Here is a 99,751-nt window from a genome sequence, read left to right as displayed (position 1 = left end):
TTGAAGGTCAGCAGGACCTCGGCTTTGTTGAGATTCTGGAAAATCCATTTGATCTTAGGGAACGGCACATCGCCATACATCATGCCCAGCCCCGCAGCGAGGATTGCCTTTTTCCGAGCCGGCTGCATATCTCAGACCATCTATCCACTCGTCAATACGCTCGTATCGTCAAAGGTTGGGTGAAAGCCATTGGCCCTGATCCAGCCCTGTATGGCATTCACACAATAAGACGTACGAAGGCATCGCTGATCTATCGCAGGACGAAGAACCTGCGGGCAGTTCAACTGTTGCTCGGCCATACGAAGCTGGAGAGCACCGTTCGATATCTGGGGATTGAGGTCGATGATGCCCTAGAGATGGCGGAACAGACCGAGGTTTGACCATGCATAGCGACGGTCGAAGCCAGGCCGTCGCTAACCGGCCAATAGCCGCCCTAGTCTGCCCACCAGTTCGGTATGACAGATGCTAGGCCGGTCAGGGCGCCGACTACCCCAATCATGATGCTACTCCAGAAGGTTACCGGCTCGCGGCGCTGCCTACGCTCCTCGCGGATGTCTGCCCTGACAATGCGAATGCCAGCATCTGTGAGATACCTGGGCTCCCGCGGGTCGCTATCAAATTCGACTCGCCCCCAGAAAGTCCTGTCATCGCGATCAGGCAGTGGGACACCGAGGCGGTCTGCCTCTATCATCCAGTACTCGGTCAAGATCAGCAGCCGCCATTCGTACAGACTGTCCGACTTCTGAATATAGTCCTGAAGCTGTCCATCCTGTTCCGGTTGGACGGTGTGGGGCGGGTGCATCTTCTCCAGTTCGGACCTGGCTTTTTCGCACTTGGCCAACTCAGATCGCATCACTCGGTAATGCTTTGTCCACATCGCTCGCCCCTCCCTTGGAAGAGCGCGACGCTACCTGACTGCAAATCTGAATACCACCTTGCCCGGCCGAATCCTTGCCCGATGCGCGGCCGGCGGGCGTGCCGTGGAGTATAGGGCTAGCCCAAAATAATAGGGGATGGAAGAATCGATTGAGCATTCGGCTGAACGTATCGTCGGGATAATAGGCATTTAGTAAAATTCAATGCCAATGCTTCGGAATCAGTGGTAACTCCCGGCTGTAACATGCTACCGCGCCCTTCGACAAGAATGGCTGCAAACGACAATAAGCTAATTAAATTAAAAAGCCGCAAGAAATTACTCGGTGTTGCGTAGCCTTTAAAGAATCCATGCGCAATCCCATGCCGATTTAAAACAAAGTGCGATGGTAACGACTCTGTATGACCGTAAAAACACCCACGGAAGTACATTTCCATGCTCTCCAGCATCTGCACTCGCTCATGATATCGACTTAAATAGTTTATCGTTAATTCCTTGTCTGGATACCAATCATAACCTGCGACCAGTCGTTTCAACTCACCTTGCTTTATTCGATGAAAAACCTTTAGAAGCGTCTCTATATTCACGGCATCCTTAACTGGAAGAGAGACGTGCTTTCCAAGCTCTCTTAGGAACCCTTCTATGCAAGGCAGAATTCCAACAATTGCCACGCCGTACAGACCCAGACAGTATGCCTTTACAGCCTCAATCAGCTGTTCTTGATACTGAGCAAAAGTGATGCGCTGAGACCATGCCCCACAAATCAGGTCGGCCATTCGTGGGGGCGTGTACATTTCCAACAGCATATTATTCGCGTGAGCGTACCTTTCCTCTTCACTGTTGCTTTTCGAGATTTTTCCGCCGTATTCAGATAGAAATCCAAAGCTATGATATGGGGGGAGTACTATCTCAGTAGTCGCAAACGTATCTCTGTACCAAGCTAGCCCAGAGCCCACTTTGATTTCCGAAAGATCTCTTGGAAAAAATGCACACTCACCAGATGAAACAATTTTATATCCGCGAATATCCCGAAAACAGCTCAGCTTCGCTTCCTGCAAACTATCAAACTCATGCTTCCCTCGATGTAAGCAAGCTTCTACTGCTTTTATTCCTCGCCCCAGCGCCATCGATTTTCTGCACTGCTTGTAAGCCTTAGCGAAGTCCATAGCTGCCCTTGTTATTCGACCCACTGATTCGATCGAACCTACCTGACAACACCTAGCCACGCAAACCATCTGCCGGCGCAGCCCGGCGGTAATGACTGACACGCAATTATTAGACGAATTTGAACGTCAGCTTCTGGCCGGTTAGCGACCATTGCTCTGGCTAGCCATCCTTGTCCTCCCACACGTGGAGGACTTGCCATGAACATCATCGCTACCTGGAGCCGTCAGCCCTGGAACAAAGGGAAATTGGTCGGGCAGAAAATCCCGCTCCGACTGAGAGATATCTGGGCGATCCGAGTAAGGGGTCATGCCGAGATATAAGTAAAATTCACTCACTTCGCACGTAACGTGTTGATGCCAAGAGAATTTACCAAATCGACCGCACAGCCTCTGATCGTGGACTATCTTTTCTGACTCCTCAGAAAAGGAGTTCCTATGGCTTCATTAGAGCGTACGGCGTATCCCACTCTGCCAAAGGCGTATTCAAAAGCAGAGTACCTGCGCTTAGGCTTTTGCACGGTTCGGTATTCATCAAAATGAAGCGGCCGAGCATCGAACAATGGAGGCATAGGCTAGGCCAGCAGGCGGTATCTGCGCGAGCTACTTTTCCAGCAGCTCGCTTCAACATACATACGACCTGACATACCAGAGAACCTGACAGAAATGTAATGGTTACTTCAGCCTTTGGTCAGGACGCTTTGCATATATTGGCTGTCAGACGCTGCAAGCATTGAAAAACCGCAAATGTCCCTGCAATAGGCCAAGTTCGTCGCTAACCAATCCATAAGGTGCCCCGTATGTCCTCTCAGCAGTGCCATCACCAGCCCGACCAAACGAAAGGTACTGCAGCACTCACAGACCCCGTCTGCGGGATGAAGGTGGAAGAGGATAGCGAGCATCAAGAGCATTATCAGGGAAGCACTTACCGCTTCTGCAGCCAGGGTTGCCAGACCAAGTTTCGTTCCGACCCTGCTCGATATCTCGCTGCACCGCAGGCTCATGGAACCTCCTCTCGGGCATCTACCCCACCCGCACAGAAACCACCCGCCGGTGATGCAACGACAGAGTACACCTGCCCGATGCACCCTGAGATCCGCCAAATGGGTCCAGGTGATTGCCCTATCTGTGGGATGTCATTGGAACCTCTGATCCCTGAACTCGACGAGGAGGAGAATCCCGAACTCAAGGACTTCTCGAAGCGATTCTGGTGGTCTCTGCCCCTGACCGTAGCAGTAACCCTGTTGGCAATGGCGGGACATGCGATACCGCTGTTTCACGGGGCTAGCCAGAACTGGGTTGAACTAGCCCTTACGACCCCGGTTGTCTTGTGGGCAGGTTGGCCATTTTTCGTGCGCGGTTTCGCATCAGTTAAGCATCGCAGCCCAAACATGTGGACGTTGATCGGGCTTGGCACAGGGGCTGCGTATATTTACAGCATCATAGCAACCGTCTTACCGAGCATATTTCCAGAGTCATTCACTGTGGGCGGCCGGATAGGCGTTTACTACGAAGCCGCAGCGGTCATCATTTCACTGACGCTTTTAGGTCAGCTGCTCGAACTGAAGGCCCGCTCTCAGACATCTTCCGCAATCAAGTCCCTGCTTGGCTTATCACCCAAAACAGCTCGCCGTATCGCCAAGGATGGTTCCGAGGAGGACATCCCGCTCACACATGTTCACGAGGGCGACCATCTGCGCGTTCGTCCTGGTGAAAAGGTACCCGTTGATGGAGAGGTATTAGAGGGCGAGAGCGCCGTCGACGAGTCCATGCTTACGGGCGAGCCCGTCCCAGTGACGAAGCGAGCAGGCGATGCGCTCATCGGCGCGACGATGAACACGAGCGGCTCGCTTGTCATGCGAGCCACCAGGGTTGGCTCCGGGACTATGCTTTCACAAATCGTCCAGATGGTTGCGAATGCGCAACGCTCCAAAGCACCCATGCAGCGAATGGCGGACACGGTTGCGGGTTATTTCGTGCTGACGGTCATTGGTATCGCCTTGCTGACATTCTTTGCATGGGGCCTGTTTGGACCCGAGCAGGGCTGGGTATTCGGCCTGATCAATGCAGTTGCGGTTCTGATCATTGCTTGCCCTTGCGCACTTGGCCTTGCAACGCCTATGTCGATCATGGTTGCCACAGGCAAAGCGGCTGGAAGCGGAGTGCTTTTCAGAGACGCAGGCGCCATCGAGAACGTCCGTAAGGTAGACACGCTGATTGTCGATAAAACAGGAACCTTGACCGAGGGCCGACCTGTCTTCGATCGGGCCATAGGCGTCACGCCGTTTGACTCGCAGGAAGTCATCCGTTTGTCTGCCAGCTTGGATCAAGGTAGTGAGCATCCCCTAGCCCACGCGATCGTAGACCATGCCAGAAGCGAAGGTATCCAGCTGGCGAAGCCAGAGACCTTCGAGTCAGGGTCAGGTATCGGAGTCCGTGGTCTGGTGGAAGGCAAGCAGCTACAACTAGGCAACACCGCGCTTATGGAAGATGCGGGTGTGAGCGTCGAGCCGTTGAGAGATCAGGCAGAAAAAATGCGCGAGAGCGGTACCAGCATTGTGTACCTGGCTGTTGATGGGGCACTTGCCGGCTTGCTGGCCGTATCGGACCCAATCAAACCGACTTCCAAGGAAGCTGTAGCGCGGCTCCAAGCGGAGGGCGTGCAAGTCATCATGGCCACCGGCGACGGGCTTACCACTGCCCGCGCGGTGGCTCGTGAGCTATCGATCGATGAGGTGCATGGCGAAGTGAAGCCGCAGGACAAGGAGGCGCTGGTGGTTAAGCTACAAGCCCTAGGTAAAGTAGTCGCCATGGCAGGCGACGGAATAAATGATGCGCCGGCGCTCGCCAGGGCTGATGTCGGCATAGCGATGGGCACGGGCACTGACGTCGCCATGAACAGCGCCCAAGTTACGCTCGTTAAAGGTGACCTGATGGGGATACTGCGCGCGCGCACGCTTTCGGTGGCGACGGTTCGCAATATGCGTCAGAACCTTCTGTTTGCCTTTATGTACAACGGGTTGAGCATCCCGATTGCCGCAGGTCTGCTCTATCCGTTCTTCGGACTGTTGCTGTCTCCGATGATTGCTGCCCTGGCCATGAGCCTCAGCTCAGCATCGGTTGTGTTCAACGCACTCCGGCTCCGTCAAACGCGTGTAGTTTGAAGCCTGTCGGCTTAGGCTTAGGCTTAGGCTTAGGCTTAGGCTTCGGTTGCGAAGCGACCGATTGCCTAATTGATTGCTCATGAATTGCCCCGTAAGCTGGAAATATGAAGTCCTACATGCGCTCCTTCCTTATCCTGCTGCTAGTGCTTGCGCTTCCGATCAATGGGATAGCGGAAATGCTCATGCCGGTTGGATCGTCCGGGCATCACGTGATGTCCGATATGGAAGGTGTGGGCGCCATGACGACCGACCACGCTTCGATGGTTGGCGCCGATGACGGTGCTGAACACGAGTGCTGTGAAGCGAATGAGCATGGAACGGCGACCGTCTGCAAGACGGGCCAAGAATGCAAAACTGCAAGTATCCTTCAGCTTGTCTCAATAAAAGCCCAGCTGATGCCTGCTGCTAAACCCGTGACCACTCCCTATAACGGCCTGATCCCCTCTAGCCTTTTAGACGCCGTCTGGCATCCACCCCGCGTCTAATTCCGATCAAATTATAGGAACCGCCCGAGTGAGCATTCGGGCCGGCTACCGCGCGCCTTTGGCTCGCATGAAAGATCAGGAATCCTTCGCAAATGAAACCCCGTATTTATTGGGCGCCGCCGTACGTGGCCGCCTTGATCATGGGCGCGCTCTCGTTTCCAGGGTTAGCGTCCGCTTTGACCTTAGAACAAGCTCTGAGCGTGGCCGAGCAAGACGCGCCTTCGCTGCATGCGCAAGCCGCCAACCTGGTGGCCGCACGCAGCGCTGCAATCCCTGCCGGCGAGCTTCCTGACCCTAAACTTAAGCTTGGACTGCAAAGCGTGCCCATCGAAGGTGACGCTCGCTGGCAGTTGGAGCAAGAGGCCATGACCATGCAAATGGTTGGGGTCATGCAAGATGTGCCAAACCGAGCGAAAAGGCGCGCTCGTGTCGAGGCCGCGCAGGCTAGTGTTGCGCTCGCAAACGCCCAGCAAACGGTTGAACGTCTCGGTGTGCGCCAAGCAACCGCCGAGGCATGGATCGCTAGCTTCGCGGTCGAGCAGAAGCTAAGCCTTTTCAAGCAGCTTTACAGCGAGAATCAGCTCCTTTCGCGGGCTGTTCAGGCCCGCATTGCTGGCGGCAGCGGACAAACCGCAGACAGCGTACTTCCGAGGCAAGAGGCAGCATTGCTGGCTGAACAAGAGGATGAGCTGCTGCGTAACCAGGCTGTTGCGCGGGCCGGCCTCCGGCGCTGGATAGGCGAGCTAGCAGGCCAGCCGCTTACAGGTGACTGGCCGCAATGGCTTGCCGCCGTTGATAACTATCAGCACAACCTGAACCGGCACCCGGCGTTACTCGCCTTCGACCCGATGACTCGTGAAGCGGAGGCAAAGGTTCACCAGGCCATCGCAGAGAAAACACCGGATTGGAGCTGGGGGATCGACTACCTGCGACGTGGCCGTGAGTACGGCGACATGGTGAACCTCAGCGTCAGCTTCGACCTGCCGCTGTTTACCAGCTCTCGGCAGGATCCGAAGATCGCGGCCGAACGAGCTCGCCTTGCCCAGATCGAGGCTCAGCGCCAAGCGACCTTGCGCCTGTACAACCAAGAGCTGAGTACTGACCTCGCTGAGTATCAGCGTCTGGACCGCGCACTCATCCGCCTCGACAAAACCTTACTACCCCTCGCTGAAGAGAAGGTCCGCCTTGCCATGGCCGATTACCGCTCCGGAAGCGGTGAGCTGACCGCTGTGATCGAAGCGCGACGACAGCTTGTGGAGACCCGGCTACGGCGTATTGACGTCGCCCGCGATCGATCGTTGAGCAATGCCCGCCTGCATTTCGCCTTTGGAGATACCCGACCATGACATTCCAACACAAGCGGCTGGTACTCGCCTTCAGTCTGCCTCTGATGATTAGCGCTGCAGCGCTAATCGGTCTGCCTACCGCAGCCTTCGGACAATCGCCTGCAGAAGAAGACAAGGAAGTGCTCTATTGGTATGACCCTATGGTCCCCCAGCAAAAGTTCGATAAGCCGGGCAAGTCGCCATTCATGGATATGGAATTGATTCCACGCTATGCAGATGAGGGAAGCGACGGGGCATCGATCAGTATCGACCCGAGCGTGACGCAGAATCTCGGCGTGCGCTTGGCAACCGTAACGCGTGAATCGATCAGCCAGTCGCTCGAAGCGACAGGCGCGTTGATGTTTGACGAGCGAGACGTGGCGGTTGTGCAGGCGCGTGCCGGTGGCTTTGTCGAGCGCGTTTACGACCGAGCACCGGAGGATGTCATCGAAAAAGGCGCGCCGTTAGCCGATCTTTTGGTTCCCGAATGGGCTGCCGCACAGGAAGAGTACCTGGCGCTCAAAGGGGTCGGCCAACCCCAGCTGCTCGCAGCGGCTCGCCAGCGGTTGCGCCTTGCTGGCATGCCGCCAGAAGTCATAGTGCAGCTAGAACGAACTGGTAAAGCGCGCCCCGTTTGGACAGTGACGAGTCCAATAGGCGGCGTGCTGAACAGCCTCGACGTTCGCGAGGGCATGACCGTACCCGCCGGCGCTACTCTTGCTCGCGTCAACGGGCTGGACACGGTTTGGCTAGAAGTTGCAGTACCAGAGGCGCGGATCGCAAATTTAGCGCCAGGGCAATCAGTAACAACGCGCCTGCCCGCTTTTGCGGGTGAAACGCTGGAAGGAACGATCCAGACGGTACTATCGCAGGCCAACCTGGATAGCCGCACTGTGCGTGTCCGGGTCGAGCTACCTAACCCGCAACAACGGCTTCGTCCCGGCATGACGGCCGAGGTGACGTTGAGTCGCAACGTCGAAGATGTCTTGGTCATCCCGTCCGAGGCGGTCATTCGCACCGGTCGGCGCGCATTGGTGATGCTGGCCGAGGATCAAGGCCGTTACCGCCCGATTGAGGTTCGCACAGGCCGGGAATTCGATGACCAGACAGAGGTGCTTGAAGGGCTGGAAGCCGGTCAGAAGGTCGTGGCGTCCGGTCAGTTTCTCCTGGATTCAGAGGCGAGCCTACGCGGGCTGACCGCTCAGGGTTTGGAGGAGCCTGCAACTTCTACAGAACCTGCGCTGCACGAGGCTGAAGGTACGATCGTCAGCCTGGAAGATGGCATGGTTGGCCTGTCGCATGGGCCGTTCAAGACGCTGAACATGCCTGGGATGACCATGTCCTTTCCGGTTGCGGATCAATCCCTGCTGTCAGGCTTGCGAGTCGACGACCGCGTCCGTGTGGGCGTGCGTGAAAGCGAAGAGGGCCTGGTCATTGAGCACATCGAGAAGCTGGGGGGCCAGCCATGATCGCAGCCATAATTCGCTGGTCAGTGGCCAACCGCTTTCTGATCCTGCTGGCTACTGTGTTCGCGGTGGCTTGGGGTGTCTGGTCGGTCAAAAACACCGCTGTTGATGCATTGCCAGACCTTTCCGACGTTCAGGTCATCATCCGCACGCCATACCCCGGGCAGGCGCCCCAGATCGTTGAGAATCAGGTCACCTACCCACTGACGACGACCATGCTGTCTGTCCCCGGCGCAAAGACGGTCCGCGGCTACTCCTTCTTCGGGGATAGCTACGTGTACGTCCTGTTTGAGGACGGCACCGACCTCTATTGGGCCCGTTCTCGGGTGCTGGAGTACCTGAGTCAGGTGCAGAGTCGGCTTCCCGCCGCCGCCAAACCCGCTTTGGGCCCTGACGCCACAGGTGTCGGCTGGATCTACCAATATGCTTTGGTAGACCGAACGGGCAAACATGACCTCTCGCAGCTGCGCTCTTTGCAAGATTGGTTCCTGCGCTATGAGCTCAAGACACTGCCCAACGTGGCGGAAGTCGCGCCCATAGGCGGGATGGTCAAGCAGTATCAGGTCGTACTGGATCCCGTGCGCATGGCAAGCAGGGGCGTGACGCAGCAGCAGATTGCAAAGGCGATCGATGAAGCCAACCGTGAAACCGGCGGGAGTGTTCTGGAACTCGCAGAAACCGAGTTCATGGTCCGTGCGACCGGGTATCTCAAGACACTCAAAGACTTTCGAGCCATTCCTTTGCGTCTCGACGGCGGCGTGCCAGTGACGCTAGGGGACGTTGCGCATATCCAGCTCGGCCCGGAAATGCGCCGGGGCATCAGCGAGCTTGACGGTGAAGGTGAGGTAGTCGGCGGCGTGGTGATCCTGCGGAGCGGCAAGAACGCTCGGGAAACCATCGCTGCCGTTCAGACCAAACTGGATGAGCTGAAAGCGAGCCTGCCCCAAGGCGTCGAAATCGTCACGACGTACGACCGTAGCAAGCTGATCGACAGTGCCGTTGAAAACCTCACGCACAAGCTCATCGAGGAGTTCATTGTCGTTGCGTTGGTTTGCGCGATTTTTCTGTGGCATCTGCGCTCGTCGTTGGTCGCCATCGTGTCGTTGCCGATCGGCATCCTGATTGCTTTTGTGATCATGCAGCGGCAAGGCATCAACGCCAACATCATGTCGTTGGGTGGCATCGCGATCGCGATCGGAGCGATGGTCGATGCAGCAATCGTCATGATCGAAAACGCCCACAAGCACATTGAGGCCTGGCACAAGCGGCATCCTGACTCCACCTTGAAGGGCCAGGAGCACTGGAAGGTCATTACTGACGCGGCTGTTGAAGTGGGGCCGGCATTGTTCTTCAGCCTGCTGATCATCACGCTGTCGTTCATTCCAGTGTTCACCCTGGAGGCGCAGGAAGGCCGGCTGTTCGGTCCACTGGCGTTCACCAAAACCTATGCAATGGCAGCCGCCGCGGGCCTGTCTGTCACGCTGGTTCCGGTGCTCATGGGGTATTGGATCAGGGGCAGAATCCCTGACGAACACCGTAATCCACTCAACCGTGGCCTCATCTGGATCTACAAGCCGGCCCTGGACGCGGTACTGCGCTGGCCCAAGATGACTCTGCTGGTGGCTGTTCTGATCTTCCTGACAGGCTTGTGGCCGGCCTCTCGCCTTGGTGGGGAGTTCTTGCCCCCGCTGGATGAAGGTGACCTCCTTTATATGCCCACTGCGCTTCCAGGCCTCTCCGCTCAGAAGGCTTCTGAGCTACTGCAGCAGACGGACCGGCTCATAAAAACGGTACCAGAAGTTGCACACGTGTTCGGTAAGGCTGGTCGAGCCGACACCGCTACAGATCCAGCCCCGCTGGAAATGTTCGAGACGACCATTCAGTTCAAGCCGAAGGATCAATGGCGCCCTGGGATGACGCCTGACAAGCTGGTTGAGGAGTTGGATCGCACCGTACAGGTACCTGGATTAGCCAATCTGTGGATCCCGCCGATTCGAAACCGTATCGATATGCTGGCGACGGGTATCAAGAGCCCGATCGGGGTGAAAGTGTATGGCACTGACTTGGCACAGATCGACAAAGCCACCCAGGCAGTGGAAAAAATCGCCAAAACGGTGCCTGGGGTCAGTTCGGCGCTTGCTGAGAGACTGACCGGCGGCAGGTACATCGATGTGGATATCGATCGTGTCGCCGCCGCACGCTACGGCCTGAATATCGCGGACGTGCAATCGATCGTGGCCGGTGCCATCGGTGGTCAAACCATTGGTGAAACCGTGGAAGGGCTCGCCAGGTATCCGATCAACCTCCGCTATGGCCGCGAGTGGCGCGACTCGATATCCGATCTGCGCAACCTACCGATCTACACGCCGCAAGGCAGCCAGATCACGTTGGGGACCGTGGCCAAAGTACAGGTGACCGACGGGCCGCCAATGCTTAAAAGCGAAAACGCAAGGCTGTCGGGCTGGGTTTACGTCGATGTTCGTGGCCGCGACATGGCGGCTGTGGTGGGCGATCTGAGGGAAAAGATCAGCAAAGGGGTCCAGCTCGAATCCGGCATGAGCATCAGCTATTCCGGCCAATTCGAATTCATGGAGCGAGCTAACGCGAAGCTGAAGCTCGTCGTGCCGGCTACCTTGCTCATCATTTTTGTCTTGCTCTACCTCACGTTTGGGCGCTTTGGGGAGGCGTTGCTGATCATGGCCACGCTGCCATTCGCCCTAACCGGTGGCGTCTGGTTCCTCTATTTGCTCGGGTACAACCTATCCGTAGCGACAGGAATCGGTTTCATCGCACTGGCAGGCGTTTCTGCTGAGTTCGGCGTCATTATGCTGCTGTATTTGAAGAACGCATGGACAGATCGGGTTAACGCTGGAGCCCATGGCGAAGGCGTACTGCTCGACGCAATCCGCGAAGGCGCTGTGCAGCGGGTGCGCCCCAAGGCCATGACCGTAGCAGTGATTATCGCCGGTCTGCTGCCCATCCTCTGGGGTAGCGGAACCGGCAGCGAAATCATGAGCCGCATCGCCGCGCCCATGGTGGGCGGGATGATCACCGCCCCTTTGCTCTCCCTGTTCGTTCTGCCGGCAGCTTACCTGCTGATGCGCCGCCGGCAATTGCGAGTTACCACCCAGCAAGCAACCAACCCCACTGGAGAACATCCATGAACATTAAGCACATCACCCTTGCCTCACTCTTCCTGGTGCCAGTCGCCTATGCCGCCGACAAGGAGCCAATGGACGGCATGCCGATGGATCACAAAGGCATGAACATGCCAATGGACCAGAAGTCGGCGGGACAGACCGCTACAGCCATCGGCACAGTCAAGAAAGTAAACACCGAGAGCGGCACCGTGACCATTGCACACGGCCCGGTCGAAGCGCTGGGTTGGCCTTCTATGACGATGGGCTTCAAAGCGAAGCCTGATCAGCTCCAAAAGTTGAAAGAAGGGGACCAGGTCGAATTCGAGTTCTCCTCGAAGGGCATGGATTCCACCATTACGCGTATCGAAAAACGGTAAGCACAGAAAGCGACCGCCGCAGACGCGGCGGTCGTACCAACAAAAAAATGAGCGATTACAGCTTTGTAACCTTGGCAACAGCTTCTTGTAAGTAGCAAGCCTTTAATCTACAGGCATCAACTAACCAAGAGGTGCAAACCATGAGCCGTATAACCAAAGTAATCGTTCCTTTTATTCTGACCGTTGCGTCTTCTCTTGCAATGGCCGAAGGCGGAAGCGATCGGACAATGCATCGCCTAAATGATCCTGCAGGATCCAATCTCACTCTTAAAGAGCTTGTCAAAGAAGGCAAAGTGCTGAGCATCGCACCTGCAGGGGCGACCGGTACGACTGAAATGATTCAGAACTATCGGACTACTGCAAAAGTTCAGACATATGAAATGAAGGTAAAGACCCCAGACGGGAAGATCCATACGGTAGAGTTCCTGAGCACCCCAGTTGGCGTGAACAATGGCTAATCTGCCAAGCTTAATATCCGAGGGATAGTTAGATGAGCAGCATAATATCCAAGATTAAAAGCGTACTGCAGCGCAATGCGGTCGTAACGGGGTTAACCGCAGCTGTGGTTGGCTACATGCTACTGAACCAAAGCACTGCGGCGTTGGCAACAACGCTGCCAAGCCTGCTCTTTCTCTTGCCCTGCTTGTTGATGATGGTCGTATGCATGAAGCATATGTCTAGCGGTAAGTGCGACAAGCCCAAGGAGCCCAACGTTGGCGAAAACACCTTGTTAAGCAAAAGCGAATAACCCACTGAACTTGGAGATTTAACATGCGAAAGGCCATCACCGTTACAGCAATCGCAATCACCTTGGCGAGCGGACTGAGTTTCGCAGCGGCAGATAAAGCGGACCAAAGCCATTCAGAAACCGGCATGATGAGCGGCGACAAGCATATGGAAATGATGGGTGACATGCGTGGAATGATGAAAGAGTGTCGTGAGATGATGGGGGCCGCCAAAGCCGACCACTCGCAAAATGGCGAAAATCCAGACGCAGCATAGGATATGAGGGTGTGAGTAACAATGATCGAAGCAGGTGGGGGGTGCCCCACCTGCTTTTTTGTGCTTGATGGCCTAACCAGGACCGTACTGATGGGAAAAGTGTCACTGACGAGCAGAATGGCGATAGCTTTCATGCTCGTGGTTACGGTTGTGCTGCTGGCGGCCGCAATCAGCTTTAATTATTTTTGTCAGCTCCATTTCGAACGCAAAGATGCACAAGTGCTTAATGAAAAGGCCGCTGCAGTAGAGCGTACGCTACTCAACAGCTCAGCATTCGGGCCTGAGACCGCTTCAAGGATCGATGCCGTTATTGAGCACTCCTTTGGCTTCGCGACTGCGGTTGTAGTAGACGGTAAGACGGTTTACTCCCATCACAATCTGTCTGAGAGCTTGCTACCTCTTGTCACAGACATCCAAGAGGAACGCTGGACGGTAAGTTTCGGTGGCCACCAGTACAGCGGAATTACCAGAAAAGTAAATCGGTGGGTAGAAGGGCAGGACACTGTTATCTATTTGGCTTTGGATGTAACGCACCGAATCCACTTCTTCGATATGATTCAGCAGTGGTTTGCTTATACGCTTGTCGTTAGTGCACTTCTGAGTGGCGCGTTAGGTGTTGTTCTGATCAGGAAAGGCTTAAAACCAATAGACGAACTGTCCAAGACTTCTTCTACGGTAACCGCCCACTGCTTAGATACCAGAATTCCAACCGAGTCGGTGCCAGGCGAGCTGCATGAACTCGTAGACAACTTCAACGAAATGCTTTCGCGCTTGGACGACTCTTTTCTCAGATTGTCAGGTTTCTCAGCGGATATCGCGCATGAGCTAAGAACGCCGCTGAACAGCATGCTTACCCAAATGGAGGTCGCGCTCTTGCGCGACCGCGAGAATACCGACTACAAAGACATTTTGTATTCCGCCCTCGAAGAACTTAGGCGCATGTCAAAGATGGTCGATGACATGCTATTCCTCGCCAAGGCGGACAACGGGAAGATTACGCCCAATGCCGAAGATGCCAGCATGGCTGAGATTACCGCGAGCGTTATCGAATATTACGAGCTTGCAGCCGAGGACAAAAAGGTAGAAATCGCGCTTTCAGGCGATGGATCGGTACATGGCGATAAATCGATGCTGAGACGGGCCGTCTCAAACATAGTCTCTAACGCAGTTCGATATGCAGAGGAAGGCAGCACCATCAGCGTTGAAATAAGCGAGAGCGGTGGCTCGGTTTGCACAGCCATATCCAACCGAGGCACAACGATTCCAGCCGAGCTTCAGGCCCGAGTGTTTGATCGATTCTATAGGGTCGACACCGCAAGGCGCGAAGGAACCACCATGAATGCGGGCCTCGGCATGGCTATCACTCGTTCGATAGTCGAAGCGCACAAAGGGCGCATCGCTTGCGAATCAGCTGAGGGGCATACGACTTTCACAATGACGCTTCCAAAGCTTATGTCTAGTTAATGGCAGAGTGCCAGCAACGACCCTGACCTACGCTCATAGAAACGCCAGGCTGAACCGAAAGAGGCCGAGACTTTCGAAGCTGTATGTTTGGTTCTGGAGGTTCCCGTGCAAGCGTCCTCATCGAGAAAATGCGGTACGACAGCCGCAGCGCTCAACGAAGCGTGCTTCTGCGTAAGCCTAGATCAAGCTGCGCTCGCAGACGCATTGACTGAACAGCTTGGGGATCCAGAGCTGTCGGAGCTATTGAAGTCACGTTGCCCCCATGTGTTTGCAGCACGACCGGTCTTTGTTTCATCCTTGCGGCTGCGCCAGGTTAATGAGGTTATTCAGGCCATCGAGCAGACCGTGAGCTCGCCCGGTTGGCGTGAGCATGCTCTGGATTATGCCCCACCTATTGCGCGACACAATCCGCGTGGCTCGCATGGCGTCTTCTTCGGCTACGATTTTCATCTGGATGAGGACAAGCTTGGTCTTATCGAAATAAACACAAATGCGGGCGGAGCGATGCTGAACGTATTGCTCGCCCGCGCTCAGCGCAGTTGTTGCAGCGGCGTAGTCGGGCTATCGCCGGGGCAGGAAGGGCCCGGCGGCTTCGAGCAGTCGATACTGCATATGTTCGCCCAGGAATGGTCTGCAAGCGGCGAGAAACGACCGCTCACGCGCGTGGTGATCTTGGATGAAAGCCCACAAGCCCAGTACCTGTATCCGGAGTTTCTTCTTTTTCAGCGGTTATTCGAGTCAGCAGGAATCGACTGCATAATTGCAGACCCAGCCGATCTGGCCTTTCACAACGATTGCCTCTTGGTCGACGAAAATCCTGTGGATCTCGTCTACAACCGACTCACCGATTTCTATCTGGAAGGTGACAATTGCAGCGCGCTGCGCAGCGCTTATATGGCTGATGTCGTGACGGTAACGCCACACCCTCAGGCCTATGCCCTTTACGCCGACAAACGCCGGTTGGTTGACCTAACCAACGCACGTTTTTTGGAAGAGATTGGCGTCGATCAGCAAGTCCGAGCCGTGTTGGCCCAATACGTCCCGCTTACTGTCCCGGTCGAGCATCGCAATGCGGAGCAACTCTGGGAGAGACGCCGCAGCCTCTTTTTCAAGCCTGTTAGCGGTTTTGGTAGTCGCGGGGCATACCGAGGAGACAAGCTCACCAAGCGTGTGTGGGAAGAAATCGTTGGCGGAAACTACGTGGCCCAGTCCCTCTTGGCTCCTGGCGAGCGTAGAACTATCGCTGACCCTCAGGTACGACCAATGAAGTTTGACCTGCGCGCATACGCTTATGCTGGCAAGGTGCAGTGGAACGCTGCCAGGGTCTACCAAGGCCAGACAACCAACTTCCGAACAGAGGGGGGCGGTTTTGCTCCTGTGTTTACCTTAGGTGAGGAAGAGGAGCGAACCGGTTCCACAGAGCAGCGGTCGCACGCCTCGTTCACGTTCTTGCTTGACGAAACCGGCGCCGTAGATGAACTGCCGCACCCGCAATATCTGGCGTTGGTTCGAGCTGAAAAGGCTACCTCAACGCTTGCCGGTAAACGTTTCCGATTGGCCGACTGGTATGTGGCAATAGAAGATGGCCGTCCTTCCAAAGTCATCCGAGAATGGTACGGCTGGGTAGCGTTCGACGAAGCTGGTGGTTACCACCCTGAAGCTGATTCGCCGAACTGCAAGTCAGACAGTGCAGGCAATATAGACTCATCCGCACTACCGACACCGGAAGAGCACGATCGAATCGAGAGATTGTTGTTTCAAGCGAATAATGGCCTGTCTTGCAAGCCCCTGAGATAGGCCTAGGGCGCTCGTCTCAGCGAGCAGGCCCATCAGAATTGTACCGTCCAATGATTCATGCCGCTCAGGCCGGTCAGACTCGACTCCATGCCCATGTTTCGTCTGCTTTCTTATAATTAATTTAACGCCCTATTGGTTCATTCTTCGATAGCGTCAGCGCGTCAAGTCCACTTATCAAACCCGCGCTACCTAATGGGCGCTTAAGCTGGGTGATGATTACATTTCTGTAAGCTTCCAAAAAAATCGAAACCTCACAACTCTCGACTTGTCCTTTTTAAGTGACACCGCAGGCTGGTTTCTCTTCCTCAAACAAACCAATGGGCGAGGTACACAGTGAGGTCGAACAAGAAATGTATAGCTACTGGTGTAGCCGCTGGGATCGCTGGAACCCTGTTGCTGGGTGCTATTGTCGGGATTACCGTTGTTTACACGGGGGCCTATAACGTCGCAGCGACGGAAGACCATCAACCATTAGTGCGCTGGGCTTTGGACACGACTATGAAATCGTCGGTTGCGGATGGTGCATCTTCCATTAAACCGCCCGCGCAATTCAGTGCAAAAACGGTTTCTGAAGGTGGCAGTGCTTATCAAGCCATGTGCCAGCATTGCCATGGGGCACCCGGTGTTGAGAAAAGCGAGTGGGCTCGGGGAATGCTGCCGCAGCCCCCACACCTTCCCGACGTAGTTCCTGAATGGAAAGCCAATGAGGTGTTCTGGCTGGTGAAGCACGGCGTTCGAATGAGCGCAATGCCCGCGTTCGGCCCGACCCACAACGACGACGAAATCTGGGCGATAACAGCATTCGTGATGCAGCTTCCAGGCATGACTGCGCAAAAATACGCTGAGTTTGGAAAAAACGATTCGGCCGTAGCCCCCCATTAAAGAGGAACTAGTTCATGCAAATGTCTTACTGGCGCTTTGCAGCGATGATAGCAACTTCGACCCTCATCATGTATGGCGTTATGTATTTAAATACATACGCATTTGAACATGTTCTATGGAGCGAGACCCGCGTTTGGATGGCGTTAGTGATGGGCGCGGTGATGGCCGTAGTTATGCTCGCATTCATGCTTAATATGTATAAACGAAAATCGGTTAATATTGCCATATTCGCAGGCAGTGCAGCGGCCTTTGCTATTGCGCTGTGGCTTGTTCGTAGCCAGGCAACGGTAGGCGACACGGAATACATGAAGGCGATGGTTCCCCACCATTCCATAGCTATCATGACAAGCGAGCGCGCTCAGATTTCAGACCCTCGGGTCCGCAAACTGGCTGACGAAATCATTGAGGCTCAGCGCCGAGAAATAGCTGAGATGAAGTTTCTCATCCATGATCTAGAGAGGGCTAACTGATGCAACTGTATCGAGCACCCGCTATAGCCCGGGCCATTCTTCCCAAGACCATCATGACGACCTTCGCTCTGGCACTCACTGCTTGTGGTGACCCGGCTCCTGGTGAAGGCCTGGATAAGCCAACAATGCGGCCCCCCCTACCTGAAGTGGTAAGCGCCCGTGACGCTATAGGAAGTCCCGACATTCCGTCTATTGACCCGCAAACCCTTGATCAAGCGGAAGTAGACAAGGTACTCGGCTCAGGCCCTTACTGCACTTTCGTTTATACCGCGGAAAGCCCACCCGTAGTCGCGATCAAGCATGATGGGGAAAGCGGGGGCGCCAAGGGGGTTATAAAAATTCATGGCAAGTTGGTACAGCTGTCCAGCGAACCAACTCAAGGCTATTCTGCGCTCTTTGGCGGGGCCTCCCTCGCCGCCGAAAGCATCAACGTCAATGTAGCGTTGGGGAAAGACGGGGCCGTGCAAAAGCCTACAGGCGAAAAATCTATCGCAGATCTGAATTTTGAGCTTGATCAGGGCCTGATGATTGGCTATCGCGGATGGTACGCCTGCGAGAAACCGCCGCGGAGTTAAGTACTAACGCGTCACGCAGGTCGACGGGCTCCACATGGAGGCGCAGCCGGCTCTCCACGCCCGTTTCATCCCCATAGACCCGAAGCAAAGACCACCCATCGCGGCATAGCAAGGCTGAAAAAAACGCGACGTTGCGCTACCGGCGGTTGTAGGACATAGCTGGCTCGATCCTCCTCAAGGGGAATGCCTTGCGCTTTGAGGGTGAGCAAGTCTATCTGCTAAACGAAATGCTGCTGGACACAGATCGATTCGATCTTGGCTATTGCGAGTTTCGTATGCGCTTTTTTGATAAGCCTTGTACGTCTGATATCAAGCGCGCGAAGTTTCTTATTGTTCTCCCCAAGCGGCTCTGGCACACCAATCTCGGTTGTGCCAGAGCAGGAGTAGATAGGCGTTACGCAGCCATGCGCTCGCATTCTTCAGCGCACTTCATACACGCTTTGGCACACTCTTGGCAGTGATCCACTTGATGTTTTGCGCATTCCTCTCCGCATGCACGGCAGATCTTGGCGCAAAGAGCACAAAATTCTTTAGCGTACTCACTTTCGCGACTCATCAGTGTGGCGGCCAACCTACAAATGTCCGCGCAATCGCGGTCAAGCTCGATGCAGCGAGCCATCATTTTTACGTCATCCTCACGCAGGCAAGCAGAGGCGCACGTTTCGCATACTAGGGCACAGTTCGAACAAGCTTGGATACAGGAAGCGAACATTGAGTTTGTCATTGTGTTCTCCAGGTTTCGAAAGTTGTATGTCGCCGGTGCCTACTAGCCGAATACACCCATAAGCGTATTAAGCAGGCACAAAAAATACGACAGGCTCCTATCTAACCCGTTTCGACCAACTTCATTACAATGCTGTAAGGTTCGTCCAACCGCACCGGGGATCTATGCGGGCGCGGTTGGGGGCGACAAGCCAATAGATTGCCTGGCCGGCTTCGCTAGCCTGTTCTAGATGATGAGTGGGGTATGGCAAGCTCCCTGTCGCCACGACTGGGAGCCCTTACTGGGGAACCGCCGGAGCGAAAGCCGCTTAACTACGTGAGTTACTAGCCCTGCGGCCTAGCGTCTTGGGAATCAATCGCAGAGCCCTCCGGTACCGTTGCGTCGACTAGGATGGCCTAGGGCCGCCCCCTCTGCTTGTGCTGAGGCGCCTTTCTAAGAGCCTGGTCAGAACCGCGTAGGCACACATACCGGATGTTAGTGCTCGTGTTGCTTCCCGTCTGCGTGCACATGGTTTTCTGAAGGGGATTTGCCTTCGGCATCGGCATCGGCACTGTCACTGCCATTGCTGTGCTCTACCGCCTGGGGCTCGTCGGAAGCGTGATGGTCATCGCTTTCGCTATCACCATGATGCCCGGAGCCTGATTGGCCGGTTGCTCCACCCGAGCTGCTAGAGCCATGGTGATCCGAGCTGCTACTGTTGTCCTGATGATGATCGTCCGTGGTCATCTCACCATGTTGATCACCGTGCCCAGCTGGGGTCTCCCCACCACCATGCTGATGACCACCGCTAGACGCAACGAGCGCTCGATACGCTCCTTCATCTAGCTCAGGAAGCTTCTGCAGGAAAGCCACCATCCCCCATATGTACGGGTCAGCCATGCTTTTACCCCACGCAGGCATACCAGTGGCCTTGATGCCATGCTTGATGACCCAAAACGTCTTTGCTGGGTCATCGTATAGCCCTGCTTCAGCCAAGCTGGGTGGAGCGGGATAGAGGCCTTTGCTTAACTCGGTCTCAGCCATGCCTGGCGCCAAATGACAACCCACACACATCGAGTCGTAGTTCCCCGCCCCGGCGCTGATTTGGCCTTCATCGTCAAGGGCTGGCACGGCTATGTCTTCGGAGCGAACCACAATCGAGCGATTGCGAGCAGTTTCCAGGAAAGCGTGAACCGCTCCGGTATGGGGATCATCCGCTGCAACATTAACCAGTCCTGTAAAAACAACGCCGGCCACTATCAACAGGCCTAATGTGCAGAAGGCACCGAAGCTAATAATTATTCTTTTCATCGAAGGTCCTTAAAACCAGAGCCTAACGCCAGCAACGAACCGCGCTTCATCTGCATCTTCGTCTTCATCTCTCGCCATATCAGCGGTATTGCCGTATGCCCGGCTCCAGGTGACACCGATGTACGGTGCGAACTCACGAACGACTTCGTATCGTAGGCGGAGCCCCACCTCTGTGTTTGCAAGACCAGCGCCTACTCCGCGAGCTGGGTCGTCCTTGCCATAGAAATTAAATTCGGCAGTCGGTTGGAGGATGAGCCTGTTCGTTAGAAGGATGTCGTATTCGCCTTCTAAGCGTGCTGCTGTCTGCCCGCCTTCACCGACGAAGGCGGTGGCTTCCGCCTCAAATCCATACAGAGCCATCCCCTGAAGGCCGAACGCCGCCCACGTTTGCGGAGACTCGGGCTTAAAGTCCCGGCGAACACCCGCTACCACATCCCACCAAGGGCTTATTGCGCGCCCGAAGAGCGCCTGGATCTCGGCATCTTCAGTAACGCCATTCGTTCGCTCACCTTCCGAGCGAAACCAGAACCGATTGATATCGCCACCAACCCAGGCGGTAGCTTCCCAACTAAGAGTGCTACCTTCATCTGCGTCCTGGTACTCAAGTTGATCTAGCAGAAGGAACCAGGCCAGATACTTGTCATGGACCGTATGACCCTGAAGACCAGGGAAAGCCGCTTCTCTATCCGCATCGGTCAATATTGGAATGAACGAGGGATGAACCATGCCAGGCATTTCGAGCGTATCGTCATGCTTCATTTCGCCATGGTTCATCTTGCTATGATCGATCGCACCATGACCCATTGCGGAGTGGTCCATTTGCCCACCGGAGCCATGATTCATAGCTGCGGGCCTGGCTGAAGATGCAGGGGCTTGAGCTGCCTCAGTAGGAGAGGCTTGATGCATCGAGTGATCCATCATCTCGGCGGCGTTGGCTGTCCCTGCAGCCGCTGCGCTCAACGAAACTCCGAGCGCAATCAGAGCAAAGCGACAAGATCTAATGGTCATGGTGTGAATCCACCTTAGCACCAGTAGCCTTCGGGTCATGACCCATTTTGCCGTGGTCCATATCACCATGGTCCATCGAGCCATGATCCATGTCGCCGTGGTTCATTTCGGAATCAGAAGTTTCTGGTGCCTGAGATGCCGGCTTGTTGACCGGGTTTTGCGACGAAGCCGATGATTGCTTGTGTTGATCATGTTTTTGATCTGCAAACGCAGCTGACATATTCATTATGCCCAGCAAACTGAATATAAACGCGCTGCCGATAAGAGTCTTACGCTTCATAAAATTTCCCATATAAAGTTCCTCTTACTCATCCACTCGGACTTCACGAAACATGCCCATTTCCATGTGAAGCAGTAGGTGACAGTGATAAGCCCAACGCCCGAGTGCATCAGCTGTCACGCGGTAGCTGCGCTTTGAACCTGGAGGCATGTCGATCGTGTGCTTGCGAACCATGAAGTTTCCGTTCTCATCTTCAAGATCGCTCCACATACCATGCAGATGAATCGGATGGGTCATCATGGTGTCGTTAACCAACGTGATGCGTACTCGCTCGCCATATTTGAGCCGCAGGGGCTCCGAATCAGAGAACTCTATGCCGTCAAATGACCAGGAGAACTTCTCCATGTGGCCGGTGAGATGGAGTTCGATCGTCCGACTTGGCTCGCGGCCGTCCGGATCCGGGAAAGTGCTGCTCAAGTCGCCATAGGTCAGGACTCGGCGGCCGTTGTCTCGTAAGCCAATACCGGGATCGTTTAGCCTATGAGTCGGGCTCATGGTCTGCATATCCACCAGTGGGTTATTGGACTCTGAGGGCGGGTGCGATTGCATACCTCCGCTCATACCCGCCATCCCAGAGTGGTCCATCCCTGACATCCCAGCCATTTTGCTGTGATCCATTCCGGACATTGCGCCCATGCCGCCCATTCCCTGCATGTCACCGTGGTTCATACCGGACATGTTGCTATGGTCCATCGCACCCATGTCGCCCTGCATGCCGCCGCCATGGTCCATGCCCGCCATACCGCCCATACTGCCGTGATCCATCCCCATATCGTCCATGGTGATTAGCGGTCGAGGATCGGTTTCTGGAACAGGAGCGCTCAGCCCTTCGGCAACCGCTAGCGTGCCACGGGCGTACCCTGTGCGGTCCATCGATTGGGCGAAGATCGTGTAAGCCTGCTCGGTTGCAGGCTCGACAATCACATCGTAGGTCTCTGCCACGGCAATGCGGAATTCGTCGACGCTAACGGGGTTGACGTATTGGCCGTCGGCTGCGACTACAGTCATCTTCAGCCCTGGAATGCGGACATCGAAATAGCTCATGGCCGAGCCGTTGATGAACCGCAGACGAAGCTTCTCGCCGGGCTTAAAGATACCGGTCCAGTTCCCGTCGGGTGCTTGGCCGTTCATTAAGTAGGTATAGGTGTAGCCACTTACGTCGGCGAGGTCGGTGGGGCTCATCTTCATCTGAGCCCACATCTTCCGATTTGCAATCGTTGCGGCCCACCCGTCTTCGCTCACATCGTTAATGAAGTCTCCGACAGTGCGCTTATGGAAGTTGTAATAATCGGACTGCTTCTTGAGCTTAGAAAGGATTCGAGCAGGATCCTCATCGGACCAATCAGTCAACATCACCACATAGTCGCGGTCATAGCTGAACGGTTCGGGATCCTTCGCATCGATGACCAACGGACCATAGACACCAAGCTGCTCTTGTAGGCCTGAATGACTGTGGTACCAATAGGTACCGTTCTGTTTAACCTGAAACTTGTAGACATACATGCCATCGGGAGCGATGCCGTGGAAGCTCAGTCCAGGCACGCCATCCATGTTGGCCGGCAGGATCATGCCGTGCCAGTGAATGGATGTATCTTCGCTCAGCTTATTCCTGACCCGCAGCGTGACCGTATCCCCTTCACGCCAACGAAGAAGCGGTCCTGGAATAGTGCCGTTGATGGTCATTGCCGTCCGAGCCGCGCCGGTGATGTTGACCGGCGTCTCCCCAATCAGTAGATCGAACTCCGTGCCGGTTAGTACGCTGGGCTGGCCGGGGCTACTCACTGCCCAGACCGGAGCTCTCCACAAACCAAGACCGCCAAGGAGGCCTGCGGCAGTCAAGCCTTTAACAAAGGTTCGCCTAGAGGTTTTACGTTGCATGTGTACGTTCCAATCAAGCTAAGGAGCCAAGCCGAAACCAGCCCTGAGGGTTGATGTTGCCAGCGTTAATTGATCTTAAAAGCTCGGGCACGGTGTCTTATCAAGCGACTCGCCTTTATTCGTAAATATGGCATGCCTGAGAAAGATGCGTGATTACATTTTTGTAAGCTTAAAACGCATCAAAAGCGATCAAGAAATCACCTGACCACGTCGATTTCTGTATGGAGGCTGCGCAATAGCTTTACCTTGGGACGGAACTTTTGATTTATTTGAAGGATGTGGCTGCAATGATGCTCATTGAAAGTCGAACATCAGAAATCTAATAGCGGCTGCCTTCCAATCACTATATTTCGACCACGCTTCTATTGTTTCCAATTTATGTCGCATAGTTGGCGATGCCGCTTAAAAATGTGAGCGGCTAATACGACTTCGCTAGTTCTTCCAACTGAGGCTGCAAGTGGCAACACCATGGCAGCTACAACGTTCGTAGAAGCTGCCATAGTTACCAGAGCCGCATGGTTAAATTTGCATAAGGCTTCGCATTAGCAGTTAGCGTGAGCGTGCTTCGTTGAAGCTGCCTTTGAGACTACCTCCTGAGATTGGTCCTTCTTGTCAGCCTGATAACTAGCGATCGCTAGCTGGCGAGCCTGCTCCAGACGAGCAAAGGTACGATCACCACCACCCTCTGCCATCGCATAGGTAGAGCTTGCCGCGATGGCGAGCAGTACGGAAAGAAATCTGAAAAGTTTCATCGCTTGTTACCTCGTTGAAAGACATGAACTACCCAGCACCGCTCTAAGCAGAGTCTTGGGCTAGGGCTTGTGTCTAAGCTAACCGAGCGTTCCTGTCAGATCCCTGATCTAGACATTACGGTTTCGTCAGTAATGCAGGCAAGCAGTTAGCGAAAGCGAAAGCGTGTATGCGCTTTTCGTTCTGACAATAGGCCTTGTTTCCTGCCGGCAAAAAAAAGGCGCCATCTAGGCGCCGATAGGCCAAAGGAGCATGGAAAAGGCCAAAAAGCAGAGTGTGGGAGCAACTGCTGATGTAGACGTTAGCGCTACAAGCTGTCAGACAGATGATGCGGGCATTACGTTTCTGTAAGGTACTGGCTGCAAGATCTGAGAGTCGGCACACTGTGATCTCAATGCAGGCGGAGTACTTTCAATGAAGCTTCTTGTTGCTGAAGATGAGCCGAAAACGGGCACCTACCTACAGCAGGGGCTCACTGAGGCGGGCTTCACTGTCGATCGGGTTCTGAATGGGACCGATGCTGCTCAGCATGCGCTTAATGCGGCATACGACCTGCTCATCTTAGATGTGATGATGCCTGGTTTGGATGGGTGGCAGGTTTTACAGAAAGTCCGCGCGGCCGGTAATGAGGTCCCCGTGCTTTTCCTCACCGCCAGAGATGGGGTACAGGATCGCGTAAAGGGGTTGGAGCTGGGCGCTGATGATTATCTTATCAAGCCGTTTGCATTCTCCGAATTGCTCGCCAGGATCCGTACGTTGCTTCGCCGCGGCAACCATGCTCCCAACCAAACGATACTCAAGCTCCTCGACCTTGAGATGGATCTGCTGAGACGTCGGGTTACGCGCTCGGGGAAACGCATAGACCTAACCGCCAAGGAATTCGCACTTCTTGAGCTATTGCTTAGGCGTCGCGGGGAAGTCCTGTCCAAATCGCTCATTGCCTCCCAGGTATGGGACATGAACTTCGATAGCGACACCAATGTGATCGAGGTGGCGGTACGGCGGCTGAGAGCGAAAATTGATGATGAATTCGAGCCGAAGCTCATACAAACAGCTCGTGGGATGGGCTATTTGATCGACGCGCCAGACGCCTAGAGTGTAATAGCAGCTATCTTCTCTCGATGGGCCAACTACTCTACCTGGTCTGTCCCGGGCCGAGCCTAGCCTTCTGAGTTATACTTATTCAGTGGCGGCAGGAAGAAGATGGGTCGCTGCGGGGGCGCTATCAAAATGTCAGTAGATTTGATGCTTGTGCCCTTGCGGCGCTTAGTTTTGCCATCTTTGCCGATCGCCAGCAGATCACCGGTCGCGACAGCCATACCGAGCGCCTGCTTTACACGAAGCTCGTCAGCCATGGTGTAATTGGTCAATCCACTCATCAGGCCCAGAAAAGGTTGCCGTTCAACCTCGTAGACCTGCTTAGGCAAGAGCTCTGAAAGCTCGCCACGGATGCGGTCATCCGTGGCATCGTCGAAGTGGTGCTCATCCAGCAGCAAATCGTGCTGACCTGTCACGGCGATATCCCGATTGGCGTCGTAACCAAAAAAGCTGGAAGGCGACAGCATATGGGAAAAGTTGTTGCCGTATTTCCAGTGGATCTTCTTCATCACATCATTAGCGCGGTAGTTGTTCGCCAGATGGATAAACCAATAGGCCATCGGGTTGCTGCCGGCCGGACGAATGAAGAAGACGGTCATGTACTGGGCACCGCTTTCCTGCTTGATCCCCTCGGACAGATAGCGCTGGATCAGGTATTGCCAGCTCCGTGGCTGATGCGCCTTCAGCTGTTTAAGCATGTCCCATGGCACATGCTGATCCAAGCCGATATTTGCAATGGCTTTCCGGTTCGCTTGGCGGTCGGCTAGATACGTAACTGTTGCCGCCGATGATTTTTTGACCCGGGTGCCGACGCTATGCAGACCCAACCCAGCAGTCTTAAAAGTTGAAATGCAACAGCGAGTTCAGCGTTCGAAACTGGGGCAATGAAATACCGGCATGTGGGTCAAAAATGCATCGGCAGCAACAGATACAGTATTTTTGAAGCCGTCATCATGAGTTTGACACCGCTCGGCCCGCTGCGCGCGTCCATCCAGCGGCTGCCCCTGTTCCTGAGTCCGATCGCCTCTGGCTTCCCCTCGCCGGCCGAGGATCACATCGAGGTCACCCTGTCTCTGGACGACCCGTGCGTCGCTACACCGCCAGTGACTGCCGAGCGGGTGATGGGCGTGATGGATGCGATCAATGCGCGATGGGGACGGGGAACCATGCGATCTGCAGGGGTGCCGGTGAAACCGGACTGAGGGCATGCGGCGGGAGATGATGAGCCCGAGCAATACGACGCGGATTGATCAGTTATGGACGGTAACGTAAGCGCTTGAGGCAGCCTACCCTGGAAGAAACAGGTATAAGCCAAGAGCTGCCCGAGTGCGAATTGATTCGCTCTAGTTGATTCAGGCGTTCATTGCCCCAGAGCAGTCAGCGAGATTGGCCTGACTGGCGACTGTTTCAGTTCTATGATGAAACCTGCCTGATATCCAACACGACCCAGACTTCATACCCTTTCTCTCGAGCCGCTTTCTCGGCCTCGAGTTGGGCAGCGAGTGTACTGATGGAGCGGGAGCTGTGCTCGAAGCGGAATGGCGAGCCACCGTTCTTGCGCACGCTCAATTCAACGAGTGTGAAGGTGGAGTGCTGTTTGGGTATTGGCTGCTTCGATTTCGAAGGAGCGGGGTCTAGGCCAAGTGCGCGCCGCATCTCGGCTTCAATGAGTTTTGCGTCAGTCAAGCGAGATCCCTAGAGCGATTGCGGGTGACGCCATTGTAGCGAGGAGTGGTGCTGACATGGCCTGAGTTCGATGCTGGCGAGCCAACAACCTCATCTCTGCGATATGGCTACGAATCACCAAAGTAGTCATCACAGGCGACTAGTCCGAATGGGCGTTCCTCGCAGGGCTGCTCATCGCTGAACAGATTCTGCGTGCGGCGCTCCTGCTTCAAAAACGCTAGCGCCGCGAAAAAGCAACTTTCGCATAGATTGACTCGATAGCGCTCGCCATCATGCCCTGCGCCATAGCCCCAGAGCGCCTGGAGCGTCCCGAACTGCTCGCCGTATCCCGGCACCCTCGTACTGGTAGCGCATACATCGCAAATGGTGTCTTTATGGGGCTCTGTCATCGGGCAGTTCTCGTGTTCGTATTAAAGAGGGCGGCGGGGGGGCACTGCACAACGGAGTGCCTTTTGCCAATTTGCAAGCGCCGCTGCGTCAGCTCAAGCATGGTCTGGTGCACCATGCCAGCGGTGGATGTGGCAGGTCTTCGACAACTGAACTGGGCTATCGAAGGGAGGATTCAAAAGCAACTGCGCTGATAAACTTATCGACAGTTGCAGATGCAGAAATCAGCAATCCGACTGGGTCAATTTCCCATCAGCGCCAACACTTCAAGCTGTCCATCGACGACCTGTGCCATGATTGGAAATGCGACGAGTGTCTGGAGATGCGGTTGGCTTTGGTTTGTCAAGGTTGTCCCCTGCACGTTTCTTGCGTTGCCGGCGGCGACCACTCCATTCCCTCTTCGAGGATCGGATGGCTTTCGCTCACGACGATCAACGGTTTGTTCCGATTCTCCAGCGCGAACATGGCGATGGAGCCTCCGGCGTCCGCCACCGGCACCGCCCCCTGTGGCTCAAGCCTGCCAACCCAGACATATTGCCGGGTCTCCAAACATGCAAGGTAATACGAAATACCCATGTTTCCTCCGAATTCGAATCAAGTCTTTTGCTGCGCCAATCCGGAACGGGAGGCGGTACTGCCGCAATCATCAAAGGCAGCATGACACGCTCACACGACAACTATCCTGACGCGGCGGGGTTCCTCTTTCACTGATCAGCACTTGCTTTGTTGCTGACCACCGTTTGCATTCGACCTATCCCCTCTTGGTTAAGCTCACCAGCCCTACAAAGGGCGTCAATCCCCTTGTAAGTCTCGAACAGGGACATGAGGTCGCCCTGCGCCATGATTTCCAACGGTTTACGGCCATTAAAGAAATCGTTGTGGTTTTCCTTGCCCGCAAAACCGTAGACGTTCTCAGGGTTATCAAAGACCAGTCGCAAGCTGGCGTGGCAGTTCAATACGATGCTGGCCCGCTCCAGTTGATCGAAGTCGAGTTCCACGCCCTTGCCCTGCTGAGCATGGGAAATGCTGCTGCGCGAGACACGAAGAATACTGCACACCTGCTCAGTAGTAGACTTCCATTTCTCTAGGATTCTCAGTGCCGTTCGGAGAATCACGCTGCCCTGATCCTTTGAGAATGCAAGGGTTTTGGATGCTGCATGCATGGTGGTAGCTCCTGTATCTACGCAACATGGCGGTCGAGTCAGGTCATGCGCAACGGGGGGAAGTATTTCGCTAAACCGTGACCGCCTGTTTCGAAGTAGGCTGGAAATTGGTCACGTTGTTAGCGAAATGAGTGGTCATGCGTTAGCGAAAAGGCCGGTCACGATGGGCCGAAATACGCACCTAGCCTCGCAGATGCAATGCCGCAGAGAAGATCACGTGGGTACTCATCCGAGTATCGAGAGGCTGACTCGCTGAGGTTGAGTACGTGCGATCGCCTTCCACTCTGTACTGATGCCCAAGCACATTACCTTGAGCGTCTCGAATGGAGCTAATCTCCAGCAATGGCTCCATCATCCAACGACCAGCCTTGTTCATGTGCCCTGGATTCACAAGATACGCCTGCTCCAGCCAGGCGTGCTCAGTCTGCGCAGCTATGACCTGTTCCAGCAATGGAACCGACGGGACCATTAGCATGCTTCGAAAGGCCTCGTTTCCATCGTCCTCAACGATCTGCAAATAGAACCAGAGCCAGGTCACCTCTAGCTCGACATATGACCAGAACTGGACGCCATCTGGCGCTGTTGAGAGTCCGGGGAGCAGCTCCGCATTTCGGCTGGTCTTGAACACGCGGCAATCACCTAATGAGAATTGTGTTTGATTGGTGCACAATATATTTTGTAGTCATATATTGTTCAATCGCGCTTCATCTTTCCATTTTGCGGAGCAGCAAAATGGAAGTCCGGGATTCGTTCGGGAAAGCGTTGAGATTCGTGCGGCACCGTAGGGGGCTGGCGCAGGAAGATTTCTCGCTCGTTAGCAGCCGTACCTTCGTCAGCATGCTGGAGCGCGGGGCAACGAGCCCGACTCTCGAAAAGCTCGATAGCCTCTGCACGGTGCTCGACACTCATCCGGTCACCCTCTTGGCCCTGACCTACTTGCTTGGATCCGAAGCTCCTGAAAGTTTTGAGCAGCTCCTGGAGAAGGTTGGTGAGGAGTTGAGAGCTCTAGTCGAACCTGACTGATTACTCAGCGAGGCTGTGTGAGGGACCGGTTCCGTGGCCGCACAGTGAGTGTTGACCTTGCTGTCCCTCTGTGCCCTGTGGCTGGCCTGGAGGTCCCGTTTTTGGCAGGGCTTATAGTTTTTGTGGGCGTCAGAAAATATGTGGATTCTGACTTTTTGGGGCTCATATGTCCGTCGCACAAGCTATTTTAAATCGAGTCAAGCACATGCCAAAGGGGAGGCCCTTTGCCGGCGCGGTGTTCGCGCAGATCGGTTCCCGTGCGTCGATTGATAAAGCGCTTTCTAGGCTGGTGCAATCAGGCACGCTGGAGCGAGTAGCTCGCGGTGTCTACATGCGCCCCAAAATGAGCAAGTACACCGGCAGGGTGGTGCGCCCGAGTCCGCTGGCTGTCATGGAGGTCATCACGAAGGCGAGCGGCGAGACGATCCAGATACACGGCGCGGAGGCTGTTCGGAGGTTGGGCCTCAGCACACAGATGCAGGTGTTGCCGACCTTTTACACCAGCGGATCTACTCGCGAGATCAAGGTTGGCAATGCGGTGGTTCGCCTCCGCCACGTATCCAAGGACCGCTTGCAGCACGCCGGCACGACGGTAGGTGTGGCGCTTACTGCTCTCTACTACATCGGGAAAGAAGGGCTGTCCGCTAATGTGGTTTCCAAGATTGTTAGTGCGCTGAGCGGCGAAGAGCTGATGAAGCTCCGGGCCTGCAAGATGCCGGAGTGGATGCGGTCGGCATTGCGCTTTGCTGCCAAGGAGATTGAGTAGTGCGCAATAGCACCTACCCGACTCCACCTACTGGCAGCTACCAAAGCCTGAGGCGAGACGTGGCTGGCTTTTCTGACAAGACAATGCGACTTCCTGCGCATTTAGCAAAACGTGAAACTCATCGAAGATCACCAGCCCCACGCCTTCAAGGGCCGGATCGTCCTGCAAGCGACGCGCAAGGATGCCTTCGGTGACAACCTCGATGCGGGTATTCGGCCCGACCTTGCTGTCCAGCCGAATGCGATAGCCGACAGTTTCGCCAACCTTCTCGCCCAGCTCGCTGGCCAGGCGCTCAGCCGCCGCACGGGCCGCCAGCCGGCGCGGTTCAAGCATGACGATCGACTGCCCGCCGAGCCATGGCTCGTTCAACAAGGCCAGCGGCACTCGGGTGGTCTTGCCGGCACCGGGCGGTGCTTCGAGCACCGCTTCGTCACGCACTAGCAGGGCCTGGCGCAGCGCCGGCAGGGCTTCATCGATGGGCAGGGCAATCATGGGAACTCCGCTTCAAGGGCCGCGATTATAGCGGGCGCAGTCCTCGACGCAGCCTCACGGAGCGCTGCGGTTATACGCGGTGCAACAACGCCGAACAGAGCGTGCAGCGGGAGTGTCTGATATCGGGAAAACATCACTCAGCCCTTGTATAGTTGCGCCACTTTCCCCGGAGGTCCTTATGCGTACTCGTTCCCGTGTCATCGGCGGCGTGCTGGCCGTCTCCCTGTTCACCCAACTGACCGCCTGCGGCACGCTGTTCTACCCCGACCGCCGTGGGCAGATCGATGGCCGGATCGATCCCGCCATCGCCGCGCTAAACGCGGTAGGGCTGATTTTCTATCTCATCCCCGGCCTGATCGCCTTTGGCATCGACTTCGCCACCGGCGCGATCTACCTGCCGGACGACAGCTACTCCATGGCCCCGGAAAAACTGCAGGAAGCCATCGGCGCCGACGGCGTGATCGACCAGGCCAAGCTCAAGGCGATCATCGAGACCGAAACCGGCCGCAGCCTGCCAATGGATGATCCTCGCCTGATCCAGCACAACGGCAGCGTCGAGCAACTTGCCGCCTTCGGACTGCGTCCGGCCGCCTGATGCAGCACACCCGCGAGCGCAAAGGCGTCAGTGCCGAACACGCCAGATTGATGCGACGTGCCACGCGACTGGCGCTGGCCGTCGCGCTGACGCTGGCTGCGAGCAAGGCGCTGGCCTGGTGGTTGAGTGGCTCAGTCAGCTTGCTGGCGGGGCTCACCGATTCCTTGCTGGACGGCGCCGCCTCGCTGCTCAACCTGTTGGCGGTGCACTACTCGCTGCGACCCGCGGACGAGGATCATCGCTATGGCCACGGCAAGGCCGAGGCACTGGCAGGGCTTGGTCAGGGTGCCTTCATTTCGGTGAGTGCGATTCTGGTCTGCGTCCAGGGCGTCGATCGCATGCTGCATCCTGAGCCGCTGGGCGCACCGACGCTGGGCATCGCGGTGATGCTGCTGTCACTGGCGCTAACAGTGGCGCTGCTGATGTATCAACGCCGCGTGGTGCGCGAAACCGGCTCCACGGCGATCCGTGCCGACTCGCTGCATTACCGTTCCGACCTGCTGCTCAACAGCAGCATCCTTGTCGCGCTGGTACTCGCCGGTTATGGCTGGGAACGGCTTGACGCCGTATTCGGCATCGCCATCGCGGTCTACATCTTCTGGAGCGCGCTGAGCATCGTCCGCGAGGCCGGTGCGGTACTGATGGATACCGAGCTCCCGCCCGAGATCAGCGAGGACATGCATCGGTTGGCCTGCGATGTACCCGGCGTGGTTGGCTGTCATGACCTGCGCACCCGCGTTTCGGGCACCCGCTGGTTCGTGCAGATGCACCTGGAGTTGCCCGGAAATCTGCCGCTGATCGAGGCACACGCACTCTGTGACCAGGTCGAAGGCGCCATCCACGCCAAGTACCCGCGCGCCGAGGTGCTGGTGCATGCCGATCCGCTGGAAGTGGTGAGGCCACAACCCAGCCTGGAGCCGACCGCCAGCCCATAAAAAAAGACCACGTGGCGAGACGTGGTCTTTTTTCAATACTGCTCTGAATTCGCTGGCCGCTTGTGGCGGATTCTTCGACAGCGCCTTGTGGGCGGTGCTGGCCCGGACCGATGACCTCGGTAAGGTATACGGTTGGCGCGGAGGGGTAAGTACCGCGTCAGTTCTGCCGGGGGCTGAAGTTGGATAAAGCTTACGCCGCGCGCCCCGACAGATGTTTGCGAAAATTGCTCATATCAAGGCCTGTTGCGCAATCATTGCGCCCGGATGCATAGTTACGTGCAACTAAACCCTGCGAGCAGCCAATCATGAGCAAACTGGATCGCTACGACCTGCGTATTCTTGCCGAACTGCAGCACGACGCGCGCATCTCCAATCAGGATCTGGCCGAGCGCATCGGCCTTTCACCGTCGCCCTGTTCACGACGGGTCAAACAGCTCGAAGACGACGGCTACATTGCCCGCCAGGTCGCCCTGCTCGACCGCAAGAAGCTCGGCCTGACGTTGACCGCCTACGTGCTGATCGGCATGGACCGGCACACGCCGGAGCGCTTCGAACACTTCGAAGGAATGATCGGCAAATGCCCGGAAGTGCTCGAATGCAGCCTGGTCACAGGGATGGACGCCGACTATCAACTCAAGGTCGTGGTACCGGACATGGACCACTATCAGGCCTTTCTGCTCGGCACACTGACCCGCATCGAAGGTGTCACCAGCGTGCGGTCAAGCTTTGTCCTGCGGCAGGTGTCATCGAGTACCGAACTGCCACTGGAGCATTTGCGAGGCTGAGACACCGCTCACACTTGCAACCCACACAGCTCGAAGGGCTATTACCTATAATTCGCGCCTTTCTATTCTGCTCACCTCCGAATGGTTTCTGGCAGGCGCAGCGATCAGCCTTCGTGCAAGGGAAATGCCTCATGAAGACACCAACCGCGTCATGCAGAGCTACGGCCGCTGCTGCGCCAGCGCAGACTTCTTCGACGACTTCTATGCCTCCTTTCTGTCCAGCTCGCCAGCAGTGCGGGAGAAGTTCGTCAAAACCGACATGACGGCTCAGAAACAGCTGCTGCGGGCCGGCATCCTCAACCTGGTCCTGTTCGCGCGCGGCATGCCCGATACCAAACTCCAGGCCTTGGGCAAGAGCCACTCTCGCGGCCATCTGGACATCCGTCCCGAGCTCTATGACCTCTGGATCGCCGCGCTGCTGAAAACCATCGGCCAGCATGATCGGCAGCTGGAAAAAGAAGACCTTCAGGCCTGGCGCACAGTGCTCAACAAGGGCATCGACGTGATCAAGTCCCACTACTGATCACGCACCCAAGCTCGGAACAGCCTCCCGTTCGAACCCATCAAGCGCTGCGCCGTCCAATCTCCCGGAGCAGCTGAGCGCCCGCCGCGGGCGTATACTGCACCGCTGCCGCGCCCTATCAGCCTCGGGCGCATTCGTCGATGTCAGTCAGGAGTAAAGCGTGGAGCCTGAAGTATTTGAGAAGTGGATGATGATCGTCCTGGTCGGCGGCCTGATGGCCTTCATGGCGTTCATCATCTGGGACCTGGCGAAGAAGTCGAAAGCCGGGCGCCTTGGCACTGCCATCCTGTTTCTGGGTTTGGGCCTGTGCCTGTTTGCCTTTCTGGCGAAGCCGATCATCGGCTATGTCATCGAAGTGACCCAGGGCATTCCGCACTGATCGCTTGGCCCTGCCGGCGCTTCATAACTGCGCCGCCACTTCCCGCCACTCGCCTGGCTGCAGACCGTCCAGCGACCAGGGCCCGATCCTGACCCGCACCAGCCGCAGCGTTGGCAGACCGACCGATGCGGTCATCCTGCGCACCTGACGGTTACGCCCTTCACGAATCACCAGTTCCAGCCAACTGGTCGGCACGCTCTTGCGAAAGCGCACCGGCGGAGTGCGCGGCCACAGCTGCGGCTCGTCGAGCGCCCGGGCTTCCGCGGGCAGCGTCATGCCATCGTTGAGCTCGACCCCCTCGCATAGCCGCCGCAGCTGCTCAGCGCTGACTTCTCCCTCCACCTGCACCCAGTAGGTTTTCGCCAACTTGTGCTTGGGATCGGCTATGCGCGCCTGCAGTTGTCCGTCATTGGTCAGCAGCAGCAGGCCTTCGCTGTCGCGATCCAGCCGCCCGGCCGGGTAAACACCCGGTACTGGCACGAAGTCCTTCAGGGTGGCGCGACCATCGGCATCGTTGAACTGGGTGAGCACATCGAACGGCTTGTTCAACAACAGCAGGCGCGGCTCGGCAGGCGGCGCCTTGGCGACCCGGCGGGGTTGAGTGCGACCTTGAACAGAGCGCGGTGGGCGTGGGGGTGAAGTACGCGACATGACGAGGCCTTCAAGAACAGGCCGGCCATGCTAGGGCGAGCCCTGCCAGCCGGCAAGCGACAGTGCCATTCTGGCTGAACCGATGAACGCGGCGCATACGGCAGCCGGTATCGCTGGCTCAATCCATCTACGAAACACCCAATGGCCAGCCGTGGATGTAGAAAGCGACATCCATCCTACCCAAGCCTCCCACCGATTCATCTCGCCACACGACCGCACCCCAGGATGGCGTGGAGCGATGCGATACCCGTCAATACGTCGAGCGCCGCAACAGGCGAAGCGCACCAGCGCGGTGCATGGCGTGCCCCGCCGTCTCATGGGACGCCCCGAAATCGGACGACCGAGCCCTAGTGCTCCATTAGAGAGCATTTCCCAAACGCGCCAGAAGCACCGAATCAGAGGGCTTACAGTGAATTGGCACGGATGCTGCGATAGAGCTCCCTGTCCCAAAGGACCAACCCCACAGTTGCGCATGGACAGCCAAGGAGCCGCCCACAATGAAACGCCGTCCCCTACTGAAGTCCACCCTCGCCGCCAGTGCCCTGATGCTCAGCGGTCTGTTCCCGTTCACCCTGCAGGCCGCCGAGACCATCAAGGTCGGCATCCTGCATTCGCTGTCCGGCACCATGGCCATTTCAGAAACATCCCTGAAAGACATGGCGCTGATGACCATCGACGAAATCAACGCCAACGGCGGCGTATTGGGCAAGCAGCTCGAGCCGGTGGTGGTCGACCCTGCGTCCAACTGGCCGCTGTTCGCTGAGAAAGCCCGCCAGCTGCTGACCCAGGACAAGGTTGCGGTGACCTTTGGTTGCTGGACGTCGGTTTCGCGCAAATCCGTGCTGCCGGTCTTTGAAGAGCTCGACGGCCTGCTCTTCTACCCGGTGCAGTACGAGGGCGAGGAAATGTCGCCGAACGTGTTCTACACCGGCGCGGCGCCAAACCAGCAGGCCATTCCGGCTGTCGAGTACCTGATGAGCGAAGACGGCGGCAGCGCCGAGCGCTTCTTCCTACTCGGTACCGACTACGTCTACCCGCGAACCACCAACAAGATCCTGCGCGCCTTCCTGATCAGCAAGGGCGTACCGGAATCGAACATCGAAGAGGTCTACACCCCGTTCGGCCACAGCGATTACCAGACCATCGTCGCCGACATCAAGAAGTTCTCCGCAGGCGGCAAAACCGCCGTCGTCTCGACCATCAACGGCGACTCCAACGTGCCGTTCTACAAGGAATTGGCCAACCAGGGCCTGGAAGCGACCGACGTGCCGGTCGTGGCCTTTTCGGTCGGTGAAGAAGAACTGCGCGGCATCGACACCAAGCCGCTGGTCGGTCACCTGGCCGCGTGGAACTACTTCCAGTCGGTTGAAAACCCGGTCAACGACAAGTTCGTGAGCCAATGGAAGGCCTACGCCAAGGAAAAAGGCCTGCCGGGTGCTGACAAGGCAGTGACCAACGATCCGATGGAAGCCACCTATGTCGGCATCCACATGTGGGCGCAGGCGGTCGAGAAGGCAGGGACTACCGACGTCAAGCCCGTGGTCAAGGCGCTGGCCGGCCAGACCTTCGAAGCACCAAGCGGCTACACCCTGACCATGGACGAGAAGAACCACCACCTGCACAAGCCGGTGATGATCGGCGAAGTCCAGGACGACGGTCAGTTCTCGGTGGTTTGGGAAACCGAAAGTCCGGTCCGCGCCCAGCCGTGGAGCCCGTACATTCCGGGCAACGACAAGAAGCCGGATCACCCGGTGAAGTCGAACTGAGGATGGCCTTCGTGGTGGATGGATGAAGCGCCGACTACGCGTCCCGATCCACCCTACGTTTGCTCGACTCCGCAGGTGGATGCCCTCTGGGCATCCACCTCGATCGTCGCCAGCTCCATCAAGAGAGCCCGCGGCGCCCCCTGGGGAATGCATAGATGAACACTGCCCTGTACCGAATATTTCTGCTGCTCTTGCTCGCTCTGCCCTGGGCAGCCCACGCAGGAGACGCAGCCGACTACGCCAAGGTGAGCTCGTCCAAGCAGGCCAAGCTGCTTGAAGAATGGGCCATCGCGCCGGTGCCCGAGCGCCTGGCACTGATCGAAGCGCTGCGCGCCAATCGCGTCGTTATCGACAAGAACAAGACCCCTTTTCTCAACGACGGCGACACCTACCGTGCCCTCGAAGGCGACGCTGAACCCCTCGGCACGCCGAAGAAGCTGCGCTTGAACAACCGTCTACGCGGCTTGCTCAACACTGCGCTGGCCAGCCATCGGTTGTTCTCAGACGACCCGGCAGACCGCCTCAGCGCCGCCAAGCGCCTGCAGCGCAGCGGCCAACCGGAGCAGCTACCACTCCTGCAGCAACGTCTCGAAGCGGAAGATGACCCGGCCGTACGCGAAGCCCTCACCCTGACGCTGGCAAACCTGCAACTAAGCGCAGAAGACCCCGCCGTGCGCCTGGCCGCCGTACGCCTGCTCGGCGAAACAGGCGCGCCGCTGGCGCGAGTGAGGCTGGAAAACCTGCTTGCCGATGAAGCCGAAACCGATTCCGGCGTGCGCAAAGCGGCGGAGACCAGCCTGGCCCAGGTCAAACGCAAACTGTTGATTGGCGAGCTGCTCGGCCAGGCGTTCAGCGGATTGTCGCTGGGCTCGATCCTGCTGCTCGCGGCGCTGGGCCTGGCCATCACGTTCGGCCTGCTGGGCGTGATCAACATGGCCCACGGCGAGATGCTCATGCTCGGCGCCTACACCACCTACATGGTGCAAGTGCTGATGGCCCGACTCATGCCGGATGCGTTGGCCTTCTATCCACTGGTGGCGCTGCCGGTGGCCTTCTTTGTGACCGCCGCCATCGGCATGGCGCTGGAACGCACCGTGATCCGTCACCTCTACGGTCGCCCGCTGGAAACCCTGCTGGCAACCTGGGGCATCAGCCTGATCCTGATCCAGCTGGTGCGCGTAATGTTCGGCGCGCAGAACGTCGAGGTCGCCAACCCCGGCTGGCTATCCGGCGGCCTGCAAGTACTGCCGAATCTGGTGCTGCCCTACAACCGTATGGTGATCATCGGCTTTGCGCTGTTCGTGGTGCTTTTGACCTGGCTGTTGCTAAACAAGACTCGCCTCGGCCTGAACGTGCGAGCCGTGACCCAGAACCGCAACATGGCCGCCTGCTGCGGCGTACCGACCGGGCGTATCGACATGATGGCGTTCGGATTGGGCTCGGGTATCGCAGGGCTCGGCGGCGTGGCGCTCTCGCAGATCGGCAACGTCGGCCCGGACCTGGGTCAGGGCTACATCATCGACTCGTTCCTGGTTGTGGTGCTCGGCGGCGTTGGTCAACTGGCCGGCAGCATCTTCGCGGCTTTCGGCCTTGGCATCGCCAACAAGATCCTCGAACCACAGATCGGCGCCGTGCTGGGCAAGATCCTCATCCTCGCGCTGATCATCCTGTTCATCCAGAAGCGTCCGCAGGGGTTGTTCGCGCTGAAAGGGAGGGTGATCGATTGATGTCCTCATCGACTCACCGCCTGCATTGCCGTAGGAGCGAGCTGGCTCGCGAACAGCGCTACACGCCGAGCTGCAGAGCGCAGAATTTCCACGGCGTTACGCCACGCCTTGCATGCGTATCGGCTTGCGTGCAGGTACCAACCCTTTGTTCGCGAGCAAGCTCGCTCCTACAGGAGAGCTGCGCATGAACCAGCCACTCACCGTCACAGCCGCGCAGAAAGCCGGCCCGACACTCACAGTCGTTGCCCTCGGCTTGGTGCTGGTCATCCTGCTGGCGATGCCGCTGCTGCACCTGCTCCCCGCAGACAACGCCTTCCATGTCTCGGCCTACACCCTGACGCTGGTGGGCAAGATCCTCTGCTACGCCATCGTCGCCCTGGCGCTGGATCTGGTCTGGGGTTACGCCGGCCTGCTGTCCCTCGGCCACGGTCTGTTCTTTGCCCTCGGTGGCTACGCCATGGGCATGTACCTGATGCTTGAAAGCGCAGGCGACGGCTTGCCCGCATTCATGAGCTTTCTCGCCTGGACCGAGTTGCCTTGGTACTGGTACGGCACTTCCAGCTTTCTCTGGGCGATGTGTCTGGTGGTGCTAGCGCCGGGGCTGCTGGCCTTCGTGTTCGGCTTCTTTGCCTTCCGTTCGCGGATCAAAGGCGTGTACTTCTCGATCATGACGCAGGCGCTGACCTTCGCCGGCATGCTGTTGTTCTTCCGTAACGAAACCGGCTTCGGCGGTAACAACGGTTTCACCGGATTCACCCGCATCCTCGGCTTCGACATCACCGCACCGGCCACCCGTGCAGCGCTGTTTCTGGCGACGGTATTGCTGCTGACCGGCAGCCTGCTGCTGGGCTGGCAGCTGGCGCGCAGCAAGTTTGGCCGGGTGCTGACGGCCCTGCGTGATGCGGAGAACCGGCTGATGTTCTGCGGCTACGATCCGCGCGGCTACAAGTTGTTTATCTGGACCCTTTCGGCAGTGCTTTGCGGGTTGGCCGGTGCGCTCTACGTGCCGCAGGTGGGCATCATCAACCCCAGCGAAATGGCACCGACACAATCCATCGAAGCCGCCGTCTGGGTTGCCCTCGGCGGGCGCGGCACGCTGATCGGCCCGCTGCTGGGGGCTGGCATCGTCAACGGCATGAAGAGCTGGTTCACCGTGGCCTTCCCCGAATATTGGCTGTTCGCTCTCGGTGCGCTGTTCATCGTTGTCACCCTGTACCTGCCGAAAGGCGTCATCGGATTGCTGCGCCGGAGGGGCGAACAATGAAAACCGCACCCGTACCCGAACTGATCGAACCAACAGATACACTCGGCAGCGGCCGCGACGCCATCGGCCTTGGCCGGGTGAAGACCAAAGGTCTGGATGCCCGTCACGGCACCATCCTCAGCCTCGAAGACATCAACGTCAGCTTCGACGGTTTCAAGGCGCTGACCAACCTCAGCCTCTACATTGGCGTCGGCGAACTGCGCTGCATCATCGGCCCCAACGGCGCCGGCAAAACCACCATGATGGATGTCATCACCGGCAAGACCCGACCCGACAGCGGCACCGCTTTCTTCGGCGACACCCTCGACCTGACGCGCATGAGTGAAGTCGAGATTGCCCAGTCCGGCATCGGCCGCAAATTCCAGAAACCCACGGTGTTCGAGGCACTCAGCGTGTTCGAGAACCTCGAGCTGGCGCAGAAGACCGACAAATCGGTGTGGGCCAGCTTAAAAGCCAAGCTCAACGGCGAACAGCGCGACCGCATCGACGAAGTGCTCGCCACCATTCGCCTGAATACGTCGCGTAATCGCCCGGCCGGGCTGCTGTCCCACGGCCAGAAGCAGTTTCTGGAAATCGGCATGCTCTTGATGCAGGACCCGCAACTGCTGCTGCTCGACGAACCCGTCGCCGGCATGACCGACGCCGAAACCGAGTTCACCGCTGAGCTGTTCAAAAGCCTGGCGCGCAAGCACTCGCTGATGGTGGTCGAGCATGACATGGGCTTCGTCGACACCATCGCCGATCACGTGACCGTGCTGCACCAGGGCCAGGTGCTGGCCGAAGGCTCGCTACAGACCGTGCAAAACGATGAGCGGGTGATCGAGGTGTATCTGGGGCGGTGAATGCTTCGGCGCCGTTCGTCCATCGAGGCCGCATGAAGGTGGATGGGTGAAGCGTCATCCACCCTACGCCCGCCGAATGTAGGGTGGAAAACGGCGAAGCCTTTTCCACGCGTACCCGGTAGGCCATCCGCATCATCGCAAGCTAATCGTAGGGTGGATAACGCCAGAGGCTTATCCACCAAAGTGAGGGAGTCGCACATGCTGCAAGTCCAGCAACTGCATCAGTACTACGGCGGTAGCCACATCCTGCGCGGCCTGTCATTCGACGCCAGGATCGGCGAAGTCACCTGCCTGCTCGGGCGCAACGGCGTAGGCAAGACCACGCTGCTGAAATGCCTGATGGGCCTGATCCCAGCCAAGGAAGGCGCGGTGACCTGGGAAGGCAAGCCGATCACCGGCTTCAAACCGCACCAGCGCGTGCACGCCGGGATTGCCTACGTGCCCCAGGGGCGCGAAATCTTTGGCCGGCTGACCGTCGAAGAGAACCTGCTGATGGGCCTGTCCCGCTTCAACGCCAAGGAAGCCAAGGAAGTACCCGAGTTCATCTACGAGCTGTTTCCGGTACTCAAGGAAATGAAGCACCGCCGCGGCGGCGACCTGTCCGGCGGCCAACAACAACAATTGGCCATCGGCCGCGCATTGGCGAGCAAGCCGCGCCTCTTGATCCTCGACGAACCCACCGAAGGCATCCAGCCTTCTGTGATCAAGGAAATCGGCGCGGTGATCAAGAAACTCGCCGCCCGTGGCGACATGGCGATTCTGCTGGTGGAGCAGTTCTACGACTTCGCCGCCGAGCTGGCCGACCAGTACCTGGTGATGAGCCGCGGCGAGATCATCCAGCAAGGCCGCGGCGAAACCATGGAGGCCGAGGGCGTGCGGGGACTGGTAGCGATATAGCGCTCAAGCCGTTCTGATTCGGCAGCCACCCGCTGGCGGAATTCTGGCCGCACTCAGACAGCGGCGAGCTTATCCGCCCGCTTTAGCCTATCAACATCCTTAGCCGACCGGCCCCAGCCGTCCGAGGGCAACAGCCTGCTGATCTTCGCCGCCTGACGCAGTAAGCTCCCTGAGTCGGCCGCATACGGCCTGCCTAACAGACAAGAGGTCCCTGCATGAACAACGTGGTTTTCATCACGGGTGCAACATCCGGCTTCGGCCGAGCCACTGCCCGCCGCTTTGCCGAGGCCGGCTGGGCGCTCGTCCTGACCGGGCGCCGCCAGGAGCGACTCGAAGCGCTGCAACAAGAACTGTCGGCCAAGGTCCCGGTGCACATCGCCACGCTCGACGTACGTGACGCCGAGGCGGTGAAGCAGGTGGTTGCCGAGCTGCCCGCAGGCTTCCGCGAGGTCAAGGCATTGATCAACAACGCAGGCCTGGCGCTCGCCCCGGAGCCGGCGCAGAAGGTCGACCTGCGCGACTGGCACACCATGATCGATACCAACGTTACGGGGCTGGTCAACGTCACCCACGCGCTCCTGCCGTGCCTGATCGAGACAGGCAAAGGCGCAAGCATCATCAGCATCGGCTCGGTTGCCGGCCACTGGCCGTATCCGGGCGGCCACGTCTACGGCGCCACCAAGGCATTCGTTGAGCAGTTCAGCTACAACCTGCGCTGCGACCTGCTGGGCACGGGCGTTCGGGTCACCGACATTGCCCCCGGCATGGCCGAAACCGAATTCACCCTGGTCCGCACCAAGGGCAACCAGGACGCTTCCGACAAGCTCTACCGCGGCACCACTCCGCTGACCGCCGAGGACATCGCCGAGCAGATCTTCTACGTCGCGACCCTGCCGGACCACATCAACATCAACCGCCTCGAAGTGATGCCCACCCGGCAGGCGTGGTCCCCGTTCAACATCGATCGGGACCAGTAAAGTCGGCATCGAGGGATGCATGAGCTTCGCCTCCAGGCTAAGCGCCTCATAAAGGCGAACGCATGCGTCCCATTTTCGGTGATGCCTCAGTTCGAGTGCTGCATCAGGCATCACGACGACAGAAAAGCTGTGCGGTCAATGCAGGCGGATGGGCCAACTCGGTCTTGGAAGCGAGCCAGCTGTCAGGGGAAGCGGACCAAGACCGGTCGCCCTGCAGGGCGCGAAGAGAATCCAGAGTAACTGCAGAAGCCTGTCACCGAAACGGCCCAAGAGGGCCGTTTGGCTGTGGAGTTTACTCGATCTCCTTGCGAACGATCTTGCCTCCCTCCACCACGGCCATGGTCGTCGGCGTAATGAAACCACCGTTTTCGGTCATGCCCTGCACGGAGTAAAGGTTGAACTTTGGATCCATGCTCTTGAGCGCTTCACCCATCTTTGCCCTGACCTGCTGCGGCTCGGTACTGCCAGCCAGTTCCATGGCCTTGGCCAGTGCGTGGAAGGCCAGGTAGTTGTAGGCGGCTTCGGAGCCGGGCACTTTGCCATGCGCTTTTTTGTACCGCTCGACGAAGGCCTTCGCCTCCTCACCGTCGTATTCGGACAGCGGCACTACACCAATCGCGCCTTCCAGCAGTTCCAGCCCGCCCGTGACGGCGGCGATCTCATCCAGTTTGGCCTGATCCATGACGATAAAGCCGCCCTGGAAGCCCATCTGACGCGCCTGCTGCATGACCAGCCCGGTGGGCTCCGAGGCGCCGCCAACAAACATCACGTCCGGGTTCGACGCGATCACTCGGCTCACACCGGTATAGAAATCGGCCGACTTGTTGTAGTCCATGGGATTGCTTTCGACGATCTCGCCGCCCTTCTGCTCCCAGGCTTTGGTGATCATGTCGGTCCAGATTTTCGCGTACTCGTGCGTCGCGCCGGCAATGCCGAGTTTCTTGCCGTTATGCTCGAGCGCGTAGTCAGAAAAGGCATCGACATAGCCGGTGAATTCCGGCGGGATACGCACGGTCAGCGGATTGCCCTGCTCGGTCACCGACGGCACGCTGGTGTAGGCCATGATCAGGAAGTCATCGGCGACGTTGAAATCCTGCAGCGCGAACACGCCGCCGGTATGCGGAACGAAAACCGCCGCTGCATTCGATTCCTTCACCAGCCGCTTGGCGTTGGTCGCGGCCTGGCTCGGCGAGTACTTGTCATCGAGGCTGATGAGGTTGACCTTGTAGGTTTCGTCACCAACCTTGATGCCGCCCGCCTCGTTGGTGTCCTCGACTGCCATGCGCAAGCCCGACAGGGTGTTCTCGCCATAGAGTGCAGCGCCGCCGCTGAGCGGGCCGGTAAAACCAATGTTGAGCGTCTGCTCCGCATATACACCGCTGGCCTGGGCTGCGGTCAAGGTGGCAATCGCCAGTCCAAGCGCTTTGAGCGTTTTCATTGTTGTCTCCTTGGTCATGACTGATCAGGCGCCGATGTAGGCTTTGCGCACGGCTTCGTTACCCAGCATGGCCTGCTGGTCACCTTCCATCACCAGGCTGCCGCCCTCGATGACGTAGGCGCGGTGGGCGATCTTCAATGCTGCGAAGGCATTCTGTTCGGCCAGCAGCACGCTGGTGCCGGACTTGTTGATGCGGGAAATCACCTCGAACATCTGGTTGACCACCAGCGGCGCCAGCCCGAGCGAGGGCTCGTCGAGCATCAGCAGCCTTGGTCGGCTCATCAGCGCGCGCCCGATGGCGACCATTTGCTGCTGACCACCGCTGAGCGAGCCGGCGGGCTGGTTGCGTTTGTCGTGAAGAATCGGGAACAGGTCCAACACCTCCTGCAGGTTGCGCTTGTTGCCCGCGCTGTCACGGCGGTGCAGGTAGGCGCCGAGCGCAAGGTTTTGCGCCACCGACATCTGCGGGAACAGCTTGCGCCCCTCCGGGCAATGCACCACGCCGGCGGCGACCAATGCGGAAGGCTTGAGACCGTCAATGCGCTTGCCTTCCAGCGTGATGCTGCCGGCGGTCGGTTTGAGCAGCCCGCTGATGGTGTTGAACAAGGTGGTCTTGCCCGCGCCATTGGCGCCGAGCAAGACCACCAGCTCGCCGACGCCCACCGTCATTGAGACCTCGGTGAGCGCCTTGAAGCTGCCGTAGCAGACATCGACCCGATCAAGCTGCAGCATCGTAGTCACTCCCCAGGTAGGCTTCGATGACGGCCGGGTTCGCCTTGATCTCGGCGGGCGTACCCTCGGCGATCTTCTCGCCGTAGTTGAGCACCATGATCTTGTCCGCCAGCCCCATGATCATGTCCATCTTGTGTTCGATCAGGCACACGGTCAGGCCGTGCTCGGCCATCTTACGAATCAACAGCGTAAGGCCTTCGGTTTCCTCCGGGTTGACGCCCGCCGCCGGCTCATCGAGCAGCACCAGCTTCGGCTCGGTGGCCAACGCCAGGGCAAAGGCGACGCGCTTGCGTTCTTCCTGAGAGATATCCAGCACCACCCGATTTTCCAGATGCGCCAGACCAACGAAGTCCAGCGCGGCGCGGGCCTTCTCGCGGCATTCACGCTCCTCGCGCTGCAGACGCTTGGAGTTGATCAGCACATCCCACAGGCCCGAATGGGTGCGCAAACGGTGGCCGACGATGAGGTTGTCGAGCACCGTGGCCTGCTCGAACAGGTGCGTGGTCTGGAAGGTACGGCCGACACCGAGCCGGGCGACATGGTCGCAGCGCATCCGCGACACGTCATGCCCGTCAATGAGGATGCGTCCCGAGCTGGGCTTGTGTACGCCGGAAATCAGGTTGAAGAAGGTGCTCTTGCCGGCGCCGTTGGGGCCGATGATGGCGTTGATCTTGCGCGCTTCGAACTCAATGCTGACATCGTGCACTGCCGCGAGGCCGCCGAACATCTTCGTTAGGTTTTCGACCTTAAGCATTGTTGTTCACCTCGCTGCCTGGGGTGACTTTGCTAGTGGCTTTTGGGTCTTGAGCCCTCGCCGCTTCCGTGTCCTTACGCAGTTTCCAGCCGAGGAAAGTGCCGGTGACACCACGCGGCATGAAGATCACCAGCACCACGATCAGCGGGCCGAAGATGATCATCCGGTAGTCCTCGAGGAACTGCAGCGACTGGGTGATCCAGACCACTCCAACAGTACCGACCAGCGGTCCGAACAGGGTGCCGAAGCCGCCGACCAGCAGGTAGGTGATCATGTCGAAGGTATGGTTCGGGTTGGCCTCCTCCGGACCGATGAAGCGAATCATCGAGGCATAGAGCGCTCCGGCGATACCGGCGTAGGTAGTAGAGAGCACGAAGGCCAGCAGTTTGTTGCGCATCAGATCGATGCCCAGCGATTGGGCGAGCGCATCGCCGTTGCGGATCGCCATAAAGGTGCGCCCCAGCAGGGAGCGCGCCAGGCGACCCGCGAACCAGATCGCCAACAGCAGAAACAACAGCGCCAGGTAGTAGAACGGCACCGTCTGGCTGAAGTCCACCAGCCCGAAGCCGTCCGGCGCCGCGATGCTACGGATGCCAATGGCGCCGTGGGTCAGCTCCTCCCACTTGTCGATCAACAGGTAGATGATGAAGCCGACGCACAGCGTGAAGATGGCGAAGAAGTGCTCCTTCAAACGCAGCGAGACGATGCCGACCAGCGCGCCGACGGCGGCCGAAACCAGCGCCGCCGCCACGAATGCCGGCCAGAAATTCCAGCCATGGTCAGCGGTGAGGATGGCCAGCGCATAGGCGCCGATGGCGAAGAAGCCGCCGTGGGCCAGGTTCAGTTGGCCGCAGTAGCCGGTGATGATGTTCAGGCCGTACACCGCAATGGCCCAGATAAAGGCGCTGGCCATAACGTAGACCTGGTACTCGCTTTTGGCGAACAGTGGGAACGCAAGGGCCAAAGCCAGCAGGACCAGCTTGCAGCCGCGACCAGTCAGTAACGAGGCGAACCGATGCATCAGTGAGCCCCCTTGGCGAACAGCCCGGTCGGGCGGAAGGACAGGATCACCACCAGCAACGAGAAGGCGATGATGTCCTTGTAATCCGAAGACAGGTAGAAGCCGCCGAAGCTCTCGGCAAAGCCGAGGATCATTGCCCCGATGATGGCGCCGGGAATGCTGCCCATGCCGCCGAGCACGATGATGACGAAGGCCTTCATGATCACCAAATGCCCCATCGCCGGGTACACCAGGTTGATCGGCGCATAGAGTGTGGCGGCAAAAGCGGCGAGCATGCCGGAGATGGCGAAGGTCAGCATCGCCACGCGGTTGGAGTCGATGCCGACGAGGAAGGCACCTTCACGGCTCTGCGCCATGGCGATGATGGTCGAGCCCAGCATCGTCTTGCGCAGGAACAGGTGCAGCGCCAGCATCAGGGTAAAGGCGCCGACGATGATCAACAGGCGCTGCTCGGGAATGATCAGCCCGTCGAAATTGAGGATGCCAGCATAGGGCGAGGCCATGCGGCGGAAGTCCGACCCCCAGAACATCTGCACCACCGCTTCGAGAAACAGCAGGATGCCGATGGCGGCGATCTTGTCGTGGATTGGCGGGGCATTGCGCAGCGGGTGAAACACCAACCGCTCGCAGAGCACCGCCAGCGCGGCCACCACCAGACCGGACAGCAGCATGGCGATCCAGTAATGCAGGCCCAGATCGGTCATGAAGAAGAACGACGCGAAGGCCCCCACCATGTAGAGCGCGCCATGGGCGAAGTTGGGAATGTGCAGGATGCCGTAGACGAGCGTCAGACCAAGGGCGACAAGCCCGTAGATGCTGCCCAGGGTCAAGCCGTTGAGCACTTGCTGGAACAATAGATTCAATGCGGCGTCTCCGGGGATCTTGTTTTTATGGGTGCCACCGAGCGATTACCGTGTGCCGCGAGACAAGCGGGTCGAACGCTCGACCGCCGCTGGGCATCGGAACTGCGCCTGACTGACATTGGCACTCGCTTGCACCCTCGTCAAACGAGCCGCTTGGAAGAGATAAAGGCCCATAAAGCAGCGTGATGCTGGCAACAATCTGTTTCAGCGACTCTCCAGCCTGTGCAGAGCGAGCCTTAATGCATAACGGGTCAAATCAAGCGGAACGCGCCATTAGGACGCTGGGTCATTCGCACCAAATTGGTTCGCTATGGATGTTGTGGCTTTACGATGCACCAATCAGGGGCGTCAGCGGCCGATAGCCGAGCCGCATGGACCGGTTCATTTATCGCCTTACCACCCCGCGAGCCCGTTCAGCGCACCGCCATGGCGCGGGAGGCATGACAATTGCTCGACGTCAGTCATCAATATGCTGACTTGCGACTCATGACTGCCCTTACCCCGTTGTTCACGCCTCATTGGAATGCCGAACTCGAACTGGCCTACGCCCGCTTCGATGAATCGACACGACCGGTGTTGCGCCGCCACAGCGGGCCGCTGAGAGTGCAGAAGCACCTCTATCCCGAAGGGCCGGAAGTCTGTCAGCACATCATCGTGCACCCGCCGGGCGGGATTGCAGGCGGCGACCGACTGGATATCAGCGCCTCGGTCGGCAGCGGAGCCTGGGCACAGCTGACCAGCCCTGGCGCGGCGAAGTGGTACCGCGCTGGCGGCCCGGCGTTCCAGAACGTGCAATTGCGCGTCGAGGCCGGCGCGACGCTGGAATGGCTGCCGCAGGAAACCATCGTCTATTCGGCAGCACAGGCCGAGCTCACCACGACCATCGAACTGGAGGGCAACGCTCGGTTGTTCTATTGGGACATCATTGCGCTGGGCCGACCGGCCAGTGGCGAGCGCTTCGATGCGGGCCACTTTCAGGCACAGCTGAATATCCGCCGCGACGGTGGCCTGCTCTGGCACGAACGCCAGCGTGTGGTGGGCAACGATGGCTTGCTGGATTCGCCAATCGGTCTCGATGGTCAGCCGGTGTTTGCGACCATGATCGTCAGCGGCGAGATCGATGCCGATCTGATGGAGCGCTGCCGTGAATTGCCCGGCCGCGTGCGCGGCGACCTCACGCAATTGCCCGGCTTGGTAGTAGCGCGCTGCCTCTGCGACGAAGCGCTGCATGCGCGCGCCTGGTTGATCGATTTATGGCGGCTATTGCGCCCCGAACTGCTGGGCCGCGAGGCGGTAGCGCCACGAATCTGGAGTACGTGAATGAGCGGTGGGCAAGGCTGCGCCGTTGCCCACCCAACCCTGGCGCGCCTGCGTGCGCTGCCCTGGATAACGCTGCGTGGTCTGCCGCCACGAGCCGGTGGATGTGAACAGTGACACCCACCCCACGACTGGAGCTGTTATGGATTTGTCGCCAAGAGAAAAAGACAAGATGCTGATCTTCACCGCCGGACTGGTGGCTGAGCGCCGTCTCGCCCGCGGGTTGAAGCTCAACTACCCGGAAACCATGGCCTACATTTCCGCCGCCCTGCTAGAAGGTGCCCGCGACGGCCAGACGGTCGCCGAGCTGATGCACTTCGGCACCACCCTGCTAAGCCGCGAGCAGGTGATGGAAGGCGTGCCGGAAATGATTCCGGAGATCCAGGTCGAAGCGACCTTTCCGGACGGCACCAAGCTGGTCACGGTGCACCAACCTATTCCCTGAAACGCGGGTCAATGTCTACTGCAGCCGAATTGAACCGTTACGGAAGGAACTCAACGTGCAGATACGTGACGCCCTGGATACCGACCTCGCAGGCATCCTAGAAATCTACAACGACGCGGTGCAGAACAGCACGGCGATCTGGAACGACAAGGTCGTCGACCTCGATAACCGCCGCACCTGGCTGGCCGAGCGCCACGAACAGGGCTACCCGGTGCTGGTCGCGATTGACGATCAAGGACAGGTGGCTGGCTATGCCTCCTTCGGCCCCTGGCGCCCGCACGACGGTTTCCGCCACACCGTGGAGAATTCCGTCTACGTGCGCCCCGGCCAACGCGGTGGCGGCGTGGGCCGCAGCCTGATGCAGGCGCTGATCAAGCGCGCCCGCGAGATGCACAAGCACGTGATGATCGCGGCCATCGAGAGCGAGAACCGCGCGTCCATCCACATGCATCAGCAGCTTGGTTTCATCCACGCGGCCCAGATGCGCCAGGTGGGCTGCAAGTTCGGCCGCTGGCTGGACCTGACCATGATGCAACTGACCCTGAACAGGACGTCCCAGCCATGATTCCTGGCGAATACCAGATTCAGGACGGCGAGATCGAGCTCAACGCCGGTCGCCGCACCTTGACGCTCAACGTGGCCAACAGTGGCGACCGGCCGATTCAGGTCGGCTCGCACTATCACTTCTTCGAAACCAACGACGCGCTCGCCTTCGACCGGGCTGCCCCTCGCGGCATGCGCCTGAATATTCCAGCTGGAACTGCAGTGCGTTTCGAGCCGGGGCAGAGCCGTGAGGTGGAGCTGGTCGAGCTGGCCGGTGATCGGCGGGTGTTTGGCTTTGCCGGGCGGGTGATGGGCGCGCTCTGATTACAGATTCGCAGGGTGGATGGCCACCCCGTGGAAAACGCCGAAGGCTTTTCCACCACCCAGATTGCTGGTGGACAAGCTTCGCGTTGTCCACCCTACGGACAGGATGAGATTCAATGAAGATTTCCCGCCAAGCCTACGCCGACATGTTCGGCCCCACCGTCGGCGACAAGGTGCGCCTGGCCGACACCGACCTGTGGATCGAGGTCGAGAAGGATTTCACCACCTACGGCGAGGAAGTGAAGTTCGGCGGCGGCAAGGTGATCCGCGATGGCATGGGCCAGGGCCAGCTGTGCGCTGCGGATGTCGTCGATACGCTGATCACCAACGCGCTGATCCTCGACCACTGGGGCATCGTCAAGGCTGACGTGGGTTTGAAGGATGGCCGCATCGCTGCCATCGGCAAGGCGGGTAACCCGGACATTCAGCCCGACGTGACCATCGCCATCGGCGCGGCGACGGAAGTCATCGCCGGCGAAGGGATGATCCTCACCGCAGGCGGCATCGACTCGCATATCCACTTCATCTGCCCACAGCAGATCGAAGAGGCGCTGATGAGCGGCGTCACCACCATGATCGGTGGCGGCACGGGACCAGCCACCGGCACCAACGCCACCACGGTGACCCCCGGCCCCTGGCACATGGCGATGATGCTCAAGGCCGCTGACGCCTTCCCGATGAACATTGGCTTCACCGGCAAGGGCAACGCCTCACTGCCCGAACCGCTGATCGAGCAGGTCAAGGCCGGCGCCATCGGGCTGAAGCTGCATGAAGACTGGGGCACCACCCCGGCGGCCATCGACAACTGCCTGAACGTGGCAGACCAGTACGACGTGCAGGTGGCGATCCACACCGACACGCTGAACGAATCCGGTTTTGTCGAAACGACACTGGGCGCGTTCAAGGGCCGCACCATCCACACCTACCACACCGAGGGTGCCGGTGGCGGTCATGCGCCGGACATCATCAAGGCCTGCGGCTTGCCCAACGTGCTGCCCAGCTCGACCAACCCGACCCGGCCGTTCACCAAGAACACCATCGATGAGCACCTGGACATGCTCATGGTCTGCCACCACCTGGACCCGAGCATCGCCGAGGACGTGGCGTTTGCCGAATCCCGCATTCGCCGCGAGACCATCGCCGCCGAAGACATCCTCCACGACTTGGGTGCGTTCAGCATGATCAGCTCCGACAGTCAGGCCATGGGCCGCGTCGGCGAGGTGATCACCCGCACCTGGCAGACCGCCGACAAGATGAAAAAGCAGCGCGGCGCCCTGCCCGGCGACGGCGCGGGCAACGACAATTTCCGCGCCAAGCGCTACATCGCCAAGTACACCATCAACCCGGCGATCACCCACGGCGTAAGTCACCAAGTGGGCTCCATCGAAGTGGGCAAGTGGGCCGATCTGGTGCTCTGGCGCCCGGCCTTCTTCGGCGTCAAACCGACGCTGATCCTCAAAGGCGGTGCCATCGCCGCGAGCCTGATGGGCGACGCCAACGCTTCGATTCCGACCCCGCAGCCGGTGCACTACCGGCCGATGTTCGCCAGCTACGGCGGTTCGCTGCATGCGTCGAGTTTCACCTTTATCAGCCAGGCCGCGTTCGAGGCTGGCGTGCCTGAGCAACTGGGGCTGAAGAAGAAGATTGGCGTGGTGAAAGGCTGCCGCTCGGTGCAGAAGAAAGACCTGATCCACAACGACTACACGCCGGATATCCAGGTCGACCCGCAGAACTATCAGGTTCGCGCCGACGGCCAGCTGCTCTGGTGCGAACCGGCCGAAGTACTGCCAATGGCGCAGCGGTATTTTCTGTTCTGACCGCGTTGGAAACCCGGCGCGACTCAGTCATCTTTCACCCCGCCGCATGTGCGGGGTCGATATCCTCCGCTGTACCGGATTGAAGCGGAGCGCCACCCCACCATCCTTGATAAAAAAGCTGCGCGATTCGAGCTCCGCTGATCGGAGCCCGAACCTCCCCGAGTCGATTCAAACGCCCCCTCAAAAAGCGAAAGAATATTCAGGCCAACTGCTTGCGACTTGCTCTGCCTGTTGATTGATGCACGAAATTCAACCGTACGGTTGATTAGGCAAACAAGGCAGTGAACTACCTTCTCGACTACCCAAGCGCAACACCCGCCCCAAGGACGCAAGGATGCGAAGCGCCGCCGGCTACCAAGGCTCAAGGTAGGCATTGCTGGCAACGCTTCAGGAAACGTTGTGCGCTGCGGGTAACCGCGTCGGCCAAAAACAACAACAGGCTGCGCGACCGATAAATCCAGGGAGAAACAACCAATGTTCAAATTCAACGCGCTGTTCGCTGCCGTCCTAGCGGTATCCGCCAGCCAGGCGTTCGCCGCCAGCAGTGAAGCGACTATCGAGCAAACCGGTAAGAATCAGCTCGCCAACGTCTATCAGGAAGGCGTCGGCCAGACTTCCGAGGTATACCAGACCGGCTTTTTCTATCGGAACACTGCTACCACCCAGCAATCAGGTCAGGACAACTTTTCCCAGGTGACCCAAGACGGCGCTTGGCACGACGCAACCGTTATCCAAACCGGCACGGAAGGCCAGGTCACCATTTCCCAGAACAACTGGAACAACGACACCACCGTCACTCAAGCTGGCTCCCTGAACATCGCTGATGTAACCCAGACCGGTTGGAACAATGACGTCGAGCTCAACCAGGACGGCGCATACAACGACACCACCGTTGATCAAGCCGGCGAAAGCAACGACGCTTTCATCGATCAAACCGGCCAAGAGAGCTCTATCCTGGTAAGCCAAACCGGCAACGAAAACGTCGCTGACATAGATCAAACAGGTCTTGGTAGCACTGTTGACCTGATGCAGCTGGGCAGCGAAAACTTCGCCATGGTCGACCAGAGCAGTGAATCGAGCAGGGTCAGCGTGTTGCAGGACGGCGCACTTAATATCGCCACCGTGGATCAGGCAGGATTTGCCAATACCGCTAACGTCAGCCAAATGGGCAACGGCAACAGGGCAACCGTCACGCAGCGCTAATCACGCCGCGTCGGCACGCTTCGGCTAACGATTAAAACCCCAGGCCTCCACGATGGGCCTGGGGTTTTTGTTTGCAGCTCCTGACCCGCGGCAACTCGCGAGATGCGGGGCCAGCACCAATGCTCTGGCAGAACTGCACCACTGCCGCTCTAGAGCAAACGAGCGTATCTGTCTCGCGTTGCTTCGAAAGTCTCCAAACACACACTGCCACGGCTTCCTGGCCGCTCATCACTGCACGCTTTTCCTTGCCACCGCCTGGCATCGCCTGCAAAGCACGGAATTGGTGCATCGAAGAGAGTTGTGTGAGCCATCGATGCACTTTCGAACCAGAAGTGAATGTCTTTTCAGTTAAACCGCACCCGCGCTTGTATACAGATCACCAACAGAACCAAGCCGGGACGTCTACGCTTCCGGCAGCGAGGCTGCGCTGCGCCCAATAACCAACCTCGTGATTTCGCGACTGCTGCCTTACGCGGAACAAGAACTGCATACAAAAACCAACAATAGTCATGCACAGAGCGCCCACCTATGAATCACGACGATTTCCGGATCAAGCAGATCGACCCCACTCTGTATAACGAGGACCTCGCCCCTCTCGCCCCAGCCAAGCGCAAGTGGGGCTGGTTCGAGATCTTCAACGTCTGGTCCAACGATATCCAGAGCCTGTTCGGCTATACCCTGGCCGCGACGCTGTTCATCAGTTATGGCCTGAATGGCTGGGCAGTACTGGCCGGGATCGTGCTGGCGGGTTTCATCGTCATGGGCCTGGTGCAGCTGACCGGCAAACCGAGTGTGAAGTACGGCATCCCCTTCCCGGTCATGGCGCGTGCCAGCATGGGCGTACGCGGGGCGAACTTCCCGGCCGTGGTGCGAGGCATCGTGGCGATCTTCTGGTACGGCGTGCAGACCTACTTCGCCTCCACCGCCGTGGCATTGCTCATTCGTACCTTGTTCGGTCCAGGCTCTGAAGCGACGTTGCTGGGGCTAACCGCCATCGACTGGATCGCCTACGTGATCGTCTGCGTATTCCAGGTTGCATTGTTCGTGAGAGGCGTGGACTGGGTGACGCGCTTTCTGAACTGGGCCGGGCCGCTGGTCTATGTGGTGATGATCGCGATGATGATCGCCATCTGCTACAAGGCCGGCCCCAGCCTCGCGGGCGCGCTGGGTACAATTTTCAGTGGCACTGGCAGCTATGCCGGCGGGCCGATTGCTGCCTTCGCTGCGGTGGTCGGCACCATGGTCGCCTACTTCGCGGCGGTGGTAATCAACTACGGTGACTTTGCCCGCTTCGTGAAGAACGAGCGGCAGATGCGTATCGGCAACTTTCTCGGCCTACCGGTGAGCCTGGCGATCTTCTCGCTGATCGCCCTGGTGATCACCGCCGGAACCGTAGTGGTGTTTGGCGAAACCTTGACCAACCCCACCGATATCGTGGCGCGCATCGACAATGTCGGCCTGACGCTGATCGCCGCAGTCACTTTCTTCGCCGCCACAGTGGGCATCAACCTGGTCGCCAACTTCATCCCACCGGCCTATGACATCGCCAACCTGGCACCTGCACGCATCAGTGCGCGCACCGGCGGCTACATCACTGCTGCGATCGCCTTCTTCATCGGTGCGCTTTGGGTGTCGTTCATCAGTGCGGTGGGCATCGCCGCCTTCGTAGACACCCTGGGCGCAGTACTGGCACCGCTGTACGGCATCATTGTGGCCGACTACTACTTGGTGCGCCGCCAGCGGCTGGATGTGCAGCAGCTGTTCTCGGCGGAGCCCAACTCGGCCTACTACTTCAACGCCGGCTGGAACCGCAAGGCGATCATCGCCTTCGGTATCAGCTCCGTGTTCTCGGTGGCTTCGGTCTGGATGCCGGGGCTGGAAAGCTTGTCCGGCTTCGCCTGGCTGCTGGGCGCACTGTTCGGCGCCGTGGTGCACTACCTGCTGATGCGCAAACACATCGTACCGGCTGGCGAGACACCTCCGCTGACACCCCAGGTGTAAGCCGCCTATCCGAGTCGAGCCGGCTAGCGGTCGGCTCGACTCAGCGCAACGAACGACCCGTGATAAAGTGCTCGGCCATCCTCACGCGCCGCCATTACACCCGCATGAACCGATCGATAACCGACGACATTTCGGCGATCAGCCGCATCAACGCCGTGCCGGCGATCCTCCAGGTGATATCCGAAACCACGGGTTTACGGTTTGCAGCCGTTGCGCGTGTTACTGAAGATTCCTGGACAGCCTGCGCCGTGCTCGACCGGATCAATTTCGGTTTGCAGGTCGGCGGCGAGCTGGATGTCACCACCACCCTGTGCCACGAAATTCACACGTCTCACGAAACCATCATCATCAGCAAGGCAAGTGAGGACCGGCGCTACTGCGACCATCACACCCCAAAGATGTACGGTTTCGAAAGCTATATCTCGACGCCGGTGTTTCGCACCGATGGCAGTTTTTTCGGCACCGTCTGTGCGCTCGACCCGCAACCGGCGGATCTGTCGGAAATGCCGATCCTGGCGATGATGGAGTCCTTCGCCAAGCTGCTGGCCATTCAGCTGGAGGCCGAAGAGCAATTCGAGGCAACCGAGGCGGCGTTACTGGATGCTCAGCAAACAGCCGAACTACGCGAGCAATTCATCGCCCTGCTTGGGCACGACCTGCGCAACCCGCTCTCGTCGATCCTGTCCGGCGCGCAGCTGCTGATCAGGCGTTCGAAGGATGCGTCGATCGCCGGCATTGCCGAACACATGCTGACGGCGACCCGTCGCGCGTCACGTCTGGTGGACGACGTGCTGGATTTTGCCCGCGGTCGCCTGGGCAATGGAATTCCGTTGCAGCGTGATGAGTGCCACGACCTGCACATCACCCTGACGCATATTGTCTCGGAGATGCAGAGTGCCCATCCGCAGCGAGCTATCGAAGCTGATATCGCCCCGCTGGGAGGGATCCGTTGCGATGCGGACCGCCTCGCACAGTTGCTTTCCAACTTGCTTGCCAATGCGCTGGTCCATGGGTCGGCGGCCGGACGCGTGTTCGTCCGCGCGGTCATCGAAAATGGGCGGCTGTCGCTGTCGGTGAACAATCAGGGTGAACCGATAGCATCCGATCGCCTGGCGCAGTTGTTCAAGCCCTACTGGCGAGAGGCATCGAGCACTCAGTCTGGACTTGGACTCGGCCTCTACATCGCCAACGAGATTGCCGCGTCGCATGGGGGCAGCATGCAGGTGACGTCTACCGCCGAGGCGGGCACCACCTTTACCTTCAGCATGCCGACGGGTGCCGCGCTCGTTTAAGCGTGCTCGGCTTTCATCACGTCGTAGGCGCCAAGGTACGCCCCGGCCAGCTGGCTCTTCTGCTGATCACTGAGCAGCTTGCCGGCCATCTGAAAGAATTTGTGCTCCTCTTCCTGCAGATGGTGGTGAACCTTGTCCGACAGCTTGCGGGCCTGCACCAGCCAGCTCGGGCTGCTGGGATCCGTCTCTTCCAGTGCCTCGACCATCTCGTCCATTTCATGGTGCTCAGCGATGGCATGACGGGACAGATCGACACCGCTGTCATCGCGCATCAGCGGGATGTAGAAGTGGCGCTCTTCCGCGACCGAGTGCACCCATAGTTCATGTTTGAGTTGGGCGAACAGCTCCTGGCGTTCTGCGGAGTCGCCGCTTGTCTGCGTCAGGCGTTCGGACAGGTCGCGCTGGATGTCGTGACTCAGCCGCAGGGCTTCGAAAATCATCATGGGGTCTTCCTCTTCCATGAAAGGGTGGGTGTCCCGCTGTGTGACCCATGCCCGCGCGGCGAGTGCGATCCGGCGACATGATTTATTGTCTCAGCGCAGCTGGCTGTCCTTGCTGCCCCGACGGTTGTAGCCGCTGAACTTGGCTTCTTGCTTGTCGAGCTCAGTCTGGCACTTCACGCACAGGCGCACGCCCGGCACAGCCTGGCGCCTTGCTTCAGGAATCTTAGCGTCGCATTCCTCGCAGCGCTCCAGACTTTCACCTCGCCCGAGGCGGCTCCGGGCCCGTTGCACCGCGTCTTCAATGGTGCTGTCGATCTGTTCCTGAACCGCACCTTCATTCGCCCAACCCGTAGCCATTGCGACCTCCCAGCATCAGGACTTGCCCGTGTTTCTGTTTGGAACATCAGCCACGAGCACCGTTCAGTCGCGCAAAGGGCGCGGCACGCCTTTGGCATCGTCAACACCACAGCGCCACCCGTCGATTCGCCGATGCCGGATCGACGAACGGACCTCGGCGGCCTAATGCAGTGTCTATCCTTCCAGCCGATTGAGCGGCAAGCCCAATCCAGACGCTCTGCGTCGCGGCTTTTTCTGATCGAGGTCGCCTCGCGACTGTCTGAAAATACTCCCAGGGAAGTGGTGATGCACACGAAGATCCTGACGGCGCTGATCATTGGTTTGAGCGGATGCGCCAGTCAATCTGAAGTCGTCGAGCGCGAGGTGGGCCAATTCGACCTGCGACTCGGCACGGCTCCTACCCGCAGCATGGCCCAAGGACTGGTCAACCCAGCAACCGCCAGCACCTTTCGCGGCGGGCTGGACCTCACCCACGAGAGTGGTTGGTACGTTGGCCAATGGGCGCCCAGCATGGGCATCCTCGAGGGCAACCAGCTGGAACTTGACAGCTATATCGGTTACGTCCAGCACCGCTTCGACCAGGCGCCAGGCTACGAACTGGGCGTGATCCGCTACAGCTTCCCGGAACTGGAAGGTGCCGATCGCCACGAATACTACGCAGGCTTCAACCTGGCCGGCAGTCGCCTTGGTGGCGCACTCAGCAGCCGCCCCGGGCGCACCGACAGTACCCTGCTCTTGGAGCTTGGTGGGCTCAGTCCGTTGGAGCTGGACCTGCGCCTGAAATACGCCAGCCACTCGATGGACAGCCCGATGTATCACCCAGGCGGCAGTGTTGAAGTCTTCAATGACTGGTCGCTGAACCTGTCTCGCCCCTGGCTCGGCGTACGCCTGGATATGTCCTACACCGACTCGAGCCTTCGCGGCCGCGAGTGCGGCGTCTACTCAGGTCAGAACACCTATTGCGAGAGCTACTTCATGTTCAAGGCCGAGCGTTCGCTGTTCTAGGCAATGGTCATGAGCCTTGCTTGAAGCGCATCCGCGCATGCCAGACAGCGATGAGGAAAGCAGTCGCGGCGAAGCCATAGAGCAGGCCGAGGTTGCCGTCCTGATATAGCCATGAGCCGAGCACTGGCCCGGTGGCCATGCCCATGAAACGGAAGAAGTTGTAGCTGCCCACCGCGGTGGCGCGGTTGTGCGGGTACAGGTCCATCAGCAGGCTGGTCTGTACCGGCAGCGAAAGACCGAGAAACAGCCCGAACGCGCTGACCGCCACCACCAGCGCCGCCAGCGACCACTGCGCAACCGCGAGAAACAGCAGCAGGCTGAGGGCATTGAGCGCCGCCGTCGTCACCAGCACCGGGCGGGGCCGCCAGCGCGCCAATAGCCGTCCACCCGCAAAACTGCCGACCACCACGGCAATCGACAGCGGCAGAAACACCAGGCCCTTTTCACTGGCACTCAGGCCGTAAGTGGCGCCGAGCACGCGCGGCATGAACACCAGGTAATTGTAGAAGGCGTAGTACTGCACAAAGCTCAGCAGCATGATTGCCAGCCCCTGACGATTGCGCACCACCTCCAGGTACTCCCTGGGGTGGAAGGCGCGCGGCGCGCTCCCAGCCGGACGGGTTTCCTCTAGCCAGATCGCATTGCTCAGCAACGCAACAGCACCGACCACGGCGAGCAGCAGAAACACGTAATGGAAATCGAGGTGCTCGCCAATGAAGCCGCCCACTACCGGGCCGACCACCGGCCCCAGCGCCACCATCATCTGGAACGAGCCCATCGCCCGACCACGCTCGGCACCTTCGAACCGATCCCCGATCACGGTCACCGCCACCACCGCACCGGCTGCGATACCTACCGCCTGCAGGGCGCGGAACAGCAGCAGCGTCTCGATGTTGGGCGAGAGAAAACAACCGATGGACGCGCCGATGTAGCACGCCAGACCGAGCAACAGGGTGCGCCTGCGGCCGCTTCGATCCACCAGCGGCCCGTAGACGATCTGCATGAAAGCCAGGACAAAGGTGAAGATCGAGATGCTGAGGTTGATCAGCAGCGGCGTGGTCTGCAGCGCCTCGCCCAGCTCCGGCAGGATTGGCGCGTAGACCGTCTGGGTGAAGGGACCCAGAAAGGCAGCGAACGCCACCATGAAGGTCAGCAGGCGTGGGCTCATCGGTTCTCCGCTAGCTCATCGACAGATGCCCGGCGGCGCATGTCGCCGGCGCAACCGGTCACTCCTTGACCTGCATGTATTCCTCGGCCCAGACCATGTACTCCTCGGCAGTCGAGTACTTCACCGACAACTGCGAGGCGTTGAGGTCGGAGGCATCGATCTGGCGCTGCTCGCGCAGGCAGTCATAGGTCGCCTTGATCGCCGCGAAATAGGCCGCGTGGCCATTGACCACGATGCGTACGCCGAGCGCGGCCAGGCGGCTGTTATCGCGCAGCTTCGGATTGCCATAGGTCACCAGCATCAGCGGCACGCTGAGTTTCTCGGCGACCTGCTCCAGCTGTTCGAAATCCTCGATGCCAACCAGGCAGATCGCATCAGCGCCTGCTGCCTCGTAGGCCTGCACGCGCGCGATAACCTCTTCCAGGCCGATCACACCGGCGTTGGTCCGCGCGATGATCGAGAGTTCTGGATCGATGCGCGCTTCAAGCGCTGCGCGGATCTTGCCGACCGCTTCGAACATGCCGATCAGGTCGGTGGACTTGCGCCCGAATTTGGCAGGCAACAGCGTGTCTTCGATGGTCAGCGCGGCGATCCCGGCGCGCTCCAGCTCAACCACGGTGCGCATCACGTTGAGCGCGTTGCCGTAGCCATGGTCGGCATCTGCGATGATCGGCAGGCGCGATACGCGGCCGATGCGGGTCGCCTGCTCGACGAACTCGCTGAGAGTGATCAGCGCAAAGTCAGGGGCAGCCAGGACCTGAAGCGAGGCGACCGAGCCGCCGAGAATGCCGACTTCGAACTCCAGATCCGCGGCGATACGCGCCGACATCGGGTCGAACACCGAAGCGGTGTGGTAGCAGCGGTCGGAGGCCAGCAGCCGACGGAATTCGCTGCGCAGGGTGTGATGAGAGATACGTTGCATGTGGTTTCCTGATGAATCGCACGCAAGGGTCGAGTCGCCCTTGTCTGTTCAGTGTTGGTAACGGTACGGACGGCCACCGGCACGTCGTGGTGTTTCAGAGTGGCGGGCGCGGTCGCCGCCCTTGCACATACGCCATGACCAGCCCGCTGGCGATGATGATGGCCATGCCGACGATGGCGCCGAGATCCGGCGTGTGTCCAAAGGCAACCAGCCCCACCACCCCCGCAAAGATGATCTGCGAATAGGTGAACGGTGCCAGCGCCGCGGCGCTGGCGAATCGAAACGCATTGGTCAGCAGCAGATGACCGCTCATGGCCATGGCGCCGAGCCCCGCCATCATCAGCGCGTCATGCAGCGTCGGCGTCTGCCAATTGAAGACGACCAGCACGCTCATCACCAGGCTGCCGACCAGGCTGGTGATGAAGTTGCTGGTCACGGGATGATCCGTCGCGCTGAGTCGGCGGGTGATCAACTGGTAGAGGGTAAAGCTCAGGGCAGCGCCGAGCGGCAGCAGGATCGCCGGCGTGAACAAGGCGCCACCCGGCCGCACGATGATCATCACGCCGATCAGCCCGCAGCCGACCGCCAGCCACTGGGCGCGGCTGACCTGCTCACCGAGCAAGGCGGAGGCGATGGTAACGAGCAACGGGGTCAGGAAGATCACCGCGGTCGCTTCGGCCAGCGGAATGTAACTGAGGCCGCTGATAAACAGCATGCTGACGCTGACCAGACTCAGGCCACGGCAGATCTGCAGCTTCGGCCGCAGGGTACGAAACACGCGCCGCCCCATGCGCGGCGTGAACAGGGCAAGCATCAGAGTCGTCTGCGCCATATAGCGTGCCCAGATGACCAGGAACACGGGGTAGAGCTGTGTCAGGTACTTGGACAGCCCGTCGTGGCTGGCGAGCGTCAGGCAAGAAACCAAGATCAGCGACACGCCAAGCAGGGGCCGGTGAGAGTTATTCAATGGGGAAACCGCGACAATAGGTAGCAACCTAAGAATTATGCCTGCAAATCGGCATTTCGTCAGCGATGGCATTGGCCGACCCGACCAGACGAAGCCGATAAAGGGGCAGTACGCCGGCTTACCTCGTAGCGCTTGCATGCCTCTGCAGAAGCTCAACACTCCACCTGATCCAGTCACGGCCACCCTTATGGCTGGTTTGCGCTACGTCTGTCGGCACCCGCTCCGCTCGCGCGGCAATCGCGTATGATCGCCGCCCCCAGGCGAGCCTCATGGCTGGCCACCTCCGTCCGAGTGTTGTTTTGATGTTCCAGTTACGAGCGATGCAGGTGCGCGATATACCTGCGGTGATGTCGATTCAGGAAGAATCCTATTCCGCCGAACTGCTCGAGAGCGAAGCGGTGATCTGCAACCGTCTCGCCGCCAGCCCGCAGCTCGCCTGGGTGGCCGAGGATGACGAGGGTGTCTGCGCCTATCTGTTCGCCTACCGCTCGCGCGTCGGCAAAGTGACCCCGCTGGACGGCGAGTTCCAGCCGCACGCCGAAGCTGACTGCCTGTATCTGCACGACCTAGCCGTTTCCCGACGCACCAGCGGTCGCGGCATAGGCCCGGCTTTGGTGCGCAAGAACCTGGAACAGGCGCGCGCGCATCAGTTGCGCTATTCGGCGCTGGTATCGGTGCAGGAGTCCGAAGCCTTCTGGTCGCGTCTTGGCTATGCCGCGCAGACCGAGTTGGAGCCGCCGCAAGCCAGCAACCTGGCCAGTTACCAAATATCAGCCGTCTACATGGTCCGCGCACTGCATTAGCGCGCGAATTTGGTGCACCACCGATATGCACGCACCGAAACGGAACAGTCTCAGGCCCCATTTTCAAGCACGAACCCGCCACAGCCGGCTGACCGCGTCTGTTGCGCCGCGTTGGCAAGGGCCTTGCTCTGGTGTGCGTCATTGCACAACCGGAACTGTTCGCCATGCTGGTCATCCACCACCGCATCTCCCCGCAGGCCAACGCCGACGCCGAGCTGGCGCTGACCTTCGAGGCCCGCAGCAAATCGCGTCTGCGTTGTTTCACCACGACCGGCGAAGACGTCGGCCTGTTCCTCGAGCGCGGTCAGCAACCCCTGCATGACGGCGAGTGCCTGCGCGCCGAGGATGGCCGTATTGTCCGCGTGCGGGCCCGCGCCGAGCAGCTTCTTCATGTGACCTGCAGCAGTGCATTCGAGCTGACACGTGCCGCCTATCACCTCGGCAACCGTCATGTGGCGTTGCAGGTAGGCGACGGCTGGCTGCGCCTGCTTGACGATTACGTCTTGAAAGACATGCTGCTGCAGCTGGGCGCCAGCGTCGAAGCCATCGAGGCGCCCTTCCAGCCCGAGCACGGCGCCTACGGTGGCGGCCATCACCACTCCCACGCAGGCGAAGCCGAGTTCAGCTACGCGCCACGCCTGCATCAATTTGGCGTCCGCAAGTGAACCCGGCTGCCTTCGCGCTGCTGCGGCTTGCCAGCCCGCAGTTGCCGATTGGTGGCTACAGCTATTCGCAGGGCCTGGAAATGGCGGTCGAACAGCAACGCGTGCATGACGAAAGCAGCGCCAGCCGCTGGCTGGGCGACCAGCTGATGCTAAATCTGGCGCGCTTCGAAGCGCCTTTACTGCTCGCACATTGTCAGGCCGCCGCGGCTGAAGAATGGGACGAACTGGAGCGGCTCGCCACGCGCCATCGCGCCAGCCGCGAAACCCGCGAGCTGCGGCTGGAAAGCCGGCAGATGGGCTATTCGCTGAAGCAATTGCTGGACAATCTGCCCGAACTTGACTCCCCGGCACGCGCCCTGTTTCAACGCATCGACGAACCTGGTCTTGCCCTGGGTTGGGCCCTGGCCGCGCGTGCCTGGGGCATCAGCCCCGAAGACGCATTGACCGCCTGGCTCTGGGGCTGGCTGGAAAACCAGTTGGCCGTCCTGATGAAAACCCTGCCGCTTGGCCAGCAGGCGGCTCAACGACTCACTTCCCAACTGCTGCCGACACTGAAACAGGCCCAGCGCGACGCAACCGTTATCGAGCCGGAAAACTGGGGCAGCGCCGCCTTTGGCCTAGCCCTGGCGAGCATGGCGCACGAGCGCCAGTACAGCCGCCTGTTCCGCTCATGAGCCCAGATTTCACAAGAGGAAACAGACCATGAACACCCAACCCCTGCGCATTGGCATCGGTGGCCCGGTCGGCTCCGGCAAGACCGCATTGACCCTCGCTCTCTGCCTGGCCCTTCGCGAGCGCTACAACCTGGCCGTGGTGACCAACGACATCTACACCCAGGAAGACGCGCAATTCCTCGTGCGGAACGAGGCCCTGGCGCCCGAGCGCATCATCGGTGTCGAGACCGGCGGCTGTCCGCACACGGCAATCCGCGAGGACGCCTCGATCAACCTCGAGGCGGTCGAACAACTCAACCGCCGTTTCCCTGGGCTCGACCTGATCATTGTCGAGTCCGGTGGCGACAACCTGTCTGCCACCTTCAGCCCGGAGCTTTCAGACCTGACCATTTACGTGATCGACGTATCGGCTGGCGACAAGCTGCCGCGCAAGGGCGGACCGGGCATCTGTAAGTCGGATTTGCTGGTGATCAACAAGGTCGACCTGGCGCCGATGGTTGGCGCGTCGCTGGAGGTCATGGACCGCGACACTCGCAAGATGCGTGGCGACAAGCCGTTCGTGTTCAGCAACCAGAAGGTGGGCCAGGGCCTCGACGAGATCATCGCCTTTATCGAAAAACAGGGAATGCTCAGCGCCGCCTGACCACCTCATTCGCCATTCAAGGAGTCTCTAATGAACCTGCGCAAATCGATGTTCACCGCAGCCCTGCTACTCAGCCCGGCATTGGCTGTCGCACACCCCGGCCATGATCACGCGGGCATCATGTCCGGTATCGCACACCCGATCTTTGGCCTTGATCACCTGCTGGCAATGGTCGCCGTTGGCCTCTGGGCGGCGCAGCAAACCGGCAAGGCACGCTGGGCTTTACCCCTGACCTTCGTCGCCACGATGTTGCTGGGCGGCCTGCTCGGTTTTGCCGGCCTCGAAATACCGTTGATGGAAACCGGCATCGCCGGATCGGTGCTGGCCCTTGGACTGTTGGTGGCATTGGCGGTGCGCCCGCCGCTAGCCCTTGCGGCGGGGCTAACCGCCCTGTTTGCGCTTAGCCATGGCGTGGCTCATGGACTGGAGCTGCCCATGCTGTCGAGCCCTTGGGGTTACGCAGCCGGCTTCGCCGTCGCGACCGCTGCACTGCACGGTATCGGTTATGCCGTGGCACGCAACCTGCCACAGGTGGCTGCCCCACTGGTGCGCATCGCCGGTGCCGCGTCGGCGCTGACCGGCGCCTGGTTGCTAGCAGCCTGATCGGACACAAATCGAAACAATCACGGAACCTGAGCGCACCCAGAGACCCAAATGCTGAGCACATTCGCCGGTTCGCTACCAGCGACGCCTCAGCCATCGGTCATACAGAGGAAAAGCAACGTGTCCAACCCCCCTCACGCCCACGGTTTCACCTACTGGGCGCTCAAAGTCTTCGCCGCCATCGTCGCCCTGTTTGGTCTCGCCCTCGCCGCTGGCGGCGTCTGGCTGATCACGCTTGGCGGCTCCTGGTACTACCTCATCGCTGGCGCCGGCATGCTGATTGCCGGCGTGCTGCTGTTCATGCAACGCATCAGCGGCGTCTGGCTTTACTGGGCAGTATTCCTAGCGACTGTTGTCTGGGCTATCTGGGAGGTCGGCCTTGACCCCTGGGCGCTGATACCACGCCTGGTGGCGCTGGCTGTGATCGCCCTTCTTACCCTCGCTTTTATTCCGGTGCTGCGGCGCCACACTCGCAAAGAGGCGCACGCATGACGCACCTGATTCGATTGTTTGGCTTGATGACACTCATCTGGCTGCCACTCAGCCATGCCCAAACGACCACCTATGACCCTACGCTGGAGCCGGCCACGACCGTAGCCAGTACGGTTGCCGGCGCCCCCGAGCCAGCCGACTGGACCGCCTATGGCCGCAACAATGCAGCCACCCGTTATTCGCCGCTCGATCAGATCGATCGCGACAATGTCTCCGAGCTCAAGCCAGTCTGGGGCTATCGCACCGGCAATCTGCCCGATCAATCAGTGGTCGACAAGAAGTGGGCGCCGGAAACCACACCGCTCAAGGTCGGCGATAACCTCTATCTGTGCGATGCGCTGAACGTGCTGATTTCACTCGATGCCAGCAGCGGTCGTGAACGCTGGCGCTATGACCCGAAGGTCTCCACCGACCATATTCCCTACTCGGCCACCTGCCGCGGCGTGAGCTACTACGAGGTGCCGGATGCACCCGATAATACCGCCTGCAAGCGCCGCATCATCGAGGGCACGCTTGACGCAGAGCTGGTCGCGGTCGATGCCGATACGGGCGTGCCCTGCGCCGATTTCGGCCACGCCGGGCACGTCGATCTGATGGAAGGCATGGGCGACTCTGTACCGGGTTACGTCGCGGTGACGTCGCCGCCGACCATCGTTCGCGGGGTCGCGGTGGTCGGGCACCAAGTGCTCGACGGTCAGAAGGAAGACGCGCCATCCGGCGTGATCCGCGGATACGACGCGGCCACCGGCGAGCTGGCCTGGGCCTGGGACATGGGTCGCCCTGGCGAGACCGGGCTGCCAGAAGGGGATGATGTCTACACCCGAGGCACGCCCAACGCCTGGACGATATTCTCCGGCGACGAAGCCCTCGGCCTGGTCTATGTACCGATGGGCAACTCGTCGGTCGACTACTGGAGCGGCAACCGCCGCGAGTTCGAGAAACCCTACTCGACCGCGCTGGTGGCCTTGGATGTGACCAATGGGACGGTGCGCTGGGTCTTTCAGACCGTGCATAACGATGTCTGGGACTATGACCTCGGCTCCCAGGGCAGCCTGATCGACTTTCCGGTCGGCGACGGCCGCACTGTTCCAGCGGTCGTGCTACCCACCAAGATGGGCGACATCTACGTGCTCGACCGCCGCACTGGCGAGCCGTTGACGCCCGTCGAGGAGCGCCCGGTGCCCGCAAGCTCTTTGCCTGACGAAACGCTGTCGCCGACGCAACCCTTCTCTGTCGGGATGCCGTCCACGCCACGCGAGCAGCTGACTGAGACCGATGCATGGGGGGTAACGCCGCTGGACCAGCTGTGGTGCCGCATCCAGTTCAAGCGTGCCAGTTATGAAGGAATGTACACACCGCCGAGCGTGGACAGGCCATTCCTGCAGTGGCCGAGCTACAACGGCGGTAACGACTGGGGCAGCGCGGCGGTGAACACCGACCGCAACATCCTGGTGTTGAATTACAACCACATCGCCATGTATGACCAGCTCATCCCACGCGACGAGGCCAACGAGCGCGGCATGGTTCCACTCGGGGCACCAGGCGGCAGCACCTCGTCTGGCGGCTCAGTGCCGCAGGCGGGCTCGCCCTATGCCGTGTCCATCGAGGCCTGGCGCAACGGTTTCACAGGCGTACCCTGCAGTCGCCCACCCTTCGGCGGCATCATGGCAATCGACCTCAACACCCGCAAAGTGCTGTGGAACGAGCCATTGGGCACCGCTCGGCACAACGGGCCATTCGGTATCTCGTCACATCTTCCGGTGAAAGTCGGCACGCCGAACAACGGCGGCCCTGTCATCACCGCAGGCGGTTTGATCTTTATCGCCGCAGCAACCGACAACCTCATCCGCGCGATCGACATCGATACCGGCGAGGTGCTGTGGCAGGACGTACTGCCCGCCGGTGGCCAAGCAACGCCAATGACCTACGAGGCCAACGGTCGCCAGTACCTGGTGATCGTCGCGGGCGGCCATCACTTCATGGAGACGCCGCCGGGCGACTATGTGGTTGCCTACAGCCTGCCGGCTAAAGGCGACCCCATATTGCCGGAGTTCCTGAAGAACTGAGCGTTCGGCGAGCCGCCATCCGTTAGCGGAATGGTGGCTCGTCGAAGCTGCGTAGCTTGCGTGAGTGCAGCGAGTTGAGCTGGTTGCGTAGCAGGTCCAGCGCGGCAATGCCGATCTTCAGGTGCTGGGTCACAGCGCGCTCATAGAAGGCATTGGCCGAACCCGGCAGCTTGATCTCGCTGTGCAGCGGCTTGTCCGACACACAAAGCAACGTCCCGTAGGGCACTCGCAACCGATAGCCCTGGGCCGCAATGGTGCCGCTTTCCATGTCCACTGCCACGGCACGCGAGAGGTTGATCAGCGGCCTCTCCTGAGCCCAACGCAATTCCCAGTTGCGGTCGTCGTAGGTCAACACGGTACCGGTGCGCAGCCGCCGCTTGAGCGCTTCGCCTTTTTCCCCGGTGACCTGCGCCGCCGCTTCCTGCAGCGCCTGCTGCACTTCGGCCAGCGCCGGCAGCGGAATGTGCGGCGGCAGTACCCGGTCGAGGATACCGTCGCGGCGCATGTAGGCATGGGCCAGCACGTAGTCACCGATGGACTGCGACTGCCGCAGCCCGCCGCAGTGGCCGATCATCAGCCAGCAATGCGGGCGCAACACGGCGAGGTGATCGGTGATGTTCTTGGCGTTCGACGGACCGACGCCGATATTGACCAGGGTGACGCCGTCGCCATCTTTGGCCTGCAGGTGATAGGCCGGCATCTGGTAACGGTGCCACAGCACGCCGCCGATGATCGACTGGGCCTCGCCCTCATCCATGCCGCGCTCGATGATGATGTTGCCCGGCAGCACCATGCGCACGAAGCGGGTGTCATCACGCAGCATGTCGAGACCGTGGCGGATGAACTGGTCGACGTAGCGGTGGTAGTTGGTCAGCAGGATCCACGGCTGTACATGGCGCCAGTCGCTGCCGGTGTAGTGCACCAGCCGGCGCAACGAGAAATCCACCCGCGCACCGTCGAACAGCGCCAGCGGATAAGGGTCCGCATGCTCCCAATCATAGAGGCCGTCGGCGATGTCATCGGTGGCGGCGGACAGGTCGGTGCTGGGGAACACGCGAGCCAGCTCTGCTGCGGTCACTCCGGTTCCAGCCAGTTCGTCGCCCTGTTCGATTACATAGGGGTAAGGAATGTAGCGCTCACTGATGCCCACCTCGACCGTCACACCGAAATCCTTGATCAGCGGTCGCAACTGGTCGAGCAGATAGCTGCGAAAGGCCGCCGGATGGGTCACGGTCACGCTGTAGACACCCGGCGCCTGCACCTTGGCATAAGCTCGAGTAGAGGCCGGCACTTCGCCGTGGCATTCGTACGTCAGCCGTAGTTCGGGATAGCGGAACAGCGCACGCTCGGCCGCACTGGGCTCTTCGCGCGTGGTGACATAGCGTTTGAGCGCCTGATTCAGTGCGCGGGTAGCCTGCTGATGCAGCTCGGCAAGCTGGTCCACGGCCGCTTCAGCGCTGGTGGCAATGCGAAAAGTCTCGCCTGCTGGATTCATGGTGGGTTTCCTTGTCTGTTCGTTGAAAACATCTTGCCTGCTGTTCGATGACAGCGGTAGCACCGGATTGCGGCGGTCATCGATGCAATGTGCCCGCCAGTGCCTCCAGCCGCGCTTTCAAAACCGCCAGGCTGGGCGCCGCGGTCAAACTCAGACGCAGCGCGTTGGGCGCGCCATGGCCAACGGCGAACACGTCCGCGGTGGCCGCCTCGATCCCCAGTTCGCGGCAAAGCATTGGCAGATCTCTATCCTTCGCCAGTTCAAGCCACAGATGCGGCGAGGCATTTGACGAAGTAGACCCAAGCAGTTTCTGCGCCAGTCGCCAGCGCCGTGTCACCTGTTCACGCTGCCAGGCCAGGCGGCGCGCCGCAGTGCCGTCCTCCAGCCACTCGCAACCAATCCGCAAGCAGAGAGTCGACAAGGCCCAGCTGGTTGCCTGTCGTTCCGGGTCGATACGCGAACGCCACGCGTCCGGTCCGGCGATGAACCCCAGGCGCAAGCCAGGTGCGACCGTCTTCGACAAGCTGCTGATCAGCAGTGTGCGATCGGGCAGTGTCGCAGCGAGCGGCGGCTCGTCGCCGAGTGCGCCGTAAATGTCGTCCTCGATGATCAACAAGCCCCGTCGTCGCGCCACGGCGGCGATGGCTTCGCGGCGCTGCGCATCCATGCTGACGGCGGTCGGGTTCTGCATGCAGGGTGTCAGGACGGCCACGCGTGCCGAGGTAGCGCGTGCCAAGCGATCGAGATCGTCCGGCAGGATGCCGAATTCATCCATCGCCACCCCGTGCAGCGGCAAACGCAATTGGCGGCCAGCGGCCTTTATGCCTGGCGAGGTCAGCGCTTCGACCAACACCGGCTCGCCCGGCTCGCACAAGCCTATCAGCGCAGCGAAAACGCCTTGCTGCGCTCCGGCACAGAGCAACACCTGCTGCGGCGGGATCTCAAGCGCTCGGGCACGCAACCAGCCACTCACCGCCAACTGGCCACGTTGCAGGCTGCGCGCTGACGGGTATCCCTGGAGGCTCGCCAAATCTCCGGTCGCACACAGCGCCGCCAAACTGCGCTGCATGTCGACATCGTCCGGGTCGAGTACCGGCAGATTGGTCGACAGATCTACCAGTTCAGGATGGGCCTCAGGCGTTTTCAGCCGGAACAGACTGGCCTCGCGACTGCTGGCCAGCACATAGGTACCGCGCCCGACCTCGCCACCAACCAAGTGCCGGCGCGCCGCCTCGCGATACGCCTGCATCGCGGTACTGGGATTGAGGCCGAGCGCCCAGGCGAGGCGCCGCTGCGGTGGCAGGCGATCGCCAGGCTTGAGCTCACCCGTTGCAATGGCGGCTGCGATGGCATCGACCAGTGCCAAGTAGCGTGGCTGACTATCAGATTCGAGTTTGGGTAACCACATTGTTTGCCATGCAATATAACGATTTACCCATACAATGCCCGCCGCTTAGGATCGACGTCAAACCCGCTGAGGAGCTTTCGATGTTCGACCTATACCAACTGCGCCGGGCAGCGGAATTGATCCACCAGAGCGTACCGCCGACTCCGCAATACGCATGGCCGCTGTTGGCCAAGCGGCTTGGCTGCGAGGTTTGGGTCAAACACGAAAACCACACACCAGCCGGCGCCTTCAAGGTGCGTGGCGGTCTGCTCTACGTGGACGGGTTGATCAAGCGGGAGCCGCACCTGCCGGGCCTCATCACCGCGACTCGTGGCAATCACGGTATCAGCCTGGCCATGGCGGCAGGCAAGGTCGGCTTGCCACTGCAGATTCTGGTGCCCGAAGGCAACTCCATGGAAAAGAACGCCGCCATGCGCGCCTGTGGTGCCGAGGTCATCGAATACGGCCGCGATTTCGATACCGCTCGTTTGCGGGCAGCGGAACTGGCCGAAGCCAATGGCTGGCATTTTGTTCCGTCCCTGCATCCGGACCTGATCAGGGGCGTCGCCACCTATGCGTTGGAACTGCTCGAAGCAGTGCCGAAGCTGCGCCGCGTTTACGTGCCCATCGGGCTTGGCTCAGGCATCTGCGGAATGATCCGAACCCGCGACCTGCTGGGCCTGGATACGGAGATCATCGGGGTGGTGTCCAGCGCGGCCGATGCCTACGCGCAGAGCTTCGAGCAGGGTCGCCTCGTCACCACCGACACGGCGAACACCTTCGCTGACGGCATGGCCTGCCGAATGCCCGCGCCCGAAGCGCTCGAGATCATCCGTGAAGGTGCCGCGCGCATCGTGCGTGTGAGCGATGCCGAGATCCGCCAGGCCATCTGCGCATTGCACGAGGACACCCATAATCTCGCCGAAGGTGCTGGTGCCGCCGCGCTGGCTGCGGCGATCCAGGAGCGCGAGCACAACCGAGGCGAACGGATTGCCGTGGTGCTCAGTGGGGGCAATGTTGATCGGCCGCTGTTAGCCGGCATCATTGGGTAATTAATTAGCTTGCTCAGCCGACTGACCAGCCACCGGTTGAGCAGCAGAACCCAGGTCCACTTGGACAACTGGAAGCCCCCTAAAGCTCTACTGCGCCCAGGCTGAGACTCCCATCATGCAGTACGGCTTAGCCTTTTAGCCTAGCCTATGGCCCAAAGAAGGTTGCTGATCCGATAGTCACCGCTTGGCATAAATTGGCGACAAGCGGAGCATCTGCAGGAACCGAATTTGCTTAATAAGCGGCAAGCGGCGGATTAACGTCGCGGAAAGGTTTAAGCAAGCACACAGTCAAATTATTAACGCCAAAAAAAGGTTGACAAGCGGCACTGTCATCTGAAGTAGCACTATGCCATCATCCATTCCACGGATTTCATGGCCCCAAAAAGCAGACTGCCACCCACATGTGTCGGGGTGATAACCGCGACATAGGCTTGGCCGTGAGCACCCCACTGAACGCATTTATACAATTGGAGCTCCGAAATGGGCATTTCGAGCGACATTCTCGGCCTTTTTAGAAAGATCGATGCCTCCCCTGAGCAATATCAGGAAGTATCACGTGCAGGTCGAGACCGAGACTCAGTCAGTCGCTGGCCCGCCTTAGCGACAAGCGCAACGCCCGAACCGCAGGCGGACTCACCACATGCAGCTCCGCTCCCGGGCCCGACCGAGGCAAAGAATGCTTCTAGCGTCGCGCCAATTTCTTGTGCATCTGCTGCGCCCGCTACTGCGCGTCATTTTCAAGACAATAGCCAGCAAACTGCCTGGCCTGCCGGAAGCTTGCAGGACCTACTGGCGCAGCTGAAGCAAGCTGAGAACGAAGCTGTCGCCAACGCAACAGCGAAAGCATCGCAAGAACAGCTTATCGGACCGGTCGCGCCTGCTTTGGGCCAGGTGAATGTCGTCACTGTCATGTCCAGTAAAGGCGGCGTCGGAAAAAGCACGATCGCTGCAAACCTCGCAGTAGGCCTGGCCAACCTGGGCCGATCGGTGCTGCTGGTAGACCTTGACCCGCAAAATGCGCTCATTCATCACGTCCAGCCGCAAAATCAACGCTCCATAGAAGATGCAGCTCGTGGCATAGCTAGTACGAGCGAAAGCATTCAGGACTGGCGGTTACTCTGCATGGCAACTACAGCCGGACCGGCCCTGCTGCCGCACGGCCTGATAGAAGAGAAAGAACGCCAAGCATTTGAGCAGCTTCTGGACCGCGACCGGTATTGGCTGGGGCGTCATCTCGAAGCAATGGAGCTTGCCGATGGCGCGGTCGTCATCCTGGACACCCCGCCGGGGCCATCACCTTACCTGCGGCAGGCGTTAGCGATCACTCGCCAGGCGCTCGTCGTAAGCCTTCCCGACGCGGCCTCCTATACAGCATTGCCAATGGCCGAGAAGCTGATCAGTAGCTACGTCGGCGAGCGCGACGACTTTGTGGGTTGTAGCTATCTCATCAATCAAGTCGACCGCTCCCGCCAACTCAACCGCGACGTCAGCCTGATCATGCAGCAAGCTGTGGGCGAGCGATTGGTCGGAATGATCCACCGTGACCAGTCAGTATCCGACGCGTTGGCCTACAACCGTACCGCGCTAGAGCAGGACGCCCACGGTCAAGGGTTCCAGGATCTGGTCCGGTTCGCCCAGACTTTCATGGGCCAACTGCCCTTCGCTTCAGAAGGCAGTGCCACCAAGTGAGCCCCACCCCCACCTCGTTAGTGACAAAGCTGCGAGCACTTAGCGACGAACGCTGGTTGACCGGCCGCCTGGGCAGCATGCTGCTGGCAGCCATAGGCCTGGCAATGCTGGTTCCGGTAGTGGCCGCACCGCTCGACCTGCAAGCACAACTGTTGTTCTCAGCCTTTTGCCTAGTTGCCGTGCTGCTGCTGCGCAAGCGTAACCACCAATGGGTGAAGATCGGCATGATCACCCTGTCGGTGATTGCCTCGCTGCGCTACATGTACTGGCGGCTGACGTCCTCGCTGGGCTTCGAGAACCCGCTCGATGCGGTGTTCGGCTATGGCCTGCTGCTGGCGGAGCTCTATGCCCTGACAGTATTGCTGTTCGGCTACCTGCAGACCGCTTGGCCGCTCCAGCGCAAACCACTGCCCTTACCGGCCGACCGCAGCCTGTGGCCGACAGTGGATGTTTTCATCCCGACCTATAACGAGCCGCTGGAAATCGTGCGTCTTACCGCCATCGCCGCGCACATGATCGACTGGCCGAAAGACAAGCTGCGTGTGCACGTGCTCGATGATGGCCGGCGCGAGACCTTTCGGCAGTTCTGCGAAGAAGTAGGCATCGGCTATATCGTTCGCCCGAACAATTTCCACGCCAAGGCTGGCAACCTGAACTGGGCGCTCAAGCAGACGGATGGCGAGTACGTCGCCATCTTCGACGCCGACCACGTCCCGACCCGCTCCTTTCTGCAGATTGGCATCGGCTGGTTTCTCAAGGATCCGAAACTGGCGCTGCTGCAGACCCCACACCACTTCTTCTCGCCCGATCCGTTCGAGAAGAACCTCGAAACCTTCCGTGCGGTACCCAACGAAGGTGAGTTGTTCTATGGCCTGGTGCAGGACGGCAACGACCTGTGGAACGCCACGTTCTTTTGCGGCTCGTGCGCCATCCTGCGACGCGCCCCGCTAGAAGAAGTCGGCGGCGTGGCGGTGGAAACAGTGACAGAGGACGCCCACACCGCCTTAAAACTGAGCCGCCTGGGCTACAACACAGCTTATCTGGCGATCCCCCAGGCAGCGGGTCTAGCCACCGAGAGCCTCTCGGGCCATATCGGCCAGCGCATCCGCTGGGCCCGCGGCATGGCGCAGATATTTCGCACTGACAACCCGCTGCTCGGACGCGGACTCAAGCTCGGCCAACGCCTGTGCTACGTCAATGCCATGCTGCACTTCTTCTATGGATTGCCGCGTTTGGTGTTCCTGACCGCCCCGCTGGCCTATCTGTTCTTCGAGGCGCAGGTATTCCAGGCCTCCGCTCTGCTGATCACCGCCTATGCGCTGCCTCACATCCTGCATGCCAGCATCACCAACTCCGCGATTCAGGGCCGCTTCCGTCACTCTTTCTGGAATGAGGTCTACGAGACGGTACTGGCCTGGTACATCATGCCGCCGGTTCTGCTCGCGCTGGTCAACCCCAAGCTCGGCAAGTTCAACGTCACAGCAAAGGGCGGGGTCATTGACCGAGGCTACTTCGACTGGAAGATGGCGCGCCCCTACATCATCGTGCTGGGCCTGAACCTGCTCGGTCTCGCGGTCGGACTGGGCAAGCTGGCGCTCGACGCCGATGCCAGTGCCTCCACGCTAGTCATCAACCTGGTCTGGACGCTGTACAACATCATTATCACCAGCGCCGCGGTGGCAGTAGCTAGCGAAAGCCGCCAGATGCGTGCCGAGCCGAGAGTCAATGCCCGGATCAGCGCAACCCTGGCGCTGGACGACGGCTATACCATCGCCTGTCACACCCTTGATTTCTCCCAACGCGGTATTGGTATCCAATTACCGACGGGCGTAACCGTGCCGCGCGGGGCAACGGTCGACGCCTCCCTTTATCTTGATGATCACGAAAGCTCGTTTCCAGCGACTGTGGTGTTCAGTCGTGACGAGACGATCGGCCTGCACTTCAAGCAGCTAACCACCGCCCAGCAATACGAACTGGCCCAACTAACGTTCAGCCGCGCCGATATTTGGGCTGACGCCTGGGGCAACAGCCGGGCCGACACTCCACTGAGCGCTCTGCGCGATGTCTCGCGAGTCGGCCTACGCGGAATACGTCAACTATCCAAAGCCACTCTCGAAGAAATCCAACTTCGCCGCGCCGCAAAAGTTTCCGGCGCGGTTATTGTCCCGAGGAACACATGAATCTCCGCAAGCAGGTCGACTCCCCGTTGCGCCGCTCTATTACCGTGTTCTTGGCCGTCGTGACCACCACGCTGGCTCTGTCGGCTCATGCTGAAGACGCCGCCCCAGAAGCCGCCTCGGCCGAGTCCATACAGCTGATCGCAGAGAACAATGCATCGAACAGCCAGCAGCATACGCTGCGCCAGCTGGGCGCCAATTACCCGATGACCTTGCGCGGAATCGAAGGCATCGACAGTGTCAATTTTGACGTGCGCGCCGACCAGGTCGTGACCGGCGCTCGGCTGCAGCTCGACTACAGCTACTCGCCAGCCCTGCTGCCGGATCTGTCGCAGCTCAACGTTTTAGTCAACGACGAGGTCGCCGCCACTCTGATGCTGCCGACCGAAACCGCAGGCACGCGCCTGCAGCAACTGGTGGAAATCCCGCCGCACCTAGTCACCGAGTTCAACCGGCTCAGCCTGCAGCTGATCGGTCATTACACCATGGCCTGCGAAGACCCCAAGCACACCAGCCTGTGGGCCAAGGTCAGCAATCGCAGCATCTTGACCGTTGAGACCACACCGCTGGCGCTGCCCAACGATCTTGCCCGGCTGCCACAGCCGTTCTTCGATCGCCGCGATGCTCGTGCCCTGACCCTGCCGTTTGTGTTCATGAACGAGCCGAACGCAACTCAACTGGAAGCTGCAGGCGCGCTGTCGTCCTGGTTCGGCGCGCTGGCCAGTTATCGCACCGCGCGCTTCCCGGTGAGCTTCGCCGAGCTGCCCGACCAGGGTCACGCGGTAGTGCTGGCCACCGGCGCCGCAGCGGCCCAGTTGCTAGGCGTCGAGGAAGTTACCAAGCCAACCCTGGCGATGACCGACAACCCGAATGACCCCTACGGCAAGCTGCTTGTGGTGGCCGGCGCAGACAGTTCACAGCTTAAGGTTGCCGCTGCGGCCTTGGCGCTCGGCAGCCAGACGTTGTCCGGCGAGCGATTGACCGTGGAGGATGTCGTCAACCTCGCACCGCGCCACCCCTATGACGCACCCAACTGGCTACCCAGCGATCGCCCGGTACGTATCGGCGAGCTGATCGCCAGCAAGGCGCTCAGCGTCTCGGGCTACGACCCGGGCACCATTTCCGTCCCCGTGCGCCTTCCCCCCGACCTGTTCGGCTGGAACGAGGAAAACCCGACGCTCAAGCTGCGCTACCGTTACACGCCTCAGCCGGTGTCGACCAATTCCTCGCTGCTGGTCAGCGCAAACGGAAAATACCTCAAGTCGTTGCCACTGCCTTCGGTGGAAAACCTTGGTGACGACCAGGGTCTGCTGGACCTGCTCAAGAGCGATGACAGTCTGCTGCGCGAAACGGATATCGATCTGCCGCTGACCGACCTGCCGCTGAATTCGACCCTCGAGTTCCGCTTCATGTACGACTTCATCAAGCAGGGAGAATGTCGCGACATCATCATCGACAACATGCGCGGCAGCATCGAGCCTGACTCCTACCTGGACCTGAGCCACTACAAACATTTCATCTCGATGCCAAACCTCGGCGTGTTCCAGGGCAGCGGGTTCCCCTTCACCCGCCTGGCCGATCTGTCGGAAACCGCGGTAGTGCTTGCTTCCACACCCTCGGCGGAGGAAATCGCGGCCTACCTGACCGTGCTGGGCCGTTTTGGCGAATCCACCGGCTATCCCGCCTCAGCGGTGCAGGTAACTGATGGCGCCGACCCTGAACAGTTACGCGGCAAGGACCTGCTGGTTATCGCAGGCAGTCAGGAGCTGCCAGTGTTGCAGGCATGGAACGAGCATCTGCCCGCCGCTCTGAACGGCACCACACAGCGGCTTGAATTGTCGGACCTGACCTGGCGTATGCGCGACTGGCTGAGCCCCGATCCAGGCGTGAACCACCGTGGCGCCCGCACCAGCGTCTCGCTGACCGGCGACCGTACCCGCAGCTTCATCGCAGGCTTCGAGTCGCCCGTCGAGCCAGGTCGCAGTGTCGTGGTACTGGCGAGTGCCGACCCTACCGCCATGAGTGAACTGACCGACGCGCTGATCGGTGGCGAGCAGTACGAAGGCAATATCGAGGGCAGCCTTGCAGTCGTTAACGGCAGCCGCGTCGACTCACTGGTCGCTGAAGAGACCTACCATGTGGGGCAGCTGGGCTGGTTCAAGTACCTGCAGTGGTTGCTCTCGGGCAGTGTGTTCATGATGCTGCTGGCTACCGGACTGGCCGTGGCGCTGCTGAGCCTGGTGTTCTATGTAGTACTGCGCGCCAAGGCGCGACGTCGGCTGGAAGGCTAAAGCATGACTGGACTCGCCCGCCACGCTCTACCCCTGGCCATGTTGATCATCGCCCTGCCGGCTGCAATGCCCGCACGGGCGGATCAGTGCCAGGCCCAGTGGCCGATGTGGGAGCAGTTTGCCGACCGCTGGGTGCAGGCCGACGGGAGGGTACTCGAATCTTCCCTAGAACCGCACCACAGCACTTCTGAAGGCCAGTCGTACGCCCTGTTCTTTTCGCTGGTCGCGAACGATCGTGACCGATTCGAGCGGATCTGGCGGTGGAGCGTCGAAAACCTCACTGGCAACGACCTCGATCACCAATTGCCAGCCTGGTTATGGGGCAAGGGCAAGGATGGCGTGTGGCAACGCCAGGACACCAACGCCGCCTCGGATGCCGACCTCTGGTTCGCCTACGCTTTGCTCGAGGCGTCACGCCTGTGGGACCGCCCCGACTACCGCGCCGATGCCCAACGGCTACTGGCGAACGTGATTGCCAAGGAAACCGCCGACCTGCCCGGCCTGGGCACCATGCTGCTGCCAGGCCCGGTCGGGTTCGAGCATCCCGAGGAGCGACTCTGGCGCTTGAACCCTAGCTACCAGCCCCTGCCACTGCTGCGCCGACTGGCCGCCGAGCAGCCAGCCGGCCCCTGGTCGAACATCGCAGAGGCCAGCACCGTTGCTCTGCAGCGCTCAGCACCACACGGCTTTGCCGCAGACTGGCTGGGCTATCGTATCGACGGGTCGGGCGAGGGTCGCTTCGAGATCGACCCGTTCAAGGGTGGCGCCGGTAGCTACGATGCCATCCGTGTGTACCTGTGGGCAGGCATGACCTCGGCAGCCGATCCACTGGCCGCGACCACCCTGCAAGCCGTGCACGGCATGGGTTCAGCCACCTCGGCCCGCGGCATCCCGCCCGAACGCGTCGAGGTCGCCAGCGGAAAAGCCGAAGGCGACGCGCCCTTCGGCTTTTCCGCAGCCCTCGTGCCCTACCTACACGCCAAGGGCAAGACCCGGCTGGCCGAACAACAGGCGCAGCGCGCCCGCCAAGGGCTTGAGAAGGCCCTCGACGCGCCCGAGGGTAAGGGCCCGCCGGTTTATTACAACTACATGCTCAGCTTGTTCGGCCTCGGCTGGGCTGACGGTCATTACCGGTTTGCCGCTGACGGCAACCTGCAACCTCTCTGGAACACCGCATGTTCAGATATCACGCGCTGACCTTTGGCCTGCTCGCAGCGCTCGGCCTGCCGACAGCACACGCCCAGGACGACCCGCAGCAGTTGCTGATCCGGCAAGGCCATTTCTGGCAGGCGCAGGAGAAACCCGAGCGGGCCGCTGAAGCCTGGAACCGCCTGCTGGAACTGGATGCCGCTCAGGTCGATGCGCTCTACGGCCTGGGTGCCATTGCACTGGACAAGGGCAACACAGCGCAGGCACGCAAATATCTCGCGCGGCTCCAAGCCGTGGAGCCATTGCCCCGGCAGGCGTTGCAGCTTGAGCAGGACATTCACCTTTCCAGCTCGGTCAATAGCAAGGAGCTCGAAGAGGCTCGCCTGCTGGTCGACAATGGTGAGCGGGCGCAAGCCTCCCAGCACTATCGTCAGTTACTTGGCAAGCGCGAGCCGCAGGGGCTCATCGCCCGCGAGTTTTACAATAACCTTGGCTTTCTGGATGAGCATTGGACCGAAGCCCGTGCCGGCCTGGAGCGGCTGGTACGCGAACGGCCGGACGACTCGATCGCCGCGCTGTTCCTCGCCCAGCAGCTTGCACGCCGTGAATCGACGCGCCCCGAAGGCATCCGGGCATTGGCCAAACTTACGGCGCGCGAAGACATTCAAGGTTACGCCGAAGAAGGCTGGCGCCTGGCACTGACCTGGATCGCAGAGCCGAAGCCGGCCGATGCCCCTCTGTTCGAACACTACCTGAAGACCCATCCGGACGACGAAGAGATCCACGCTCTACTGGCGAAGGCTCGCAACGCCCCGGCCAAACCAGCTGCGTGGAAGCCCGACCCGGACGTTGCGCGTGGCCTGGCCGCGCTTGACCGCAAGGACCTTGCAGGCGCCGAGAAAGCCTTCGCCAAACGCCTCAAGGCCAGCCCCAACGACCCCGATGCACTCGGTGGCCTGGGAGTGGTTCGCCAGCAGCAGGACAAGCTCGAGGATGCCGAATTCCTACTGACGAAGGCGGTGCGACAACCGCGTGGAGGCAGCTGGAAGAAAGCGCTGGGCGAAGTGCGTTATTGGCGACTACTCGACAGCAGCCGCCAGGCCACGGGCAACGCCGCCCTGGCTTTGGTGCAGCAGGCTATCGCGCTGCAACCGAACAACACGGAAGGCTTGCGCCAGCGAGCCAACATCCATTTAGCCGATGGCAATTTTGTACAGGCTGAAGCGGACTATCGGCAGGTGCTGCAACGCAAGCCCGCCGACGCTGACGCCCAACGCGGTCTGATCGATACGATGGTGCAGGCCGGGCGCACCGAAGAAGCACTGACACTGATTGACCAGCTGCCCACCGAAAGCCGTGATGCCTTGGGCAATCTCGGCGAGCTGCGGGCAAACCAGGCAATGCAGCGTGCCCGTATTGCCGAGGCCAAAGGCGACCAGGCTGGCGCGCGGCAGGCGCTTGAGCAAGCCCTGCAACACGACCCGAACAATGCCTGGGCGCGCTTCGCGCTGGCGCGTATCTACCTGCAGCTAGGCGCCGTTCCTGAAGCGCGGTCGCTGATCGACGGCCTGCTGACATCCAACCCCGACGATCCCCAGGCGCTGTATGTCAGTGCACTGCTTTCCGCAGAACTCGGGGAATGGCAGAAGGCAGACGAGGCGCTGCGGCGGATCCCCGTATCTGCGCGCACGGCCGACATCCAGCAGTTGGCCAGCGACACGACCTTCCAGCTACAGCTGCAACAGATCAGCCAGCTGTCCGCTGCCGGCCGCAAGCAGGACGCCCGGGTCTTCCTCGCCCGCACCGTACCGCTGGCTGAGGGGCGGCCCGAGCGCCAGTCGGCACTGGCGCAGGCCTACGCCGACGCCGGCGACCCGGTGCGGGCGATGACGATGATGCGCGACCTACTGGCCCGGAGCCCGGACAGGAACACGGGCCTGACGCTGCAATACATCGGCGTGCTGCTCAGCGCCGACCAGGATGCCGAAGCGGCTTCGCTGATGCGCACATTGCAAGCCGAACCGCTCGATGCCGCCCAGCGCCGGCAGTATGAAGACCTGCTGCACATCTACCGCGTCCGCCAGGCCGACCGGCTTCGCGAACAGGGCGATCTGGTTGCCGCCTACGACATGCTCTCCCCGGCGCTGATCCAGCGCCCGCAGGACGCTCTGGCCAACGCCGCGCTGGCGAGGATGTACACCGACAGCGGCACTCCGGCTAAGGCGCTGGAGCTCTACCGCCCGCTGCTGCAGCGCAACCCCGCGGATGCGCAGCTGCAACTCGGCGCTGCCGAGGCCGCCACGCAAGCTGGCGAGCATGGTTTTGCCGACAACGCAATTCAGCAGGCCCTGCGCCTCGCCCCGGCCGATGCCGAGGTGCTCACCGCAGCGGCAAACATGTACCGCCGTCAGGGCAAGACCAAGCAAGCCGCAGAGCTGCTCAAGCAAGTGGTCGCGCAGGAAAAACGCCAGGAGCGAGCCGCCTACACAGCCACCACGGTCCAGCAGGAAAGCACCAACCCCTTCCTTGGCCTGCCGGGCCAGACGGGACAACGGCTGCAAGCGGCCGACCCGCTGGCGCCGGTGCCGACCGCGCCGGATAGATTGGCAAGCGCCACTAGCCAGCTCGCCAGCCAGGCCGGCGTGGCTGGCAATCCCTTTGCCGTGCCGCCGAAGCCGACCGATCCGCGTGCCAACCTCAGCCCCGCCGCACGGGCACTGGCGGAGATTTCCGAGGCACGTAGTCCATACCTGGTGCAGGGCCTGCAGGTCTCTGGCAACGACAGTGAATCAGGACTTGGTCGCTTGACCCGCACTGAGGCACCCGCAGAAGCCAACCTGCCGATGGGCAACGGTCGAATTGCGGTGCGCGTCACGCCAGTGGCACTAAATGCTTCGAGCATCGGCGAAGACGCCCGCAGTCGCTTTGGCGCAGGCCCGCTCGCCTCTGCCGACTCGCCCGGCTCGCAGAAAGCAAGCGGCGTCGGCATCGGCGTTGCCTACGCGCATGAGGGTATCGGCCTGAAGGCAGACCTCGGCACCACCCCGCTCGGCTTCCTCTACGACACCACGGTGGGCGGCGTCAGCCTCGAGCGGCCGATCGGCTCGACCGGCAACGCACACTGGAAGGCGGGCGCATCGCGCCGAGCGGTTACCGACAGCTTGCTGTCCTTCGCTGGCACTGAAGACAAGCGTACCGGCCAGCAATGGGGCGGCGTGACCGCCAATGGCGTGCGCGGCGAGCTTGGCTACGACGATGGCAACGTAGGTACCTATGGCTACGCCGCCGCCCACGTGCTCAAGGGCAACAACGTCAGCGACAATAACCGCGCCGAACTCGGCGGCGGTGTGTACTGGTATCTCAGCAACACAGAAGACCAGAAGCTCACGCTTGGCGCCAGCAGCACGGCGTTCAGCTACTCCGAGAACCAGAGCTATTACACCTACGGCCATGGAGGCTATTTCAGCCCGCAGACCTTCTTCGCGCTGAGCATGCCAGTGTCTTGGTCGCAGCGTTATGAGCGCTTCAGCTACCAGCTCAAGGGCTCGGTGGGCCTGCAGTTCATCGATCAGGATGATGCCGACTACTTCCCCAACGACTCGGATCTGCAGGCAGCGGCTTCCGGCGTCCTCGGGCGACCCGCCGTCCATGCAGGCAGCAGCAAGACCAGCCTCGGCTACAGCCTTTACGGCGCTGGCGAGTATCGCATGACACCGAACTTCGTTCTCGGCGGACATCTGGGCCTCGACAACGCCCAGGACTACCGCCAGTGGAACACCGGTCTGTACCTGCGTTACCTCTTTGAAGATCAGACGGGGCCAATGGCCTTGCCAATCAGCCCCTACACCTCCCCTTACGCCAACTGATTACTCAGGAGCCACCTATGTCCGTTCTCGCCGGCCTCACCCTGCTCGTTCTCGGCGAAAGCCACATGAGTCTGCAAAACCACCTGACCGAGCCGCTCAACGCCGCGCTCGTCGCCAAAGGCGCCCAGGTGCATTCGATCGGGGCCTGCGGGGCCAGCGCCGCCGACTGGCTGACGACCAAGAAGGTCGATTGCGGTGCCGAACAACAGGGCACCGGCAAGCTGCTGATCAAGGGCCGCGAAGCCACCACTACCCCGATCAAGGACCTCATCGCCAAGGAAAAGCCCGACGTGGTAGTGCTGGTGATTGCCGACACCATGGCCTCCTACGACAAGCCGGCCTTTCCCAAGGCCTGGGCTTGGCAGAGCGTCACCAACCTGACCAAGGCCATCGCCGCTACCGGCACCAAGTGCGTGTGGGTCGGCCCGGCCTGGGGCAAGGAAGGCGGCATGTACAAGAAGAACGATTCGCGCACCCAGCTGATGTCGAAATTTCTCGAAGCCAACGTAGCGCCCTGCACCTATGTCGACTCGCTGAAGATGGCCAAGCCGGGACAATGGCAGACCACCGACGGCCAGCACTTCACTGTGGCCGGCTACAAGAGCTGGGGCGCAGGTATCGCGGACGCCATCGCCAAGCTCCCGCCTGAAGCTCTCGGCACCAAAGGGGCTAAGCAATGAGCCGCCCACGCCTGCTGATTACCTGGCTAGTCGCAGCACCACTGCCGGCCTTAGCAGCCTCGATCCCGCTTTACCCCACCGGCCCGAGTGAAGACTCGGCATTCCTGCGCTTCGTCAGCGCAGCGCCCGGCACCCTCGAGCTGGTCGCCGCTGGCTCTGGCGCGAGCCTCGCGCTGGAAGGCGACAGCGCCGCCTCGGACTTCCTAGTGGTGCCGGCCGGCAAGCCCGTGCAGGGCACACTGACCCGCGGCGAAAAGCAGCAGGCGCTGGACGTCACTGTGGAGCCCGGCGAATTTGTCACGGTGGTCGGCCTCGCCGGCCAAGGCGAGACGATGGACGTACGCGTGGTGCGTGAGCAGGCGGACGACTTCAGCGCCCTAAAGGCCTCGCTGGCCTTCTACAACCTCGACGGCAGTTGCAAAAACGCCACCTTGAATGCCGCCGGGCGCAACGTTTCGATCTTCAAGGCAGTGGCGCTGGACGGCTTCCAGCGGCGGCTGATCAATCCACTGAACCTCTCGGTGCAATTGCTGTGCGGCGGTCAGCCGGTAGGCGAGCCACTGGCGCTCGGCCAGTTGGAAGCCGGCGAGCGCTACAGCGTCATGCTGGCACCCTCTGCAAATGGATCTCGCCTGTTTCAGGCCAGGGACACAGTGGCCAATTGAAGAACTGACATGGTATTCGCCTCCCTCGAGTTTCTGATCTTTTTCCTGCCGGCGTTCGTGCTGATCTACAGCCTGAGCCCGGCGGGCTGGCGCAACCCGGTGCTGCTGGTCGGCAGCTGGTTCTTCTACGGCTGGCTGAGCCCGATGTTCCTGTTGCTGCACATCGTGCTGACGGTCATCGCCTGGCTGGGAGGACTGTTGATCAACCGCCTCCCCGAGCAGGGCAGGACGAGGGTGCGGGTACTCACAGCGCTGATCGTGCTGAACGTACTGGTGCTGTGCTGGTACAAGTACGCCAATATGGTGGCAGGGCAAATCAGCGAGCTACTGATGGGCATGGGAGCGATGCCGCTGGAATGGCAGTATGTCGCGCTGCCGGCGGGGCTGTCATTCATTGTGCTGCAGGCGATTTCCTACATGGTTGACGTGCATCGCCATGTGGTCCCGGTCGAGCGCAGCTTCGTCGCTTACGCCACTTACCTGTCGATGTTCGGCCACTCTATCGCCGGGCCGATCATTCGCTACAACTGGGTACGCGAGGAGCTGGCACAGCGCCGCGTCACCTGGATGAACTTTTCCCTCGGCGCCCGACGCTTCATGATCGGCATGAGCATGAAAGTGCTGGTCGCCGACAGCCTGGCGCCGCTGGCCGACACCGCCTTCGCGCTGGAGCAGCCGAGCTTCGTCGACGCCTGGATCGGCTGCCTGGCCTATTCAATGCAGCTGTTCTTCGACTTCGCCGGCTACAGCGCCATGGCCATCGGCATCGGCCTGATGCTCGGTTTTCACTTCCCCGAGAACTTCAACCGGCCATATCTGGCGCGCAGCATCCAGGATTTCTGGCGGCGCTGGCATCTGTCGCTGTCCAGCTGGATTCGCGACTACCTGTACATCCCCATGGGCGGCAACCGGCGCAGCGAGTGGATCACCTACCGCAACCTGTTTCTGACCATGGCGATTGCCGGCCTATGGCACGGCGGCGACAGCTGGAACTTCCTGCTCTGGGGCGGGCTGCACGGGCTGGCACTTTGCGCGGCGCGCGCCTGGGACCAGGCCGGTCTGCGCGCCATGCCGGCCTTCCCCGCGCATGCACTGACGCTGCTGTTCGTGGCCCTCGCCTGGACACTGTTCCGCGCACCGGACCTGGGCAGCGCCCTGTCCATGTACGCCGGCCAGTTCGGCCTGCACAGCTTCGGCCTCGGCGATGCCCTGGCGGTAACCTTGCGCCCGGCCCACGGCATCGCCGCCATGCTCGGCGTCGTCTGCGTTATCCTGCCGGTCTGGCAGGCCCGTGCCGAATCGCGCTGGAGCGATGATCGCTGGTTCCTTATGCTGGGCGCGGCTTGGCCGATCTGCGGTTTCATGCTGTCGTTCGCGCTGATCGCCAGCCGCGAAACCGTGCCCTTCCTGTATTTCCAGTTCTGAGGGCCGCCTGATGACCACTCCTTCGCTCCCCTCCTCCCCGGCACCGGTTCCACCTTCCGAGCTCAGCGTCCGCCTGAGCCCACTGGCCGGCGTGGTGCTTGTGCTGTTTTTCGCCTGCGGCCTGCTCTCCTGCCTGTGGGCGGTGTGTACCGGCCGCGTCGACCTGATCGAAGGTCGCCCTAGCTGGGATGCGCTGATCCATGGCGAGGTGACTCACCGCATCGCCGACGAACTGGCGAACGTGCCCTTTCCCGAGCAGGCCGCGCGCCTCGAACGTGCCGCCAGCTGGCTGCTGATCGACGACCTCGGCCCGCGCGTGCGCGAAGGGTGCGATGGCTGGCTGTACATCGCCGACGAGCTGAAAGTCCATCCCGAGGCTGACGCGAACGCCGCCGCCAAGGCGGAACAGGTTCATGCCGTACGCGAGTATCTGGCCAGCCGCGGCATCGAGCTGATCGTCGCCATCGTGCCGGACAAATCGCGGATCGCCAGCGAGGCGTTGTGCGGTATTCCTCGACCGGAGCGTTTCGAGACACGCATTAAGGACTGGACGGTGCAGTTGTCGGGCGTCCGCACCCTGGACCTTACCCCTGCGCTCGCGGCGCAGGGGCCCGAGGCTTTTCTGCGTACGGATACTCACTGGAGCGAAGCCGGCGCGCAGGCGGCCGCAGCCGCATTGGCCGCAGCGGTGCAACAAACCGACGTGAGCCCCAGCCCGGCGAAAACGCTGGTCGGTCAACCTGGAGAACTCCAGCCACGCCCAGGCGACCTGCCACGCCTGGCTGGCCTCGACTGGCTACCGCACGCGCTGCAGCCCGAACAGGAAGAGGTCCGCCCCACCCGCTTCGAGACACAAGCCGAGGCCAGCGACAACCTCAGCGAAGATGACCTGTTCGGTGATGCGCAGCTGCCAAACATTGCGCTGATCGGCACGTCGTTCTCGCAGAACTCGAACTTTCCTGCCTTCCTTGAACAAGCCTTGGGCGCCGCAGTAGGCAACTTCGCCAAGGAAGGCGGCGAGTTCGCCGGCGCCGCGACCCGCTACTTCGCCAGCCGCGACTTCAGCGAAACGCCACCGAAGCTGGTGATTTGGGAGATTCCCGAGCGGGATATTCAAACGCCGCAGGCTGGCGCGATCTTGCCCGAGTAAACGCCGGCCGCGCCTAACGCTCGACCGGCATACTCCGCTTCAGCAGCCGCTGGATATCCAGCCCACGCGGTAGTGTGCCGAAGACCCGTCCGCAGCCTTCCAGGCGGCTGGTGATAAAGGCATCCGACACGGCATCGTTACCGGCCTCAAGCAGCAGCTTGGCCTGCAGCGCGACAGCGACGTCTTCGGTCAGTTGGCGCGCGCGGTACTGGATGTCGTCTTTATCGGCAAAAGCGCTTTGCAGCCTGTTGATCTGATGCTTCAAACGCGCATCGCCGTGACCGTCTCCCAGCTCGGCGAACAACACATCGAGCACACCGGCTTCCTTCGACAGCGCACGCAGCACGTCAAGGCATTGCACGTTGCCCGAGCCTTCCCAGATGGAGTTCACCGGCGCCTCGCGGTACAGCCGCGGCATGATGGTGTCCTCGACGTAACCGGCACCACCCAGGCATTCGCTGGCCTCGGCGATCATTTCCGGGGCGCGTTTGCAGATCCAGTATTTGCCGATCGCCGTCACCAACCGAGCGAACTTTTCTTCCTGCTCATCGAACGGATGGTCGAGCGCGCGCCCCATACGCATGGTCAGCGCCAACGCCGCCTCACTCTCCAGCGCGAGGTCGGCCAGCACGTTCTGCATCAGTGGCTGCTCAATCAGTGCACGGCCACCAACCTGACGATGTGCGCAGTGATGCATGGCCTGCGTCAGCGCCTGGCGCATCAGGGAACTGGAACCGATCATGCAATCGAAGCGGGTCGAAGACACCATTTCGATGATGGTCGGCACGCCGCGGCCTTCCTCTCCGATCATCCAGGCCAGGGCCCCGCGGTACTCCACTTCGCTGGAAGCGTTGGACCAATTGCCCAGCTTGTTCTTCAGCCGCTGGATATAGAACCCGTTGCGGCTGCCATCCGGTTGGTGTCGTGGCAGGAGAAAGCAGCTCAGTCCCTTGTCGGTTTGCGCCAGGGTCAGAAACGCATCGCACATCGGCGCAGAGCAGAACCATTTATGCCCGACCAACTCGTAGGGCTGACCGGGGCCGCCAGCGCCGACCGCATGCGCTCGGGTGGTATTGGCGCGCACGTCGGTACCGCCCTGTTTTTCAGTCATGGCCATGCCGATGGTGACGCCGCTTTTCTGCTCCATCGGCAGGTTGCGCGGGTCATAGTCTTGGCTGAGAATCTTCGGCAGCCAGACGTCGGCGATGCCCGGCTGCTGTCGTAGCGCCGGGACGCTGGCGTAGGTCATGGTCAGCGGGCAGCTGCTGCCGGACTCGGCCTGATTGTGCAGATACATCAACCCGGCACGCGCCACCTGGGCGCCGGCCTGCGGATCGGTCCAGGGCAACGACGGGATGCCATGAGCAATCGCGGCGCCCATCAACTCATGGTAAGCCGGATGAAACTCCACCAGGTCGATGCGGTGGCCGTAGCGGTCGTGGCTCTTGAAAACAGGCTTGTTTTCGTTGGCCAGAAATCCGGCGGCCATCAACGGGCCGCCAGCCAATGCACCGTAGTCATCCAGGCGCGACTCGGCCCAGCCGCCGCGGTATCGCCGCACCCAATCCTGCAGCGGCAGGTCGAGGCGGTACAGGTTGGCCCCGTCCAGCGGCGGCACCTGATTCAGCACCTCATGGGTTTCGGCGTATTGCTGCAGGCTCATCTCGGGTCTCCTCGGCAGAAGCGGCAAGGGGCCCGACGGCATGCAACCATGGGTTAGCGATACTCACCGCTGTCATGCGAATAGATCACCGGGCCGATGCGGGCATCGTCTGGGGGCACCCGCCAGAGAAGTGAAGCACGCAGCTATGCAGGGCAAAAGTGAGGTTTCGGCCAAAGTCTGCGCGATGCAACGCCCAGAACTGACCGAACGCCTGAGGCTAGACGCTTGGTCTTGCGCACTCAGCTCACTTCGACGGGCACGAGCACCTGAAAACGACTGCCGCGGCCCGGCTCGGATTGGCAGGAAACCGTTCCGCCCTGCAATGCCACCAGCTGCTTGCACAGGGACAGGCCGATACCCAGCCCACCGTACTGGCGAGTCATGCTGCCATCGAGTTGGCGGAAGTACTGGAACAGTGAGTCATCCACAGGCGCGTCGAACCCGACGCCTGTATCGATCACCGTCACATCGAGCATGTAACCGGGGGTGCTCTCATAACCCTTGACCGCCAGCGTGACACCCCCGCGCAAGGTGAACTTGATGGCGTTGTCGAGCAGGTAGCCTAGGCTCTGTTTCAGCTTTCCGACGTCACCGACCAGTATCTCCGGTAGCTCGCCATTGAGCTCGAGATCAAAGCTCAAACCCCGCATTGCGGCACGCGCGCCATACTCGGCATAAAGCTCATCGGCCAACATCCGCACGCTGAACGGCTCGTTGCGCACCCGCAACTTGCCCGCCTGCAGTTCAGTCAAGGCGAGGATGTCATTGACCAGCTGCATCATGTCGCGCGCCGATCCGGTGGCGATACGCTGGTATTGCTCCAGCTCGCCGCTCAGCTCCAGGGTGCGCATCAGGTCCAGGCTGCCGATCACACCGTGCATGGGGGTGCGCAGCTCGTGGGTGACGTTGGCGAGGAACTGATCCTTGAGGCGATTGCTCTCGGCCAGTTCGCGGTTCATGGCTTCGAGTTTGCGCCCAGTCTCTTCTAGCACCTGAGCCCGCTCTTCCTTCATCATGTTGATCCGGTCGGCCAGGGCCAGCGACAGCAGCGCTACCTCGAGCGCCGAACCGATCTGTCCGGCGTACATGGTAATGAACATGTGCGGCAGGTAGCCCAGCACCATCAGCGTGTTGATCTGTCCGCCGATGAGAAAGGCCGACCAGGCGATGAGGAAATAGCGCGCCACCCGCATCCCCCGACGCCAGGCCACGATGGCGGCGACGAAAATCACCAGAATGAACCAGAGCGCAAGGAAGGTCGCCATGCGCAGCGCCAATGCGTAGCTGGAGGTCAGCGATACAACCATCGTCACCGCTCCCAACGCCATCAGCAGCATCAAGGTGCGGTCGATCCAGGGACTGTGCTCAGCGGTATGCAGAAAGCTGCGCGCGAATTGGCAGCCAAACAGTCCGGCCGCGCCTATCAGAAATGGCGTCGAGGCATTGGCCCACCACGGCCAATTAGGCCACAGGTACTGCACGCCCAGGCCGTTGACCGAGACCTGATACAGGCCGAACGAGGCGATGTAGAGGATGTAATAGAGATAGCTGCGATCACGCACGCTGAGGTAGATAAACAGGTTGTAAAACAGCATCACCAGCAGCACGCCATAGATGATCGCCAGCACGTAGACATGCCCGGACTGCTCTTCCAGGTAAGCCACCGGTGCCCACAGCGCCAGCGGAACCTGAATCGAGCCCTGACTCTCCAGACGCAGGTAGATCCGCTGTGGCTGGTCAGGCGTCAACTGCAGTTCGAAAAGATGGTTGCGCTGTTTGATCTGGCGATCGTGGAAAGGCAGCGCGTCGCCGCTCTGCTGGGCAAGGTGATAGCCGCCGCGGCCATCTGGCAGATAGAGATCGAGATGGTCGAGCGGCGGATACGCCAGCTCCAACCACCAGCGGCTGCGCGCGGCCGGCGGCTCGGCACGGTAGTCCAGATCGACGCGCAACCAGAACGCCGAGCGTGAATAGCCGGCATTGAGGACATCCTCATGGTTCTCGACGAAGCGACCAGCCGCATCGAGTGCGACCACCTCCTCAATCGTGGCGTCACGGCTTGGGTCCTCCAGCACTGCCATGACGTGGCCCAACGGAAGACGCTGAGTGTCGCTGCTGAACTCGACGGCACCCGCCATGGCTGGAAGCAAGGCGAGCAGAAAAATGAGGATATGGTGCATGAAGAAGACAATCCGTCGAGCTGCGCCAGAAGAACCCCCGTTCTTCCGAATGCACACAGCCGAAGCTAAGTGCTGGCACTTTAACATGGTTCTGGCGCCATAGAATCGACGACATCCGGGCAGCAGACGAACGTATACGTCGGCAGTAGCGAGCCGTGCCGGCATGAGCTGCCTGGCAGGATTGGTGATAAGCTCGCACGCCATGAAATCCGGCTGCGCCTAGCCCCGGCCGAATCCACCACACCATGACTCGGGGAACCCATCGATGTCCGGCCACTGCTCCCGCCCTGTCGTTCTTTGCCTTTCCGGCCACGACCCGAGCGGCGGTGCCGGGCTACAGGCGGACATCGAAGCGCTGATTGCCCAAGGTTGTCACGCCGCGCCGTCGGTGACCGCACTCACTGTTCAGGACACCGTCAATGTCACTGACTTTCGCGTGCTCGATCGGGAGTGGGTGCTGGCTCAGGCCCACACGGTGATAGCCGACCTGCCAGTGGCCGCCGTCAAGCTGGGCATGCTCGGCTCGGTGGAGATGGTCGAGACGGTACTGCAAATCATGCAGAAGCTGCCGGGCGTCCCGCTGGTCTGTGATCCGGTGCTGCGCGCCGGTGGCGGCGGTGCGCTGGGCAAGGACGAAGTCGGCTACGCCATGCGCGAACGGCTGTTCCCGGTGTCTACTATTGCCACACCGAACCTGCCCGAAGCCCGGATTCTTGCCGAACTCCCGAATGGCAGCGCCGATGAGTGCGCGGAGAAGTTGCTGCCCTTCATCCGTCACCTGCTGATCACTGGCGGCCATGGCGACGAGACCGAAGTTCACAACCGTCTCTATTGCCGCGACGGTAGCCGCTACGATTTCAGCTGCCAGCGCCTGCCGGGAAGCTATCACGGGTCTGGCTGCACTCTGGCCAGCGCGCTATCTGGAAGGCTGGCCCTCGGCGAGGACCTGGCCAGCGCAGTGAAGTCCGCCCTCGATTACACCTGGCGCACCCTGCGTGACGCCGAAGCGCCAGGCCGTGGTCAATACATTCCACGGCGTCTGCCGCTGGACCTGGCCTGAGGAGGCCATCCGATGAAGGACAACACGAAGCTGCGCGGCCTGTACGCTATCACCGACAGTAAGCTGCTCGGTGAAGGGCGCCTGCTGCCCTACGCCGAAGCCGCCGTAAAAGGCGGCGCTCGCCTGCTGCAATACCGTGACAAATCCCATGACGATGCGCGCCGCCTGCGCGAAGCCGAAGCGCTACGAGAAATTTGCGATCGTCACGGGACCCAGCTGATCATCAATGATGACGCCGAGCTTGCTGCACGATTGGGCGTAGGCCTGCACCTCGGCCAGGAAGACGGCTCGCTGTCGGTAGCCCGCGCCCTGCTCGGACGTAAAGCCATCATTGGCGGAACCTGCCATGCGCGTCTGGATCTGGCTGAACAGGCGATCCGTGAGGGGGCCAGCTACATCGCTTTCGGCCGGTTCTTCGACTCGAACACCAAACCAGGCGCGCCCGCCGCGACGCCTGATCTGCTGACAGAGGCGCATCAGCGCTTCAACGTGCCGATCGCTGCGATCGGCGGCGTGACGCTGGACAATGCGCCGGGGCTGATCGCTCAGGGCGCCAGTCTGATCGCCGTTATCCACGCCCTGTTCGCTGCCGATACGGCCAGCGAAGTCGAGCGCCGCGCGCGGGCTTTCAGCGAGCTATTCGCCACTAATTGAACACTGCACGGCGCCCATCGCCGTGCTTATCAACCCTTTTCCTGTATCGAGAGAGGCCCCATGTCCCGTTCCGAAACCCTCTTCGCAAGTGCTCAGAACCGAATTCCAGGCGGCGTGAACTCGCCGGTACGCGCCTTCCGCAGCGTTGGCGGTACACCGTTGTTCTTCAAGCATGCCGAAGGCGCCTATGTGACAGACGAAGATGACAAGCGCTACGTCGATTACGTCGGTTCCTGGGGCCCAATGATCCTCGGCCATGGCCATCCTGAGGTACTCGACGCGGTCCGCAATCAGCTGCAACACGGCCTGTCCTACGGCGCACCGACGGCGATGGAAACCGAAATGGCTGAGCTGGTCTGCAGCCTGGTCCCGTCCATGGAAATGATGCGCATGGTCAGCTCGGGCACAGAGGCAACCATGAGCGCGATCCGCCTGGCCCGCGGCTATACCGGACGTGACAGCATTATCAAGTTCGAAGGCTGCTATCACGGCCACTCCGATAGCCTGCTGGTCAAGGCCGGTTCCGGCGCCCTGACCCAGGGCGTTCCCAGCTCTGCAGGCGTACCGGCAGCATTCGCAAAGCACACCCTGACACTGCCCTTCAACGACCTGGCAGCCGTCGAGCAAATGCTCGCCGAGGTGGGCAACGAAGTGGCGTGCATCATCGTCGAGCCGGTTGCCGGCAACATGAATTGCGTACCGCCAGCGCCCGGCTACCTACAGGGGCTGCGCGAGCAGTGCGACAAGCACGGCGTAGTGCTTATCTTCGATGAAGTGATGACCGGCTTTCGCGTCGCCCTCGGCGGGGCTCAGGCTCACTACGGCGTCACCCCCGACCTGACCACCTTCGGCAAGATCATCGGCGGCGGCATGCCGGTCGGCTGCTTCGGCGGCAAGCGCGCCATCATGGAACGCATTGCTCCGCTCGGCCCCGTCTACCAGGCCGGCACCCTGTCGGGTAATCCACTGGCGATGGCGGCAGGACTGACGACACTGAAGCTGATCAACCGCCCTGGGTTTCATGAAGAACTCACCGCCTACACCACACGCATGCTGCAGGGGCTGAAAGAGCGGGCCGAAGCTGCCGGCATTCCTTTCGTCACCACCCAGGTTGGCGGCATGTTCGGCCTGTATTTCAGCCAAGCGGACGCCATCGTTACCTTCGACGACGTGATGGCCAGCGATGCCGAACGTTTCAAGCGCTTCTTCCACCTGATGCTCGAGGGTGGCGTGTACCTGGCGCCCAGCGCCTTCGAAGCCGGCTTCACCTCCATCGCCCATGGCGACAAGGAATTGCAGATCACCTTCGATGCCGCCGAACGCGCCTTCGCTCAGCTGAAATGAGCCTGGTGCCTGACCTGCTACAAGCCGTGCTTTTGATGCTGACGGGGCTGGCGAGCGCCATCTGGATCGGCAGCGCCCGGCGAGGCTACGGCGAGCCGGATCAACCGGCGCTGTTCTCCGCGTTGCTAGCGTTCAGCCTGGCTGCCGGAACGGGCGCATGCGCGACGGCACGTTTGTCGCTCGGTGCCGATACGCTCGAGGCAGAACGCTGGCTGCTGCAGGCAACGCTGCTGCTCGGCCTGCCGCTCGTCGGCGTAGTCGCGCTCACGCTGTCGCGCAGATGGATCTGGAGCCGCCCCACCTGGGGTCGGGTGATCATCGGATTGTGTGCGTTTTTCGAGCTGGCCAGGCAGTTGGGCTGGAGCGCGCCATACGCCTTGTCGCTGGGCCTGCTGAGTGCTCTGCTGGTCGTTTATGCGGGGTTGCTGCAGTGGCCAGCGCGCCTGCAGACCGCAGCAGGGTTGACTGGAGGTGCTTTGCTCATGGCACTGCTGCCGTGGGGTGGGCTGCTGCTCAGCTCCAATCCGCTGCAGGCCTATCAGCAGCTGTGGCTGGCACTGGCCATTCCGATCATCGCCTGGCTATTGCTTCATTTGCCCGGCAACTTGCGCGAAGAAAGCCCTGCCACAACATAAAAAAGCCGAATGCCTGCCGTTAAAGCCTTTGTAAGCAGGGCACTGGTTATCCATAATGTGACAGTCGGCTCGTTTCACGCCGGACTTTTCAGTCACCGCCCTGATCTTCGAGGCGCCTTGATTCATGACTTGCACCGGCCGCAGCCTCGCTCTTGGCTGCCTGCTGCTACTCACACCCCTGCTGGGCATGGCGGGCGGCAACTCGCTGCTGATCCCCGCCACTTCCCGCTGCGCGCTGAACACCGTTCCGGAAGCGATGAACGAAGCGCTGCGTGCGTGCGAGCACGCCGCCAACCAGGGTGACCTGCAGGCAGCCTATGAGCTCGGTGACTATTACTACAACGGTCGGCGCGCGCCACGTGATCTGGCCAAAGCGCTTCACTGGTTCGAGCAGGCGTCGCTGAAGGGCCACGCGCTGGCCCAGCACCGACTCGGCGTAATGTTCTTTCGCGGTGAAGGGGTGCCGGCCAACAACGTCCAGGCTTACGTGGTATTGAAGATGTCGGCGGTCAACGGCGAAGAAGAGGCGCTGGATACCGCTGACCGCGTCTCGGCGCAGATGGGCCGCGAAGAGCACGAAATCGCGACCCAGGTCCTTGGACAGATATTCCGTGACTATCTGATGGAATTGCAGACGGCAGGCGAGTAACACTCGGCAAGCCATACCCTTGCGTCCTACCGCCTCGCGCCGTCGTATCTGCTGCTTTCGCTTGAGCTCGTCGCCTGCCGCAGTGCTTTCACTTTTATCGCCCACGCCCTCGCCGTATAATCGCCGGTCATTTTTTGCACAACGCCGGCCCGAGACATGACCCGCAAGCTCTATATCGAAACCCACGGCTGCCAGATGAACGAGTACGACAGCTCGCGCATGGTGGACCTGCTGGGTGAGCAGCAGCCCTTGGAGATCACCGCGAACCCGGCGGAAGCCGACGTGATCCTGCTCAACACCTGCTCGATTCGCGAAAAGGCACAGGAGAAAGTGTTCTCCCAGCTGGGTCGCTGGCGGGAGCTCAAGCTTGAAAATCCGCAGCTGGTAATCGGTGTTGGGGGTTGCGTCGCCAGCCAGGAAGGCGCGGCAATCCGTGACCGCGCGCCCTATGTCGACGTGGTGTTTGGCCCGCAGACCCTGCACCGATTGCCAGAAATGATCGATGCAGCGCGCACCACAAAAAAGCCTCAGGTAGACATTTCGTTTCCCGAAATCGAGAAATTCGATCGTTTGCCGGAGCCACGCGTCGATGGCCCAACCGCGTTTGTTTCGGTCATGGAAGGCTGCAGCAAGTACTGCACTTTCTGCGTCGTGCCGTACACCCGCGGCGAAGAAGTCAGCCGGCCGTTCGACGATGTGCTCGCCGAAGTCATCCATCTGGCTGAAAACGGCGTTCGGGAAGTCACCTTGCTCGGGCAGAACGTCAACGGTTACCGCGGCGCCACTCATGATGGCCGCACCGCCGACCTGGCCGAACTGATTCGCGTGGTCGCGGCAGTCGATGGCATCGACCGGATCCGCTACACCACCAGTCATCCGCTGGAGTTTTCCGACGCACTGATTCAGGCGCACGCCGAAGTGCCTGAACTGGTGAAGTATCTGCACCTGCCGGTTCAATCGGGTTCGGATCGCGTGCTGGCGGGAATGAAGCGCAACCACACAGCGCTCGAATACAAGTCGCGGATCCGCAAGCTCAAGGCCGCCGTGCCGGATATCCTGATCAGCTCTGACTTCATCGTCGGCTTCCCCGGCGAAACGGAGAAGGACTTCGAACAAACCATGAAGCTGATCGAAGACGTTGGCTTCGACTTTTCCTACTCCTTCGTCTACAGCTCGCGGCCCGGCACGCCGGCGGCGGATCTGGTGGACGAAACACCGGAAGAGGTGAAGAAACAGCGCCTGGCGATCCTGCAGCAACGGATCAACCAGCAGGGCTTCGAGAACAGCCGAAAGATGGCCGGTACGCAGCAGCGCATTCTCGTCACCGACTACTCCAAGAAAGACCCGGGCATGCTACAGGGCCGTACCGAGCACAATCGGATCGTCAATTTCCGTTGCGACAACCCCCGACTGATCGGCCAGTTTGTTGATGTGTTCATTGACGATGCGCTGCCGCACTCGTTGCGTGGCACGCTGCTAGAGTCAGTGAGTCGCACGGCATAACTGAACCGCAGCTGATAGCGAAGGCATCGGCTGCGTTTTCGCCACGGGTCGCGACGACCGGTGCGCGCTGCTTTTTTTCTCGCGCGGCGCTATTCTCACCCAACCTATTTGCAAAGCAGGTCACTTAAAAGCCCTTGAACGCCCCCATAGAACCTTATCGTTTCACCCTCGAACCCTTTGAAGCCAACCGCTTCGCCAATCTCTGCGGCCAGTTCGACGAGCATCTGCGCCTCATCGAGCAGCGCCTCGATCTGGAAATCCGCAACCGCGGCAATCAGTTCGAGTTGGTCGGCCCCGCCGATGTGGCCCAAGCGGCAGAGCACCTCCTGCGACGCCTGTACCGCGAGACCAAGAGCATTGAACTCTCGCCGGACACGGTTCACCTGTTCCTGCAGGAATCGGCAATGGAAGAGCTGAACAACTCATCCACGACCCCGAACATTTCGTTGCGCACCCGCAAGGGCAATATCCGTCCACGCGGCGTCAATCAGCAACGTTACGTGCAGTCGATCCTCGACAACGACATCAACTTCGGCATCGGCCCAGCCGGTACGGGAAAGACGTATCTGGCGGTGGCCTGCGCTGTCGACGCGCTGGAGCGCGAGCAGATTCGTCGCATCCTGCTGGTACGCCCGGCAGTCGAAGCAGGTGAAAAGCTGGGCTTCCTCCCCGGCGATCTGGCTCAGAAGATCGACCCTTACTTGCGCCCCTTGTACGACGCACTTTACGAGATGCTTGGGTTCGAGCAGGTCGCCAGGCTGATCGAGAAACAGGTTATCGAAATTGCGCCGCTGGCCTACATGCGCGGACGCACGCTGAACAACAGCTTCATCATCCTCGACGAAAGCCAGAACACCACGCTCGAACAAATGAAAATGTTTCTGACCCGAATCGGCTTCGGTTCCACAGCGGTGATCACCGGCGATATCACCCAGGTCGACCTGCCTCGCGGCACCAAGAGCGGCCTGGCCCACGTGATCGAAGTGCTGAAGGACGTCAACGGCATCAGCTTCACGCACTTCAAACCGAAGGACGTCGTGCGTCACCCATTGGTGCAGCGCATCGTCGAGGCGTACGAGGCCTTCGAGGGCAATCAGGCTCAGGCCGGCAAGCGCATGTCGCAGGATAGCCAAGGTGATTGAGCTCGACCTGCAGATTGCAACTGACGGCGCCGTTCCGGAGGAAGCCGACCTTCACCGCTGGTGCGAGCTGGCGCTACGCCAACGCAAGGGCGACTCCGAGCTGACCATCCGCCTGGTTGATGAAGCCGAAGGGCGCGAACTCAATCGCACCTGGCGGCAGAAGGATTACGCCACCAACGTGCTGTCCTTCCCGGCTGATGTGCCTGACGGACCGGACGGCATTCCGCTTCTGGATATCCCGCTGCTTGGCGATCTGGTGATTTGCGTGCCAGTGGTCGAGCGCGAGGCCTCCGAGCAGGGCAAACCGCCGCAGGCGCACTGGGCGCATCTGGTGATACATGGATGTCTGCATCTGCTGGGCTACGATCACATCGACGACGAAGAGGCAGAGGAGATGGAAAGCCTCGAGCGTCAATTGCTGGCCGAATTGGGTCATGCTGACCCCTATGCTGACGAATAGCCCGCGACGGGCAACTGCAAGGACCATTGAGTCAAAGACATGAGCGAAGACCGATCGAGCAACGGGCAAAAGTCCTGGTTTGGGAAAATCAGCCAGGCTTTTGCCCATGAGCCGAAAAACCGTGAGGAGCTGCTGGAAGTATTGCGCGGCGCCCACCAGAACAAACTGCTCGACAACGAAGCCCTGGCGATTGTCGAGGGCGCCATTCAAGTCGCCGACCTGCAAGTGCGAGACATCATGGTGCCGCGCTCGCAGGTGATGAGCATCAGGGCCGACCAGTCGCCAAAGGAGTTTCTCCCAGCGATCATTTCCGCAGCGCACTCGCGCTATCCGGTAGTCGGTGACAGCCTCGACGAAGTGATTGGCGTGTTGCTGGCCAAGGACTTGCTGCCGCTGATCCTGCAGGGCGATCAGCAGAGTTTCGACATCAAGGACCTGCTGCGCCCCGCCACTTTCGTGCCCGAGTCCAAACGCCTCAACGTGCTGCTGCGCGAGTTCCGCGCCAACCACAGCCATATGGCGATCGTCATTGACGAATACGGCGGCGTAGCCGGGCTGGTCACCATTGAGGACGTGCTCGAACAGATCGTTGGCGACATCGAAGACGAGCATGACATCGAAGAAGACAGCTACATCCGGCCGCTGCCGAGCGGGGACTTTCTGGTCAAGGCGCTGACGCCCATCGACAGCTTCAACGAGTTCTTCCAGAGCGAATTCCCCGACGAAGAATTCGACACCGTCGCAGGCCTTGTGATGAGCACTTTCGGTCACCTGCCCAAGCGTAACGAGGTGACAGAGATAGATGGCTTCCGTTTCCGCGTGCTGAATGCCGACAGTCGCCGGGTTCACATGCTGCGCCTGACCCGTACTGAAGTCGAAAACCGCTAGCGCTGCTGCGCTGACTTATGAGCTCGTTTTAGCATTCACCCGCCGCACGCCGTTCGCGCTTGCGGCGGCTATCCAAGGAACATCCATGCGTTGGATTACCCGCCCCGGCTGGCTCGGCAACCTGCTGGCGCTCGCCGCCGGCGCCCTGACCACCCTGTCGCTCGCCCCGTTCGATATCTGGCCGTTGGCCTTGGTGTCGATGGGTGTGATTTATCTGGGCCTGCGCGAGCTGACGCCCAAACAGGCGGCTGGCCGCGGCTGGTGCTACGGCTTCGGCCTGTTCGCCTCGGGCGTCAGCTGGGTTTACGTCAGCATTCACGACTTCGGCTCGGCGCCGCCGGTGCTGGCCGGCGCGTTGACACTGGGCTTCGTGGCCGGTTTGGCACTGTTCTTCATGCTGCTGGGCTGGGCCTGGGCCCGCTGGTTACGGCAGACGGCGGCGCCACTGCTCAACGCCCTGCTGTTCGCCGCACTCTGGCTCGCCCTGGACGCCCTGCGCGGCTGGGCCCTGACAGGCTTCCCCTGGCTTTACGCCGGTTACAGCCAACTGGATGGACCCTTAGCCGGGCTCGCGCCGGTCGGCGGCGTCTGGCTGCTGACCTTTGCGCTCGCGCTGACTGCCACGCTGCTTGTCGAGCTGCCGCAACTCCTTCGCCACAAGGCATCGCTGAGTGGCGCCCTGATACTGCTGGTCGCCTTCTGGGGCGGCGCACTGGCCTTCGGCAATCACGCCTGGACCTCCGCGAAAGCCGAACCGATTACCGTCGCCGCAATGCAGGGCAATGTTGCGCAAAGCATCAAGTGGGACCCGAAAAAGCTCGAGATGCAGCTGCTGCTCTACCGCGACATGACCTTCCGCAGCAAGCCCGCGGACCTCATAGTGTGGCCAGAAACGGCGGTGCCCATTCTCAAGGAGCACGCTGAAGGCTACCTGACGATGATGAGCCGCTTCGCCCAGGACCGGCAGTCAGCCCTGATCACCGGCGTCCCGGTACGCCAGCCCAACGCCGACGGGGAGCTGCGCTACTACAACGGCCTGACCACGGCAGGCGACGCGCAAGGTATCTACCTGAAGCAGAAGCTGGTGCCGTTCGGTGAATACGTGCCGCTGCAAGATCTGTTGCGTGGCCTCATCGCCTTTTTCGATCTACCCATGTCGGACTTCGCCCGCGGTTCACCCGAGCAACCACTGCTGCAGGCGAAGGGCTTTCAGATCGCCCCATTCATTTGCTACGAAGTCGTCTATCCCGAGTTTGCCGCCGGCCTCGCGGCGCAGAGCGACATCCTGCTCACCGTCAGCAACGACGCCTGGTTCGGCCACTCCATCGGCCCGCTGCAGCATCTGCAGATGGCACAGATGCGAGCGCTGGAGGCAGGCCGCTGGATGATTCGTGCCACCAATAACGGCGTTACGGTGCTGATCGACCCGCACGGCGGCATCGTCGAGCAAATCCCGGCTTTTCAGGAAGCGGTACTATACGGCGAGGTCACGCCCATGCAGGGATTGACGCCTTATCTGCAATGGCGCTCCTGGCCCTTGATCACCATCTGTGCGCTGCTGCTCGGCTGGGGCCTGGTACGACGTCGGCGAGGCTGATACTCATCGCGCCAGCCGGCGTCCGATGTGCATCTACTCAGAGGCGCTGTCATAAAGCAGCGGGTAGACCAGCATGCCAACTGCTTCGTTGAGCAGCATGCCGTTCTGCCAGACGGCCTTCGCCTCGGGCAGCCAGCCGCCAAAGGGTCGCCCGTTGGGGACACCGATGAATCCTACCGGTGCAGCGATCACTTCCAGCCCGACCTCCTCAAAGCACCAGCGCGACCGCGGCATGTGCGACGCGGACGTCACCAGCACGATGCGTTTGATTCCCGCAGCCTTGAGCATTTCCGCGCTATAGCGCGCATTCTCCCAGGTGGTT

93 protein-coding genes and 4 pseudogenes (1 of these 97 cut by a window edge) are annotated in these 99,751 nt (G+C 60.3%); 67 read left to right on the top strand and 30 right to left on the bottom strand.

Features of this window, described 5'->3' with window-relative positions; genetic code table 11:
• Positions 1–380 (top strand): tyrosine-type recombinase/integrase (locus ACSSNI_RS02635; protein ID WP_448258959.1); only part of this gene is annotated, 380 nt, incomplete at its 5' end.
• Positions 381–993: 613 nt separating this feature from the next.
• Here ACSSNI_RS02635 and ACSSNI_RS02630 read toward each other — a convergent pair.
• Positions 994–2,040, bottom strand: a complete 1,047-nt coding sequence (locus ACSSNI_RS02630) for a hypothetical protein (protein ID WP_015275572.1) — start codon at positions 2,038–2,040, stop codon at positions 994–996.
• A gap of 198 nt (positions 2,041–2,238) precedes the next feature.
• Between ACSSNI_RS02630 and ACSSNI_RS02625 the strand changes: the two are divergent.
• From ACSSNI_RS02625 to ACSSNI_RS02555, 15 genes and pseudogenes are all read left to right on the top strand, one after another.
• Positions 2,239–2,343, top strand: a pseudogene (locus ACSSNI_RS02625) (integrase); the annotation flags it as partial.
• A 494-nt stretch (positions 2,344–2,837) separates the two neighbouring features.
• Positions 2,838–5,201 (top strand): heavy metal translocating P-type ATPase, encoded by a 2,364-nt coding sequence (locus ACSSNI_RS02620; RefSeq protein WP_448258958.1) that lies wholly within the window; start codon positions 2,838–2,840, stop codon positions 5,199–5,201.
• A 104-nt stretch (positions 5,202–5,305) separates the two neighbouring features.
• Positions 5,306–5,686 carry a hypothetical protein gene (locus ACSSNI_RS02615; RefSeq protein WP_014822249.1) on the top strand — a complete coding sequence of 127 codons (381 nt, stop codon included), beginning with the start codon at positions 5,306–5,308 and terminating at the stop codon, positions 5,684–5,686.
• A 92-nt stretch (positions 5,687–5,778) separates the two neighbouring features.
• Positions 5,779–7,032, top strand: coding sequence for a TolC family protein (locus tag ACSSNI_RS02610; RefSeq protein ID WP_003292652.1), 1,254 nt, complete (start codon positions 5,779–5,781; stop codon positions 7,030–7,032).
• Positions 7,029–8,480, top strand: a complete 1,452-nt coding sequence (locus ACSSNI_RS02605; protein ID WP_448258957.1) for an efflux RND transporter periplasmic adaptor subunit — start codon at positions 7,029–7,031, stop codon at positions 8,478–8,480. The genes ACSSNI_RS02610 and ACSSNI_RS02605 overlap by 4 nt, the downstream gene beginning before the upstream one ends.
• Entirely contained in the window at positions 8,477–11,641 is a 3,165-nt protein-coding gene (locus ACSSNI_RS02600; protein WP_448258956.1) for an efflux RND transporter permease subunit, read from the top strand. The genes ACSSNI_RS02605 and ACSSNI_RS02600 overlap by 4 nt, the downstream gene beginning before the upstream one ends.
• On the top strand, positions 11,638–11,994 hold the full coding sequence (locus tag ACSSNI_RS02595; RefSeq protein ID WP_045423044.1) for a copper-binding protein: 357 nt from the start codon (positions 11,638–11,640) through the stop codon (positions 11,992–11,994). The genes ACSSNI_RS02600 and ACSSNI_RS02595 overlap by 4 nt, the downstream gene beginning before the upstream one ends.
• Before the next feature lie 140 nt (positions 11,995–12,134).
• Complete coding sequence (locus tag ACSSNI_RS02590) at positions 12,135–12,452, top strand: co-regulatory protein PtrA N-terminal domain-containing protein (protein WP_448258955.1); 318 nt, start codon at positions 12,135–12,137, stop codon at positions 12,450–12,452.
• 32 nt (positions 12,453–12,484) lie between these two features.
• Entirely contained in the window at positions 12,485–12,742 is a 258-nt protein-coding gene (locus ACSSNI_RS02585; protein ID WP_448258954.1) for a hypothetical protein, read from the top strand.
• A gap of 23 nt (positions 12,743–12,765) precedes the next feature.
• The gene (locus ACSSNI_RS02580; RefSeq protein WP_003292646.1) at positions 12,766–12,996 is read left to right on the top strand and encodes a hypothetical protein; all 231 of its coding nucleotides are present in this window, start codon (positions 12,766–12,768) and stop codon (positions 12,994–12,996) included.
• 90 nt (positions 12,997–13,086) lie between these two features.
• Positions 13,087–14,460: a heavy metal sensor histidine kinase gene (locus ACSSNI_RS02575; protein WP_003292645.1), complete on the top strand. Its 1,374-nt coding sequence runs from the start codon at positions 13,087–13,089 to the stop codon at positions 14,458–14,460.
• Positions 14,461–14,565: 105 nt separating this feature from the next.
• On the top strand, positions 14,566–16,257 hold the full coding sequence (locus ACSSNI_RS02570) for an ATP-grasp domain-containing protein (protein ID WP_448258953.1): 1,692 nt from the start codon (positions 14,566–14,568) through the stop codon (positions 16,255–16,257).
• Positions 16,258–16,650: 393 nt separating this feature from the next.
• On the top strand, positions 16,651–17,139 hold the full coding sequence (locus ACSSNI_RS02565; RefSeq protein ID WP_226930360.1) for a c-type cytochrome: 489 nt from the start codon (positions 16,651–16,653) through the stop codon (positions 17,137–17,139).
• A 14-nt stretch (positions 17,140–17,153) separates the two neighbouring features.
• On the top strand, positions 17,154–17,609 hold the full coding sequence (locus ACSSNI_RS02560) for a DUF305 domain-containing protein (protein WP_100550036.1): 456 nt from the start codon (positions 17,154–17,156) through the stop codon (positions 17,607–17,609).
• Positions 17,609–18,184 carry a DUF6692 family protein gene (locus tag ACSSNI_RS02555; RefSeq protein ID WP_221103347.1) on the top strand — a complete coding sequence of 192 codons (576 nt, stop codon included), beginning with the start codon at positions 17,609–17,611 and terminating at the stop codon, positions 18,182–18,184. The genes ACSSNI_RS02560 and ACSSNI_RS02555 overlap by 1 nt, the downstream gene beginning before the upstream one ends.
• Positions 18,185–18,578: 394 nt before the next feature.
• Here the strand turns inward: ACSSNI_RS02555 and ACSSNI_RS02550 are convergent, their stop codons facing one another.
• The 6 genes from ACSSNI_RS02550 to ACSSNI_RS02525 all read right to left on the bottom strand — a co-directional run bounded on the left by ACSSNI_RS02550 (position 18,579) and on the right by ACSSNI_RS02525 (position 24,116).
• A complete protein-coding gene (locus ACSSNI_RS02550) occupies positions 18,579–18,908 on the bottom strand; it encodes a four-helix bundle copper-binding protein (protein WP_100550038.1) in 330 nt (109 codons plus the stop codon).
• 474 nt (positions 18,909–19,382) lie between these two features.
• Positions 19,383–20,198, bottom strand: coding sequence for a c-type cytochrome (locus ACSSNI_RS02545; protein WP_100550039.1), 816 nt, complete (start codon positions 20,196–20,198; stop codon positions 19,383–19,385).
• Positions 20,199–20,207: 9 nt separating this feature from the next.
• The gene (locus ACSSNI_RS02540) at positions 20,208–21,206 is read right to left on the bottom strand and encodes a copper resistance protein B (protein ID WP_100550040.1); all 999 of its coding nucleotides are present in this window, start codon (positions 21,204–21,206) and stop codon (positions 20,208–20,210) included.
• Positions 21,196–21,486, bottom strand: coding sequence for a hypothetical protein (locus ACSSNI_RS02535; protein ID WP_177429599.1), 291 nt, complete (start codon positions 21,484–21,486; stop codon positions 21,196–21,198). The genes ACSSNI_RS02540 and ACSSNI_RS02535 overlap by 11 nt, the downstream gene beginning before the upstream one ends.
• A gap of 24 nt (positions 21,487–21,510) precedes the next feature.
• Complete coding sequence (locus ACSSNI_RS02530; protein ID WP_200598892.1) at positions 21,511–23,364, bottom strand: copper resistance system multicopper oxidase; 1,854 nt, start codon at positions 23,362–23,364, stop codon at positions 21,511–21,513.
• Positions 23,365–23,906: 542 nt separating this feature from the next.
• Entirely contained in the window at positions 23,907–24,116 is a 210-nt protein-coding gene (locus ACSSNI_RS02525; protein ID WP_046164453.1) for a co-regulatory protein PtrA N-terminal domain-containing protein, read from the bottom strand.
• A 412-nt stretch (positions 24,117–24,528) separates the two neighbouring features.
• On the opposite strand from ACSSNI_RS02525, the gene ACSSNI_RS02520 reads away from it, so the two are divergent.
• Positions 24,529–25,209, top strand: a complete 681-nt coding sequence (locus ACSSNI_RS02520) for a heavy metal response regulator transcription factor (protein ID WP_046164454.1) — start codon at positions 24,529–24,531, stop codon at positions 25,207–25,209.
• A gap of 65 nt (positions 25,210–25,274) precedes the next feature.
• On the opposite strand, the pseudogene tcmP reads toward ACSSNI_RS02520, so the two are convergent.
• A pseudogene (gene tcmP / locus ACSSNI_RS02515) lies at positions 25,275–25,988 on the bottom strand (three-Cys-motif partner protein TcmP); the annotation flags it as partial.
• 339 nt (positions 25,989–26,327) lie between these two features.
• Here tcmP and ACSSNI_RS02510 point away from each other — a divergent pair.
• Positions 26,328–26,484, top strand: a pseudogene (locus ACSSNI_RS02510) (DUF4113 domain-containing protein); the annotation flags it as partial.
• A gap of 141 nt (positions 26,485–26,625) precedes the next feature.
• Here ACSSNI_RS02510 and ACSSNI_RS02505 read toward each other — a convergent pair.
• The 5 genes from ACSSNI_RS02505 to ACSSNI_RS02485 form a co-directional block, all read right to left on the bottom strand.
• Positions 26,626–26,898, bottom strand: a complete 273-nt coding sequence (locus ACSSNI_RS02505; RefSeq protein WP_305582338.1) for a hypothetical protein — start codon at positions 26,896–26,898, stop codon at positions 26,626–26,628.
• Positions 26,899–27,005: 107 nt separating this feature from the next.
• Positions 27,006–27,287, bottom strand: a complete 282-nt coding sequence (locus tag ACSSNI_RS02500) for a hypothetical protein (protein ID WP_003298752.1) — start codon at positions 27,285–27,287, stop codon at positions 27,006–27,008.
• Between the two features lie 340 nt (positions 27,288–27,627).
• A complete protein-coding gene (locus ACSSNI_RS02495) occupies positions 27,628–27,861 on the bottom strand; it encodes a hypothetical protein (protein ID WP_003298751.1) in 234 nt (77 codons plus the stop codon).
• A gap of 128 nt (positions 27,862–27,989) precedes the next feature.
• Entirely contained in the window at positions 27,990–28,448 is a 459-nt protein-coding gene (locus ACSSNI_RS02490; RefSeq protein WP_226930359.1) for an antitoxin Xre-like helix-turn-helix domain-containing protein, read from the bottom strand.
• Between the two features lie 181 nt (positions 28,449–28,629).
• The gene (locus ACSSNI_RS02485) at positions 28,630–29,076 is read right to left on the bottom strand and encodes a hypothetical protein (RefSeq protein ID WP_003298997.1); all 447 of its coding nucleotides are present in this window, start codon (positions 29,074–29,076) and stop codon (positions 28,630–28,632) included.
• A 104-nt stretch (positions 29,077–29,180) separates the two neighbouring features.
• Here ACSSNI_RS02485 and ACSSNI_RS02480 point away from each other — a divergent pair, with 104 nt between their 5' ends.
• Together ACSSNI_RS02480 and ACSSNI_RS02475 are read left to right on the top strand one after the other, a co-directional pair.
• Entirely contained in the window at positions 29,181–29,471 is a 291-nt protein-coding gene (locus ACSSNI_RS02480) for a helix-turn-helix domain-containing protein (protein ID WP_003298996.1), read from the top strand.
• A gap of 166 nt (positions 29,472–29,637) precedes the next feature.
• Entirely contained in the window at positions 29,638–30,237 is a 600-nt protein-coding gene (locus ACSSNI_RS02475) for a DUF6088 family protein (protein ID WP_448258952.1), read from the top strand.
• Positions 30,238–30,264: 27 nt separating this feature from the next.
• Here ACSSNI_RS02475 and ACSSNI_RS02470 read toward each other — a convergent pair whose 3' ends face one another.
• Positions 30,265–30,729 (bottom strand): DEAD/DEAH box helicase, encoded by a 465-nt coding sequence (locus tag ACSSNI_RS02470; RefSeq protein WP_200639803.1) that lies wholly within the window; start codon positions 30,727–30,729, stop codon positions 30,265–30,267.
• A 178-nt stretch (positions 30,730–30,907) separates the two neighbouring features.
• On the opposite strand from ACSSNI_RS02470, the gene ACSSNI_RS02465 reads away from it, so the two are divergent.
• The 5 genes from ACSSNI_RS02465 to ACSSNI_RS02445 all read left to right on the top strand — a co-directional run bounded on the left by ACSSNI_RS02465 (position 30,908) and on the right by ACSSNI_RS02445 (position 33,946).
• Complete coding sequence (locus ACSSNI_RS02465) at positions 30,908–31,324, top strand: polyribonucleotide nucleotidyltransferase (protein WP_200639804.1); 417 nt, start codon at positions 30,908–30,910, stop codon at positions 31,322–31,324.
• Complete coding sequence (locus tag ACSSNI_RS02460) at positions 31,324–32,259, top strand: cation diffusion facilitator family transporter (protein WP_102837418.1); 936 nt, start codon at positions 31,324–31,326, stop codon at positions 32,257–32,259. Before ACSSNI_RS02465 ends, ACSSNI_RS02460 begins: the two co-directional genes overlap by 1 nt.
• Positions 32,260–32,564: 305 nt before the next feature.
• Positions 32,565–33,044, top strand: coding sequence for an Lrp/AsnC family transcriptional regulator (locus ACSSNI_RS02455; protein WP_019340274.1), 480 nt, complete (start codon positions 32,565–32,567; stop codon positions 33,042–33,044).
• A 124-nt stretch (positions 33,045–33,168) separates the two neighbouring features.
• On the top strand, positions 33,169–33,567 hold the full coding sequence (locus tag ACSSNI_RS02450) for a globin (RefSeq protein ID WP_448258951.1): 399 nt from the start codon (positions 33,169–33,171) through the stop codon (positions 33,565–33,567).
• A 160-nt stretch (positions 33,568–33,727) separates the two neighbouring features.
• Positions 33,728–33,946, top strand: a complete 219-nt coding sequence (locus ACSSNI_RS02445) for a DUF2788 domain-containing protein (RefSeq protein WP_046161811.1) — start codon at positions 33,728–33,730, stop codon at positions 33,944–33,946.
• A 21-nt stretch (positions 33,947–33,967) separates the two neighbouring features.
• Here the strand turns inward: ACSSNI_RS02445 and ACSSNI_RS02440 are convergent, their stop codons facing one another.
• A complete protein-coding gene (locus tag ACSSNI_RS02440) occupies positions 33,968–34,597 on the bottom strand; it encodes a pseudouridine synthase (RefSeq protein WP_234484667.1) in 630 nt (209 codons plus the stop codon).
• A gap of 497 nt (positions 34,598–35,094) precedes the next feature.
• On the opposite strand from ACSSNI_RS02440, the gene urtA reads away from it, so the two are divergent.
• The 6 genes from urtA to ACSSNI_RS02410 all read left to right on the top strand — a co-directional run bounded on the left by urtA (position 35,095) and on the right by ACSSNI_RS02410 (position 42,070).
• Positions 35,095–36,363 carry an urea ABC transporter substrate-binding protein gene (gene urtA, locus ACSSNI_RS02435; RefSeq protein ID WP_102837421.1) on the top strand — a complete coding sequence of 423 codons (1,269 nt, stop codon included), beginning with the start codon at positions 35,095–35,097 and terminating at the stop codon, positions 36,361–36,363.
• A 155-nt stretch (positions 36,364–36,518) separates the two neighbouring features.
• Positions 36,519–38,090: an urea ABC transporter permease subunit UrtB gene (urtB, locus tag ACSSNI_RS02430; protein ID WP_200639806.1), complete on the top strand. Its 1,572-nt coding sequence runs from the start codon at positions 36,519–36,521 to the stop codon at positions 38,088–38,090.
• Positions 38,091–38,274: 184 nt separating this feature from the next.
• Positions 38,275–39,354, top strand: coding sequence for an urea ABC transporter permease subunit UrtC (gene urtC / locus ACSSNI_RS02425; RefSeq protein WP_200639807.1), 1,080 nt, complete (start codon positions 38,275–38,277; stop codon positions 39,352–39,354).
• A complete protein-coding gene (gene urtD / locus ACSSNI_RS02420; RefSeq protein WP_200639808.1) occupies positions 39,351–40,196 on the top strand; it encodes an urea ABC transporter ATP-binding protein UrtD in 846 nt (281 codons plus the stop codon). Before urtC ends, urtD begins: the two co-directional genes overlap by 4 nt.
• Before the next feature lie 198 nt (positions 40,197–40,394).
• The gene (gene urtE, locus ACSSNI_RS02415) at positions 40,395–41,093 is read left to right on the top strand and encodes an urea ABC transporter ATP-binding subunit UrtE (RefSeq protein WP_200639809.1); all 699 of its coding nucleotides are present in this window, start codon (positions 40,395–40,397) and stop codon (positions 41,091–41,093) included.
• Between the two features lie 215 nt (positions 41,094–41,308).
• On the top strand, positions 41,309–42,070 hold the full coding sequence (locus ACSSNI_RS02410; protein WP_200639810.1) for an SDR family oxidoreductase: 762 nt from the start codon (positions 41,309–41,311) through the stop codon (positions 42,068–42,070).
• A 292-nt stretch (positions 42,071–42,362) separates the two neighbouring features.
• Here the strand turns inward: ACSSNI_RS02410 and ACSSNI_RS02405 are convergent, their stop codons facing one another.
• Genes ACSSNI_RS02405 through ACSSNI_RS02385 form a run of 5 tightly spaced genes read right to left on the bottom strand, consistent with a single transcriptional unit; the run spans position 42,363 to position 46,878 of the window.
• Complete coding sequence (locus tag ACSSNI_RS02405) at positions 42,363–43,508, bottom strand: ABC transporter substrate-binding protein (RefSeq protein WP_102837427.1); 1,146 nt, start codon at positions 43,506–43,508, stop codon at positions 42,363–42,365.
• Between the two features lie 24 nt (positions 43,509–43,532).
• The gene (locus ACSSNI_RS02400; protein WP_102837428.1) at positions 43,533–44,240 is read right to left on the bottom strand and encodes an ABC transporter ATP-binding protein; all 708 of its coding nucleotides are present in this window, start codon (positions 44,238–44,240) and stop codon (positions 43,533–43,535) included.
• Positions 44,227–44,994 carry an ABC transporter ATP-binding protein gene (locus tag ACSSNI_RS02395; protein WP_102837429.1) on the bottom strand — a complete coding sequence of 256 codons (768 nt, stop codon included), beginning with the start codon at positions 44,992–44,994 and terminating at the stop codon, positions 44,227–44,229. The genes ACSSNI_RS02400 and ACSSNI_RS02395 overlap by 14 nt, the downstream gene beginning before the upstream one ends.
• The gene (locus tag ACSSNI_RS02390) at positions 44,987–46,015 is read right to left on the bottom strand and encodes a branched-chain amino acid ABC transporter permease (RefSeq protein WP_200639811.1); all 1,029 of its coding nucleotides are present in this window, start codon (positions 46,013–46,015) and stop codon (positions 44,987–44,989) included. The genes ACSSNI_RS02395 and ACSSNI_RS02390 overlap by 8 nt, the downstream gene beginning before the upstream one ends.
• Positions 46,015–46,878: a branched-chain amino acid ABC transporter permease gene (locus tag ACSSNI_RS02385; protein WP_073298949.1), complete on the bottom strand. Its 864-nt coding sequence runs from the start codon at positions 46,876–46,878 to the stop codon at positions 46,015–46,017. Before ACSSNI_RS02385 ends, ACSSNI_RS02390 begins: the two co-directional genes overlap by 1 nt.
• 486 nt (positions 46,879–47,364) lie before the next feature.
• Between ACSSNI_RS02385 and ACSSNI_RS02380 the strand changes: the two genes are divergently transcribed.
• The 8 genes from ACSSNI_RS02380 (at position 47,365) to ACSSNI_RS02345 (ending at position 55,820) form a co-directional block, all read left to right on the top strand.
• Positions 47,365–48,198 carry an urease accessory protein UreD gene (locus ACSSNI_RS02380; protein ID WP_200639812.1) on the top strand — a complete coding sequence of 278 codons (834 nt, stop codon included), beginning with the start codon at positions 47,365–47,367 and terminating at the stop codon, positions 48,196–48,198.
• 139 nt (positions 48,199–48,337) lie between these two features.
• Positions 48,338–48,640 carry an urease subunit gamma gene (gene ureA, locus ACSSNI_RS02375; RefSeq protein WP_200639813.1) on the top strand — a complete coding sequence of 101 codons (303 nt, stop codon included), beginning with the start codon at positions 48,338–48,340 and terminating at the stop codon, positions 48,638–48,640.
• 55 nt (positions 48,641–48,695) lie between these two features.
• A complete protein-coding gene (locus ACSSNI_RS02370) occupies positions 48,696–49,205 on the top strand; it encodes a GNAT family N-acetyltransferase (protein WP_200639814.1) in 510 nt (169 codons plus the stop codon).
• Positions 49,202–49,507 carry an urease subunit beta gene (locus ACSSNI_RS02365; RefSeq protein ID WP_200639815.1) on the top strand — a complete coding sequence of 102 codons (306 nt, stop codon included), beginning with the start codon at positions 49,202–49,204 and terminating at the stop codon, positions 49,505–49,507. The genes ACSSNI_RS02370 and ACSSNI_RS02365 overlap by 4 nt, the downstream gene beginning before the upstream one ends.
• Positions 49,508–49,623: 116 nt before the next feature.
• On the top strand, positions 49,624–51,324 hold the full coding sequence (gene ureC / locus ACSSNI_RS02360) for an urease subunit alpha (protein ID WP_200639816.1): 1,701 nt from the start codon (positions 49,624–49,626) through the stop codon (positions 51,322–51,324).
• A 474-nt stretch (positions 51,325–51,798) separates the two neighbouring features.
• A complete protein-coding gene (locus ACSSNI_RS02355; RefSeq protein ID WP_200639817.1) occupies positions 51,799–52,527 on the top strand; it encodes a hypothetical protein in 729 nt (242 codons plus the stop codon).
• A 528-nt stretch (positions 52,528–53,055) separates the two neighbouring features.
• A complete protein-coding gene (locus ACSSNI_RS02350; protein WP_200639818.1) occupies positions 53,056–54,528 on the top strand; it encodes an NCS1 family nucleobase:cation symporter-1 in 1,473 nt (490 codons plus the stop codon).
• A 104-nt stretch (positions 54,529–54,632) separates the two neighbouring features.
• Positions 54,633–55,820, top strand: coding sequence for a GAF domain-containing sensor histidine kinase (locus ACSSNI_RS02345; RefSeq protein ID WP_200640673.1), 1,188 nt, complete (start codon positions 54,633–54,635; stop codon positions 55,818–55,820).
• Here the strand turns inward: ACSSNI_RS02345 and ACSSNI_RS02340 are convergent.
• Together ACSSNI_RS02340 and ACSSNI_RS02335 are read right to left on the bottom strand one after the other, a co-directional pair.
• A complete protein-coding gene (locus tag ACSSNI_RS02340) occupies positions 55,817–56,263 on the bottom strand; it encodes a hemerythrin domain-containing protein (protein ID WP_200639819.1) in 447 nt (148 codons plus the stop codon). The two genes, ACSSNI_RS02345 and ACSSNI_RS02340, sit on opposite strands and share 4 nt — an antisense overlap.
• A 90-nt stretch (positions 56,264–56,353) precedes the next feature.
• Positions 56,354–56,620, bottom strand: a complete 267-nt coding sequence (locus ACSSNI_RS02335) for a DksA/TraR family C4-type zinc finger protein (RefSeq protein ID WP_102837439.1) — start codon at positions 56,618–56,620, stop codon at positions 56,354–56,356.
• A 285-nt stretch (positions 56,621–56,905) separates the two neighbouring features.
• On the opposite strand from ACSSNI_RS02335, the gene ACSSNI_RS02330 reads away from it, so the two are divergent.
• Positions 56,906–57,625: a TorF family putative porin gene (locus ACSSNI_RS02330; protein WP_200639820.1), complete on the top strand. Its 720-nt coding sequence runs from the start codon at positions 56,906–56,908 to the stop codon at positions 57,623–57,625.
• Between the two features lie 7 nt (positions 57,626–57,632).
• Here ACSSNI_RS02330 and ACSSNI_RS02325 read toward each other — a convergent pair whose 3' ends face one another.
• The 3 genes from ACSSNI_RS02325 to ACSSNI_RS02315 form a co-directional block, all read right to left on the bottom strand.
• Positions 57,633–58,793, bottom strand: a complete 1,161-nt coding sequence (locus ACSSNI_RS02325; RefSeq protein WP_200639821.1) for an MFS transporter — start codon at positions 58,791–58,793, stop codon at positions 57,633–57,635.
• 58 nt (positions 58,794–58,851) lie between these two features.
• Positions 58,852–59,715 carry an isocitrate lyase/PEP mutase family protein gene (locus ACSSNI_RS02320; RefSeq protein ID WP_148925283.1) on the bottom strand — a complete coding sequence of 288 codons (864 nt, stop codon included), beginning with the start codon at positions 59,713–59,715 and terminating at the stop codon, positions 58,852–58,854.
• Between the two features lie 94 nt (positions 59,716–59,809).
• The gene (locus ACSSNI_RS02315) at positions 59,810–60,682 is read right to left on the bottom strand and encodes a DMT family transporter (protein ID WP_102837443.1); all 873 of its coding nucleotides are present in this window, start codon (positions 60,680–60,682) and stop codon (positions 59,810–59,812) included.
• Positions 60,683–61,002: 320 nt separating this feature from the next.
• On the opposite strand from ACSSNI_RS02315, the gene ACSSNI_RS02310 reads away from it, so the two are divergent.
• The 7 genes from ACSSNI_RS02310 (at position 61,003) to ACSSNI_RS02280 (ending at position 66,628) form a co-directional block, all read left to right on the top strand.
• Positions 61,003–61,485, top strand: a complete 483-nt coding sequence (locus ACSSNI_RS02310) for a GNAT family N-acetyltransferase (RefSeq protein WP_200640675.1) — start codon at positions 61,003–61,005, stop codon at positions 61,483–61,485.
• A gap of 164 nt (positions 61,486–61,649) precedes the next feature.
• Entirely contained in the window at positions 61,650–62,150 is a 501-nt protein-coding gene (gene ureE / locus ACSSNI_RS02305) for an urease accessory protein UreE (RefSeq protein ID WP_200639822.1), read from the top strand.
• Complete coding sequence (locus tag ACSSNI_RS02300) at positions 62,147–62,824, top strand: urease accessory protein UreF (protein WP_200639823.1); 678 nt, start codon at positions 62,147–62,149, stop codon at positions 62,822–62,824. Before ureE ends, ACSSNI_RS02300 begins: the two co-directional genes overlap by 4 nt.
• Positions 62,825–62,852: 28 nt before the next feature.
• Positions 62,853–63,467 carry an urease accessory protein UreG gene (gene ureG, locus ACSSNI_RS02295; RefSeq protein WP_045424108.1) on the top strand — a complete coding sequence of 205 codons (615 nt, stop codon included), beginning with the start codon at positions 62,853–62,855 and terminating at the stop codon, positions 63,465–63,467.
• A 30-nt stretch (positions 63,468–63,497) separates the two neighbouring features.
• On the top strand, positions 63,498–64,070 hold the full coding sequence (locus tag ACSSNI_RS02290) for a HupE/UreJ family protein (RefSeq protein WP_200639824.1): 573 nt from the start codon (positions 63,498–63,500) through the stop codon (positions 64,068–64,070).
• Between the two features lie 120 nt (positions 64,071–64,190).
• On the top strand, positions 64,191–64,562 hold the full coding sequence (locus ACSSNI_RS02285; RefSeq protein WP_200639825.1) for a glucose dehydrogenase: 372 nt from the start codon (positions 64,191–64,193) through the stop codon (positions 64,560–64,562).
• On the top strand, positions 64,559–66,628 hold the full coding sequence (locus tag ACSSNI_RS02280; protein WP_200639826.1) for a pyrroloquinoline quinone-dependent dehydrogenase: 2,070 nt from the start codon (positions 64,559–64,561) through the stop codon (positions 66,626–66,628). The genes ACSSNI_RS02285 and ACSSNI_RS02280 overlap by 4 nt, the downstream gene beginning before the upstream one ends.
• Before the next feature lie 22 nt (positions 66,629–66,650).
• Here ACSSNI_RS02280 and amn read toward each other — a convergent pair whose 3' ends face one another.
• Positions 66,651–68,123: an AMP nucleosidase gene (gene amn / locus ACSSNI_RS02275; protein ID WP_200639827.1), complete on the bottom strand. Its 1,473-nt coding sequence runs from the start codon at positions 68,121–68,123 to the stop codon at positions 66,651–66,653.
• Positions 68,124–68,199: 76 nt separating this feature from the next.
• Positions 68,200–69,531, bottom strand: a complete 1,332-nt coding sequence (locus ACSSNI_RS02270) for an aminotransferase-like domain-containing protein (protein ID WP_200639828.1) — start codon at positions 69,529–69,531, stop codon at positions 68,200–68,202.
• A gap of 80 nt (positions 69,532–69,611) precedes the next feature.
• On the opposite strand from ACSSNI_RS02270, the gene ACSSNI_RS02265 reads away from it, so the two are divergent.
• From ACSSNI_RS02265 to ACSSNI_RS02220, 10 genes are all read left to right on the top strand, one after another.
• Positions 69,612–70,562, top strand: coding sequence for a threonine dehydratase (locus ACSSNI_RS02265; RefSeq protein WP_200639829.1), 951 nt, complete (start codon positions 69,612–69,614; stop codon positions 70,560–70,562).
• Positions 70,563–71,042: 480 nt separating this feature from the next.
• Positions 71,043–72,251 (top strand): cellulose biosynthesis protein BcsQ, encoded by a 1,209-nt coding sequence (gene bcsQ / locus ACSSNI_RS02260; protein WP_200639830.1) that lies wholly within the window; start codon positions 71,043–71,045, stop codon positions 72,249–72,251.
• 77 nt (positions 72,252–72,328) lie between these two features.
• Positions 72,329–74,431, top strand: a complete 2,103-nt coding sequence (bcsA, locus tag ACSSNI_RS02255) for a UDP-forming cellulose synthase catalytic subunit (RefSeq protein WP_148925954.1) — start codon at positions 72,329–72,331, stop codon at positions 74,429–74,431.
• The gene (gene bcsB / locus ACSSNI_RS02250) at positions 74,428–76,719 is read left to right on the top strand and encodes a cellulose biosynthesis cyclic di-GMP-binding regulatory protein BcsB (RefSeq protein WP_200639831.1); all 2,292 of its coding nucleotides are present in this window, start codon (positions 74,428–74,430) and stop codon (positions 76,717–76,719) included. Before bcsA ends, bcsB begins: the two co-directional genes overlap by 4 nt.
• Before the next feature lie 3 nt (positions 76,720–76,722).
• Positions 76,723–77,916 carry a cellulose synthase complex periplasmic endoglucanase BcsZ gene (gene bcsZ, locus ACSSNI_RS02245; protein WP_234484668.1) on the top strand — a complete coding sequence of 398 codons (1,194 nt, stop codon included), beginning with the start codon at positions 76,723–76,725 and terminating at the stop codon, positions 77,914–77,916.
• Complete coding sequence (locus ACSSNI_RS02240; RefSeq protein WP_200639832.1) at positions 77,895–81,734, top strand: cellulose biosynthesis protein BcsC; 3,840 nt, start codon at positions 77,895–77,897, stop codon at positions 81,732–81,734. The genes bcsZ and ACSSNI_RS02240 overlap by 22 nt, the downstream gene beginning before the upstream one ends.
• Before the next feature lie 17 nt (positions 81,735–81,751).
• Entirely contained in the window at positions 81,752–82,414 is a 663-nt protein-coding gene (locus tag ACSSNI_RS02235; protein WP_234484669.1) for an SGNH/GDSL hydrolase family protein, read from the top strand.
• Positions 82,411–83,079, top strand: coding sequence for an alginate O-acetyltransferase AlgF (locus tag ACSSNI_RS02230; RefSeq protein WP_200639833.1), 669 nt, complete (start codon positions 82,411–82,413; stop codon positions 83,077–83,079). The genes ACSSNI_RS02235 and ACSSNI_RS02230 overlap by 4 nt, the downstream gene beginning before the upstream one ends.
• Positions 83,080–83,088: 9 nt before the next feature.
• Positions 83,089–84,504, top strand: coding sequence for an MBOAT family O-acyltransferase (locus ACSSNI_RS02225; RefSeq protein ID WP_200639834.1), 1,416 nt, complete (start codon positions 83,089–83,091; stop codon positions 84,502–84,504).
• Between the two features lie 10 nt (positions 84,505–84,514).
• Positions 84,515–85,654, top strand: coding sequence for an alginate O-acetyltransferase AlgX-related protein (locus ACSSNI_RS02220; RefSeq protein ID WP_200639835.1), 1,140 nt, complete (start codon positions 84,515–84,517; stop codon positions 85,652–85,654).
• 13 nt (positions 85,655–85,667) lie between these two features.
• On the opposite strand, the gene ACSSNI_RS02215 is transcribed toward ACSSNI_RS02220, so the two are convergent.
• Complete coding sequence (locus tag ACSSNI_RS02215; RefSeq protein WP_200639836.1) at positions 85,668–87,317, bottom strand: acyl-CoA dehydrogenase family protein; 1,650 nt, start codon at positions 87,315–87,317, stop codon at positions 85,668–85,670.
• Between the two features lie 251 nt (positions 87,318–87,568).
• Positions 87,569–89,497: pseudogene (locus ACSSNI_RS02210) on the bottom strand (sensor histidine kinase); the annotation flags it as partial.
• Between the two features lie 265 nt (positions 89,498–89,762).
• On the opposite strand from ACSSNI_RS02210, the gene ACSSNI_RS02205 reads away from it, so the two are divergent.
• From ACSSNI_RS02205 to lnt, 10 genes are all read left to right on the top strand, one after another.
• Positions 89,763–90,557 (top strand): bifunctional hydroxymethylpyrimidine kinase/phosphomethylpyrimidine kinase, encoded by a 795-nt coding sequence (locus tag ACSSNI_RS02205; protein ID WP_200639838.1) that lies wholly within the window; start codon positions 89,763–89,765, stop codon positions 90,555–90,557.
• A gap of 12 nt (positions 90,558–90,569) precedes the next feature.
• Positions 90,570–91,211 carry a thiamine phosphate synthase gene (thiE, locus tag ACSSNI_RS02200; RefSeq protein WP_148925302.1) on the top strand — a complete coding sequence of 214 codons (642 nt, stop codon included), beginning with the start codon at positions 90,570–90,572 and terminating at the stop codon, positions 91,209–91,211.
• A gap of 60 nt (positions 91,212–91,271) precedes the next feature.
• Positions 91,272–92,555: a glutamate-1-semialdehyde 2,1-aminomutase gene (gene hemL, locus ACSSNI_RS02195; protein WP_102837457.1), complete on the top strand. Its 1,284-nt coding sequence runs from the start codon at positions 91,272–91,274 to the stop codon at positions 92,553–92,555.
• Positions 92,552–93,190 (top strand): hypothetical protein, encoded by a 639-nt coding sequence (locus ACSSNI_RS02190; RefSeq protein WP_200639839.1) that lies wholly within the window; start codon positions 92,552–92,554, stop codon positions 93,188–93,190. The genes hemL and ACSSNI_RS02190 overlap by 4 nt, the downstream gene beginning before the upstream one ends.
• Positions 93,191–93,314: 124 nt before the next feature.
• Positions 93,315–93,839 carry a tetratricopeptide repeat protein gene (locus ACSSNI_RS02185; RefSeq protein ID WP_148925304.1) on the top strand — a complete coding sequence of 175 codons (525 nt, stop codon included), beginning with the start codon at positions 93,315–93,317 and terminating at the stop codon, positions 93,837–93,839.
• A 156-nt stretch (positions 93,840–93,995) separates the two neighbouring features.
• Positions 93,996–95,342: a tRNA (N6-isopentenyl adenosine(37)-C2)-methylthiotransferase MiaB gene (gene miaB, locus ACSSNI_RS02180; protein ID WP_148925305.1), complete on the top strand. Its 1,347-nt coding sequence runs from the start codon at positions 93,996–93,998 to the stop codon at positions 95,340–95,342.
• A 134-nt stretch (positions 95,343–95,476) separates the two neighbouring features.
• Positions 95,477–96,484 (top strand): PhoH family protein, encoded by a 1,008-nt coding sequence (locus ACSSNI_RS02175; protein WP_200639840.1) that lies wholly within the window; start codon positions 95,477–95,479, stop codon positions 96,482–96,484.
• Entirely contained in the window at positions 96,477–96,944 is a 468-nt protein-coding gene (gene ybeY, locus ACSSNI_RS02170) for an rRNA maturation RNase YbeY (RefSeq protein WP_102837462.1), read from the top strand. Before ACSSNI_RS02175 ends, ybeY begins: the two co-directional genes overlap by 8 nt.
• A 39-nt stretch (positions 96,945–96,983) precedes the next feature.
• Positions 96,984–97,832, top strand: coding sequence for an HlyC/CorC family transporter (locus ACSSNI_RS02165; RefSeq protein ID WP_102837463.1), 849 nt, complete (start codon positions 96,984–96,986; stop codon positions 97,830–97,832).
• Positions 97,833–97,917: 85 nt separating this feature from the next.
• The gene (gene lnt / locus ACSSNI_RS02160) at positions 97,918–99,429 is read left to right on the top strand and encodes an apolipoprotein N-acyltransferase (protein ID WP_200639841.1); all 1,512 of its coding nucleotides are present in this window, start codon (positions 97,918–97,920) and stop codon (positions 99,427–99,429) included.
• Between the two features lie 33 nt (positions 99,430–99,462).
• Here lnt and ACSSNI_RS02155 read toward each other — a convergent pair whose 3' ends face one another.
• Positions 99,463–99,751 carry the 3' portion of a YdcF family protein gene (locus ACSSNI_RS02155; protein WP_200639842.1) on the bottom strand. Its footprint extends 485 nt past the window's final position, so 289 of the gene's 774 nt are visible here — the last part of the coding sequence; its start codon lies off the right edge, out of view; its stop codon occupies positions 99,463–99,465.

Source organism: Stutzerimonas tianxiuensis, from assembly GCF_053470365.1.
The sequence above is the reverse complement of the archived record's forward strand: the minus strand, read 5'-3'. Positions and strand labels throughout refer to the sequence as shown.

What these genes read in the sequence shown, in the direction of transcription:
- ACSSNI_RS02355 (WP_200639817.1), top strand. Translation starts at nt 51,799, where the DNA reads ATGTTCAAATTCAACGCGCTGTTCGCTGCCGTCCTAGCGGTATCCGCC.
- urtC (WP_200639807.1), top strand. Translation starts at nt 38,275, where the DNA reads ATGAACCAGCCACTCACCGTCACAGCCGCGCAGAAAGCCGGCCCGACA.
- ACSSNI_RS02575 (WP_003292645.1), top strand. Translation starts at nt 13,087, where the DNA reads ATGGGAAAAGTGTCACTGACGAGCAGAATGGCGATAGCTTTCATGCTC.
- ACSSNI_RS02185 (WP_148925304.1), top strand. Translation starts at nt 93,315, where the DNA reads ATGACTTGCACCGGCCGCAGCCTCGCTCTTGGCTGCCTGCTGCTACTC.
- ACSSNI_RS02190 (WP_200639839.1), top strand. Translation starts at nt 92,552, where the DNA reads ATGAGCCTGGTGCCTGACCTGCTACAAGCCGTGCTTTTGATGCTGACG.
- ACSSNI_RS02440 (WP_234484667.1), bottom strand. Translation starts at nt 34,597, where the DNA reads ATGTCGCGTACTTCACCCCCACGCCCACCGCGCTCTGTTCAAGGTCGC.
- ACSSNI_RS02480 (WP_003298996.1), top strand. Translation starts at nt 29,181, where the DNA reads ATGGAAGTCCGGGATTCGTTCGGGAAAGCGTTGAGATTCGTGCGGCAC.
- ACSSNI_RS02215 (WP_200639836.1), bottom strand. Translation starts at nt 87,317, where the DNA reads ATGAGCCTGCAGCAATACGCCGAAACCCATGAGGTGCTGAATCAGGTG.
- ACSSNI_RS02610 (WP_003292652.1), top strand. Translation starts at nt 5,779, where the DNA reads ATGAAACCCCGTATTTATTGGGCGCCGCCGTACGTGGCCGCCTTGATC.
- ACSSNI_RS02590 (WP_448258955.1), top strand. Translation starts at nt 12,135, where the DNA reads ATGAGCCGTATAACCAAAGTAATCGTTCCTTTTATTCTGACCGTTGCG.
- ACSSNI_RS02595 (WP_045423044.1), top strand. Translation starts at nt 11,638, where the DNA reads ATGAACATTAAGCACATCACCCTTGCCTCACTCTTCCTGGTGCCAGTC.
- ACSSNI_RS02280 (WP_200639826.1), top strand. Translation starts at nt 64,559, where the DNA reads ATGACGCACCTGATTCGATTGTTTGGCTTGATGACACTCATCTGGCTG.
- ACSSNI_RS02500 (WP_003298752.1), bottom strand. Translation starts at nt 27,287, where the DNA reads ATGACAGAGCCCCATAAAGACACCATTTGCGATGTATGCGCTACCAGT.
- ACSSNI_RS02325 (WP_200639821.1), bottom strand. Translation starts at nt 58,793, where the DNA reads ATGAGCCCACGCCTGCTGACCTTCATGGTGGCGTTCGCTGCCTTTCTG.
- ACSSNI_RS02400 (WP_102837428.1), bottom strand. Translation starts at nt 44,240, where the DNA reads ATGCTGCAGCTTGATCGGGTCGATGTCTGCTACGGCAGCTTCAAGGCG.
- ACSSNI_RS02345 (WP_200640673.1), top strand. Translation starts at nt 54,633, where the DNA reads ATGAACCGATCGATAACCGACGACATTTCGGCGATCAGCCGCATCAAC.
- ACSSNI_RS02330 (WP_200639820.1), top strand. Translation starts at nt 56,906, where the DNA reads ATGCACACGAAGATCCTGACGGCGCTGATCATTGGTTTGAGCGGATGC.
- ureA (WP_200639813.1), top strand. Translation starts at nt 48,338, where the DNA reads ATGGATTTGTCGCCAAGAGAAAAAGACAAGATGCTGATCTTCACCGCC.
- ACSSNI_RS02535 (WP_177429599.1), bottom strand. Translation starts at nt 21,486, where the DNA reads ATGAAGCGTAAGACTCTTATCGGCAGCGCGTTTATATTCAGTTTGCTG.
- ACSSNI_RS02545 (WP_100550039.1), bottom strand. Translation starts at nt 20,198, where the DNA reads ATGAAAAGAATAATTATTAGCTTCGGTGCCTTCTGCACATTAGGCCTG.
- ACSSNI_RS02495 (WP_003298751.1), bottom strand. Translation starts at nt 27,861, where the DNA reads ATGGGTATTTCGTATTACCTTGCATGTTTGGAGACCCGGCAATATGTC.
- urtA (WP_102837421.1), top strand. Translation starts at nt 35,095, where the DNA reads ATGAAACGCCGTCCCCTACTGAAGTCCACCCTCGCCGCCAGTGCCCTG.
- ACSSNI_RS02450 (WP_448258951.1), top strand. Translation starts at nt 33,169, where the DNA reads ATGCCTCATGAAGACACCAACCGCGTCATGCAGAGCTACGGCCGCTGC.
- ACSSNI_RS02490 (WP_226930359.1), bottom strand. Translation starts at nt 28,448, where the DNA reads ATGCATGCAGCATCCAAAACCCTTGCATTCTCAAAGGATCAGGGCAGC.
- bcsB (WP_200639831.1), top strand. Translation starts at nt 74,428, where the DNA reads ATGAATCTCCGCAAGCAGGTCGACTCCCCGTTGCGCCGCTCTATTACC.
- urtB (WP_200639806.1), top strand. Translation starts at nt 36,519, where the DNA reads ATGAACACTGCCCTGTACCGAATATTTCTGCTGCTCTTGCTCGCTCTG.
- ACSSNI_RS02580 (WP_003292646.1), top strand. Translation starts at nt 12,766, where the DNA reads ATGCGAAAGGCCATCACCGTTACAGCAATCGCAATCACCTTGGCGAGC.
- bcsA (WP_148925954.1), top strand. Translation starts at nt 72,329, where the DNA reads ATGCTGCTGGCAGCCATAGGCCTGGCAATGCTGGTTCCGGTAGTGGCC.
- ACSSNI_RS02320 (WP_148925283.1), bottom strand. Translation starts at nt 59,715, where the DNA reads ATGCAACGTATCTCTCATCACACCCTGCGCAGCGAATTCCGTCGGCTG.
- ACSSNI_RS02270 (WP_200639828.1), bottom strand. Translation starts at nt 69,531, where the DNA reads ATGTGGTTACCCAAACTCGAATCTGATAGTCAGCCACGCTACTTGGCA.
- ureE (WP_200639822.1), top strand. Translation starts at nt 61,650, where the DNA reads ATGCTGGTCATCCACCACCGCATCTCCCCGCAGGCCAACGCCGACGCC.
- urtE (WP_200639809.1), top strand. Translation starts at nt 40,395, where the DNA reads ATGCTGCAAGTCCAGCAACTGCATCAGTACTACGGCGGTAGCCACATC.
- ACSSNI_RS02365 (WP_200639815.1), top strand. Translation starts at nt 49,202, where the DNA reads ATGATTCCTGGCGAATACCAGATTCAGGACGGCGAGATCGAGCTCAAC.
- ACSSNI_RS02395 (WP_102837429.1), bottom strand. Translation starts at nt 44,994, where the DNA reads ATGCTTAAGGTCGAAAACCTAACGAAGATGTTCGGCGGCCTCGCGGCA.
- ACSSNI_RS02615 (WP_014822249.1), top strand. Translation starts at nt 5,306, where the DNA reads ATGAAGTCCTACATGCGCTCCTTCCTTATCCTGCTGCTAGTGCTTGCG.
- ACSSNI_RS02205 (WP_200639838.1), top strand. Translation starts at nt 89,763, where the DNA reads ATGTCCGGCCACTGCTCCCGCCCTGTCGTTCTTTGCCTTTCCGGCCAC.
- ACSSNI_RS02460 (WP_102837418.1), top strand. Translation starts at nt 31,324, where the DNA reads ATGCAGCACACCCGCGAGCGCAAAGGCGTCAGTGCCGAACACGCCAGA.
- urtD (WP_200639808.1), top strand. Translation starts at nt 39,351, where the DNA reads ATGAAAACCGCACCCGTACCCGAACTGATCGAACCAACAGATACACTC.
- ACSSNI_RS02240 (WP_200639832.1), top strand. Translation starts at nt 77,895, where the DNA reads ATGTTCAGATATCACGCGCTGACCTTTGGCCTGCTCGCAGCGCTCGGC.
- ACSSNI_RS02405 (WP_102837427.1), bottom strand. Translation starts at nt 43,508, where the DNA reads ATGAAAACGCTCAAAGCGCTTGGACTGGCGATTGCCACCTTGACCGCA.
- lnt (WP_200639841.1), top strand. Translation starts at nt 97,918, where the DNA reads ATGCGTTGGATTACCCGCCCCGGCTGGCTCGGCAACCTGCTGGCGCTC.
- ACSSNI_RS02340 (WP_200639819.1), bottom strand. Translation starts at nt 56,263, where the DNA reads ATGATGATTTTCGAAGCCCTGCGGCTGAGTCACGACATCCAGCGCGAC.
- ACSSNI_RS02165 (WP_102837463.1), top strand. Translation starts at nt 96,984, where the DNA reads ATGAGCGAAGACCGATCGAGCAACGGGCAAAAGTCCTGGTTTGGGAAA.
- ACSSNI_RS02335 (WP_102837439.1), bottom strand. Translation starts at nt 56,620, where the DNA reads ATGGCTACGGGTTGGGCGAATGAAGGTGCGGTTCAGGAACAGATCGAC.
- ACSSNI_RS02290 (WP_200639824.1), top strand. Translation starts at nt 63,498, where the DNA reads ATGAACCTGCGCAAATCGATGTTCACCGCAGCCCTGCTACTCAGCCCG.
- ACSSNI_RS02265 (WP_200639829.1), top strand. Translation starts at nt 69,612, where the DNA reads ATGTTCGACCTATACCAACTGCGCCGGGCAGCGGAATTGATCCACCAG.
- ACSSNI_RS02600 (WP_448258956.1), top strand. Translation starts at nt 8,477, where the DNA reads ATGATCGCAGCCATAATTCGCTGGTCAGTGGCCAACCGCTTTCTGATC.
- ACSSNI_RS02455 (WP_019340274.1), top strand. Translation starts at nt 32,565, where the DNA reads ATGAGCAAACTGGATCGCTACGACCTGCGTATTCTTGCCGAACTGCAG.
- ACSSNI_RS02235 (WP_234484669.1), top strand. Translation starts at nt 81,752, where the DNA reads ATGTCCGTTCTCGCCGGCCTCACCCTGCTCGTTCTCGGCGAAAGCCAC.
- ACSSNI_RS02555 (WP_221103347.1), top strand. Translation starts at nt 17,609, where the DNA reads ATGCAACTGTATCGAGCACCCGCTATAGCCCGGGCCATTCTTCCCAAG.
- ACSSNI_RS02475 (WP_448258952.1), top strand. Translation starts at nt 29,638, where the DNA reads ATGTCCGTCGCACAAGCTATTTTAAATCGAGTCAAGCACATGCCAAAG.
- ACSSNI_RS02605 (WP_448258957.1), top strand. Translation starts at nt 7,029, where the DNA reads ATGACATTCCAACACAAGCGGCTGGTACTCGCCTTCAGTCTGCCTCTG.
- ureC (WP_200639816.1), top strand. Translation starts at nt 49,624, where the DNA reads ATGAAGATTTCCCGCCAAGCCTACGCCGACATGTTCGGCCCCACCGTC.
- ACSSNI_RS02620 (WP_448258958.1), top strand. Translation starts at nt 2,838, where the DNA reads ATGTCCTCTCAGCAGTGCCATCACCAGCCCGACCAAACGAAAGGTACT.
- ACSSNI_RS02465 (WP_200639804.1), top strand. Translation starts at nt 30,908, where the DNA reads ATGCGTACTCGTTCCCGTGTCATCGGCGGCGTGCTGGCCGTCTCCCTG.
- ureG (WP_045424108.1), top strand. Translation starts at nt 62,853, where the DNA reads ATGAACACCCAACCCCTGCGCATTGGCATCGGTGGCCCGGTCGGCTCC.
- amn (WP_200639827.1), bottom strand. Translation starts at nt 68,123, where the DNA reads ATGAATCCAGCAGGCGAGACTTTTCGCATTGCCACCAGCGCTGAAGCG.
- ACSSNI_RS02410 (WP_200639810.1), top strand. Translation starts at nt 41,309, where the DNA reads ATGAACAACGTGGTTTTCATCACGGGTGCAACATCCGGCTTCGGCCGA.
- ACSSNI_RS02540 (WP_100550040.1), bottom strand. Translation starts at nt 21,206, where the DNA reads ATGACCATTAGATCTTGTCGCTTTGCTCTGATTGCGCTCGGAGTTTCG.
- ACSSNI_RS02630 (WP_015275572.1), bottom strand. Translation starts at nt 2,040, where the DNA reads ATGGACTTCGCTAAGGCTTACAAGCAGTGCAGAAAATCGATGGCGCTG.
- ACSSNI_RS02390 (WP_200639811.1), bottom strand. Translation starts at nt 46,015, where the DNA reads ATGCATCGGTTCGCCTCGTTACTGACTGGTCGCGGCTGCAAGCTGGTC.
- ACSSNI_RS02380 (WP_200639812.1), top strand. Translation starts at nt 47,365, where the DNA reads ATGACTGCCCTTACCCCGTTGTTCACGCCTCATTGGAATGCCGAACTC.
- ACSSNI_RS02470 (WP_200639803.1), bottom strand. Translation starts at nt 30,729, where the DNA reads ATGATTGCCCTGCCCATCGATGAAGCCCTGCCGGCGCTGCGCCAGGCC.
- ACSSNI_RS02550 (WP_100550038.1), bottom strand. Translation starts at nt 18,908, where the DNA reads ATGACAAACTCAATGTTCGCTTCCTGTATCCAAGCTTGTTCGAACTGT.
- ACSSNI_RS02530 (WP_200598892.1), bottom strand. Translation starts at nt 23,364, where the DNA reads ATGCAACGTAAAACCTCTAGGCGAACCTTTGTTAAAGGCTTGACTGCC.
- ACSSNI_RS02525 (WP_046164453.1), bottom strand. Translation starts at nt 24,116, where the DNA reads ATGAAACTTTTCAGATTTCTTTCCGTACTGCTCGCCATCGCGGCAAGC.
- ACSSNI_RS02585 (WP_448258954.1), top strand. Translation starts at nt 12,485, where the DNA reads ATGAGCAGCATAATATCCAAGATTAAAAGCGTACTGCAGCGCAATGCG.
- thiE (WP_148925302.1), top strand. Translation starts at nt 90,570, where the DNA reads ATGAAGGACAACACGAAGCTGCGCGGCCTGTACGCTATCACCGACAGT.
- ACSSNI_RS02560 (WP_100550036.1), top strand. Translation starts at nt 17,154, where the DNA reads ATGCAAATGTCTTACTGGCGCTTTGCAGCGATGATAGCAACTTCGACC.
- bcsQ (WP_200639830.1), top strand. Translation starts at nt 71,043, where the DNA reads ATGGGCATTTCGAGCGACATTCTCGGCCTTTTTAGAAAGATCGATGCC.
- bcsZ (WP_234484668.1), top strand. Translation starts at nt 76,723, where the DNA reads ATGACTGGACTCGCCCGCCACGCTCTACCCCTGGCCATGTTGATCATC.
- miaB (WP_148925305.1), top strand. Translation starts at nt 93,996, where the DNA reads ATGACCCGCAAGCTCTATATCGAAACCCACGGCTGCCAGATGAACGAG.
- ACSSNI_RS02225 (WP_200639834.1), top strand. Translation starts at nt 83,089, where the DNA reads ATGGTATTCGCCTCCCTCGAGTTTCTGATCTTTTTCCTGCCGGCGTTC.
- ACSSNI_RS02520 (WP_046164454.1), top strand. Translation starts at nt 24,529, where the DNA reads ATGAAGCTTCTTGTTGCTGAAGATGAGCCGAAAACGGGCACCTACCTA.
- ACSSNI_RS02350 (WP_200639818.1), top strand. Translation starts at nt 53,056, where the DNA reads ATGAATCACGACGATTTCCGGATCAAGCAGATCGACCCCACTCTGTAT.
- ACSSNI_RS02310 (WP_200640675.1), top strand. Translation starts at nt 61,003, where the DNA reads ATGCAGGTGCGCGATATACCTGCGGTGATGTCGATTCAGGAAGAATCC.
- ACSSNI_RS02220 (WP_200639835.1), top strand. Translation starts at nt 84,515, where the DNA reads ATGACCACTCCTTCGCTCCCCTCCTCCCCGGCACCGGTTCCACCTTCC.
- hemL (WP_102837457.1), top strand. Translation starts at nt 91,272, where the DNA reads ATGTCCCGTTCCGAAACCCTCTTCGCAAGTGCTCAGAACCGAATTCCA.
- ACSSNI_RS02230 (WP_200639833.1), top strand. Translation starts at nt 82,411, where the DNA reads ATGAGCCGCCCACGCCTGCTGATTACCTGGCTAGTCGCAGCACCACTG.